The organism is Bacillus sp. FSL W7-1354 (assembly GCF_038002405.1).
In the GTDB taxonomy this organism is placed as follows: Bacteria; Bacillota; Bacilli; order Bacillales; family Bacillaceae; genus Bacillus; species Bacillus paralicheniformis.
On the sequence record NZ_JBBOCL010000001.1, the window covers coordinates 2,341,687 to 2,454,548 of the forward strand.

General features: G+C 45.3%; 127 protein-coding genes and 3 pseudogenes (2 of these 130 only partly in view). 42 read left to right on the plus strand and 88 right to left on the minus strand.

What is annotated here, in order from left to right; genetic code table 11:
• On the minus strand, window positions 1-573 hold the start of the coding sequence (locus tag MKZ04_RS11950) for an iron-containing alcohol dehydrogenase (protein ID WP_023856133.1). Its footprint begins 591 nt before the window's first position; only the first 573 of its 1,164 coding nucleotides appear in the window; its start codon is at window positions 571-573; its stop codon lies off the left edge, out of view.
• Window positions 574-714: 141 nt separating this feature from the next.
• Here MKZ04_RS11950 and MKZ04_RS11955 point away from each other — a divergent pair, with 141 nt between their 5' ends.
• A complete protein-coding gene (locus tag MKZ04_RS11955; protein ID WP_020452764.1) occupies window positions 715-951 on the plus strand; it encodes a DUF378 domain-containing protein in 237 nt (78 codons plus the stop codon).
• Window positions 952-983: 32 nt separating this feature from the next.
• Here the strand turns inward: MKZ04_RS11955 and yugI are convergent, their stop codons facing one another.
• The 3 genes from yugI to MKZ04_RS11970 all read right to left on the minus strand — a co-directional run bounded on the left by yugI (window position 984) and on the right by MKZ04_RS11970 (window position 3,250).
• The gene (yugI, locus tag MKZ04_RS11960; RefSeq protein WP_020452765.1) at window positions 984-1,373 is read right to left on the minus strand and encodes a S1 domain-containing post-transcriptional regulator GSP13; all 390 of its coding nucleotides are present in this window, start codon (window positions 1,371-1,373) and stop codon (window positions 984-986) included.
• A gap of 203 nt (window positions 1,374-1,576) precedes the next feature.
• Entirely contained in the window at window positions 1,577-2,749 is a 1,173-nt protein-coding gene (locus tag MKZ04_RS11965) for an aminotransferase (protein ID WP_023856135.1), read from the minus strand.
• The gene (locus MKZ04_RS11970) at window positions 2,750-3,250 is read right to left on the minus strand and encodes an Lrp/AsnC family transcriptional regulator (RefSeq protein ID WP_003184796.1); all 501 of its coding nucleotides are present in this window, start codon (window positions 3,248-3,250) and stop codon (window positions 2,750-2,752) included. It abuts the gene before it with no gap.
• Window positions 3,251-3,460: 210 nt separating this feature from the next.
• Here MKZ04_RS11970 and MKZ04_RS11975 point away from each other — a divergent pair, with 210 nt between their 5' ends.
• Window positions 3,461-4,282 (plus strand): alpha/beta fold hydrolase, encoded by an 822-nt coding sequence (locus MKZ04_RS11975; RefSeq protein ID WP_023856136.1) that lies wholly within the window; start codon window positions 3,461-3,463, stop codon window positions 4,280-4,282.
• 38 nt (window positions 4,283-4,320) lie between these two features.
• Here the strand turns inward: MKZ04_RS11975 and MKZ04_RS11980 are convergent, their stop codons facing one another.
• A complete protein-coding gene (locus MKZ04_RS11980; RefSeq protein WP_023856137.1) occupies window positions 4,321-4,575 on the minus strand; it encodes a DUF1871 family protein in 255 nt (84 codons plus the stop codon).
• A gap of 79 nt (window positions 4,576-4,654) precedes the next feature.
• A pseudogene (locus MKZ04_RS11985) lies at window positions 4,655-5,153 on the minus strand (hypothetical protein).
• 106 nt (window positions 5,154-5,259) lie between these two features.
• On the opposite strand from MKZ04_RS11985, the gene MKZ04_RS11990 reads away from it, so the two are divergent.
• Complete coding sequence (locus tag MKZ04_RS11990; protein WP_025809718.1) at window positions 5,260-6,423, plus strand: MalY/PatB family protein; 1,164 nt, start codon at window positions 5,260-5,262, stop codon at window positions 6,421-6,423.
• Between the two features lie 26 nt (window positions 6,424-6,449).
• Here MKZ04_RS11990 and MKZ04_RS11995 read toward each other — a convergent pair whose 3' ends face one another.
• Window positions 6,450-6,650 carry a hypothetical protein gene (locus tag MKZ04_RS11995; RefSeq protein ID WP_039072953.1) on the minus strand — a complete coding sequence of 67 codons (201 nt, stop codon included), beginning with the start codon at window positions 6,648-6,650 and terminating at the stop codon, window positions 6,450-6,452.
• A gap of 67 nt (window positions 6,651-6,717) precedes the next feature.
• Between MKZ04_RS11995 and MKZ04_RS12000 the strand changes: the two genes are divergently transcribed.
• Complete coding sequence (locus MKZ04_RS12000; RefSeq protein ID WP_023856140.1) at window positions 6,718-7,107, plus strand: kinase-associated lipoprotein B; 390 nt, start codon at window positions 6,718-6,720, stop codon at window positions 7,105-7,107.
• 27 nt (window positions 7,108-7,134) lie between these two features.
• Here MKZ04_RS12000 and kapD read toward each other — a convergent pair whose 3' ends face one another.
• A complete protein-coding gene (kapD, locus tag MKZ04_RS12005; protein WP_023856141.1) occupies window positions 7,135-7,752 on the minus strand; it encodes a 3'-5' exonuclease KapD in 618 nt (205 codons plus the stop codon).
• Between the two features lie 310 nt (window positions 7,753-8,062).
• Here kapD and MKZ04_RS12010 point away from each other — a divergent pair, with 310 nt between their 5' ends.
• The 3 genes from MKZ04_RS12010 (at window position 8,063) to MKZ04_RS12020 (ending at window position 11,639) form a co-directional block, all read left to right on the plus strand.
• Window positions 8,063-9,241, plus strand: coding sequence for an MFS transporter (locus MKZ04_RS12010; RefSeq protein WP_025809721.1), 1,179 nt, complete (start codon window positions 8,063-8,065; stop codon window positions 9,239-9,241).
• A gap of 132 nt (window positions 9,242-9,373) precedes the next feature.
• Window positions 9,374-11,209, plus strand: a complete 1,836-nt coding sequence (locus tag MKZ04_RS12015; protein WP_052252271.1) for a transglycosylase domain-containing protein — start codon at window positions 9,374-9,376, stop codon at window positions 11,207-11,209.
• Window positions 11,210-11,240: 31 nt separating this feature from the next.
• Entirely contained in the window at window positions 11,241-11,639 is a 399-nt protein-coding gene (locus tag MKZ04_RS12020; protein ID WP_033155026.1) for a thiol-disulfide oxidoreductase DCC family protein, read from the plus strand.
• A gap of 50 nt (window positions 11,640-11,689) precedes the next feature.
• Here the strand turns inward: MKZ04_RS12020 and MKZ04_RS12025 are convergent, their stop codons facing one another.
• Window positions 11,690-12,247 carry a YufK family protein gene (locus MKZ04_RS12025; RefSeq protein ID WP_020452777.1) on the minus strand — a complete coding sequence of 186 codons (558 nt, stop codon included), beginning with the start codon at window positions 12,245-12,247 and terminating at the stop codon, window positions 11,690-11,692.
• A 187-nt stretch (window positions 12,248-12,434) separates the two neighbouring features.
• Here MKZ04_RS12025 and malK point away from each other — a divergent pair, with 187 nt between their 5' ends.
• The 6 genes from malK (at window position 12,435) to MKZ04_RS12060 (ending at window position 18,738) form a co-directional block, all read left to right on the plus strand.
• Window positions 12,435-14,036 carry a malate sensor histidine kinase MalK gene (malK, locus tag MKZ04_RS12030; protein ID WP_341045969.1) on the plus strand — a complete coding sequence of 534 codons (1,602 nt, stop codon included), beginning with the start codon at window positions 12,435-12,437 and terminating at the stop codon, window positions 14,034-14,036.
• Window positions 14,029-14,736, plus strand: a complete 708-nt coding sequence (locus MKZ04_RS12035) for a response regulator (RefSeq protein WP_020452779.1) — start codon at window positions 14,029-14,031, stop codon at window positions 14,734-14,736. The genes malK and MKZ04_RS12035 overlap by 8 nt, the downstream gene beginning before the upstream one ends.
• Window positions 14,737-15,262: 526 nt before the next feature.
• Complete coding sequence (pssA, locus tag MKZ04_RS12045; RefSeq protein ID WP_020452780.1) at window positions 15,263-15,799, plus strand: CDP-diacylglycerol--serine O-phosphatidyltransferase; 537 nt, start codon at window positions 15,263-15,265, stop codon at window positions 15,797-15,799.
• Window positions 15,800-15,805: 6 nt separating this feature from the next.
• Entirely contained in the window at window positions 15,806-16,288 is a 483-nt protein-coding gene (locus MKZ04_RS12050) for a DedA family protein (protein WP_020452781.1), read from the plus strand.
• Between the two features lie 42 nt (window positions 16,289-16,330).
• Window positions 16,331-17,122, plus strand: coding sequence for a phosphatidylserine decarboxylase (locus MKZ04_RS12055; RefSeq protein ID WP_039072956.1), 792 nt, complete (start codon window positions 16,331-16,333; stop codon window positions 17,120-17,122).
• A gap of 272 nt (window positions 17,123-17,394) precedes the next feature.
• Window positions 17,395-18,738, plus strand: a complete 1,344-nt coding sequence (locus tag MKZ04_RS12060; protein ID WP_023856149.1) for a 2-hydroxycarboxylate transporter family protein — start codon at window positions 17,395-17,397, stop codon at window positions 18,736-18,738.
• A 59-nt stretch (window positions 18,739-18,797) separates the two neighbouring features.
• Here MKZ04_RS12060 and MKZ04_RS12065 read toward each other — a convergent pair whose 3' ends face one another.
• Window positions 18,798-19,031, minus strand: a complete 234-nt coding sequence (locus MKZ04_RS12065) for a hypothetical protein (protein WP_023856150.1) — start codon at window positions 19,029-19,031, stop codon at window positions 18,798-18,800.
• A gap of 245 nt (window positions 19,032-19,276) precedes the next feature.
• Between MKZ04_RS12065 and MKZ04_RS12070 the strand changes: the two genes are divergently transcribed.
• From MKZ04_RS12070 to mnhG, 7 genes are read left to right on the plus strand one after another with little or no spacing between them, the layout of a single operon-like run.
• Window positions 19,277-21,679, plus strand: coding sequence for a Na+/H+ antiporter subunit A (locus MKZ04_RS12070; protein ID WP_080131483.1), 2,403 nt, complete (start codon window positions 19,277-19,279; stop codon window positions 21,677-21,679).
• Window positions 21,676-22,107 carry a Na(+)/H(+) antiporter subunit B gene (locus tag MKZ04_RS12075; RefSeq protein ID WP_003184834.1) on the plus strand — a complete coding sequence of 144 codons (432 nt, stop codon included), beginning with the start codon at window positions 21,676-21,678 and terminating at the stop codon, window positions 22,105-22,107. The genes MKZ04_RS12070 and MKZ04_RS12075 overlap by 4 nt, the downstream gene beginning before the upstream one ends.
• Window positions 22,107-22,448, plus strand: coding sequence for a Na(+)/H(+) antiporter subunit C (locus MKZ04_RS12080; protein ID WP_020452785.1), 342 nt, complete (start codon window positions 22,107-22,109; stop codon window positions 22,446-22,448). The genes MKZ04_RS12075 and MKZ04_RS12080 overlap by 1 nt, the downstream gene beginning before the upstream one ends.
• Entirely contained in the window at window positions 22,441-23,919 is a 1,479-nt protein-coding gene (locus MKZ04_RS12085; protein ID WP_026580052.1) for a Na+/H+ antiporter subunit D, read from the plus strand. Before MKZ04_RS12080 ends, MKZ04_RS12085 begins: the two co-directional genes overlap by 8 nt.
• Window positions 23,920-23,924: 5 nt before the next feature.
• Complete coding sequence (locus MKZ04_RS12090; RefSeq protein ID WP_020452787.1) at window positions 23,925-24,401, plus strand: Na+/H+ antiporter subunit E; 477 nt, start codon at window positions 23,925-23,927, stop codon at window positions 24,399-24,401.
• Entirely contained in the window at window positions 24,401-24,685 is a 285-nt protein-coding gene (locus MKZ04_RS12095) for a Na(+)/H(+) antiporter subunit F1 (protein WP_003184842.1), read from the plus strand. The genes MKZ04_RS12090 and MKZ04_RS12095 overlap by 1 nt, the downstream gene beginning before the upstream one ends.
• The gene (gene mnhG / locus MKZ04_RS12100) at window positions 24,669-25,043 is read left to right on the plus strand and encodes a monovalent cation/H(+) antiporter subunit G (RefSeq protein ID WP_075751277.1); all 375 of its coding nucleotides are present in this window, start codon (window positions 24,669-24,671) and stop codon (window positions 25,041-25,043) included. The genes MKZ04_RS12095 and mnhG overlap by 17 nt, the downstream gene beginning before the upstream one ends.
• Before the next feature lie 36 nt (window positions 25,044-25,079).
• Here mnhG and MKZ04_RS12105 read toward each other — a convergent pair whose 3' ends face one another.
• The 6 genes from MKZ04_RS12105 to degQ form a co-directional block, all read right to left on the minus strand.
• Window positions 25,080-25,469: a hotdog fold thioesterase gene (locus tag MKZ04_RS12105; protein WP_009329508.1), complete on the minus strand. Its 390-nt coding sequence runs from the start codon at window positions 25,467-25,469 to the stop codon at window positions 25,080-25,082.
• Between the two features lie 16 nt (window positions 25,470-25,485).
• On the minus strand, window positions 25,486-26,124 hold the full coding sequence (locus tag MKZ04_RS12110; protein ID WP_003184849.1) for a response regulator transcription factor: 639 nt from the start codon (window positions 26,122-26,124) through the stop codon (window positions 25,486-25,488).
• Window positions 26,125-26,210: 86 nt separating this feature from the next.
• A complete protein-coding gene (locus MKZ04_RS12115) occupies window positions 26,211-28,511 on the minus strand; it encodes an ATP-binding protein (protein ID WP_039072957.1) in 2,301 nt (766 codons plus the stop codon).
• 1 nt (window position 28,512) lies between these two features.
• Window positions 28,513-28,686, minus strand: coding sequence for a competence pheromone ComX (comX, locus tag MKZ04_RS12120; RefSeq protein WP_009329510.1), 174 nt, complete (start codon window positions 28,684-28,686; stop codon window positions 28,513-28,515).
• 3 nt (window positions 28,687-28,689) lie between these two features.
• A complete protein-coding gene (locus MKZ04_RS12125) occupies window positions 28,690-29,571 on the minus strand; it encodes a polyprenyl synthetase family protein (RefSeq protein ID WP_039072958.1) in 882 nt (293 codons plus the stop codon).
• A 188-nt stretch (window positions 29,572-29,759) separates the two neighbouring features.
• Window positions 29,760-29,900, minus strand: a complete 141-nt coding sequence (gene degQ, locus MKZ04_RS12130; RefSeq protein ID WP_003184860.1) for a degradation enzyme regulation protein DegQ — start codon at window positions 29,898-29,900, stop codon at window positions 29,760-29,762.
• 485 nt (window positions 29,901-30,385) lie between these two features.
• Here degQ and MKZ04_RS12135 point away from each other — a divergent pair, with 485 nt between their 5' ends.
• Window positions 30,386-30,733: a hypothetical protein gene (locus MKZ04_RS12135; protein WP_223254849.1), complete on the plus strand. Its 348-nt coding sequence runs from the start codon at window positions 30,386-30,388 to the stop codon at window positions 30,731-30,733.
• 41 nt (window positions 30,734-30,774) lie between these two features.
• Here MKZ04_RS12135 and MKZ04_RS12140 read toward each other — a convergent pair whose 3' ends face one another.
• The 7 genes from MKZ04_RS12140 to MKZ04_RS12170 all read right to left on the minus strand — a co-directional run bounded on the left by MKZ04_RS12140 (window position 30,775) and on the right by MKZ04_RS12170 (window position 36,589).
• Window positions 30,775-31,995, minus strand: coding sequence for an EAL and HDOD domain-containing protein (locus MKZ04_RS12140; protein WP_020452793.1), 1,221 nt, complete (start codon window positions 31,993-31,995; stop codon window positions 30,775-30,777).
• A 177-nt stretch (window positions 31,996-32,172) separates the two neighbouring features.
• The gene (locus MKZ04_RS12145; protein WP_145625262.1) at window positions 32,173-33,642 is read right to left on the minus strand and encodes a nicotinate phosphoribosyltransferase; all 1,470 of its coding nucleotides are present in this window, start codon (window positions 33,640-33,642) and stop codon (window positions 32,173-32,175) included.
• 17 nt (window positions 33,643-33,659) lie between these two features.
• Entirely contained in the window at window positions 33,660-34,211 is a 552-nt protein-coding gene (locus tag MKZ04_RS12150; RefSeq protein WP_231005627.1) for a cysteine hydrolase family protein, read from the minus strand.
• A gap of 173 nt (window positions 34,212-34,384) precedes the next feature.
• A complete protein-coding gene (locus tag MKZ04_RS12155; RefSeq protein WP_025809741.1) occupies window positions 34,385-34,786 on the minus strand; it encodes a YueI family protein in 402 nt (133 codons plus the stop codon).
• Window positions 34,787-34,879: 93 nt separating this feature from the next.
• Window positions 34,880-35,128, minus strand: coding sequence for a YueH family protein (locus MKZ04_RS12160; RefSeq protein WP_020452797.1), 249 nt, complete (start codon window positions 35,126-35,128; stop codon window positions 34,880-34,882).
• Window positions 35,129-35,201: 73 nt separating this feature from the next.
• Window positions 35,202-35,423, minus strand: coding sequence for a spore germination protein (locus MKZ04_RS12165; RefSeq protein ID WP_020452798.1), 222 nt, complete (start codon window positions 35,421-35,423; stop codon window positions 35,202-35,204).
• A 56-nt stretch (window positions 35,424-35,479) separates the two neighbouring features.
• A complete protein-coding gene (locus MKZ04_RS12170; RefSeq protein ID WP_149169275.1) occupies window positions 35,480-36,589 on the minus strand; it encodes an AI-2E family transporter in 1,110 nt (369 codons plus the stop codon).
• Window positions 36,590-36,776: 187 nt separating this feature from the next.
• Here MKZ04_RS12170 and MKZ04_RS12175 point away from each other — a divergent pair, with 187 nt between their 5' ends.
• The 3 genes from MKZ04_RS12175 (at window position 36,777) to MKZ04_RS12185 (ending at window position 39,877) form a co-directional block, all read left to right on the plus strand.
• Window positions 36,777-37,211, plus strand: a complete 435-nt coding sequence (locus MKZ04_RS12175) for an Rrf2 family transcriptional regulator (protein WP_020452800.1) — start codon at window positions 36,777-36,779, stop codon at window positions 37,209-37,211.
• A 159-nt stretch (window positions 37,212-37,370) separates the two neighbouring features.
• Entirely contained in the window at window positions 37,371-38,267 is an 897-nt protein-coding gene (locus tag MKZ04_RS12180) for an alpha/beta hydrolase (RefSeq protein ID WP_059231520.1), read from the plus strand.
• Window positions 38,268-38,413: 146 nt separating this feature from the next.
• Window positions 38,414-39,877 (plus strand): esterase/lipase family protein, encoded by a 1,464-nt coding sequence (locus tag MKZ04_RS12185; protein WP_043054455.1) that lies wholly within the window; start codon window positions 38,414-38,416, stop codon window positions 39,875-39,877.
• On the opposite strand, the gene MKZ04_RS12190 is transcribed toward MKZ04_RS12185, so the two are convergent.
• The 10 genes from MKZ04_RS12190 to MKZ04_RS12235 all read right to left on the minus strand — a co-directional run bounded on the left by MKZ04_RS12190 (window position 39,874) and on the right by MKZ04_RS12235 (window position 53,470).
• Window positions 39,874-40,404 carry an HD domain-containing protein gene (locus tag MKZ04_RS12190; RefSeq protein WP_020452803.1) on the minus strand — a complete coding sequence of 177 codons (531 nt, stop codon included), beginning with the start codon at window positions 40,402-40,404 and terminating at the stop codon, window positions 39,874-39,876. The two genes, MKZ04_RS12185 and MKZ04_RS12190, sit on opposite strands and share 4 nt — an antisense overlap.
• A 157-nt stretch (window positions 40,405-40,561) precedes the next feature.
• Window positions 40,562-41,293, minus strand: a complete 732-nt coding sequence (locus MKZ04_RS12195) for a (S)-benzoin forming benzil reductase (RefSeq protein WP_341045977.1) — start codon at window positions 41,291-41,293, stop codon at window positions 40,562-40,564.
• A 20-nt stretch (window positions 41,294-41,313) separates the two neighbouring features.
• Window positions 41,314-41,769, minus strand: coding sequence for a hypothetical protein (locus MKZ04_RS12200; RefSeq protein WP_023856164.1), 456 nt, complete (start codon window positions 41,767-41,769; stop codon window positions 41,314-41,316).
• A gap of 12 nt (window positions 41,770-41,781) precedes the next feature.
• The gene (gene essA / locus MKZ04_RS12205) at window positions 41,782-42,270 is read right to left on the minus strand and encodes a type VII secretion protein EssA (protein ID WP_025809752.1); all 489 of its coding nucleotides are present in this window, start codon (window positions 42,268-42,270) and stop codon (window positions 41,782-41,784) included.
• Window positions 42,260-45,253 carry a type VII secretion protein EsaA gene (esaA, locus tag MKZ04_RS12210; protein ID WP_341045978.1) on the minus strand — a complete coding sequence of 998 codons (2,994 nt, stop codon included), beginning with the start codon at window positions 45,251-45,253 and terminating at the stop codon, window positions 42,260-42,262. Before esaA ends, essA begins: the two co-directional genes overlap by 11 nt.
• Window positions 45,250-49,734 carry a type VII secretion protein EssC gene (gene essC / locus MKZ04_RS12215; RefSeq protein WP_341045979.1) on the minus strand — a complete coding sequence of 1,495 codons (4,485 nt, stop codon included), beginning with the start codon at window positions 49,732-49,734 and terminating at the stop codon, window positions 45,250-45,252. Before essC ends, esaA begins: the two co-directional genes overlap by 4 nt.
• Before the next feature lie 36 nt (window positions 49,735-49,770).
• Window positions 49,771-51,096, minus strand: coding sequence for a type VII secretion protein EssB (gene essB / locus MKZ04_RS12220; protein WP_026580063.1), 1,326 nt, complete (start codon window positions 51,094-51,096; stop codon window positions 49,771-49,773).
• Window positions 51,097-51,110: 14 nt separating this feature from the next.
• On the minus strand, window positions 51,111-51,350 hold the full coding sequence (locus MKZ04_RS12225) for an EsaB/YukD family protein (RefSeq protein ID WP_020452810.1): 240 nt from the start codon (window positions 51,348-51,350) through the stop codon (window positions 51,111-51,113).
• Window positions 51,351-51,430: 80 nt separating this feature from the next.
• Window positions 51,431-51,727: a WXG100 family type VII secretion target gene (locus MKZ04_RS12230; RefSeq protein WP_003184900.1), complete on the minus strand. Its 297-nt coding sequence runs from the start codon at window positions 51,725-51,727 to the stop codon at window positions 51,431-51,433.
• Window positions 51,728-52,060: 333 nt separating this feature from the next.
• Window positions 52,061-53,470, minus strand: coding sequence for an alanine/glycine:cation symporter family protein (locus tag MKZ04_RS12235; protein ID WP_023856169.1), 1,410 nt, complete (start codon window positions 53,468-53,470; stop codon window positions 52,061-52,063).
• 182 nt (window positions 53,471-53,652) lie between these two features.
• Here MKZ04_RS12235 and MKZ04_RS12240 point away from each other — a divergent pair, with 182 nt between their 5' ends.
• Window positions 53,653-54,891 (plus strand): PucR family transcriptional regulator, encoded by a 1,239-nt coding sequence (locus MKZ04_RS12240; protein ID WP_020452812.1) that lies wholly within the window; start codon window positions 53,653-53,655, stop codon window positions 54,889-54,891.
• Window positions 54,892-55,001: 110 nt separating this feature from the next.
• Entirely contained in the window at window positions 55,002-56,141 is a 1,140-nt protein-coding gene (ald, locus tag MKZ04_RS12245) for an alanine dehydrogenase (protein WP_105981201.1), read from the plus strand.
• Between the two features lie 52 nt (window positions 56,142-56,193).
• On the opposite strand, the gene MKZ04_RS12250 is transcribed toward ald, so the two are convergent.
• A complete protein-coding gene (locus MKZ04_RS12250; protein WP_026580065.1) occupies window positions 56,194-56,436 on the minus strand; it encodes a hypothetical protein in 243 nt (80 codons plus the stop codon).
• Window positions 56,437-56,450: 14 nt separating this feature from the next.
• A complete protein-coding gene (locus MKZ04_RS12255; RefSeq protein ID WP_026580066.1) occupies window positions 56,451-57,044 on the minus strand; it encodes a sulfite oxidase-like oxidoreductase in 594 nt (197 codons plus the stop codon).
• 103 nt (window positions 57,045-57,147) lie between these two features.
• Here MKZ04_RS12255 and MKZ04_RS12260 point away from each other — a divergent pair, with 103 nt between their 5' ends.
• Window positions 57,148-57,744 (plus strand): biotin transporter BioY, encoded by a 597-nt coding sequence (locus tag MKZ04_RS12260; RefSeq protein WP_020452815.1) that lies wholly within the window; start codon window positions 57,148-57,150, stop codon window positions 57,742-57,744.
• A gap of 78 nt (window positions 57,745-57,822) precedes the next feature.
• On the opposite strand, the gene MKZ04_RS12265 is transcribed toward MKZ04_RS12260, so the two are convergent.
• Window positions 57,823-59,151, minus strand: coding sequence for a Na+/H+ antiporter family protein (locus tag MKZ04_RS12265; RefSeq protein ID WP_020452816.1), 1,329 nt, complete (start codon window positions 59,149-59,151; stop codon window positions 57,823-57,825).
• Window positions 59,152-59,302: 151 nt separating this feature from the next.
• Window positions 59,303-60,793 carry a leucyl aminopeptidase gene (locus MKZ04_RS12270; RefSeq protein WP_020452817.1) on the minus strand — a complete coding sequence of 497 codons (1,491 nt, stop codon included), beginning with the start codon at window positions 60,791-60,793 and terminating at the stop codon, window positions 59,303-59,305.
• A gap of 165 nt (window positions 60,794-60,958) precedes the next feature.
• On the opposite strand from MKZ04_RS12270, the gene MKZ04_RS12275 reads away from it, so the two are divergent.
• Window positions 60,959-61,435 carry a divergent PAP2 family protein gene (locus MKZ04_RS12275; RefSeq protein WP_003184918.1) on the plus strand — a complete coding sequence of 159 codons (477 nt, stop codon included), beginning with the start codon at window positions 60,959-60,961 and terminating at the stop codon, window positions 61,433-61,435.
• A 43-nt stretch (window positions 61,436-61,478) separates the two neighbouring features.
• Here the strand turns inward: MKZ04_RS12275 and MKZ04_RS12280 are convergent, their stop codons facing one another.
• The 4 genes from MKZ04_RS12280 to MKZ04_RS12295 form a co-directional block, all read right to left on the minus strand.
• The gene (locus MKZ04_RS12280; protein WP_023856175.1) at window positions 61,479-62,144 is read right to left on the minus strand and encodes a 3D domain-containing protein; all 666 of its coding nucleotides are present in this window, start codon (window positions 62,142-62,144) and stop codon (window positions 61,479-61,481) included.
• Window positions 62,145-62,277: 133 nt separating this feature from the next.
• Window positions 62,278-62,598 carry a YuiB family protein gene (locus MKZ04_RS12285; RefSeq protein WP_011198260.1) on the minus strand — a complete coding sequence of 107 codons (321 nt, stop codon included), beginning with the start codon at window positions 62,596-62,598 and terminating at the stop codon, window positions 62,278-62,280.
• Window positions 62,599-62,672: 74 nt separating this feature from the next.
• Window positions 62,673-62,801, minus strand: coding sequence for a YuiA family protein (locus MKZ04_RS12290; protein WP_023856176.1), 129 nt, complete (start codon window positions 62,799-62,801; stop codon window positions 62,673-62,675).
• A gap of 189 nt (window positions 62,802-62,990) precedes the next feature.
• Window positions 62,991-64,208: an NAD(P)/FAD-dependent oxidoreductase gene (locus MKZ04_RS12295; RefSeq protein ID WP_026580067.1), complete on the minus strand. Its 1,218-nt coding sequence runs from the start codon at window positions 64,206-64,208 to the stop codon at window positions 62,991-62,993.
• A 357-nt stretch (window positions 64,209-64,565) separates the two neighbouring features.
• Between MKZ04_RS12295 and yumC the strand changes: the two genes are divergently transcribed.
• Window positions 64,566-65,564 carry a ferredoxin--NADP reductase 2 gene (yumC, locus tag MKZ04_RS12300; RefSeq protein WP_020452821.1) on the plus strand — a complete coding sequence of 333 codons (999 nt, stop codon included), beginning with the start codon at window positions 64,566-64,568 and terminating at the stop codon, window positions 65,562-65,564.
• 34 nt (window positions 65,565-65,598) lie between these two features.
• Here the strand turns inward: yumC and MKZ04_RS12305 are convergent, their stop codons facing one another.
• Window positions 65,599-65,799, minus strand: a complete 201-nt coding sequence (locus tag MKZ04_RS12305) for a hypothetical protein (protein WP_020452822.1) — start codon at window positions 65,797-65,799, stop codon at window positions 65,599-65,601.
• Between the two features lie 142 nt (window positions 65,800-65,941).
• Here MKZ04_RS12305 and MKZ04_RS12310 point away from each other — a divergent pair, with 142 nt between their 5' ends.
• The gene (locus MKZ04_RS12310; RefSeq protein WP_020452823.1) at window positions 65,942-66,166 is read left to right on the plus strand and encodes a cold-shock protein; all 225 of its coding nucleotides are present in this window, start codon (window positions 65,942-65,944) and stop codon (window positions 66,164-66,166) included.
• A 104-nt stretch (window positions 66,167-66,270) separates the two neighbouring features.
• On the opposite strand, the gene MKZ04_RS12315 is transcribed toward MKZ04_RS12310, so the two are convergent.
• The 4 genes and pseudogenes from MKZ04_RS12315 to MKZ04_RS12330 form a co-directional block, all read right to left on the minus strand.
• Entirely contained in the window at window positions 66,271-66,750 is a 480-nt protein-coding gene (locus MKZ04_RS12315) for a GNAT family N-acetyltransferase (protein WP_020452824.1), read from the minus strand.
• Window positions 66,751-66,852: 102 nt separating this feature from the next.
• A pseudogene (locus tag MKZ04_RS12320) lies at window positions 66,853-66,945 on the minus strand (iron-sulfur cluster assembly accessory protein); the annotation flags it as partial.
• 199 nt (window positions 66,946-67,144) lie between these two features.
• The gene (locus MKZ04_RS12325; protein WP_065643450.1) at window positions 67,145-67,489 is read right to left on the minus strand and encodes a hypothetical protein; all 345 of its coding nucleotides are present in this window, start codon (window positions 67,487-67,489) and stop codon (window positions 67,145-67,147) included.
• A 248-nt stretch (window positions 67,490-67,737) separates the two neighbouring features.
• On the minus strand, window positions 67,738-70,689 hold the full coding sequence (locus tag MKZ04_RS12330) for a phage tail tape measure protein (protein ID WP_341045986.1): 2,952 nt from the start codon (window positions 70,687-70,689) through the stop codon (window positions 67,738-67,740).
• On the opposite strand from MKZ04_RS12330, the gene MKZ04_RS12335 reads away from it, so the two are divergent.
• The gene (locus tag MKZ04_RS12335) at window positions 70,683-71,015 is read left to right on the plus strand and encodes a hypothetical protein (RefSeq protein ID WP_341045987.1); all 333 of its coding nucleotides are present in this window, start codon (window positions 70,683-70,685) and stop codon (window positions 71,013-71,015) included. The genes MKZ04_RS12330 and MKZ04_RS12335 overlap by 7 nt on opposite strands.
• Here the strand turns inward: MKZ04_RS12335 and MKZ04_RS12340 are convergent.
• The 11 genes from MKZ04_RS12340 to MKZ04_RS12390 all read right to left on the minus strand — a co-directional run bounded on the left by MKZ04_RS12340 (window position 71,005) and on the right by MKZ04_RS12390 (window position 77,506).
• On the minus strand, window positions 71,005-71,343 hold the full coding sequence (locus MKZ04_RS12340; protein ID WP_341045988.1) for a hypothetical protein: 339 nt from the start codon (window positions 71,341-71,343) through the stop codon (window positions 71,005-71,007). The genes MKZ04_RS12335 and MKZ04_RS12340 overlap by 11 nt on opposite strands.
• 59 nt (window positions 71,344-71,402) lie before the next feature.
• Window positions 71,403-72,029, minus strand: a complete 627-nt coding sequence (locus MKZ04_RS12345) for a hypothetical protein (protein WP_096748295.1) — start codon at window positions 72,027-72,029, stop codon at window positions 71,403-71,405.
• 12 nt (window positions 72,030-72,041) lie between these two features.
• Complete coding sequence (locus MKZ04_RS12350; protein ID WP_341045989.1) at window positions 72,042-72,353, minus strand: hypothetical protein; 312 nt, start codon at window positions 72,351-72,353, stop codon at window positions 72,042-72,044.
• 170 nt (window positions 72,354-72,523) lie between these two features.
• Window positions 72,524-72,874, minus strand: a complete 351-nt coding sequence (locus MKZ04_RS12355; RefSeq protein ID WP_048350439.1) for a hypothetical protein — start codon at window positions 72,872-72,874, stop codon at window positions 72,524-72,526.
• Window positions 72,871-73,257: a hypothetical protein gene (locus tag MKZ04_RS12360; protein ID WP_341045992.1), complete on the minus strand. Its 387-nt coding sequence runs from the start codon at window positions 73,255-73,257 to the stop codon at window positions 72,871-72,873. Before MKZ04_RS12360 ends, MKZ04_RS12355 begins: the two co-directional genes overlap by 4 nt.
• A 689-nt stretch (window positions 73,258-73,946) precedes the next feature.
• Window positions 73,947-74,177, minus strand: a complete 231-nt coding sequence (locus MKZ04_RS12365; protein WP_096748297.1) for a helix-turn-helix domain-containing protein — start codon at window positions 74,175-74,177, stop codon at window positions 73,947-73,949.
• 64 nt (window positions 74,178-74,241) lie between these two features.
• Window positions 74,242-75,054 (minus strand): hypothetical protein, encoded by an 813-nt coding sequence (locus MKZ04_RS12370; protein ID WP_212924170.1) that lies wholly within the window; start codon window positions 75,052-75,054, stop codon window positions 74,242-74,244.
• A gap of 242 nt (window positions 75,055-75,296) precedes the next feature.
• Window positions 75,297-75,794, minus strand: a complete 498-nt coding sequence (locus MKZ04_RS12375; protein WP_341045995.1) for a hypothetical protein — start codon at window positions 75,792-75,794, stop codon at window positions 75,297-75,299.
• Window positions 75,795-76,435: 641 nt separating this feature from the next.
• Window positions 76,436-76,978 carry a hypothetical protein gene (locus MKZ04_RS12380; protein WP_341045997.1) on the minus strand — a complete coding sequence of 181 codons (543 nt, stop codon included), beginning with the start codon at window positions 76,976-76,978 and terminating at the stop codon, window positions 76,436-76,438.
• A complete protein-coding gene (locus MKZ04_RS12385) occupies window positions 76,965-77,309 on the minus strand; it encodes a hypothetical protein (RefSeq protein WP_236795105.1) in 345 nt (114 codons plus the stop codon). Before MKZ04_RS12385 ends, MKZ04_RS12380 begins: the two co-directional genes overlap by 14 nt.
• Window positions 77,309-77,506, minus strand: a complete 198-nt coding sequence (locus tag MKZ04_RS12390; RefSeq protein ID WP_341046001.1) for a hypothetical protein — start codon at window positions 77,504-77,506, stop codon at window positions 77,309-77,311. Before MKZ04_RS12390 ends, MKZ04_RS12385 begins: the two co-directional genes overlap by 1 nt.
• A gap of 109 nt (window positions 77,507-77,615) precedes the next feature.
• Here MKZ04_RS12390 and MKZ04_RS12395 point away from each other — a divergent pair, with 109 nt between their 5' ends.
• Entirely contained in the window at window positions 77,616-77,846 is a 231-nt protein-coding gene (locus tag MKZ04_RS12395) for a helix-turn-helix domain-containing protein (protein ID WP_048350433.1), read from the plus strand.
• Window positions 77,839-78,024, plus strand: coding sequence for a hypothetical protein (locus tag MKZ04_RS12400; protein WP_268343184.1), 186 nt, complete (start codon window positions 77,839-77,841; stop codon window positions 78,022-78,024). Before MKZ04_RS12395 ends, MKZ04_RS12400 begins: the two co-directional genes overlap by 8 nt.
• Window positions 78,025-78,075: 51 nt before the next feature.
• Here MKZ04_RS12400 and MKZ04_RS12405 read toward each other — a convergent pair whose 3' ends face one another.
• Window positions 78,076-78,417 (minus strand): DUF1433 domain-containing protein, encoded by a 342-nt coding sequence (locus tag MKZ04_RS12405; protein ID WP_341046005.1) that lies wholly within the window; start codon window positions 78,415-78,417, stop codon window positions 78,076-78,078.
• Between the two features lie 52 nt (window positions 78,418-78,469).
• On the opposite strand from MKZ04_RS12405, the gene MKZ04_RS12410 reads away from it, so the two are divergent.
• Window positions 78,470-79,900 carry a lipase gene (locus MKZ04_RS12410; protein WP_341046007.1) on the plus strand — a complete coding sequence of 477 codons (1,431 nt, stop codon included), beginning with the start codon at window positions 78,470-78,472 and terminating at the stop codon, window positions 79,898-79,900.
• 11 nt (window positions 79,901-79,911) lie between these two features.
• Entirely contained in the window at window positions 79,912-80,244 is a 333-nt protein-coding gene (locus tag MKZ04_RS12415) for a hypothetical protein (protein WP_341046009.1), read from the plus strand.
• 832 nt (window positions 80,245-81,076) lie between these two features.
• Here MKZ04_RS12415 and MKZ04_RS12420 read toward each other — a convergent pair.
• The 6 genes from MKZ04_RS12420 to MKZ04_RS12445 form a co-directional block, all read right to left on the minus strand.
• Window positions 81,077-81,811 (minus strand): helix-turn-helix domain-containing protein, encoded by a 735-nt coding sequence (locus tag MKZ04_RS12420; RefSeq protein ID WP_341046011.1) that lies wholly within the window; start codon window positions 81,809-81,811, stop codon window positions 81,077-81,079.
• Between the two features lie 161 nt (window positions 81,812-81,972).
• On the minus strand, window positions 81,973-83,019 hold the full coding sequence (locus tag MKZ04_RS12425) for a tyrosine-type recombinase/integrase (RefSeq protein ID WP_073411925.1): 1,047 nt from the start codon (window positions 83,017-83,019) through the stop codon (window positions 81,973-81,975).
• A 146-nt stretch (window positions 83,020-83,165) separates the two neighbouring features.
• Window positions 83,166-83,531, minus strand: a complete 366-nt coding sequence (locus MKZ04_RS12430) for a HesB/IscA family protein (RefSeq protein ID WP_020452825.1) — start codon at window positions 83,529-83,531, stop codon at window positions 83,166-83,168.
• Window positions 83,532-83,604: 73 nt separating this feature from the next.
• A complete protein-coding gene (dapF, locus tag MKZ04_RS12435) occupies window positions 83,605-84,462 on the minus strand; it encodes a diaminopimelate epimerase (RefSeq protein WP_023856179.1) in 858 nt (285 codons plus the stop codon).
• Between the two features lie 126 nt (window positions 84,463-84,588).
• Window positions 84,589-85,806, minus strand: a complete 1,218-nt coding sequence (locus MKZ04_RS12440; RefSeq protein ID WP_020452827.1) for a NupC/NupG family nucleoside CNT transporter — start codon at window positions 85,804-85,806, stop codon at window positions 84,589-84,591.
• A 156-nt stretch (window positions 85,807-85,962) separates the two neighbouring features.
• Window positions 85,963-86,199, minus strand: coding sequence for a YuzB family protein (locus tag MKZ04_RS12445; RefSeq protein ID WP_003184941.1), 237 nt, complete (start codon window positions 86,197-86,199; stop codon window positions 85,963-85,965).
• Window positions 86,200-86,470: 271 nt separating this feature from the next.
• Here MKZ04_RS12445 and MKZ04_RS12450 point away from each other — a divergent pair, with 271 nt between their 5' ends.
• Window positions 86,471-87,538: an NAD(P)/FAD-dependent oxidoreductase gene (locus MKZ04_RS12450; protein ID WP_059231505.1), complete on the plus strand. Its 1,068-nt coding sequence runs from the start codon at window positions 86,471-86,473 to the stop codon at window positions 87,536-87,538.
• Between the two features lie 267 nt (window positions 87,539-87,805).
• Here MKZ04_RS12450 and MKZ04_RS12455 read toward each other — a convergent pair whose 3' ends face one another.
• The gene (locus tag MKZ04_RS12455) at window positions 87,806-88,516 is read right to left on the minus strand and encodes a DUF421 domain-containing protein (RefSeq protein WP_020452829.1); all 711 of its coding nucleotides are present in this window, start codon (window positions 88,514-88,516) and stop codon (window positions 87,806-87,808) included.
• Window positions 88,517-88,648: 132 nt separating this feature from the next.
• Between MKZ04_RS12455 and MKZ04_RS12460 the strand changes: the two genes are divergently transcribed.
• Window positions 88,649-89,533 carry a ferritin family protein gene (locus tag MKZ04_RS12460; RefSeq protein WP_020452830.1) on the plus strand — a complete coding sequence of 295 codons (885 nt, stop codon included), beginning with the start codon at window positions 88,649-88,651 and terminating at the stop codon, window positions 89,531-89,533.
• Window positions 89,534-89,893: 360 nt separating this feature from the next.
• Here MKZ04_RS12460 and MKZ04_RS12465 read toward each other — a convergent pair whose 3' ends face one another.
• From MKZ04_RS12465 to MKZ04_RS12480, 4 genes are all read right to left on the minus strand, one after another.
• Entirely contained in the window at window positions 89,894-90,265 is a 372-nt protein-coding gene (locus tag MKZ04_RS12465) for an iron chaperone (RefSeq protein WP_020452831.1), read from the minus strand.
• Window positions 90,266-90,462: 197 nt separating this feature from the next.
• Window positions 90,463-91,056, minus strand: coding sequence for a dienelactone hydrolase family protein (locus MKZ04_RS12470; RefSeq protein ID WP_020452832.1), 594 nt, complete (start codon window positions 91,054-91,056; stop codon window positions 90,463-90,465).
• A gap of 87 nt (window positions 91,057-91,143) precedes the next feature.
• Window positions 91,144-91,341, minus strand: coding sequence for a hypothetical protein (locus MKZ04_RS12475; RefSeq protein ID WP_154495611.1), 198 nt, complete (start codon window positions 91,339-91,341; stop codon window positions 91,144-91,146).
• Window positions 91,342-91,346: 5 nt separating this feature from the next.
• On the minus strand, window positions 91,347-92,453 hold the full coding sequence (locus MKZ04_RS12480) for a Rap family tetratricopeptide repeat protein (RefSeq protein ID WP_020452833.1): 1,107 nt from the start codon (window positions 92,451-92,453) through the stop codon (window positions 91,347-91,349).
• A gap of 275 nt (window positions 92,454-92,728) precedes the next feature.
• Here MKZ04_RS12480 and MKZ04_RS12485 point away from each other — a divergent pair, with 275 nt between their 5' ends.
• On the plus strand, window positions 92,729-93,229 hold the full coding sequence (locus MKZ04_RS12485) for a phenolic acid decarboxylase (protein ID WP_009329528.1): 501 nt from the start codon (window positions 92,729-92,731) through the stop codon (window positions 93,227-93,229).
• A gap of 19 nt (window positions 93,230-93,248) precedes the next feature.
• On the opposite strand, the gene MKZ04_RS12490 is transcribed toward MKZ04_RS12485, so the two are convergent.
• Window positions 93,249-93,515, minus strand: coding sequence for a hypothetical protein (locus MKZ04_RS12490; RefSeq protein WP_023856183.1), 267 nt, complete (start codon window positions 93,513-93,515; stop codon window positions 93,249-93,251).
• A 113-nt stretch (window positions 93,516-93,628) separates the two neighbouring features.
• Complete coding sequence (locus MKZ04_RS12495) at window positions 93,629-93,955, minus strand: YuzD family protein (protein WP_075213854.1); 327 nt, start codon at window positions 93,953-93,955, stop codon at window positions 93,629-93,631.
• Window positions 93,956-94,089: 134 nt separating this feature from the next.
• Between MKZ04_RS12495 and MKZ04_RS12500 the strand changes: the two are divergent.
• A pseudogene (locus tag MKZ04_RS12500) lies at window positions 94,090-94,388 on the plus strand (NifU family protein).
• A 301-nt stretch (window positions 94,389-94,689) separates the two neighbouring features.
• On the opposite strand, the gene MKZ04_RS12505 reads toward MKZ04_RS12500, so the two are convergent.
• From MKZ04_RS12505 to yutH, 6 genes are all read right to left on the minus strand, one after another.
• A complete protein-coding gene (locus MKZ04_RS12505; RefSeq protein ID WP_341046018.1) occupies window positions 94,690-96,651 on the minus strand; it encodes a S9 family peptidase in 1,962 nt (653 codons plus the stop codon).
• 106 nt (window positions 96,652-96,757) lie between these two features.
• A complete protein-coding gene (gene thrB / locus MKZ04_RS12510; protein ID WP_023856185.1) occupies window positions 96,758-97,678 on the minus strand; it encodes a homoserine kinase in 921 nt (306 codons plus the stop codon).
• Entirely contained in the window at window positions 97,675-98,733 is a 1,059-nt protein-coding gene (gene thrC / locus MKZ04_RS12515; protein WP_023856186.1) for a threonine synthase, read from the minus strand. Before thrC ends, thrB begins: the two co-directional genes overlap by 4 nt.
• Window positions 98,733-100,034 carry a homoserine dehydrogenase gene (locus MKZ04_RS12520; protein ID WP_095292354.1) on the minus strand — a complete coding sequence of 434 codons (1,302 nt, stop codon included), beginning with the start codon at window positions 100,032-100,034 and terminating at the stop codon, window positions 98,733-98,735. Before MKZ04_RS12520 ends, thrC begins: the two co-directional genes overlap by 1 nt.
• 232 nt (window positions 100,035-100,266) lie before the next feature.
• A complete protein-coding gene (locus MKZ04_RS12525) occupies window positions 100,267-101,229 on the minus strand; it encodes a 2-hydroxyacid dehydrogenase (protein ID WP_328066835.1) in 963 nt (320 codons plus the stop codon).
• Window positions 101,230-101,319: 90 nt separating this feature from the next.
• The gene (yutH, locus tag MKZ04_RS12530) at window positions 101,320-102,330 is read right to left on the minus strand and encodes a spore coat putative kinase YutH (protein WP_341047136.1); all 1,011 of its coding nucleotides are present in this window, start codon (window positions 102,328-102,330) and stop codon (window positions 101,320-101,322) included.
• Between the two features lie 144 nt (window positions 102,331-102,474).
• Between yutH and MKZ04_RS12535 the strand changes: the two genes are divergently transcribed.
• Entirely contained in the window at window positions 102,475-102,975 is a 501-nt protein-coding gene (locus tag MKZ04_RS12535; protein WP_341046022.1) for a phosphatidylglycerophosphatase A family protein, read from the plus strand.
• Between the two features lie 47 nt (window positions 102,976-103,022).
• On the opposite strand, the gene MKZ04_RS12540 is transcribed toward MKZ04_RS12535, so the two are convergent.
• Genes MKZ04_RS12540 through MKZ04_RS12550 form a run of 3 tightly spaced genes read right to left on the minus strand, consistent with a single transcriptional unit; the run spans window position 103,023 to window position 104,557 of the window.
• Window positions 103,023-103,793, minus strand: a complete 771-nt coding sequence (locus MKZ04_RS12540) for a TIGR01457 family HAD-type hydrolase (RefSeq protein ID WP_341046024.1) — start codon at window positions 103,791-103,793, stop codon at window positions 103,023-103,025.
• Between the two features lie 20 nt (window positions 103,794-103,813).
• Window positions 103,814-104,254, minus strand: coding sequence for a DUF86 domain-containing protein (locus MKZ04_RS12545; protein ID WP_023856189.1), 441 nt, complete (start codon window positions 104,252-104,254; stop codon window positions 103,814-103,816).
• A gap of 27 nt (window positions 104,255-104,281) precedes the next feature.
• Window positions 104,282-104,557 (minus strand): YutD family protein, encoded by a 276-nt coding sequence (locus MKZ04_RS12550; RefSeq protein WP_003184977.1) that lies wholly within the window; start codon window positions 104,555-104,557, stop codon window positions 104,282-104,284.
• Between the two features lie 103 nt (window positions 104,558-104,660).
• Here MKZ04_RS12550 and MKZ04_RS12555 point away from each other — a divergent pair, with 103 nt between their 5' ends.
• Window positions 104,661-105,278, plus strand: coding sequence for a YhcN/YlaJ family sporulation lipoprotein (locus MKZ04_RS12555; RefSeq protein WP_020452845.1), 618 nt, complete (start codon window positions 104,661-104,663; stop codon window positions 105,276-105,278).
• A 53-nt stretch (window positions 105,279-105,331) separates the two neighbouring features.
• Here the strand turns inward: MKZ04_RS12555 and lipA are convergent, their stop codons facing one another.
• Complete coding sequence (gene lipA, locus MKZ04_RS12560; protein WP_256163556.1) at window positions 105,332-106,243, minus strand: lipoyl synthase; 912 nt, start codon at window positions 106,241-106,243, stop codon at window positions 105,332-105,334.
• 237 nt (window positions 106,244-106,480) lie between these two features.
• Here lipA and MKZ04_RS12565 point away from each other — a divergent pair, with 237 nt between their 5' ends.
• Complete coding sequence (locus MKZ04_RS12565; protein WP_023856191.1) at window positions 106,481-107,461, plus strand: M23 family metallopeptidase; 981 nt, start codon at window positions 106,481-106,483, stop codon at window positions 107,459-107,461.
• A 46-nt stretch (window positions 107,462-107,507) separates the two neighbouring features.
• Here MKZ04_RS12565 and MKZ04_RS12570 read toward each other — a convergent pair whose 3' ends face one another.
• The 7 genes from MKZ04_RS12570 to MKZ04_RS12600 form a co-directional block, all read right to left on the minus strand.
• Window positions 107,508-107,621, minus strand: coding sequence for a methionine/alanine import family NSS transporter small subunit (locus tag MKZ04_RS12570; protein WP_341046027.1), 114 nt, complete (start codon window positions 107,619-107,621; stop codon window positions 107,508-107,510).
• Window positions 107,618-109,147, minus strand: coding sequence for a sodium-dependent transporter (locus MKZ04_RS12575; RefSeq protein ID WP_341046029.1), 1,530 nt, complete (start codon window positions 109,145-109,147; stop codon window positions 107,618-107,620). Before MKZ04_RS12575 ends, MKZ04_RS12570 begins: the two co-directional genes overlap by 4 nt.
• 184 nt (window positions 109,148-109,331) lie before the next feature.
• On the minus strand, window positions 109,332-110,108 hold the full coding sequence (yunB, locus tag MKZ04_RS12580) for a sporulation protein YunB (RefSeq protein ID WP_341046031.1): 777 nt from the start codon (window positions 110,106-110,108) through the stop codon (window positions 109,332-109,334).
• Between the two features lie 67 nt (window positions 110,109-110,175).
• Window positions 110,176-110,481 carry a YunC family protein gene (locus tag MKZ04_RS12585; protein WP_023856194.1) on the minus strand — a complete coding sequence of 102 codons (306 nt, stop codon included), beginning with the start codon at window positions 110,479-110,481 and terminating at the stop codon, window positions 110,176-110,178.
• 79 nt (window positions 110,482-110,560) lie between these two features.
• Window positions 110,561-111,916 carry a bifunctional metallophosphatase/5'-nucleotidase gene (locus MKZ04_RS12590; RefSeq protein ID WP_341046033.1) on the minus strand — a complete coding sequence of 452 codons (1,356 nt, stop codon included), beginning with the start codon at window positions 111,914-111,916 and terminating at the stop codon, window positions 110,561-110,563.
• 19 nt (window positions 111,917-111,935) lie between these two features.
• Window positions 111,936-112,757, minus strand: a complete 822-nt coding sequence (locus tag MKZ04_RS12595; protein ID WP_025809806.1) for a sulfite exporter TauE/SafE family protein — start codon at window positions 112,755-112,757, stop codon at window positions 111,936-111,938.
• A gap of 17 nt (window positions 112,758-112,774) precedes the next feature.
• A protein-coding gene (locus tag MKZ04_RS12600) for a DUF72 domain-containing protein (protein ID WP_341046036.1) crosses the window boundary here: on the minus strand, window positions 112,775-112,862 show its 3' portion. 764 nt of this gene lie beyond the right edge of the window; the window shows 88 of its 852 coding nt (coding positions 765-852); its start codon lies beyond the right edge, outside the window; its stop codon occupies window positions 112,775-112,777.

Consider the following 112,862-nt stretch of genomic DNA (forward strand, 5'->3'; position numbering starts at 1 on the left):
GCCGTAAATCGTGTGGTCTTTCGGAACGGTAAATGTGTTGACCGGATCAAGAATTGAAAATTTAGGGAATACGAGCGGGCTTCCCCAGCCGTATTTTTCATTGGTTTCCCAATTTGTGATCACAGATCCCGAGTTCATTTCCGATCCTGTTGCTGCCAACGTTAAAACCGTTCCAAACGGCAGCGCATCAGCAGGAATATGTTTTTTTGTCACAATATCCCATGCATCGCCGTCGTATTTCGCTCCGGCGGCGATCGCTTTCGTACAATCGATGACGCTTCCGCCGCCGACTGCCAATAGAAAGTCAATATCGTTCTCTTTGCATATCGCGACTCCTTTATTCACAGTGGCAACACGCGGATTCGGTTCGACACCGGGCAATTCATGGACGGTCGCGCCTGCCTTTTCAAGAATTGAAATCACTTGATCGTATAAACCATTTCGTTTAATGCTGCCTCCTCCGTATACGAGCAGGACATTGCGGCCGTAGTGTTTCACCTCTTCTGCCAGCTTTTCAACTTCTCCCCGGCCGAATATCAGCTTCGTGGGATTCCAATATGTAAAATTATCCATCTACATCTCCTCCTTTATTTACTATTATGGGAAATCGCCGAATGCCCTGTAAAGCGATCTGCTCCTCAGGCGTATAATGTTTCCAAATCCGTCGCAATCTATAAATGTGAAATATAGGACTTCAAAAAGGAGGAAAAACAAATGAATGCACTTCAACGTATTGCATTGGTATTAACAATCATTGGAGCAATCAATTGGGGACTGATAGGATTTTTTCAATTTGACTTGGTTGCAGCCATTTTTGGCGGTCAAGGATCCGCTTTAGCCCGGACCGTTTACGCGCTTGTCGGAATTGCAGGTCTGATCAACCTCGGACTTTTATTTAGACCGGCTGAAGAGACTGCTGGCGAAGACGCCAAGCAGCCGGAAATGCGATAAAAAAACTCCGGCTTTTGCCGGAGTTTTTTCATTTACTTCTTAATAAGATCTTTTCTGTTGGACTGCTCGATCCACTCTTCAAGTTTGTCTTTTAACGTGTTGAATCCTTGTGGAGCGGCTGTATCTTCGGCTTGAACAGCCTTTTGTCTTCTAGGCTTGCTTTCTTTTCGTTCAGGAGCTGCCTGTGTAGCGCGGATAGAAAGGCTGATTTTGCCTTTTTCCTCATCTACAGAAAGAACCTTCACTTGCACCTCATCACCGATCGCCAAGTGCTCATTAATATCTTTAACGAAACCGTGTGTTACTTCAGAAATATGCACGAGTCCCTGTGTTTCTTCATCTAATGCAACAAACGCTCCGTACGCCTGTAATCCAGTCACTTTTCCAGTGTAAACACTGCCTACTTCAAATTTTGCTGTCATAACTAACAACTCCTAAATCATATGAATTTAACTCTTTTTATACGCAATAAAAAATTATATCATACAAGTCTTTATTAAGCAAAAAAACTTTTTTAAGCATTGTATGTTTAAAACCGAGCTGAAAGGGGAATACTAAAGAACAACTAAGGCTTTCTAGTATTCCCCCCCTTATGTTGATGCGGACCTTTTAGGTGCGCATTTTTTTATTGAACTGCACCGGTCTTCTGGACAAAGCGTTTCATTCTGACGAGCGCTTCCTGAAGCTGTTCAAGCGAGGAAGCGTAAGAACATCTGATATAGCCTTCGCCGCTCGGCCCGAAAACATTGCCCGGGACGACGGCGACTTTTTCTGCGATGAGAAGCTCCTCAGCAAACTGTTCTGAACTCATGCCCGTTTTTTTAACGGAGGGAAACGCGTAAAAAGCGCCCCCCGGCTGATGACAGTCAAGCCCGATTTCGTTCAGTGAATCCACAAACACATTCCTTCGGCGGCGATAGCTTTTTTTCATCTTTTCGACGTCTTCGAGACCGTTTTTAAGGGCTTCCTCCGCCGCAAATTGAGCCATGCTCGGCGCGCACATCATCGAGTACTGGTGAATTTTCAGCATAGGATCCCTTAAATATGCAGGAGCTGCGACATATCCAAGGCGCCAGCCTGTCATGGCAAACCCTTTCGAAAAACCCGATATCAATATCGTCCGCTTTTTCATTCCGGCGATTTCCGCAAAGCTTGTATACGCTTCATCGTATGTCAGCTCGGCGTATATTTCATCCGCTATTACAATCAGGTCATGCTGTTCAGCAAAAGTCGCGATCTCTTCCAGTTCTTTTTTTGTATACACAGAGCCTGTCGGATTAGACGGGGTGCAAAGGATAATGGCCTTCGTACGTTCAGTCAGAACGGCTTCAAAATCGGCTGCGCTCGCTTTAAATCCGCGTTCTGCGTTCGTGTGAATGTGAACCGCTTTCCCCCCCGCCAAAGAAACAAGCGCTTCATAAGCGACAAAACAAGGCTCGGGAATCAGCACTTCTTCTCCGGGATCAAGGATCGCCCTGACCGCAATATCAAGCGCCTGGCTTGCTCCGACTGTGACAATCAGCTCGTCATCAGGAGCATAATCCAGATGAAAGCGTTTATTCAGATAAGCGCTGATCTCTTTTCGCAAAGAAAGAAGACCCGCGTTTGCCGTATATGACGTGTAGCCCTGTTCAAGGGAAAGGATGCTCGCTTCCCTGACATTCCACGCCGTTACAAAATCGGGCTCTCCGACGCCCAATGAAATCACGCCTTCCATTGTGGACGCAAGATCAAAAAATTTGCGGATGCCCGACGGTTTGATTTGCTGGGCTGCTTTAGAAATATAAGTTGTCCTCATTTAAGGAGACACCACGATTCTTTTGTCATCATCACCGGAGTCAAAAACTTTACCGTCATGCTTGTATTTCTTTAAAATAAAGTGGGTGGTTGTCGACACGACCGATTCGAGCGTCGATAATTTTTCGGACACGAAATGCGAAATATCCGACATCGTTCTGCCGCGGATGACAACAGACAGATCATATACGCCTGACATCAAGTAAACGGATTCAACTTCCTGAAAACGATAAATCCGCTCGGCCACTTCGTCAAATCCGACGCCGCGCTTCGGTGTTACCTTCACATCGATCATCGCTGTCACGCCTTCATGGCCGTCGACTTTTCGCCAGTCGATCATTGCCGAATAATCGATGATGACCTTTTCTTTTTCAAGCTTTTCGATAATCGCTTTTGTTTCTTCCTGTGAAATGTTCGCCATTTTAGCAATGGTTTCAGGTTCGAGGCGGCTGTTTTCCTCTAATATTTCCAATATTTCTGTTTCTTTTTCTGTTAGCTTCATCTCGTTATCACACCTTTATATGTCAAGAAATCTTCTGAATATTATAGCACGTTTTTGAACGAATGTAAGGCGGTAAAAAAAGCGAAATCAAAGCGTGAAAAAAATTTTTTCGGGTACGATAAATAACGTACTCAGGACTTAGGCGACAACATGCAGCCAGCAGCCAGATTGTTTGAACATGAAAGAAAAACATTCGGAGTGATTTGGATCATGCTGTTAACAAAACCTTCTATTGAAACCATTCAAGGGGTCAATATATATTATGAGCATTACGAGAATCCGGGCAGGCAATCGCTCGTTTTAATACACGGCTTTCTTTCTTCCTCGTTTTGCTACAGAAAAATCATTCCTCTTCTGAAGGATGAGTTTAATTTAGTCGCCGTTGACCTGCCTCCCTTCGGCCAATCAGAAAAATCCAGCACCTTTGTGTATACCTATCAAAACATGGCCAGGGTGGTCATCGAACTGATCGAAAGGCTGAGGATTAGAGACGCCGTGCTTGTCGGACATTCGATGGGCGGCCAGATTTCACTTTATGCGATAAAGGAAAGGCCTGAACTGTTCAAAAAAGTCGTCCTGCTGTGCAGCTCAGGCTATTTAAAGCGTTCCCCCCGCCCGCTCATTTTCGGGAGCCATATTCCTTATTTTTATTTGTACATCAAGCGCTGGCTGTCAAAACAAGGCGTCCTGAAAAATCTCATGAATGTTGTCTACGACAGATCTCTGATCGATCAGGAGATGATCAATGGCTACCTGAAACCGTTTCTCGACGATCAAATTTTCAGGGCGCTCGCGCGTCTCATCAGACACCGGGAAGGCGATTTATTACCGGACGATTTGAAGAAAATCGAGACGCCTTCCCTCTTAATCTGGGGCGAAGAGGACCGCGTTGTCCCTGTACAGATCGGCAAAAGGCTTCATCAGGATTTGCCCAATTCTATTTTCTATTCCCTGCGGGAAACCGGCCACCTCGTCCCCGAAGAAAATCCGGATTATGTATCAGACAAAATTGCCGATTTCATTTTGACATGAATATAAAAAAACCGCCGTTTGGCGGTTTTTAATTTTGATCAGCACGAACTGCTGTCTTTGATCGCAAGGAGCCGTTCAGCCAGCTGTTTGCATTTTGCCAGCGGCAGCGTCTGATCAAATGATACTTCAAAAACGGACTGGATAGCTTCGCCCAGCCGCTCTGCGTCGTTTTCCGTGTAGACGGCCTGAACAATCTCGGCCGCTTCCGTTTCATAAAAATCGGGTCCGGCTTGAAACGGATCCCATTCCTTTATGATGTGGATGATTTGTGCTGCTGCCTGACTTTCTTTCATCATGATCACCGCTTCATTGTAATGTTTCAAAAGCTATTGTATCATAACGCGCCGGCTTGTCGATAAGGAAAGCACCAGGCTATCGGCCGGCTTGTCTCCGCTTCCTCCGCCAGGCGATCAGCAGCAGCCCGATGCCGTTGACGAGAATCAATCCGAACACGGTATTTCCGAGGGGCGCCCAGCCGTTTTCCCCCGTCAGCATCACTGACAGCACAACCTTGCCGATCAGCGTCACATTCAATACCGCAAGTCCCCACCCTAAGGAGCGCTTCCAAAATGCCGCGCCAATCAACACGAGAAACCCCATCATAAAAGCGAGCGTGAGCACGGCAGAAAGCGGGTTGGACAAAAGCATCTGCTCGTAATCCAAAACAGCCTGCATCTCCGGATTGATCCGCTCGGGGACGGGAAACCAAAACATGCTGCTCGTCATCAGCAAAAAAGTAACGATGACGCCTTTCCAAGTCCGCCTATAGCAAAAATACGCAAGCGCCACAAGAAAGACCGGGCGAATATACCAGCTCATAGGGTTGAGATGACGCTGAAAAGCCCACTCAGGGCACACTGCTCCATTCCATCGGATGCCACTCCCTTTACTTTATAAAAGCTTTCATGGTTAAAACATTGCAATCTATCCTTATCACAGTTAATGTATAACATATGAAAAAGACATGAGGTGAGATCATGGATTTTAATACAGAACATAACAGACGCGGGACCCAGTCTGTGAAGTGGGACTTAACACAGGAATTATTCGGTGTAGATGACGCGCTTCCAATGTGGGTGGCTGATATGGATTTCCGCGCCCCCCAGCCCGTTATCGACGCTCTTCAGCAGCGCTTGGAGCACGGGGTTTTTGGCTATACATCTGCAAGCGCGGGCACGAACGAAGCTGTCACCGATTGGCTTAGCCGCCGGCACGGATGGAATACTGAACCGGCGTTTATCACTTTCAGCCCGGGCATTGTAACAGCGCTAGCCCAAGCGGTGCAGGCGTACACAGAGCCAGGAGAGCGGGTGGTCGTACAGCCGCCTGTATATACGCCGTTCTTTGATATAGTTGAAAAAAACGGACGGGTTGTGTTACACAATCCATTAATCGAAAAAGACGGCCGCTATGAAATGGATTTTTCCGACCTTGAAAAAAAGCTTGGGGAACCGGATGTGAAGATGTTCATTCTTTGCAATCCGCACAATCCTTCCGGACGTTCATGGTCGAAAGAAGAGCTGACAACGCTGGGCGAACTCTGCCTTAAACACGGTGTCACAGTTGTTTCCGACGAAATCCATTCAGACCTGATGCTGAACGGACTGAACCATACGCCGTTCGCCTCTTTATCTCCGGAATTCGCGGATATTTCGATCACATGTATTGCACCGAGCAAAACGTTTAACTTGGCCGGGTTGCAGGCCTCAGCCATCATCATACCCGACAAGGCGAAGAGAACCGCCTTTGCAAAAGTTATGCAGCGTCAGGGACTGCATTCTTTAAATACATTTGCAGTTGCAGCAATCGAAGCGGCCTATTCAAAAGGCGAACCGTGGCTCGATCAGCTTATCCCTTACATCGAACGAAATATGGAAGAAGTCCGCCGCTTTTTAGCAGAGGAGCTGCCCGAGGTCCGCATGATGGAGCCAGACGCCTCTTACTTGGCATGGCTTGACTGCCGCAAGCTCGGATTGACGGATCAGGACATCAAACGGCTTCTCCTTCATAAAGGAAAGCTGATTCTGGAGCCGGGACCAAAGTACGGACCGGGCGGAGAAGGATTCGTCAGAATGAATGTCGGATGTTCGCTCTCTGTTGTAAAAGACGGGCTCAGACGTCTGAAGACCGCTTTTTCATAAGCGTTCCGGCTGAAAAACGGGCGCTTCTAAGAGCGCTTGTGGATGGTTTCATTCAATTCTCTTTCCAGCTTTTCCGCTTTTTCAGCTTCTTTTTTGGAATGTTTAATGATCAGCCGGAATACAAAAATTGCGATGATAAAGAAAACGGCCAGCGTAATAAAAGAAGGGATATATTCTCTTTTGTCTTCAGGAAAATAGAGCATAAACTGAATCAGAAACGGCGCCATTTTTCTTCCTCCCTGAAATGATTTTTTTACCATTTATTTATTATGATACCATTAGGAGGCAGATGCAGTGAACAACCAATTTCAAGTCGGCGATCGTGTAAAGGGCTTTTATAAGACAGGCGTCTACATCGGCGAAATTACGGATGTTAAACCGATGCACTACCTTGTCAAAATCCTCGCCGTGCTGACCCACCCGAAGCAAGGCGATCTTCACCATCCCAACAAGGCAGACGTCCCTTTTTTTCATGAACGAAAAGCGCTCGCTTTCGGTGAACAGACAAATATCCCGCATCGTATGGTGAAGCCGTTCGATGAAGCTGTACCGGATTATGCGGATTCGCTCCGCTCAGCTTTAAACCGTTTAAAAACGGATCTGCAAAACGATTCGTCCGAATACGCGGCAAAATCGCTTGAACTTATTCATGCGCTTGAAAATGAATATTTCCCGCACAAATAACCCAATCTGTTCGCCAGATTGGGTTATTTATGTGGCGTGCGGAAAAACTTTTGAAAGATCAACCCGTTCGCCGATCGTCGTCGGTTTCGGATTTTCCAAATACTTCTTATCCCGTTCTACGAGCCGAAACAGCTTATACGTTGTCATCGCGTCGTCTAGCGCTTTATGCTGTTTTCCCGTTCCTGAATCGCCGTACTCTTCCGCTGCTTTCCACAAATTCGTCAATGTTTTGTCACCAAAGAATTCCTTGTACTCCATGGAAAGATCCCTCATCTCTCCTTTAAACGGAAACGGAACATGGTTGAACATGCAATTTTGCTTCAGCACTTTCATATCCATGTTTCCCCATGTAATGATGGCGCTGTTTTGGTCAGGATCAAGCTCCCGCAGCTTTTCAATCAACGCGTTAAACGTGATGCCTTGGTCAACCTGTTCCTGTGTAATGCTGAGAAATTTTTTGCAGCGCCTCGTTAATTTAGGGAACTTCTTCGGCTTAATATAGCTTGAAAATGTCTCAACCACCTCATCATGAACCGCCTTTACAATCCCTGCTTCTATGATTTCCGGGAAAAAATTTTGCGGGTGATACTTTCCCTCAGGCATTGTAAATTCAAAATCAATAATCAGTAAGGTGCTCGCTTCCAACTTTCACACCTGCCTTTCTATCTCAATATAAAAAACTTATGGATGTAGCGCAGCGGATTGAAATCGTCCAAGCCTAAAGCCTTCTGAATGTTTTCAAAAGTACGTTCATATTTCTCTTATTATATCATTATATTTCTATATTTAAGGTTTTAATTTCTGAAAATGTTGAAAATTCCTTCAAATACCCAATTTTCATTTTTTCAATGAGCAGCGATTCCATACAGCTTCCACATTTCATTTATAATGAAGGAAATTCAAACTTTTTAAGAAGGTGATTCGCATCTCTGTTTATAAGAAAAACCTTGTGATCATGTGGTTCGCGAATTTTTTCGTGGCCGCAAGCTCTACAATGGTTCTGCCGTTTCTTTCCCTCTATATCGAAACGCTCGGCAGCTATTCGGACGGATTTACGGCAAAATGGAGCGGATACGTTTTCGGCGTCACATTTTTGATGGCCTTTTTGGTTTCTCCTTTTTGGGGAAGGTTCGGAGATAAACACGGCTATAAAAAAATCCTCTTGATCACGGGCACCGGCATCGGCACTTGCATTCTTCTCATGTCCCTTGTCTCTTCCGTATACGAACTGTTTTTTTTGAGAATGGCGATGGGGCTCGTAACCGGGTTCATTCCCACTTCCCTTGCCATGATTTCGGCTCAGACGCCGAAAAAAACGGCTGGCAAAGTGCTCGGCACGCTGCAGATGGGCACGGTCTCAGGAGGGTTATTCGGCCCCTTGCTCGGCGGTCTGCTCGCCGATCGCGTCGGTTTTACATATACGTTTTTCATTACGGCATTTGCCATTTACAGCGCCGTTTTCCTCGTGTTTATCGGAGTGCGTGAACGTCCTTTGAAGGCGAAGCGCGATGCCTCCGCCGGGTATACGAGAAAGCAGGTGCTGCAGACGATTTTGCACCAGCGCCCGCTGATTACGGCGATGATCCTCACCGCTGTGATTCAAGTGGGAAACTTTAGTGTTCAGCCGCTGCTTGCCTTATATGTCAGCGAGCTGCACGGAACTGACAATCTCGCATTTTTCTCAGGGCTGGCTTTTTCTGCAACCGGCCTTGGAAGCCTTCTCGCCGCGAGAAAATGGGGCGTCTTAGGCGATCGGTTCGGCCATGGAAAAATATTGATGATTCTCGCGCTGGCTGCCGCGGTTTGCGTTATCCCGCAAGGACTTACATCTCAGTATGAAATGCTTGTGTTCTTCCGCTTTCTGTTCGGAATCGCGCTTGGCGGGATGATTCCCTGCATCACCGCCTTAATCCGAGTTGAATCTCCGGGGCCTATTCAAGGGGAAGTGCTTGGCTATAATGTAAGTTTCAGATTTTTGGGCAATGTCATCGGCCCGGTGCTCGGCGGCGTTCTTTCCAGCTTTTTCGGAATTTCTTCCGCTTTTTACGCAACTGCCGTCCTCTTTTTCGGCGGAGCATGCCTTCTGATATTCCAAAGGTCCCAGCAAAAAAAATCAGAGGCAAAAGCAAGCTGAAATCGGATAAAAAACTGCCAATCTATCAAATTATCCTTCTCGATATCGAAAAAGAATGGTACGATATGGCTAGAATTTAGCGAAAAGAGAGTGACAAAGTTGCGTTCATTTTTTGGATGGATTTTTCTGTTGATGTTAATTCCTATATTTGTCTTTACCTTAATGGCCTCCGGCCGGGAAGCTCAGGATATGAAGCCTCTCGATCAGGTGCTCGATGAGAAGATCAATATAAAAGATATCGGCCTTGTACAAAACAGCTACATGTATGACAGGGACGGCGCCCTGATTTCAGAAATTGTTTCAGATCACCAAAACCGGGTATTTGTCCCCTATAAAAATATCCCTGATCATGTGAAGCAGCTGTTTCTCACTTCAGAGGATCGGCATTTCTTTCAGCATAAAGGCTTTGATTTTATCGGAATGGCCCGGGCCGCCGCAGCCAATGTCAAAAAAGGCGGCATTGATCAGGGAGCCAGCACGATTACACAGCAGCTTTCGAGAAACTTGTATTTGAACCATGAACGAACCTTCGACCGCAAGTTCACAGAGCTCCTGTATTCCTATCAGCTGGAAAAAAAGCTTTCAAAAGAAGAAATTTTTGAGAAATATTTAAACACGATCTATTTTAATCATGGGGTCTACGGAATTGGATCCGCGTCTTATTTCTATTTCAGCAAGCCTTTGAAATCTCTCAACCTTGCCGAAACGGCGTTTATTTGCGCGATCCCTAATAACCCTACATTATATGATCCTTTGAAACATTTTGACTACACAAAAACCCGCCAAAAGCGGCTGCTTGAAGGGCTGAAAAAAGCGGGCGTGATCACTGAAAAAGAATACAGCAAAGCCGTAAAGCAAAAAATTACGCTTCATGTAAAAGAAAAGAAAGACGCTTATCCCGACTATACGACTTATGTCAACGAGGAATTCACCAAATTGGTGTCCGCTTCGGAAGGGTTTGACGAACGGCTGAAAAAGGCAAAAACAAAAGAAGAAAAGAAAAAAATCGAAAAAGAGCTGTCTAACCGCATCAGCTCCCTCACGACGAGCGGGATCAAAATTTATACGGCGCTCGATACCGGGATGCAAAACCGGGTCGTCCAGCAAGTGAATAATCGCCTCCCTTATGAAGGCGTACAAGGCGGAGCGGTGGTGATCAACCACCAAACCCATCAAATCGTCGCCATGTCCGGCGGGAAAAACTATAAAAAGTATGATTACAACCTGGCATTCCAGGCATACAGGCAGCCGGGATCATCGATTAAACCGCTCCTTGACTACGGGCCGTACATTGAAGAAACGGGTGCGACGGCAGGCAGCATGATTGACGCAAGCAAATTTTGCAGCAAAGAATACTGTCCGAACAACTTCAACGAAAGAACATACGGAACCGTGTCGATCAAGACAGCCTTTAAAAATTCGTATAATACACCGGCCGTACGAATGCTGAACCGGGTCGGCGTGCAAAAAGGATTCAGCTATTTAAAACCGTTCGGATTTGATAAAATCGTTCAAAATGACTACCGTCTTCCTGCTGCACTGGGCGGATTTACATGGGGCTTCTCACCGCTGGAGATGGCCGATGCCTATACGACTTTCGGCAATAACGGCAGCTATACATCCAGCCATGCCATCACAAAGGTGACGGACTTAAAAGGCAAAACGCTTTACAAATGGAAAGACAAACCGCAGCAAGTATTCAGCATGCGGACAAACAACCAAATGCGTCAGCTCTTATCAGCGGTTGTCAAAGAAGGAACCGGGAAAAAAGCGAATTTCAGCGGCGGATATGTAGGAGGCAAAACCGGAACATCCAACGGGTACAGAGACCTTTGGTTTGTCGGATTGACGGATACGTACACAATGAGTGTATGGGTCGGAAAAGAGGCAAAAGGCAATGTCGAGTATCTGCATCACGCGGGACCTCAACTTTTAATCTGGAGAGGAACGCTTGCATACGCATCTTAAATCAAAAAAGGGGTGGCTGAAAGTGGCTGATATGCCTGAGCGAATCGTTCTGTTTGACGGCGTGTGCAACTTTTGCGACGGAGCCGTTCAATTCATCATCAAGCATGATCCAGAAGGCTTATTTTCATTCGCTTCCCTGCAATCTGATGCCGGGGGGAAGCTGCTCAAGCAATATCAGCTCCCCTCCGATCATTTTGACAGCTTTATTTTGATCGAAAACGGACGGGTATATCAGAAATCAACCGCGGCCTTGCATGTGGTGAAAAGCCTTCCTGGTCTTTGGCGGGCCGCTTCCGCCCTCTTGATCATTCCCAGACCGCTACGGGACGCCATCTACAGCGTGATTGCGAAAAACCGTTACAAATGGTTTGGGCAAAAAAGCGAGTGCACCATTCCCGGTCCTGAGATCAGAAAACGATTTTTGTCATAAAAAAACCGGAGCCGCCGGACAAACGTCCGCGCTCCGGTTTTTTGCATGGCTCAAACGGGCAAGCTCGCCATGACGCTGTTATATAGCTTGATGACGATATACACCGTGCCGATTAAAAACGTAAACCAAAACAGCAGCTCAAACATAATAAAGCCGATTAATGACATAAATGAAAGCGTGCTGTGGATCGCATAAACGATAAAAATTAAATATACGAGTGTTGCGAGTAAAAAAAGCGCTGCAATTCCAGCGGCATATTGGACAAAAATAAAGGATAAAAGGCTTGCTCCCAGATACACGGCAGAACCGACCCTGATTTTCCTCAGGTTCGCTCCTTCAGGATCTTTGGCGAAAAATAAGAGGGCAAGCTCTGTCACTGTATTGGCAATCAGCTTCAAAGCGGAAAATACCATGAAAAAAATCAGCGTAAACACAGCAAACAAAGCCATCCGGATGCCGCTCTCAGAGAAAAATTCGAGCATTCCTTTGTAAATGCCGAGAGAAGACAGTATCCCCATGGCATAGATAACGGAAGAAATCGCAAGAGATGAACTGAAAAGAAGAATTGCGATAAAAGGAAAAAAGCCTGTTACATACGTATTTTTCATAAAAAAAAGTCCCTTTCTGATATGTTCCTCATTCATTATGTACGACTTAGGACCTGTTGACAAGAATATTTTCCATATTTTTAATTTCTGCTGTTCGCGGCAGAAAGGGGCAGGATTCTTCACAAATTCGCCATTTACTTGTAAAGTATTATGTGTTGACTAATCAATAGATCGCGAGGAATCGCCGTTGAAAAAAACATTAAAACTGCAGACACGATTAACGATATTTGTCTGCGTCGTCGTTTTGATTTCTTTATTGATCGCGTTTTTTATGGTCGGTTCCGAGACCGCAAGGAACATTCGGGAGCAGGAGCAGCAGATTGCCCTGCAGACGGCGGAGATGGTCGCCGAAGCTCCGATTACGGCGCAATCGCTGGAAAGCGGCGAATACGATGAGCTCCGAACATACACCGCCCGCGTTCAAAAAATCACCGAGACTGAATTCGTCGTTGTCATGGATATGAACAGCATCCGTAAAACCCACCCGGATCCGAATAAAATCGGAAAGAAATTTGCCGGCGGGGACGAAAAAGAAGTGCTGAAGGGCCGCCGCCACATTAGTACGGCAAAAGGCACGCTCGGTGAATCACTGAGGGCTTTTGTTCCCATCTATAATAAAACGGGCAGCCAGGTCGGAGCGGTAGCGGTCGGAATCACCCTTAACGAGATTGAGCAGATCACCCAGCAAAATCTCCGCCCTTTATATACGGTCATCGTCCTCAGCATCTTCGCCGGAATCATCGGAGCTGTCGTCGTGGCGAGGAAAGTAAAAACGATTATGTTCGGTATGGAACCGTATGAAATTGCAACGCTTTTGAATGAACGAAGCGCGATGCTTGAGTCGACAAAAGAAGGGATACTCGCCGTTGACCGAACAGGAAAAATCAAGCTCGCCAACGCGGAAGCGAAGCGCCTGTTTCATAAAATGGGGATCGAAGAGAATCCGATCGACCGGGATGTCACCGACATCTTGCCAAACAACCGCCTGAAACAAGTGATCGATACTCAGAAGCCCGTTCTGGACCGCGACGTTAGAATCAACGGGCTAGAACTTGTCTTTAATGAAGTTCCGATCCACTTAAAAAAGGGAAACATCGTCGGAGCGATTGCCACATTCCGCGACAAAACCGAAGTGAAGCACTTAGCTGAGCAGCTGTCCGGTGTTAAAATGTACGCAAACGCGCTCAGGGCGCAGTCGCACGAGTTTATGAACAAGCTCCACGTGATTCTCGGTCTCGTTCAATTAAAGAACTACGACGAGCTTGGAAACTATATAAAAGACATTGCGATCTATCAGCAGTCTGAAGCGAGCGAAATTATCAACCATATTAAAAACTCGGTGCTCGCCGGCTTTTTGCTCGGCAAGCAGAGCTATATCCGGGAACAGGGGGCCTCGCTGGAGGTTCATTGCAGCACGAGGATTCCGGATACAGCCAACACAGCGGTGATACACGATTTAATCACCGTTATCGGGAACCTTCTCAACAATGCCCTGGATGCCGTTTCCGCAACTGATAAGAAAAATATCTCGATTTCATTCCGCCACCATGACGGACAGCTTGATATTGAAGTCACGGATACGGGAGTCGGCATATCCAAGGAGGAACAGCAGAAAATGTTTGATCAAGGCTTTTCAACAAAGGGCTCCAACCGGGGGTTCGGGCTTTATTTCGTCGAACAAAGCCTTGAAAATTTAAATGGACATATCATCGTGACAAGCGAAAAGAATGAAGGAACGACATTCAGTCTCCGCATTCCGTATGAACCAAAGGAGGATGACCATGATTGATGTATTAATTGTTGAAGATGACCCGATGGTAAGAGAGCTGAATAAACGTTACCTCAGCCAGGTAGAGGGATTTCAGCTGAAGGGAATTGCCGCTTCTTTTCAAGAGGCTCTCACCTTCCTCAGGGAAGAGCACATCGATCTGATCCTGCTCGATATTTATATGCCGGGCAGGAACGGCGTCGAGCTGCTCACTGAGATCAGACGCCAGAATCAAGCTGTCGACGTGATCGTCATCTCAGCGGCCAGTGAAATGGATGTTGTTCAAAAAACGCTGCGGTACGGGGCTGTCGATTACTTAATCAAGCCGTTCGAATTTGAGCGGTTTCAAAGCGCCCTAACCGATTACAAACGGAAGCAGCAGCTTTATGCAAGCAACCGGAATATCAGCCAAAAAGAGCTGGATTTCGAACTTTTTCAAAAAAAACGCGCGCCCGAAAAGATGCATTTGCCAAAAGGGCTGACCAAAAGCACGCTGAATCTCATTTGGTCAAGCATCAGATCGTTTGACAGCTTGACGTTCACAACAGAAGATTTGGCCAATCACACGGAAATCTCTCAAGTTTCAATTCGCAAATACTTGAAGTTTCTGGAGGAAATCGAAGTTCTCAACGTAGAAATGGCCTACGGCACGATCGGCAGACCGGTTTTCCAATATAAATTAAATACAAATGACTTGAACGTGATTAACCAATATCTATAACATGTCCCCTCCCCGCCCGCTGCTTCCTAAAGACAGCGGGCGTTTTTTTGTGACGGTCACGCTTGACTTCTCGCATGCCGCCGTTACCGGACAAGGATTTATCGCGCTCGCTGCGCTTAGGGTTCGACCCAATCGAATCCGCTCTGTTCTTCGGCTTCGCTCAAAGCTATCAACAGCATCGGGTCCACGCTTCCCTTCTTTAAAGAAATACCAAGCGTCTGATGCTGATTTCGCCTTGCGTTTGACGATTCCCGCGCTGGCCTGATATATCGGCTTATATTAAAGGAAAACGCGAACCGAACGATAGAATAAGAGAGCGTCTGCTCTCTTATTCATTTTTTTGTTACCTTAACAAAATATAAATTTTTTTGACGCCGCCAGTGTCTTTACCACTTTTATGGTATGATGAAAAAGTCTGGTTATCAATCATTTCAGGAATTTTATTGCAGACAGGAAGCAAATCGTATACAATTTAATATTGTTTAATTTCTATATAAAACGTTTTTATTTAAAGGATGCGAAAACATTGAATAAATCAGTCATACCTTCTTTAATTACGATTGGAAACTTTGTTTCGGGCATCTCTTCAATATTGCTTGCATTCAGAGGGTATTTATTCTTAGCCATTATATTTGTTCTGATCGGCGCTATCTTGGACAGCCTTGACGGCATGGCCGCGCGCAGATTAAATGCCGTCAGCCCGTTTGGAAAAGAATTGGATTCTTTGTCTGATATTATCACTTTCGGAGTCGCCCCGGCCATCATCACCTATTCAATCGTTTTTTATGATGCACCGATCTTAGGCCTTCCTTCGACATTGTTATTCCCTGTTTGCGGAGCGCTTCGGCTGGCGCGATTTAATATTCAATCAGAGAACCAGGATTATTTTACAGGCCTTCCGATCACCGCAGCCGGAACAATTCTGGTTTGCTTAAACCTTTTATCAGAGATCCTTGGCAAAAAGCCGTACATTTTGATTATGCTGTTCCTGTCCTTTCTCATGGTCAGCAAAATCAAAGTCATCAGCCTGAAGGGGAAAAAACTATTGAAGAAAGTGAGCTAGTTTTTCATGGAGTTGGCAAAAGAATTGATTTCCCAATACGGGTATTTTGCGATATTCGGGATGCTTGTTCTCGGAATTGTAGGCCTGCCGATACCCGATGAAGTCATGATGACATTTGTCGGTTATCTGTCTTCTATTCATCTATTAAACTATGAGCTGTCTCTTTTGATCAGCTTTTCAGGTGCGGTATCAGGGATGCTCATCAGTTACTTTCTAGGGAAGAAAATCGGTAAACCGCTGCTCGATAAGTTCGGGAAATGGATCGGTCTGACGCCGAAAAGACTGGACACCGTGCACCGCTGGTTTGAAAAATACGGCCCGTGGACGATTCTTTTCGGCTACTTTGTTCCCGGAATCCGCCATGTGACATGCTATCTGTCCGGCATGAACGAGATGGACATGAAAAGGTTCCTGATTTATGCCGGATCAGGGGCTTTTATTTGGTGTCTCGTTTTTATTACGATCGGATACACAATCGGCGTGATTTAAATACCGCTTGCATCCCGTGTGATCAGTAAAGGAGTGAACAGCTTGAAAAAGCGGCTTTACCGGTTTTTGATCGAGTTGACGAATAAAAAGGGCGTGTCCCGGATGCTGAAAAAGTTTGCTCAGTCAAAGCTCAGCAAACCTCTCATCCCCTCCTATATCAAAACCTTTCATATCAATACAGAAGAGATGCAGGAAGATGTCCGCTCTTTTAACAGCCTGCACGAGCTGTTCATCAGAAAATTAAAGAGCGGTGCACGCCCCCTTCCCGCTGAACCAAACAGCCTGGTCAGCCCTGTGGACGGAGTCATCGAAGAAATGGGCGCCATCACGCGCGACAAGCAATTTACCGTCAAACAAAAGCTCTATTCCGTAGAAGAAATGATCGGGCGATCCGAGATCGTGAACCGCTATATCGGTGGAACCTATATCATCATCTATTTAAGCCCGAGGGACTACCACAGAATTCACAGCCCGGCTGACGGTACACTTGAAACGCAATATTCGCTGGGAAGCGCGTCTTACCCCGTGAATCAAATCGGTTTGACCTACGGGAAATCGCCGCTGACAAAAAACTACCGGATGATTTCCGAATTTAAGCATCAATATGGGTCCGCCCTGCTTGTGAAGGTCGGGGCGATGTATATTAACTCGATCGTGATGCTCGAGGAGTCAAAAGAATGGCGTCAAGGCGACGAAATCGCATATTTCTCTTTCGGCTCGACCGTTATCCTGCTGTTTGAAAAGGATACCTTTATTCCTGATGAGCGCCTTCACCCCTCTCTTCAAGTGAAAATGGGAGAGGCGTTAGGATCTCTTGCCAAAAGAAAATCATAATGCAAAGCCCCCGAAAACAGCTTCGGGGGTTTTTTAAATTGCTGCTTTAAAAAAGCTTTCTCCCCGGACAGGGAATTCCCTTTTTTACCTGGATACGACTCCCTAATAAACCAAAAGACCTATAAATTGATCAAAATCAAGCAGATTCCTCCTCTTTTCCCGCTCTTTTTCGCTTTAATTTAATTATCAATCGATTATTTTAATTTAAAAAACGCACAGAATTGACACTTTTCTTCTACAATTGAACACATACAAACATGGGGGTGTTTTTGATGGAAGCAGCAAAAGATTTGAAACCGATTACAAATCACGGTCATAAAGAAAATAAAAATTTTTTCCAGAAGTTGATCAATTGGAAAATCGGCGTGATTCCGTTTCCGCTATACATTGCGCTTGCGCTGATTATTTTTCTGGCAGCTTACTATAACGAATTGCCGAATGACATGCTTGGCGGTTTCGCGATCATTATGATTCTCGGTATTATTCTCGGGGATGTTGGACAGCGCATTCCGATTTTAAAAGATATCGGCGGACCTGCCATTCTCTCGCTATTTGTTCCTTCGTTTTTAGTCTTTTTCAAAGTGCTTAACCCCGCATCTATGGAAGCGGTTACGACTTTGATGAAAACGTCGAATTTTCTGTATTTTTACATCGCATGTTTAGTCGCGGGAAGTATTTTAGGAATGCATCGCACGGTTCTGATTCAAGGTTTTATGAGAATGTTCGTTCCGTTGTTGGCCGGGACGGTCGCAGCGGTTGCCGCCGGTATTCTCGTCGGTCTGTTGTTTGGCTACAGCCCTTATGAAGCTTTCTTCTTTATTATTGTACCGATTATTGCCGGAGGCATCGGCGAAGGAATCCTGCCGCTGTCACTCGCTTACTCGCAAATTTTGGGACAATCCACAGATGTATTTGTTTCACAGCTCATTCCGGCCGCTATTATCGGAAACGTCGTTGCCATCATCTCAGCCGGACTGATGAAAAAGCTTGGCGAAAAGCGGCCTGAGCTGAATGGTAACGGCAGGCTCGTCAAATCGAAAAAAGACGATGAAATTTTCAACCAAAAAGAAGAGGAGCCGAAAATCGATTTGAAATTAATGGGTGCCGGCGTTTTAATCGCATGTTCCTTCTTCATTTTCGGCGGTTTGGTCTCCAAGTTCATCGCAATTCCGGGAGCGATCCTGATGATCATCGCGGCGGCTGCCGTAAAATATGCAAAGCTTCTGCCTGCAAGCATGGAAAAAGGCGCACACCAGCTTTACAAATTCATGTCATCAAGCTTCACTTGGCCGCTGATGGTCGGGCTCGGCATTCTTTACATCCCGCTTGATGATGTGGCGTCCGTTATTTCCCTGCGCTTCATCGCCGTCTGCGCTTCAGTCGTCATTGCCATGGTGACATCAGGCTACTTTGTCGGCAAATTAATGAACATGTACCCTGTTGAATCAGCGATTGTCACCGGCTGTCACAGCGGTCTCGGCGGTACGGGGGACGTGGCTATTCTTTCGGCTTCAGGCCGGATGGGGCTGATGCCGTTTGCGCAAATCTCAACGCGTCTCGGCGGGGCAGCAACCGTCATTATGGCGACCGTTTTACTAAGGTTCTTCACCTCGTAAGGGCCGCATAAAAAAACAAAAAGGAGTCTGATCTATACGATCGGATTCCTTTTTTGTTTTCAGCGTTTCTCAACTCTGATATATTCTCTCGGTTTAAAGGGAGCTCTTTCTTTTCCCGTTAAGGACTGATCTTCCGCTCCCGTCTGAAGCGGCGTATAATCCCCGTGATATTGAGGGCCTTCGTCCGTTCCTATCCCCGGAGTCTGTTCACGCGTCATTTCCCTGTTGATCATAAACGCTCCCGCAAAAAGCGAACAAAATAAACTTAAGCTGATAAAAGCTTTCCTTCTCATCTTTCATCACCTCAAATTCATCTTGTTCAAAAAAACTTTCCATTATACAAATGCCGCATTTTTTGTTAAAATTGTTTTCAGGTTCATAAGACCGCATAAACCGCGGTTATCATGAGATCATGCAGCCGATTAAAATTTGAGTTATAATTTGTCTAGGTCACCAGTTCTAAAAAAGTACATAACGTTTGAAAATTTTAGTATGGAACAGAATGTATTTATACATGCTACCTTAAAGGGAGGTTAATATGACGGCTTTACATATTGCAATTTTATCGCCTTTTGCACTCGCCTTTTTGATTCCGCTATTGGCGAAAAACGTCAGAAAGATTCATACAGGCTGGTTTGTCCTGGTTCTTCCTGTTCTATTATTTATTTATTTTTTCCGCATGATCAAAATGACGGCGGATGGCGGAACATTAAAGGCTGTACTGGAATGGATTCCGTCCTTTGGCATTAACTTTACCGCATACGTTGACGGACTCGGATTGCTATTCGCCCTTCTGATTACAGGGATAGGGTCTTTGGTTGTCCTTTACAGCATCTATTATCTATCTAAAGAAAGAGAGCAGCTCGGACCGTTTTACGTTTATCTGCTCATGTTCATGGGGGCAATGCTCGGCGTTGTTCTCGTTGATAACGTCATTGTACTTTATTTATTTTGGGAATTGACCAGCATATCGTCTTTTTTGCTCATCGGCTATTGGTACAAGCGGGAAAAATCAAGATACGGCGCGACAAAATCGATGCTTATCACCATTTTCGGCGGTCTTTCCATGCTTGGAGGCTTCATTCTTCTTTACACGATTACGGGTTCATTCTCGATCAGAGAAATGATCAACCAAGTTGATTTAATTTCGGGCCACGGCTTTTTCATTCCGGCTCTCGTGCTGGTGTTAATCGGAGCCTTTACTAAATCTGCGCAGTTCCCTTTTTACATCTGGCTTCCAGACGCGATGGAAGCACCAACGCCTGTAAGTGCTTACCTGCACTCCGCCACGATGGTAAAAGCGGGAATTTATATCGTTGCAAGATTCACCCCTGTGTTCGCTTTTTCCGGCGAATGGTTTTGGATCGTGTCCCTCACGGGGATTGTCACGCTTTTCTGGGGTTCGTTCAACGCCGTCAAGCAGACTGATCTAAAAGCGATACTTGCCTTTTCTACGGTCAGCCAGCTCGGAATGATCATGTCGATGCTCGGCGTCGGTGCCGCAGCTTTGCACTATCAAAATTTTGAATACTATATGGTTGCAGTAATCGCCGCCGTTTTTCACTTGATCAACCACGCGACATTTAAAGGCAGCCTGTTCATGGCGGTCGGAATCATCGATCATGAAACGGGAACGAGGGATATCCGCAAGCTCGGCGGTCTGATGACGATCATGCCGATTACGTTTACGATTACGCTGATCGGCGCGTTTTCAATGGCTGGTCTGCCGCCGTTCAACGGCTTTTTGAGCAAGGAAATGTTTTTCACCAGCATGCTCAGGATTACGGATTTTAATTTGTATAACGCCGACACATGGAGTTTTGTGCTTCCTGTTCTGGCTTGGATCGGAAGCGTGTTTACGTTCATTTACTGCATGGTTCTGCTGTTTAAAACGTTCGGGGGGAAATATCAGCCTGAAAAACTTGAAAAACAAGCGCATGAGGCTCCACTCGGTATGCTGATTTCGCCGATTGTCCTCGTCTCTCTCGTGGTGATTTTTTTCTTTTTCCCGAACATTCTGTCATACAGCATCATTGAACCGGCTGCATCGTCGATTATGCCGACCCTTTTGGACGGAGACGAAAAATTCAAGGTTCATATTTACATGTGGCACGGCTTTTCATCTGAACTCTACATGACAATCGGCGTCGTTGCTCTCGGCGTTCTCGCCTATTTGACCTTGTCAAAATGGCGGAAGGTCTACGGCCTCTTCCCGGAAAAACTGACGCTCAACAAACTGTACGACAGCTCGTTGTCTGGGCTTGAAAAAGGCTCCAACAAGATTACAAGAACGTATATGACCGGGTTTCTTCGCGATTATCTCGTCTATGTTTTTGTCTTCTTTATCGTGATCATCGGCGGATCGCTCGTTGTTACCGGAGGCTTTTCATACGATGTGAAAGGCAATGCTTCAATCGGCATCTATGAGCTTGTTCTGTCAGCCGTCATGATTGCCGCAACATTTACCACCGTTTTCGCAAGATCAAGACTGACGGCGATTATCGGGCTCGGCGTCATCGGCTACACGCTTGCGCTGTTCTTCGTCATTTTCAGAGCGCCGGATCTCGCGCTGACGCAGCTGATTATCGAAACGATTTCAGTCGCATTGTTCCTGCTTTGCTTCTATCATTTGCCGAAGCTCAGATTCAAGCCGAAGTCGGCTAAGTTCAGGTTAACAAATGCGCTTGTCTCGGTCGGAGTCGGAACTGTTGTGACGCTGCTCGCACTTTCTGCAAACAGCCAGCGCTCCCTTGAAAGCATCGCATCGTATTTTATTGAAAACAGCTATAAACTCGCAGGCGGCCACAATATCGTCAACGTGATATTGGTCGACTTCAGGGGATTTGATACATTGTTTGAAATTACCGTACTTGTCATAGCCGCTTTAGGAATATACGGCATGATCAGGCTCAGAATGGGGAAAGGAGGGGAAGAGCATTGAAAAAGGTTCAGACGAATGATGTGATCCTGCAAACCGTTACAAAGATTGCATCCTTTATCATTCTGCTCTTTTCTTTCCATCTGTTTTTTGCCGGCCATAATAACCCGGGCGGCGGTTTTATCGGCGGATTGATGACGGCGTCTTCGCTCGTCCTTCTGCTGCTTGCCTATGATTTAAAAACGGTGCAGAACATTTTGCCCGTCAACTTTATCTATGTGGCGGCCGTCGGCTTATTCATTTCCGTTTCCACCGGAATCGGTTCATTTTTATTCGGCGCTCAGTTTCTTTCCCACGCGTTTGATTACTTTAACCTTCCGCTCTTGGGGAAAACGGAGCTTGCCACCGCGGTATTGTTTGATATCGGGGTTTATCTCGTAGTGGTCGGCGTGACCATGACCATTATTCAGACGATTGGGGAGAGAGAATAATGGAGATTTTAATGTCTTTTATTGTAGGAATTTTGTTTATGGCGGCGACATATCTCTTGCTTTCAAAAAGCCTTCTGAGGGTGATTATCGGAACTGCCGTTCTCAGCCATGGCGTCCACCTGCTTCTGCTGACAATGGGAGGGTTAAAAAAAGGAGCGCCCCCCATTTTAAATGAAGAGTCGTCAACCTATGTCGACCCTCTCCCTCAGGCGTTGATTTTAACGGCGATCGTCATTGCTTTCGGGGTCACCTCGTTTCTCCTGGTCATGGCTTTCCGCGCCTACCAAGAGCTGAAAATGGATGATATGGATCAAATGAGGGGAAATGATCAACATGAATAATCTTGTAATTCTGCCAATACTGATTCCTTTAATGGCCGCAGTTCTGCTCATCTTTATGAACAAGTCGATCGTGCTGATGCGTGCATTCAGCGCCATATCTTCCATTGCGGCGATCGCGGCGGCCGCTGTTCTTGTGCAGACCGTCTATACGGACGGAATCCAGACCTTATATCTCGGCGGGTGGAAGCCGCCGTTCGGGATCAGCCTTGTCGCTGATCAATTCGCCAGCCTTCTGGCGTTAACGACAGCCATTATCGGATTTCTGACGGTTCTTTATTCGTTTCGCTCCATCGGCGAAAAACGCGAGCGTTTCTTTTATTATCCCGCGGTCCAGTTCCTGCTTGCCGGAGTTAGCGGCGCTTTCTTAACCGGGGATTTGTTTAACCTGTTCGTATTTTTTGAGGTTCTCCTGATGGCTTCGTATGTGCTGATCGTCATTGGCGGCACGAAGATCCAGCTGCGGGAATCTCTGAAGTACATCGTCTTTAACATTATCTCTTCCGCCCTCTTTGTCATCGGAGTCGCTTATTTATATGCGGTGACGGGCACATTAAACATGGCGGATTTGAGCGTTCGGATCAGTGAATCGGGCCAAACCGGGCTGATCACGGTCATTGCTGTTTTATTTTTGATCGTCTTCGGTTTAAAAGGCGGCATTTTCCCGCTGTATTTCTGGATGCCTGGTTCTTATTATGCGCCGCCTGCCGCTGTGTCCGCACTGTTTGGCGCACTTCTGACCAAAGTCGGCCTATACGCGATCACAAGGGTGTTTACATTAATTTTCACCCAAGACGCGGCTTTTACTCATCAATTAATGGTCTGGCTTGCGGCCCTTACGATCATCTTCGGTGTCATCGGCTCGATCGCCTACTGGGATGTTCAAAAAATCATTATCTACAATATTGTGACTGCGGTCGGTGTGATCTTATTCGGTATCGCCGCCAATACGCCGGCTTCGATCGAAGGATCTGTCTACTATCTGATTCATGACATGATCATTAAAGGAGCGCTGTTTATGCTTGGCGGAGCGCTGTTTGCTCTGACAGGGACAAACAACCTGAAAAAAATGAGCGGCCTGATCAAAAACCATCCGGTGCTCGGCTGGATGTTTATGATTTCAGCTGTTTCATTGGCAGGGGTCCCTCCTTTCAGCGGATTCATCGGCAAGCTGAAAATTGCAGAGGGCGGCTTTCTAAGCGGTGAATTCGTGATTACGCTGCTGATGCTTTTATCCAGTCTGCTCGTCTTGTATTCCGTCATGAAAATATTTATCAACGGCTTCTGGGGGGATGAACAGGAAGATGCTCCGGCCAAAAGACCGCTAAAAGGCTATATGTATCCGGCAGCGGTACTGCTCTTTCTGTCGCTTGCCATCGGACTCGGAACCGAGCTTATCGCGCCGTATTTCCATCAGGCGGCTGATACGCTCGTCAACCCCGAAAAATATATTGAAGCCGTTTTGAAGGAGTAGATCGCATGGCATTACAAATATTGTTGAACTTTATTCTTGCGTTGTGCTGGATGTTTCTGAACAATGACTACACCGCTGCCGGGCTTGTCGTCGGTTATGTGATCGGATTATTCTCGCTCTTTCTGATGAGGCGTTTCTTCCGCCGCCGCTTTTACTTAATTAACATTTGGGCGATCATTAAACTGCTGTTTATTTTTATTAAAGAGCTCGTTCTCGCAAACGTCAGCGTATTAAAGACGATCTTATCCCCAAGGTTAAAAAATAAGCCCGGCATCTTCGCCTTCAAGACAGACCTTAAAGCGGACTGGGAAATCACGACATTGGCGAACCTGATTACGCTGACACCAGGCACATTGGTCGTCGATATCTCTGATGACCGTTCGATTCTTTATATTCATGCGGTCGATATCGATGATGCTGAGAAAGCCATCAGTGATATCCGCATTTCGTTTGAAGAGGCCATTAAGGAGGTAAGCCGCTGATGTTTGAATTTATTTTGCAATTGTCACTCGGCATTTTGGCGGTCTCCACTTTTCTGTATGTCCTGAGGGTCATTAAAGGGCCGAGCATCCCGGACAGAGTGGTGGCGCTTGATGCGATCGGCATCAACCTGATCGGAATTACGGCTCTCGTGTCCATCTTGTTAAATACGACAGCATATTTGGAGGTCATCCTCTTGATCGGTATTCTGGCCTTTATCGGCACTGTCGCATTTTCTAAATTCCTTGAGAAAGGAGAGATTATCGAAAATGATCGAAGCCGCTAAATTGCTTATCGCCGTCTTGGTCCTTCTTGGCGCACTGATATCGTTAGCCGCTTCCTTTGGAACGCTGCGGCTGCCTGACGTATACTCAAGAATCCACGCCGCTTCTAAAGGAGCGACATTGGGGATCATCAGCGTGCTGCTCGGCGTATTCTTTTACTTCTGGTTTCTGCACGGCTTCATTACGGCCAAAGTGCTGCTCGGTATCGTCTTTGTATTTCTGACGTCTCCTGTAGGCGCCCACCTGATCGCAAGAGCCGCCTATAACACCGGCGTAAAAATGGAAAAGAAAAGCGTACAGGACGATTATGAAGGCTACAGAAATTTTCTGATTAAAAAGAAGGAAGATTCCTATTTATAAAAAGAAAACTCGCCCTAAAAGGCGAGTTTTTTTGGTTTACGATGAAGGGCGGCTGATGACCGCCATCGTGCACCTGGACGTGCAAATCAGGCTGTCTTGCTCATCGCGTATTTCAATTTGAAACACCATTGTTGATTTGCCTACATGCAGAGGCGTTGCGACCGCTTTAACCGTTCCGTCTTTCACCGATTTAATATGGTTGGCGTTGATCTCAAGCCCGAAGCATGCCTGCTCTTTTGGATCGATATGCTGATATGCCCCGATGCTTGCCACCGTTTCAGCAAGCGCAACGGACGCACCTCCATGCAGATAACCGAATGGCTGACGCGTTCTTTCGTCGACAGGCATGACCGCAACACACCGCTCTTTGCTGCATTCCTTCAACTCGATTCCCAACGCTTCAAGAAGTGTATGTTTCGTTTCCATCACAATCGTCCCTTCATCAAAGTACGCCTTCAGATTTCGCGATTAAAACAGCCTCTGTCCGTGATCCTACATTCAGTTTGCTGAATACGGAAGTCAGACTGTATTCGATCGACCGCTTGCTTAAATGAAGCGCATCGGCAATTTCCTGGTTTGTATAGCCTTTTTCGACTTCTTTTAAGATCAGGCATTCCCTTTCAGTCAAAAGATCGTGCTGGGTCTGCTGGCTGTTTGACTTCGATTTTTGCTGTGTAATCAGCTGCTTGAAATAATCATAATCGACGACAATTTTATTATCCAGTACCTGATATATGTACTCTATAATCTTTTCCTTCGATTCCGTTTTGCTGATGGCGCCGTGCATGCCGGAACGAATCGCCTCTTCAAAATAATCTTCGACTTCATAGCCTGTGTAAACGATAATTTTGCATGATGAACACGTCTCAAGGATTTTCTTAGATAGGTCCATACCGTTGATTTCACCCAAATTTAAATCCATTAAGATCAGGTCATACGCAGAAAAATCATGCTTCTTGAGAAATTGTTCGCTGGCTTCAGGGCTGAGGCAATCGACAACAAAGTCCTGGTTCGTTTCAAGAATTGCCTTCGTCCCCTCCATGACAGCCGGATGATCATCGATCACAAGTAATCTTCTCATAATTTCCTCCCTTTTGCGTAACCTTGCCCTATCACCATTTTATAGAAAAAACTTGGCGGATGCCAAGCAAAAATGTTAACTAAACATTACAATTCCATTTCAATGGCGACCCTGAAGCCTTTCCCTTCTGCTGTCTGTATATCCAGACTGCCGTTCAGCGCGCGGACTCGCTCGCGAATGCCCGACAGCCCCATGCTTGCGCTGTTTTGATAAAGCTTGTCCGGATCAAAACCGATGCCGTCATCTTCATAATGAAGAACAACTTTTTCTTTTATGCAGACAAGCATAATCAAAACCTCATTAGCTTTCGAGTGTTTAACCGCATTGCTTAAAAGCTCCTGCACAATTCTGTACAAATTCAGCTGCGTGTCCAGGTCGAGCACCTTTGAGAACCTTTCCGTATTGAGGCGGATCTTATCGATCGATGAGGACTCCTGATGCTGCGCCGCCAGTTTCGAAAGGGCTTTGACCAGTCCGAGATCGTACAACAGCTGCGGCCTCAGCTCCTGACACGTTTCCCTTGTCGTCTGGATGACGGTGGACATTTGCTCATTCATATTGATGAGCCTTTGCCTGATTTGATTCGTACAGACTTTATCTTTTTCAAAATCAGCCAGAAACATCTCGCTTTGATGCTTCAAGGAAATCATGTCCTGCAGCACAGAATCATGAAGATCACGGGCCAAATCAGATCTCTGCTTCTCTTCAATCGCAAACATCAATTTATTCAGCCACGCCGGATTCGGCCCTTCTTTTTTCACATGTTCCAGATGCTCCATCAGCTCGCCGATTTTCAAGACGTTTTCCAGGGAAACACTCGTATAAAACGCCAGCGTCTCAAGCCACGAAATCTCATCGCGCGTCAGCCTAGGCGTATTTAAAACCGACAAACACAGCATGACATAAGAAGTCCCGCCCCGTTCACCGATCTTAATCAAAAATCCGCGGTCGACTTCGACGATTTTGCCGATGTCGGTGATGACCTTGGTTACTTCTTGTTCGTACGGGATCCACGGATATTCTTCGGTATCTCCCTCGAGCAAAGATATTGTCCCGTCGCTTTTAACTTTCAGAACATGGGCTTGGCTGACAATCAAAACATCGAGAATTGTTTGTTTCAATTCCAACAAAACCTGATTTAAAGATGAGTGTGTTCGAATCGTTTGTGTAAACTTAAATATACTGTCTTGGTAGTTATACTTTTCTGAAAAACGTTTCAGACGAAAGCGATAGTCAAGAATTTCTTTAAGATAGAAAACCCCTAGAATTATAAGATAGACATAAATTGCTAATCTTGCATCATAATAGTCTCCTTCTTGAAATTTCATCAGCTTTACAGTAGAAACCATGATGATGGTTGGAATGATTGCAAGCAGTCCATAATATTTTAACCTTCCTATCAAAAATTCCACGTCATACATTTTGTTTGATATAAATAGATAAACTAATGTAAAAGGAATAATTAATAGAAACGGAGCAACTACTGCTGCAGAATAGATAAAATCATCAATGACTAAGACCGGGATAACATAAAATGCAATAAAAGGAAAAACCGCAAAAAAGTTGCCAAGCATCAGCATTTTTAAAAAATATGTTTGCTCTGTATTTTTATGTTTAACCATACCGTAAACAAACACAGATATCACTAATACTAATCCCATGAAAAATGAATATAAATTAATATAAGGAATAGGTCCATTAAGTTTTTCAAAAGTACCACTAAAAATCTCAAGAACTAGATTTAAAACCGGCAGTAAATAAAAGAAAAACACCTTATTACTACATAGTTTTCTGCCTATCTCTTTAAAATATTGATATATAAAATGCAAGTAACTGATTGGAATTGATATAAAGGTTAATAAATTTACATACCTACTAAACACATTACCTCTTGAAACTCCTCCTGCACTTACATAAGCAATCGATACAGTAAGCAAAAATAGGATTAGTAAAAATGAAGATGTTTGTTTCTTTTTAGATTTTAAAATTAAAATAACACAAAGCAAGCATAACAAATAAAACACTATCGGGATTAAAACAGTAAATAAGATATCATAGCTAATGATGGTGTCTCTTGTATCAGTAGTGATGATTTGTCCGTTCCTCTCAATAGAAAGGGAACTAACATTAGCTAGTATACTATTCTTCGGCTGGTCTTTAGACGGCTTTTTATTGTTCACTTCAAGAATAATATCCCCAGCTTTTAAGCCTGTGTAATCCGCCAGTGAATCTTCTTGTATATAATCGACCACAAGTTGATTGTCTGAATTGTATTTTAAATATGCACCTACAAATAAATTGTTATAACATATATAAACTACGTAACAGCTATAGATAAAACTAAGACAGACAAGTATAACTGAAATAATTTTCAAGGAAAATTTCATTTTAAATACTTCTCCAAAAAGGAACAGGCCTTCCAATTGATGATTCTAGTAATTTAAATCCATCAATAATACTTTCTAATTGATCTATATCCACCCCTAATAGACAGGCATTCCCATTAATAACCTGTTCTAAAATTTCTGGATGTTGAACTAAAAAGCTCACGATCTCCTGCACACCCTAATCCTCCTTCCCAAACATCTTCAATACAAACGAAGTCAACTGCTGTTTTTTCAGCTCCCCCAACTCCAGCTCCTCGACTCCCTTCTTAAATTTCTGAATAGCGAGCTGATTCATAACATACATATACTGAGTGACGCCTGCTGCTTTCAATTTCTCTTTATAGCATTTTATTTCTTTATCGGCAATTTTATCCTCAGTTTCAAATGTTTTTAATAAATCAATCGACGGCTGGTTAAATTTTCTTGACAAATATAAGTACGCAAGCGTCCGCTTTTTCTTGGCGATATCGCTTTTTGAATCATAAAAAAGTGCTTTATAATCATTTTCGATTTGTGAAGCAATGCCCAGCTGATATGCGTACTTCTCCACCGCCGGGTCAAATTTGCCCGTGGCAAGCATCGCCCCAAGCACGCATGGCAGAGCCGTCAGCGCCCCGGACTTACGCTTGATCATGTCAAGGCATTCATCTTCAGTGGCAGGCCGGTTGCTGAGATCGTCATGCTGTCCCTGCATCGATTGAAGTATATATTCCATCAGTTTTTCAAAAAACACCGGTTCTTTCGACACCGAACTGATCACTTTAATGCTTATTGTATAAAGTGCAGTCGCCGCATTCATTGCGACTGAACGGTTTATTTTCATCCAAGGTTCATCGGGGCTGTCTTCATCCTCTAAATCATCGAATATATCAAACGCAAGAATCAAAAGTTCTATGCCCGCTCCAAGCGTTTCCGCCGCATCAGTGTCCGTGCCACCGAAACTTTGGTAATGATAAAAAGCAAGCTCGCTGAAATGCAACTGGTCCTTTGCATCTAGAAAAGCGTGCAGCGTCCGATTTAAGTCCGCGTTGGGAATCTCAACGTCTATAAAATGATTCATTCTTTGCTTGATTTTACTGTGATCTAGACAAAAAAGCTTAGAGATGGTGCTCCCTCCTTTCTTAATATTTTACTAAATCAAATTCCCGATTGACAGAGCAATTTTTTTATTTAACAATTATATAATAATATATCCTTTTTTTGGATTTGTTTGCAAAAAAAAAAAAGACTTGTCTGAAACAAGTCTTTTTACGAGGTTTTTAGATATGTGTACTTATCGTATTGATCAATGCTTTTGTTAATCTTGCGCAAGGAGTCCTTTGTTTCTCTGATTTCATTCTCTAGCCGCCAAAGCAGTTGTTTTAATTCTTCAATTTGTTGCTTTTCCACCGATTCCACACTCCTTTTGGAAGATCAATCAATTTGTGTATAGTGAACGAGTCATAGGTATTTGATCTGTTAATACAAGTTTAAAGGGAATTGGTCTCTTTTTCACCGAAAAGTTGCATATAAATTCATGCGTTACACCGCAAACTTTAAATAGACCATAACACCCATTCTACACGACTTACGATTAGTTCTCAATTCCTAATGAAACATAAAATTTTAGTTTGTTTTTAAAGGGATCAAATAAAGATCACTAATAAACCCCTTTAGCACCGCAAGTTCAGTTATTTTTTGTTCGTTTTGAGACATTGAGTCTAAAGTAATAACTAGCGGGGAATAGAAAAACTTGATTGTTCAAGGAACGCAGATCGGGTATGCACCACCGAAAAACACGCAATAGACCGACACGCATTTCGGCCCTTAAAAAAAACCGACCCTTCGCCTTACACCGCAAAAACCGCAATTTGACCCGTAAAAATTGAAACGAGGTGTTCATATTGCTTCCTTCTCATTGCTTTTGGATGCATCCATACCAACATATCCGCTGCCGGCAGGTCTATCCGGAAGTTGAAGCCAGCGCCTTTTCGCGTTCGGCAAAAGAAGCGGAGGGCTTGATGGCTGACGGACAAAGAATTTTAAGCAGGCTTTCAGCATCGCGTGCTTTGGCTCACCAAATCATGACGGCTGCCCAAAGCAACCAAAAAAATACCGTCCTTGCCCTGCTCAGGCAAACCGGCGTCCGCAGCCAGCTTGATGCCTCTTTCGATCCCGACGGCATCCGCATCATGCTTATCAGCCCCCGCAGCAGAATATTCCTCCTCCTGCGTTGGTCTTAGCGCAAAAAAATTCCGGTCCCTAAAAAGGAGCCGGAATTTTTTTATAAAAGTTTTTGACACCAATCAACGGCTTCAAGATAGCATTGATACGCTTCATCTTTTGTTAAGCCTTCTGTTTCTGGCGTGCTGTCTTCCCATTCGTTTCGTTCGATCGATTTTGCAAGCCGCAAGATTTTTCGATAATCGTTTTCTTTGCCGAGCAGTGCTTGTCCTACTTCGTCCGTCAGCGGCAGTTCGCTGATAACTTCCGCCAGTTCTTTGTGAAGCAGTGTATCGATAAATGAAAACATGCCTGTCAGCATATAAGAAGCCGGCTGAGGGCGATTCGTTTTTTTCGCCAGCAATTCGCAAAGCTTCGCGCGGATCAGCGAAATCTTGACGACTTCGTTCTTACTGGAGTTTTGTTTTTTCGTTAAATCCTTAAATGAGAGGATGAAGATCCACCTTTTGATTTCTTTAAATCCGAGAAGCACGATAGCCTGGCGGATGCTTTTAATCTTTTGAATCGGCCGATTGGCTGGAGAGTTCAACAGCTTCAGCAGCTGGTAGGAAAGCGACAAATCGCGTTCTATAATATTTGTGACGTTTTCAATATCAGGCTGATCTTCGCTTAATTCATGCAGCAGCTCATAGTAAGCATGGAAATGATATGTAATGTCCTGACCGTCAATCACAGCGGGCTCGCTGAAGAAATAGCCTTGAAACAGTTGAAATCCGTCTTTTACAGCCTGCTCATAATCCTTTCGCGTCTCCACTTTTTCAGCGAGGAACGTCAGACGGTGGTTCCGGCATGATCGAAGGATGCTCTGTCTTTCCTGCCGCGTCGTTTTGAAAAAATCGATCTTCAAAATATCAATGGATGCCAAAAGCTGATGGAGCAAGTCCCTCTCCACGCGATGCTTTAAACAAAAATCATCAAGGGCAATCGTGTAGCCGAGGCTTTTCAAATGCCTGCACCTTTCGATAAGCTCAGGGGTGATCGGCACATCTTCAAGGATTTCTACAACGAGCTGGTCCGGATCAAAATAAGTCGGCAGCCCTGATGCCAAAAGACCTTCGGTAAAATTCACGTAATACCTTTTGCCTTCTGTCAATTTATCGATTCCAATGTTTAAAAAGCTGTTAATCATCAATTCTGTTGTCGCTTGATCACCGTCAATACCGGAAAAAAAGTTTTTCTCGCTTTCTCTGTATAAAAGCTCGTATGCGACAACTTGTTCTTTTCTGTTGAATATTGGCTGTCTGGCAACGAATACCCTCATTCTTCTTCCCCCTAGCGACTGAGGTGCCTTCGCTTTTAAGTATATCAATTAAATGAGCAAATCCCGTCCGCTTAAAAAATCCGCCCAAATATTGAACTTAATATTGAAAAACAGATAATCCCCGAAGAAATTATCTGTTTCAATCCCCAGTTATATTAAAAACTATCGTTTACAGAGTCAACCTTGATCCAGACCTTTTTTCGCCTTGATTTTTGCTTCGTGAATTTGCTGCATCTTGTTGTTCCAGCAAGCTTCGCTTAAATCGACAGGATATTCTTCGGGCTTGCTGATCCGCTTATACTCTTCCCAAAGCAAACTGAGATTTTCTTGAACATACCGCTTAATATCCTGAATGCTCGGATTCTCATAAACAAGCTCGCCTTTTTCAAAGATCGGCTGGTGAAGGTCTTTCGCATCAAAATTCGTCACAAACTTGCTGATAAACGTATGAACGGGGTGAAACATCTTCAGCCGCTCCTGTTCATTGACCTTTTCATAGTCCAAAGCGATATAATCGCCTTCTGAATGATGGTTCAGCTGATTGATGATTCTGTACACCTTTTTCAAGCCTGGAGTCGTCACTTTTTCCGGATTCGAAGAAATTTTAATCGTGTCTGCCATCTTTCCGTCTTCTTCGATGGAAACGAGTTTGTAAACCGCGCCGAGAGCCGGCTGATCATAAGCGGTAATCAGCTTTGTGCCGACGCCCCAGACGTCGATTTTTGCGCCCTGGGCTTTCAGGTTCATAATCGTATACTCATCAAGATCGCTTGAGGCGACGACTTTTGTATCTGTAAAACCGGCTTCATCCAGCATGGCTCTCGCTTTCTTGGACAAATAGGCGAGGTCTCCGCTGTCCAGGCGGATTCCCGAAAATTCAATTTGATCACCGAATTCCTTCGCCACTTTGATTGCATTTGGAATGCCGGAACGCACCGTATCATATGTATCGACCAAAAAGACACATTTTTTATGGGTTTCCGCATATTTTTTAAATGCCGTGTATTCGTCGCGGTAGGCTTGAACAAGCGCATGGGCGTGCGTGCCCGATACCGGAATGTCAAAACGCTTGCCGGCGCGGACATTGCTTGTCGCATCGAACCCGCCGATAATCGCGGCCCTTGCTCCCCACATCGCCGCGTCCATTTCATGCGCGCGCCTTGTTCCAAATTCGAGCGCCGTCTCATCTCCGATCACACTTTTGATTCTCGCGGCTTTTGTCGCGATCAATGTTTGGTAATTCACAATGTTGAGCAGAGCCGTTTCAATCAGCTGCGCTTCGGCCAAAGGCGCTTCGATCCTCATGATCGGTTCGTTTCCAAACACGATTTCGCCTTCCTGCATGGAATAAAGCGAACCGGTGAATCTCATATCTTTTAAAAAGCTGAGAAACTCATCTTTGAAGCCCAGCTCTTCTTTTAAATAAACTAAATCGCTTTCAGTAAATCTGAAATCCCGCAAAAACTCAATCGCTTTTTCAAGACCGGCAAAAACGGCAAAACCGCTGTCAAAAGGGAGCTTTCTGAAAAACAGTTCAAAAACGGCTTTCTTTTGATCAATGCCGTCGCGCCAATACGTTTCCGCCATATTAATTTGATATAGGTCTGTGTGTAGTGCTAGACTGTCGTCTGTAAAACGGTGTTCCAACCTTCATTTCTCCTTCCTCAATCTGACACTGAGGCTCCCAGGGTGTTTGCAAAATGAGAAAGAGCCCAGTCGTGCCCGTCCGGGTTAAAGCTAGCCACTGCGTTTTGATGAATGACAAGATTAAACCCTTTATTATAAGCGTCTACTGCGGTATGGAGCACGCATATATCTGTGCATACGCCAACGAGGTGCAGTTCTTTAATATCCCTTTCACGAAGCTTCAGCTCGAGGTTTGTCCCGGCAAAAGCAGAGTACCTTGTTTTTTCCATGTAATAGACATTCTGATCATGTTCGTGTTTTCGATAAAGCGCTTCAAGCCTTCCGTATAAATCCTGTCCTGATGTACCTTTTATATTATGTGGAGGAAACAAACGGGTTTCCGGATGATGCGAATCGCCGGCCTCGTGTGAATCGACTGCAAATACGACGTAATCGCCGTTTTGAATAAACGTTTCCGCGAGACGCGTCACGGCGTCTTCGATTTCCCGGCCTGGTTCTCCGCACGTCAGCTTTCCGTCAGCTGCGACAAAGTCATTTGTATAATCTATACATATAAGAGCTTTTTTCATTGCCGCCCTCCCCGCCTTTTGTATGATAGGTAACATTATAACTTATCTAAACGGACAAGTGAATGGCGAATCAAGCGGATATGGCTGCAAAGCCGCGCCAGCAGCGGTTTTTTTCTTTTTCAGAAAAAAACAAAAACCGCGGGTTTTCGCACGCCCTGTGGAAAACCCGTGCCTCATCTCTTGTTTAAAACCGACTGCTCAAAGATGTCGTCCTGAACATAAATCGATTCTTTCTCTACAGCCTCACGCGCTGCGAGGACAAGTCCAAGGGGAGTATCCGATTGCTGGTCGGACACGATGGAAAAAGGAACACCTTGTTTATTGGACTCCTTGATGTAAGGAGATAAATGAGAGTAGTCGATTTCACCGTTCAGCAATAATGTCGCATCCGCTTTTGAGCCAAGCGCATCGATGACTTCGCGGTATGCCTGCGGACGCAGCACTTGTCCTTTCGTCAATGCGATGATAACCCGTTCCCTCAGCGAGCCTAAAAACAGTCTGCGTTCATCCGGCTTCGTTTCGCGTGGTCCATACATTCCCTGCTGTAAATATTGATCCATTGATTGGTCGCTCACGTCTTAGACCCTCCAGTTTATCTTGCTGGCAGCTTGTTTTAAGCTGCGTTTTTTTATCAGTATGCCCATGAAAACAGCGGGCATGAGCCCGGGCTACATTTCGGTCACCCATTGTACAATCTTTTTGGACAGCTCCTCGGCCGCATCCGCTTCAGCCACTTTCGACAATGACCGGTCAAGCTTTTCGGCGAGCTCTGCTTTTTCTTCCTCATAAGAAATCAGCTTACTCCACTCCAGTTGCGGCACAGCCACAAGCGTATGAAATTCCTTTTTATTTTCATGGAGGTAAACGTCTGTGATCATCTGATCTTTGTTCAAGATGTTTGCCTTCCTTATTTTCATCTTTGTCACCTGCCTTATCTATCTTTTTTCCCATTATACTATAAAAAAGAAACAGCCTCTTTAAAAGAGACTGTCACAGGTTCAATGACTTGAAACCGTCGATCACATCCGCATCTGTGAAGGATGTTTTATTGCTATTGTTTTGAATCAAACCGTAGTCCCCTGTTAAAAATGTACCCGCTCCTCCTCCGGAAACATCCGTGCACTTCGGGGAAATGGCAAACACATCTCCAAAGAAGGCTGCGCTGTCATCAACGACTTGCCTGATAAAAATCGGTCCGACGATCGCCGGCATCTTCACACCTCCGCCATTCAATTTATTAGCATCATATGTGAAAATGGGCAAAACGTTCAGACTTCAGCATTTTCCGCCGTTTCTTTTTTATACCTCTGCCTTAAACGGACAAGGCGGACGATATTCAATGTAAAAGCCTTGAGCAGGGCATAAGCCGGAACGGCCAGGATCATGCCGAGAATGCCTCCGAAGCTTCCGGCGCCGATTAATAAAAGGATGATCGTCAGCGGATGCGTATTCAGGCGGCGGCCGATAATCAGCGGCGACAGCAGATTTCCGTCAGTCTGCTGAACGGCAACGACGATGATCAGCGCGATGAGTGCTTTCGTCGGCGAGTCGAGAAAAGCGATAATGACAGCCGGTGTCGCTCCAAGAAACGGTCCGACATATGGAATAATATTCGTCACGGCAATAATCACGCCGAGAATCAGCGCGTATTTCACACCGGCGATCCAAAAACCGATGAAGCACGCCGTTCCGACAAACATACAAACGATCAACTGTCCTTGAATGTAAGCCGCCAGCGTCTCATACAAATCCTTAAAAATTTTCAGTCCTTCATTTTTGTACTTGTCAGGCAGAATCTTGACAGCCAAATTCGGGAAACGGTTGCCGTCCTTCAGCATATAAAACAGGATGAACGGCACGGTAACAGCCGTGATCGCAATGTTGGTCACAACACCGAATACAGAAGACAGGCTCCCTGTAATATTCTCAGGCAGGCTCGTCAGATATTCGCCGATTGAGCTTTCGATTTTGGCAACCGATACGAAGTCCTGATTCATCATCCAAGTGAACCACTGCGAATTCGACATTTGCTTAATGAAAATCTGGATCTGTTTCACATAGGACGGGATGCTGTTAAACAGATCGGTCACCTGCTTTGTAAACACAGGACCGACAGCTGACAGCACAAACACGATCAATGCCACAAACGCCAAATAGATCAGCAGAATGGACAGCGTTCTCGGCAGCTTTTTCTCAAGAAACCGCACGATCGGATTGAATATAAAATACAAGATTCCCGCAATTAAAATCGGAGTAAATAAAGTCGATGCAAATACAATGATCGGTTCGAAAAGAAAAGACACTTTTGTCGACACATAAATAATAAGAAGAACCAATAAAATTTGCAGCGTCCAAAAATGGGTTTTTGATTTAAACAAGCTTTGTTTCCTCCCGGCTTTTTTCATTAATCTAAAAACTACTATTCCCACTAACGTCTGTCAACTGTTTTCCTTCCATTCATACGAAAAAGCTTTGACAGGGTTTCATTTCAACACCTTTTTGAGCAAAAAAGATTGACAGCTTCATCCGTTGTAAATACAATAATTACAACGGAAGGGTGATTTGATGAAGATCAGCAGCAGATTTACGATAGCCGTACATATGTTATCCTTGATGCAAGTCCGAAGCGACCATTTGACATCAGAGCAAATCGCAGACAGCGTCAATACCAATCCGGTCATCATCCGCCAAATCAGCAGATTGCTGAAAAAAGCGGGCTTGATTGAAGTAAAGCGCGGCACAGGCGGCGCGCACTTATTACGGGATGCCGGCGCCATTTCTTTGTATGATGTCTATAAAGCCGTCGAAGTTGTCGGTGAAGGCGAACTGTTTCACACTCACGAAAATCCCAATCCTGATTGCTGGGTCGGTGCGAATATCCACCAGGTTCTTGAGCTTATTTTATTAAAAGCGCAAACAGCCATGGAGACTATACTCAAAGAAATTTCTATAAAAGAATTGACTGATCTGATTATCCAAAAAAAGAATGCTTCTCAATGAGGCATGATTTTTTCCGCCTTGTTGTAACACCCACGCTTACAACGGGCGTCTGGCATTATATTTTTTCGCCTCGTTGTAATATTGTTCATTACAACGGTGGGTACCATGTGATCAACACAGACGAATTCGGATTTCCAGCACATTAAGGGAGGACTTAACATGACGAATCATATAAAAGAAATCAACTGGGAGCAAAACACCAACTCTTACATTCAGCTCATACCGAATATTGAGTACACAAAAGTGAAAGACACTTCTTTGACATTACATTTGCTGGCGCGCCGCAATCCAATGGATGCGTTATTTAACCGGGAAGGCAATCAAGAAACATACCCGCTGATTATTTATCTGCAAGGGTGCGGATGGGGGTGGACAAAACAGGATACATCCGCCTTTATCCCCCAGCTGGTTCCATTTGTCGAGCAAGGCTATGTCGTGGCAAGCGTTCAATACAGAGGCAGCGGAGAGGCGGTGTTTCCGGCTCAGCTTCATGATGTGAAAACAGCTGTCCGCTTTTTAAAAGCAAATGCCGAGTGCTATAACATCGATCCTGATAGAGTGGGAGTCTGGGGGGATTCTTCAGGCGGCCATTTGGCTCTTTTGCTTGGATTGACCGAAGGAATTGAAGAATTAGAAGGCCAGGACGAATACCGTCATGTATCGAGCAAAGTCGATGCGGTTGCGGACTGGTTCGGCCCGGTTGATCTTCTGTCCATGAGCAAGTATCCGTCCATCTTCGACCATGATTCACCCAATTCACCGGAATCCAAGCTGATCGGCGGACCTGTTCAAGAAAACAGAGAACAGGCGAAACAAGCGAGTCCGATAAGCTATGTTCACAGGGACGCGCCCCCCATTCTGATCATGCACGGGGATCAGGACGATGTCGTCCCTTATGAACAAAGCGTCCAATTGTTTGAAGCCTTAATAAAAGAGGGCCATGATGCCCTTATGTATAAAATAAACGGGGCCGGACATAACGGTTTTACCCAGGCTCATACCCTTGACATTGTCAAATCGTTCTTCCGCAAACATTTAAAGCCTGGAAAAGCATGAACATTGAAGGCCGGATATCCGGCCTTTCAGTGTATATTCCTATCTTTTATGAATATTTTCTAAATTTTTTTCAGTATATCGGTATAAAGTTCACCTTCAGAAAATAAGATGAAAACGCTTACAACAAAACCATGAGGTGAACAACGATGAAAAAACTGGTACTGCTCATGCTTGTTTTGCTGGTCGTGTATCCGCATGTATCGAAAGCGGGAGGATTTAAAGGAGGAGGAGGCGATCCGGGCCACTGGTTCGCGGGAGACCCTGTTGAACATCCTGATCCCGCAAAACCGCCGATTGTATTTGTCCATGGATTAAACGGCTCTTCAAGCGCTTGGTTTGACGAAAATGACATGGCGGAGCAGGCGTGGAAAAACGGATATGATGCGGCTTTTATCGATCTCCACCCCGATAAAGACATGCAGGATAACGGAGCGATGCTGGCCGCGAAACTGCGCGAAATCTACCAGCATTTCGGCCGCAAGGTCATTCTCGTTTCCTACAGCAAAGGCGGAATTGACAGTCAGTCGGCGCTGATTCATCACAACGCATACCATTATGTCGAGCGCTTGATTACGCTCGGAACCCCCCATCACGGTTCGCAGCTGGCAGACCTTGCCTACAGCAGCTGGGCAGGATGGCTCGCCGATATTTTAGGCCAGAAAAATGACGCCGTTTACTCTCTCCAAACAGGGTTTATGAAATCGTTCCGCGATCAGACCGACAATCATCCCAATCGATCGAAAACCAAATATTTCACCTTGGCAGGCAATAAAATCGGCGGGTTCGGCAGCGTTTTATTTTTTGGAGGCGTCTATTTAAACATGTTTGGCGAAAATGACGGAGCCGTCACCGAAAAAAATGCGAGACTCCCTTACGCCACAAACCTGAATACAGGGAAGTGGGATCACTTCTCGATTATTAAAGGAAACCTCACATTTCCTGTATTTATGCCTTTATTGACGGTTCAGGCATATGCAAATGAAACAGCGGCCATCAAGGAAAACCTATCGTACCCTTTCATCAGAGGAGGGGAAAATCATGGATTGAGAGAAGAGGAATTCGCCGTTGAAAAAGGCGTCAAGGAAATAACCGTTCACTGGCTGAGCAATCATTCCTCGGGAAATATCAAATTGACAGATCCGCACGGCAAACCGCTCAAAGATTTTTCAAAAGCAAAGACGGCGGATGTTTTTGAAGGGGGATTCGTCCATTCCGCTGCCATTAAAAATCCGGCAGCAGGTACATGGAAGATCGCATCATCTGTCAAACAAAAAGAGGCGTTTTTGTTCATTGTGACGTTCGATTCTCCTCTGAACCAGCAAATTAAAAACGCAGTCACCAGAGAATCGGCAAATCTTGCGAATGTTAAGGCGTCCGTTCGTTCTATCCGCTATGAAAACGGAAAACAGGCCGAGAAAAAGTCGCTGAAACCAGCTTCCATCAATGCGCTGCAAAACAGCCTGTCATTCAAAAAAGCGGGCTTGTATTCGGTGACGATCGACCTTTCAGGAAAAACGGCAGACAACTCGCCGTTTAACAGGACGATCATCCGCTCTATTTATGTAAATGACAAAGGGGAGAAGTTTGAAAACAGCCCTTTGTCCGATTAAACCGTTCTTTTCATGGGAGATAAAGATTCATCGACCATGCGGTCAAGTTTTCTGATCTTTTCAAGCGCCAGCTTATGATCGATTTTGCGGTAATGGTGGTTTCCGCCCGGCTCTTCATCCAGCTCATCCGCTTTTTTGACGATTTCCTGCAGCTTGTTTTTATCGAGGTCCCCTTCTGGCAAATAGGAATCCGTATGAAGCAAAATCGCCAAAGCAATCTCTTTTGCCGCTTTCCGATCTTCGCCGAGGCGGATCAGCAGCTTGTGAGCGCGCTCGGCACCCTTTATCGCGTGAATGTCGTTTTGCTTGTATTTTTCATAATCCCATTCCCCGTCGGTATACCATTCATAATGACCGATATCGTGCAGCAAAGCCGCTTTTGTCGCGATATCAGGGTCTACTCCCGCTCGCACCGCCAGGCGGTATGCGTGGTAAGCGCAGGCTACGGCATGAGCTACACCGGAGCGTGTTAAATATTTTTGTGCGATTGGATGGGTGAATACATCCACTAATGTTACGTTTCTCATGTAAACCCCTCCTTTATATATTTTTAGAATCCTAACATATTTTCATGTAAATCTCAATTGATCTGACACATCATATTTAAAATTCCGCTATATGAGCCTGCGCCATAATAAAATAAAAACAAGCACAATCGATTTGATGTGCTTGTTTTTTTATTTTTCACAAAAACTCTTTAATGTCATACACTCTGCCGTTTTCAAAGTCGGTCTCAAGCAGATCGAGCAGAACGCCGGCGACGTAAGGCGTTCTGCTCAGCTTTCCTTCTGTTTGATAGGTTTTGAATCGTTCAATTTCATGAAAGTCTTTTTTCGATGATGAACGTATTACCTCTTGCATGCCGGTATCCATGATCCCCGGCGAGAAAGAAATCATTTTCACCGGATCAGATTGATCTTCCTGTTCAAAGCCGAATGTTTTCGTGAACATATCGAGCCCCGCTTTTGAACTGCAGTAGGCGCTCCATCCTTTATAAGGGTTTTTGGCCGCACCTGATGATATATTGACAATCGATTTTTTGCCTTTGTATGGCTTGAGCCATTTGGTAAACAGCTGGCTGAGAATCACCGGAGCTAACAAATTCAAGTCATAATGCAGCCTCAGCTCTTCCGGTTCAGCTTCACCGGCGCGCTTGATCGGCGTCACCATACCCGCATTGTTGATCAAGGTGATCGAAGTAAAATCGCGGGCTTGGACAGATTCTGTCAATTGCCGAAACCACTTTTCTGTTTCGGCGAGCTGTGTCAGATCAGCCTCATGCCGGATCAGCCTCTCATGACTGACTTCAGACTTGGTCCTTGAGACAGCGTGAACAATATGGCCTTTTTGCAAAAGCCCTTCGGCAATCGCGGCGCCAAGCCCTTTTGACGCTCCGGTAACAATGGATAAATGCATACGGCGTCCCTCCTTATCCATTATTGTACTGATTCATCAGCCTGCTTCTCAAGTGCAGCGGTTTTCTGTTCCGGAAGAAACGCGGCGAGCACGTAAAAAACCGCTGTCAGTAAACTGAACCATTCGAACACAATCAGCTGGAGAGCTGCCCCAAAAACAAGCAGACCTTGCGTCCATGAACCGCATTTCCCTTTTAAAATGCGAATCAAAGCAAAGATCATGATGGCGAGTGCCACACCCGAGCCTAACAAGCCATAACCGTAGTGGACAAAGTCCGCCATTGCCTGATCGTGTCCCTCCCTCATCGATGGGTATATCAGTAAAATGATGCCTAATGTGCAGATGACCACAATGTAATAGAAAATGGATTCTAATATGAGCAGCCCGTGTACTGCCACAAGCATTAATAACCAAATCGACGCCAATGCAAAAGCTAACCATGCAGATAGCACCTTATAGAACCTCGGATTTTTCATTGTTGAGCGCTCCTATTTTTTCTGCTGCCCGCTGACTTTCGGAATCAAAAAGAACAGACCTGCGATGCATAAGAGGATCAGCAGACCGTATAAGATGGGCAGGAAGATGGATTGCCGGCTTTCCGCAGCGTCATCTTCCCGTCCCGATAAGGACGGATTTGCCGAGAATGACAGGTCAAGCTGCTTCAGCTTTGACGCCACGGAATTGCTTTCATTCGTGAAGCTTCCGGACAGGCTTTTCAGCTTTTCGATGGCATCTTCTTTTTTCGAATCTGTAAATGAGAATTCCTTCAGTTCTTCTGGAATTGATATTTCTTCCTTGTATTCCGTCTCTTCTTCCTGAAGATAGTCCGTCTCGATTTTAATATCCTGCTTTTCATACTCGTTTGGCTTTACATCGACTTTATCGGTTTCCTCCGCCTTCACGAACGGAGTGAAAAGAAAGAAGGAGAGCATGACTGCCATGATCCCCTTCTTTCCCCATTTCGCATTAAGCATCATGGTCAGTCTCGCTTTCTTCTGTTCTTGATTTTGCAAAATCGATAATAAAAGGAACAGCAATCGCGATGATCGTGATTAAAATTAATGCACCGATTCCGAGTGCAAACTGGCTTCCAGTTCCGTACTGAATCGACATATATACGGTTGATACCGGATTGTTAAAGCTGAAGTTCGGCATCGCCAAGTCAAGCAGCGGCGCTACATAGAACAGCACCATAGCGGCTGTTGCGATTCCGCCTGCGATCGATCCCAGCATAAACGCCGTCCGGATGATGGCTGAACTTGCGACCAGCAGCAAGATCGTAAAGACCGACCACATGACGGCCTGATCGTCTGCGAGTGAGTAAATGTTCAAACCGAACAGACTGATCATCAGTCCGACAATAATATTCAAAATGCCAAACAGCGCGCCTCTGACTAAGAGCGGAGCATTTTGATAATGGTGGCTGAAATATCCGATCAGCAAGCTGGAAAGCATCACAATCACGAGAATGACGACCGGCGGTACGTTTTGCGCTTTCGACTCTGGAACATCCCCGCTGATTTTCACCGGACTTGCCAGATGATCGTATACATATCCGTCGTTTCCTCCGAACGCATTGCCGAGAATGCCGTACACGTCTCCGCGGATCAGCTTTGTCGTCGCGACATTTTGGCCCCAGTTTGAATTCAGGGTATCCGCTTTTTTCTGAACATCGTTCACACTTTCCTGAATATTGCCCGTGTACTCGATGACGCCTGATTGCGTTTCCGACAAGGAACCGAGCATGTTAGACAGCTGCAAAATGTCATTTCCGAGCGTATCCTGCATGCTGATGACCATCGTTCCATCTGTCGCGTCTCCCTGCATGACCGCCGTTCCGGCGCCTTCCGGATTGCGCAGCTGTTCAGATACGGCATTTGCTCGTTCTGAAATCGTGCTGAGTTCATTCAGCACGTCAGTCTGCTTCTCACTAATGAAATCGCCGTAGCTTTTGACGAAATCGGTCATGTCTGTTGTGTAAGCTTCAACATCTTCGCTAGTGGCTAGCATGTTGTTTTTTAGGTTTTCCCATTTTGTGTTTTCGTCTTCATCGACTCTGAGGACGGTATCAACTTTATCTTTGCTATTTTGGAGCATTCCTTCTTCAAGCGATGAACTCGCTTTGAATTTCCCTGTTACTGTAGCATGATAGACTGATAATAGATTATAGTAATCCATTAATTGATTAATGTCTCTATTAACAAAATCCTGATTTTCAAAAACCTTTTTCACTTCAGGGCTAATATCATAATCCTTCAACTCATTTTCGAGCTCCATTATATTATTACATATATTCTTAAAATTGTTGTCTCTTTCCTCTTCAAACTTTTTATTCAGCTTATCTACAGTATTATTTAATTCATCAATTTTATCATTTAGTTTCGTTACTTTTTCATCTAAATTATCAATTTTTTTCTTAAGTTCTTCATTATGCTCTTTTGTTTTTTGATCAATGTTTGACTTTACATCTGCAATGTTTACAGAAATGTTATTTAACTCTTTTTTTAACTCTTCAAGATTATTACCGTCTTGTTCATCAGGATGTTCTCCTGCAGAAGGTGGATCTTCATTATTTGTATCATCAACATTATTTTCGTCTGTTTGATCTGTATTTACGGGATCCGAAGTATTGTCTCCAGACTCCCCGGATGAAGGTTCCGGATCTTCTTTATTTGGAGTTTGAATGTTATTAGACAATTCCCCTAATTCTTTTGAAATTTTCTCAAGCTCGGCTGTTTCATCGTCTAAATTTATTTCGATATTCTTACTATCGTCATCTTCACCGGAATCATCTTTTCCATCATCTCCAGGGTCTTCATCTTTTGGCGTTTCTTTATTGTCAGATTTAAACAATTCCGCACGATACTTTAACATGTCAGAATTAGATTCAATATTATTTATTGTCACTTGTCTAGCTTCTCTTTTATAGTTAGAAATCAGTTCACTCTGTAAAGTGCTTATCTTACCAAGTTGATTCTGTGGAACCCGATTATATCGGTATTCTTGCAAATTATCATTCGAATTCACAGCTAATCCAAACTGATTCTGTAAAGTTCCAAATGCCGTCGTCATTCCGTTCATTTTATCACTGAAGCGATTAGCAACGATGGACTGCTTTTCCTTAATCACCGTAAGGCCGTCTTGGATCTGGCCTTCACTGTCCGCTTGTGCAGCTTGAAGCAGTTCCGACTGCTTTTCTTGATATTGTTTGTACTGATTGACGTTGTCGACGAAGCTGTCCAATTGTTTTTTGGATTCTTCTACGCCTGCGTTGCGCTCTTTTGATGTGCCTTCTGTTTCATTGATCGATTCTTTTAGCCTGTCGATCATCTCTTTTTGTCTTTCTACTTCGCCCGCTAAATTGTTGGAGCTCGGCTTGTAAAAATTGTACATCGCGTTTTGGAACTCTGATTCTTTGTTTACGATGCTGTCAAACTCTTTTCTGACCTTTTTGACTCCCTGTTTGACAAAGCGCCAATACAGGGAAGACATTTTTTTGCTCACCGTTTTTTGCGCGTCTTGAAGTTCGCGCTGGACTTTTTCCTTGTTGACGGCGTCAAGCTGGTCCTGAATTTTAAATTCCAGCTCCGCTTTTTGTGGACGCTCATGGTTGTAGCTTAAAATGTTTTGCGAAAAGTCCGACGGAATGTAGACAATCGCATCGTATTGCTTCTCCGAAAGTCCGCTTTCTGCTGCGCTCCGGTTGACGACCGTCCATTTATAGTCCGGACGGTCAACCAGGGAAGCCGAGATTTCGTTCCCCAGCAGCGCATCTTCATCAACGGTTCCGTCATCTTTCAAAATGCCGGTATCTTCATTGACGACAGCGATTTCCCTTGTCGCGTTCGATACCTTTTTCGTCGGGTTCTCACCGATGAAATGAAAGAACAAGACGGGCAGCAAGATGATCGTGACGAAGGCGCTGATAATTTTCAGCGTGCTTTTTTGTTGTTCCGTCATTTCGTTTTCTTCCTTTCTACGGCACATAAAGGAATTTGAATTTTCCTCTCTTTGCCGTTTTCAACGATATAGCCAAAGCCCGGGAGAATTTCCGGCTCCTGGCGTTCATATGGGAGCTGAATCAAATTCTGCTCGGATTTTTTCATCAATAGCATGGCGTGTCTGACCTGCTTGACTTCGCTTGTCAGCGAATCATAGCCTTTTGTGAACTCGCTGTGATTTCCGGAAGGTATAAAGTGGAAGCCTAAATGGGCGTATGACTTCATAAACATTGCCATTTTATCCTGAATAGATGCGTCGATCGTCTGCTGGAACCGTGAAAGTCCGTCGACGATAAAGACCATCGGTGAAAAATCAAGGTTGGCGATTTCGCCTTGTTTAACGGCTTCCAAATACATCGCTTCTCTTGTCCGGCAAATTTCTTCCGTCTCAGCCAGCCAGAGCATAATGTCGTCTTTTGTTTCAAGGTAGCTGATTTGATCCTCTGTCGCATATTGAGAAAGCCCTCTGTCTATCGAATCAAACACGGCAATTTTTTTCGTGTCATGGTCAAGCAGGTGCTCGAGCATGATCTTGATGACGTTTGTTTTTCCGCGCTGCGTCTGACCCATGATGAGGCAGTGCTTATTTTTCTCAAGGTTAAAGTATACCGGTTCGACAGATTCTTCATCGAGTCCCATTGGAATAAGGCCTCTTTCAGGCTGAAGCGGATAATCTCTCACAAACTGCGTAACGGAAAGCTCCAGCGGCAGCATCGGCACAGGCGCCGGCTTTCTCATGCCTTCCGACCGTTCTGCGATCGCCTGAATGTCGGATTTGATCCGTTCAAACAGCTCGATATCATTGTCCGCTTCCACAGGCATAAACATTTGTGCGAAGTATTGGTTTTCTTTATTGATAATGACGCGTCCAGGGATCGGTTCAAGGCTGAATTCCGGCCTTCCGATGATCGAATATGCTTCAGACTGATCCATCAGGTAGTGGACAACCCTCGTTTTCAGGTTGTTCAAGAGCGACTGTCTGATCGCATTGACCCTTGTCGCGGTCAGGATTAAATAAATTCCAAGCGACTGGCCGTCGCGTGAAAACTGGATAAATTCGCTTTCAAGTTCATGCATTTCGTCTTTAATGATGTCAAAGTTGTCGACCGTTATGAAAATAAACGGCAGCTTTTCCTTATTCAGCGCATTGTACATCTTGATATGGCTGATTTCTTTTGCGCGGAAAAGATTTTTCCGGTGCTCGATTTCCGCCTTGATCCGGACCATGAATTTCTCGATTTTTCTCGTTTGGTCCATCAAGAAATAATCCGCGGTATGCGGAAGCCTTGCAAGCGGAAGCAGCGTTCCGTTGCCAAAGTCGAAAATGTAGTAATGCAATTCTTCCGGTGTATATTGTTCGGCAAAGCTCATCATGAACGTCGTAGCGGTCAGGGATTTTCCGTAGCCTGACGATCCGACGATGCCGATATTGCCGTCATCCATCATGCGATAGCTGATCGGCTCCTGGCTTTGCTTTTCAGGTTCATCGATATAAGCAAAGTTAAAGGCATCCGCTTCCTCAGACGGGTAGCGCGTTTTAGGTATGCGCTCTTCAAGCGGCGGCAACCAAGGGCTCGGAAGCTTCTCGATTCCCATTTCCTCTTGAATCCGTTCAATTTGTTCGACGACTGCGGAAATTTCCGTTACGGCCTCTTTTTTCGCAGTATGATCGGCGTCAACGTCTGACAAAGGAATTAAACCGGTGTCTGTGACGATCGCCACTTCATCCTCTGTGCCGTAGCCGTCCTCCATGTAAGGGGCGCCGCTCCATGCAGACTGGAACAGTTCATACACCTCATTGTTGCCGACTTGCAAATAACCGCGGCCCGTTACCGTGATGGTAGCCGCATCCCCATTTTTAAGGATTTCTTTACTATCATTCGCATCCTGAACCTTCAAGGCGACCTTGAATCTGGAGTTGCTCCAAATCTGGTCGTCGATGATGCCGCCCGGTTTTTGCGTCGCCAAGATTAAGTGCACCCCGAGACTTCGGCCGATCCTTGCCGCGCTGACAAGCTCGCGGATAAATTCCGGTTCTTCGCTTTTCAGCTCGGCAAATTCGTCTGAAATTAAGAAAAGGTGCGGCATCGCCGTTTTCGCTTTTTTCTGTTTGTAAAGCTTTGTATAGTCATTGATATGGTTGACTTTATACTGATCAAAGAGCCGCTGCCTTTTCTTCAGCTCACTCTTAATGGACGCCAGCGCCCTGTTGCTGAAGTTCTTGCTGCCTTCAATGTTAGTAATCGTTCCGAGCAAATGCGGGATGTTCCGGAACGGCTGCGCCATTCCGCCCCCTTTGTAGTCGATTAACAAAAATGCGACTTCATGCGGGTGGAAGTGAACGGCCAAAGACAAAATATAAGTCTGCAAAAATTCACTTTTACCCGAACCGGTCGTTCCGGCAAGCAGCCCGTGGGGGCCGTGGGCTTTTTCGTGAAGATTTAAATGAACAATGTCGTCTTTTCCTTTATAGCCGATCGGTACGGCCAAAGATTTGGCCGATTCGCTTGTCAACCATTTTTGGCCAATACCGATGTCATCGACTTCCTTCACTTGGAACAGTTCGAGAAACGATACGGTATCAGGAATCGAATTCGTCATGCCCGTCTGGTGGTCAAGCGTTCTCAGCGTCCGGGAAAACAGTTCGTTGTCTTCTCTGTTGTGGTGATCCAGCTGAAACGGGATCTGGACGGCTTTCTTTTGCTTGATCAAAATGTCGCCTTCCTGTTCAGTAATATAACGAACAAGAGTATGAATGTTTTCGGACAGGCTTTCTTTCGTCTCTGCCGCCACGATTGTCGACACTCCGAGGTTTTTCTGCTTGCCTTCCAAATATTCTAAAATGACGTGTTCCGCGATGAGCTGCTGATTTGTGATGATAAACACAAAGTGCGGCTTATACAAAGTTTTCTTTTTGTTTTCATCTAAATCCCGTTCTCTCAAAATTTCATATATGCTTGAAAGGAGCTGATCTCTTGTCTGTTCGTTGTAAATAAACCCTTTCGCATAAATATGAGGCATCTGAAAATGCGGAAGCCACTTCATCCATTCCCATTCTTGATACTCGGCTTCGTCAAAAATAAAGATAAAGCGCAAATCATGATAGCTGTGGAAAAATGCGAGCTGGCCGACAAGCTGATGAATTTCATTTTTGACGACGGACAATTTTCCGACGACGCCCATCGGGCCTTCAGCAAGATTCACGGTGATCGGTGCATTTTTCAGTTCTCTGTAGACCTCTTCCATTTTTTGCGTTTGTTCAAGGAGATGGTCTGTATCGCGATTGGCCAAATCTCCGCCGTTCAAATTGATTTGGTATGAAGATGCAACATTTCCCGTTCCAAGGCGGATTTGCAGAAAATCGGCGCTTTCAATCGATTTTTCCCAAATCCGTCCGCTGATCTCCTTTGTTAAATATTTCATTCTCTCGAATGTAGGAAAATGGAAATCAAGGACGAACTTTTGCCTTTCTGCAAGTTCGTGCAGCTCTTTCTTTTTGTTTTCAAGGTAAAGGGTGTAGACCCGCTCTCTTTTTTCTTCTCTTTTTTTACGCTGATTTTTGTCGCGGAAGTACTGCACGGTTGACGTAATCAGCGTCATCATAAACATCGCAAGGGAGACGATGATAAAAATTCCCCGCGGCTGAATGAGCGCCACGATCCCCATGACGAGCAGCATGACGATCGGAGGCAGAATCATCAGCCATAAGCCTCTGTTGTCTCCGTCGCTTTCCTGTGCCGGGAAGCTGAAGGATATCTTTTCATCCGGCAGATCGTAAATCATTCTCGGCGGCCTGCGGTATTGCGGATATTTATTTTTTGTCTCCGAGCTCGGCTTGAGAATGTTCTCCAAAGACGTATCATATTGCCCGAACCCCTCGATTTCCAAGAGGTCATCTTCAATGATGCGAAGAATATTCAGTCCAAATGCGATTTCGTCTCCATTTTGCACGGAGACCGAAGCGGACACTTCTTCTCCGTTCAAATAAATTTTGGCGCCATTCGGCAGGACATTCCATCGCCCGTCGAGGCGGATGAAGGAGAATGTACCTTTTTCTCCAAAGAATGAATCCGTTTCATTGAAATAAACATCCGCTTCTTGATCAAGGGAAGAAATGACGACTTCCTGTCTCTCTCCCAAATAGTAGGCGGGAACGCTGTCGGATTCTTCGGCTAAAAAAAGTGTCAGCTGTTCAGCGCCGCTTTGGACGGACGCCTTTCCGCCAAGCTTTAAAGAAGAAACAGTCTCCCCTCCCAGCTGCACGTTGAAAGCGTCTGAGTCCTTCTGCTTTTCCAGTACCACCGGGCCTTTTTCAAACGAAAAATGCTTGATCGTGACAGAATGTTTCAAATCCGGCCCGATGGTGAGCGTGCGGCTGTTCTGATCATCCAGTTTTATTTTTTGATAGTTTTTATGATAAAAAATCCATAACAGACTCATTTCCCCGCCTCCTGCCAACAACAGGTGTTTTCGCTTTTATTTATCATCTTTTTTCTTTTTGTCTTCCTTTTCTTTATTTTCTTTTTTCGCCTGCTCTTGCTCGGCTTTCTCCTTTTCAGCCTTTGCGGCTTCTACGTCCGCCTGGCTTTGCTCGGTGTTTGCCTGCTGGTTTTCATCAGTATTCTTCTGCTCTTTTTTATTTTGTTCCAATGTCTTATATAATTCGTCAAATTCCTTTTGCAGCGGCTCCAGGAGCTTTTCTCTCTCATCGCTCGACATTTGGTCATCCGCTTTTATTTCACTCATATATTTTGTGATTGCGTAGATAATTTGAAGGTCGTTTTCCAGTTTCCTGCCTGTCTCAAGAGCCCCCTTATTATCCCCCCGTCCGATCTGAATCCAGTAAAGGAAATTATTCGGATCGACTTGGAGCGTCAGGCTTTTTAAAGCATCTTCCTGCCAGTCCAATTCCTTCAATGCGCTCTCAACAAGCACATACGAATAAGCCAGCTGATATTGAACAGAATCAGGCATCTCGCCGGCATCATATTTATCAAGCGTACTGATGACTTTGCTGTACTGTTTATTTAAGAAGTAGCGGTTGCTTTCGATAAACGCCTGCTGTTTCGGTTGTGCAAAGAATAATGAGTAGAAGGAAAATAAAACAGCCGGTATTAAGCATAAAATAAGTCCTAACCCTATGTACCTTTGAATCTTCCATTTCTTTTTCGGAAGATGGACAAGCGTTTTTTCTTCGGCATCCAGTTCATCGATCTTCTTTTGAATGACGGCTTTCAAATCGCCGTACGTCCCGCTTGTGATGATGTCTTTTACCTGGTCTGAAAACTTGATGGTTTCGCTGTATTTTAAATACTCTTCAAAAGTAAACTGCCCATCGACAGCAAGCGCAGCGGCGGCTTTCACTTCATTGAAAAGTCTTTCTTCGTCGTGTTCATATGGCGGAATGCTTTCTTTCACTCCATAATGTAAAAATTTAGGTGTTAATCCTTTGTCAAAAACAATATTTTCAGGCGCAGCGATCAGGTGCAGCCTTTTAATTGAATGTTCTTCGACGGCTTTCACGAGCTGGTACGCAAAAAGCCATTTGCTTTTTTTATTTTTTCCTTTTATATAACGAAATTCTTTATATTCGGAAGGAGGCTGAATCAAAATTTGGACTTCATCATCGGTCATGACGGTTTCTTTATTAAAGGAAGGATCGACTTCTTTGATGACGTTTGCTTCCAAGCCGTTCACAAGATTGATCTTTTCTCTTTGAAAACGAAAGATATATGAACCGTCTTCTTTCGTCATGACGGCCTCTAATTGGTCTTCGAGATACGTTTTCTTTTTCTCTGCCATTCACCCAGATCCTTTCATAAAATTTCCAGGCGGTCACCTGTCGTAATTCCGCATTGCGATAATGTATATTCGCCTGAAAAAACGGCATCTTTATTTGTCACCCTTACCCAGTAGCCTTCCCGGGGAGGTACCGGTATGCTTTTGGCTTGCCACGCGATGTCGATTACCTTTTTAACAGAATGGTAATCTGACAGTCTGAGGTCAAAGGCGCTGCCGTCGTAATGTTTTAAATCGATGGTAATGTCAACATACACCAGTTCATCACCTCTCAATAGAAAAAGCGCCGTCATCTTCTTTTGAATTAGGCGCTTCTCTCATTCTTCTAATCTGTAAATTAGCCGCGGATTTGGCTAGCGATGTCTTGGTCAGTGCTTTCAAGAGTGTTAGCAGTCTGATGAAGTTGTTTAGAAACGTCGCTTAGAAGTTCAGCCATTTTAATAAAAGAAGGTCTTAGCTCTTGATATTGCTCTGAGAACGCACGGCTTGATTCACCTTCCCACATATCTTGAAGCTGGTTGATCATTTGATCAAGGCGCTGATTGACCTGTTCAGTCACATCTCCGCTTTCTTTTTGATATCTGTCAGCCATTTGCCGCAATTCAGCCGGCGTAACACGAATGATTCCTGACATATTCCTTATACCTCCTGCGCTATTCGCCCTAGATATGGGCTAAATAACTTATTTTTTTGAACGCTTTTATTATAAAAACAAGATTGAGGCACAGTCAAACAAATCTGTTGTTATTTTACAAAATGAGTCTAAAGGTTTATCATTCCTCTATTTCCACCCAGCAAAAATTATAGAAATCTAGTAAAATTATCTCAATTTTCTTCTCTCGTAACATTTGAATCAAATGGCATGGTTCTGTGTACCCACTTGGGTCTGAACCGTTTCCATAGGATAAAGGAAGGATTGCATAAGCGCAAAAAAAGCCCGCCTCTAAGAGAGGCAGGCTTGTCTCGATCAGCCCGCTTTCAAGCCGGCTGATTTTTGTTTTTCCTTATTATAATGGTGCAAAAAGAAATCGTCAGTTTCCGCCCGAATGACTTTCCATAAGAGCACAAGGGCGATTAAGTTCGGGATCATCATTAATGCGTTCGCCATGTCGGCAAAAGCCCATACAGTATTGAGGCTTGCGACTGCACCGTAATATGCAGCGATGACATAAACGACACGGTAAACCGGCACCCATTTTAAACCAACTAAATATTCCAGACATTTTTCTCCATATACATACCAACCGACAATGGTTGAATAGCCGAAGAAAATAACTGAAAACGTCACGATGTATTTACCCGCGGCTCCGAGCGAAGAAGCAAACGCGGCGTTTGTCAGCGCGCCGGCGTCAAGCGATGTATCGTGGGCAACACCAGAAAGCAGACCGCCTGAAGGATCCCAAAATCCCGTAATAATGAGGACGAGCCCGGTCATTGTACATACGATCAATGTGACGATGAATGTTCCCGTCATCGCAACCAAAGCAGCCTTGACGGGGTGATCGGATTTCGCGTTTCCTGCGATCAAAGCAGCGGTACCAAGACCCGCTTCATTTGAAAAGATTCCTTTCGACATGCCGTTTCTGATCGCCTCAGACACGACTACACCTGTAAAGCCCCCAGCGGCTGACACCGGATTGAAGGCGTGATAAAAAATCAGCTGGAACGCCGGAATGATTTGATCATAATGAAGGAAAATAATGATCAGTGAGCCGCCGATATAAAGAATCGCCATGACCGGCACGAAAATGCTCGCCACCGTGCTGACACGCTGAAAACCGCCGAAGATGATCGCGGCTGTCAATATCGCGAGCACAAGACCGATGATCCAGCCTGGAATTCCGAAGCTGTGTGTGACGACTTCCGAAATCGTGTTGGACTGGACGGAATCCCCGATTCCAAAAGAGGCAAGCACACCTGACAATGCAAATAAAACGGCAAGCGGCTTCCACTTCTTCCCGAGCCCTTTTTCGACATAGTACATCGGTCCGCCCGAATATTCGCCCCGCTCATTTTTGACGCGGTATTTCGTGGCGAGCAATGCTTCGCTGTATTTCGTAGCCATCCCTAAAAGACCGACGAGCCACATCCAAAACAAAGCCCCCGGACCTCCAACCGTAATCGCCGTGGCTACACCGGCAATATTCCCGTTTCCGATCGTTCCGGCAAGCGTCGTCATCAGCGCCTTGAAATTGCTGACATCACCGTCTGCTCCGGCTGATTCTTTCTCTTTCCCGAATGCAAGTTTGAATGCATATATCAATCTTTTAAATTGAAGCCCCCGTAGGATGAACGTCAAAAATAAACCGGTTCCCACAAGCAGAATGATGCCCGGGACTCCCCATAAAAAGCCGTTGATTTTCTCTAGAATCGCCAATGTTCCTACTCCTCTTATTTCAGAATAATTAAATTTGGTGTAATACATCGCTACGTTTATGAAAAATAATAAATCGTCAGCGACTTTTTTGTTGATTTTAACAAACAACTATATTCATAATAAAAGTAAGATGGGTATATGTCAAAATTTTTTCATGCAAACATAAAAGTAGGGGTTTTTTTATGAACAATCGAAACAATCCTTTTAAATATCAATATGACCGTTTAGAAGATGTGGCAGATCATATCAGCGAGGTGCTGGACTGTCCGATTACAATAGAAGACATCAACCACCGTCTCCTTGCTTACAGCACCCACAGCGACTACACGGACCCGGCGAGAACGTCAACGATCATCGGAAGACGCGTGCCGGAAAAGGTCATCAACAAGCTTTGGAAAGATGGAACGATTCCCGCCTTGATGAAAACCGACGAACCGATCAGGGTCGAGCAAATCGATGAAGTCGGCTTGTCGAGCCGCGTGGCGATATCAATCTGGAAAAACAGCGAGGTTATCGGTTTTATCTGGGCGCTGGAAAGCCAAAAAACGCTGTCGGAAGACGAGCTTCATCTTTTGAAGCTGGCTGCGGATTCCGTCAAAAACAAGCTGCTGCCTTATCAAGTCCGAAAAAGAAAAAATGAACAGCGCAGCCAGGAATTTTTCTGGAAGCTCTTGACCGGGCATATTTCGGAAGATCAGGAGATCTCCGACGGCTTTCATCAGCTTGGTATCGGGGTACCTTCAACTTACTCGGTCATCATCATCCGGCTGAAAGACGAAATCGAAGAAAAAACCGAAAAACAGCTCCACTACTTGCTGGAGACGACGCAGCAGGTGCAAATTCTTCTGGCTACAATCGATTATAATGAGCTGATTGTCCTCGCTTCGCCAAAAACGGGGCAAAAGGGACAGCCGTTCAATGATTTAAAGCAATTTGCCGCGAATATACAAAAGCAGCTTGAAGAGCGCTATAAACTGAACAACTGCACGATTGCGATCGGCGGAATGTACAGCTTGATCACCCTTGTACACCAGTCCTATCAGGAAGCGCTCTCGGCGCTGAAGGTCAAGGAGCGTTTTCCCGAAGAAACAAGGCAGCTCGTCAGCTTTTCAGAACTCGGCATCTATCAGTATCTCGACGTGCTCAGCGAAAAACGGAAACACGCAAGCTATCCAAACTATTCTTTAATGCAGCTTGAAGCATATGACAAGGAGCACCACTCCAACCTTGTCGAGACGCTTGAGCAGTTTATCGAATGCGACAGCAACGTCAACACCGCCGCCAAAAAGCTGAACATTCACGTCAACACGCTGAACTACAGGCTGAAGCGCATCAGTAAAATCGCCGAAATCGATTTAAAAAACATCAATGAAAAATTTACGATTTATCTGGAAATCAAGCTTCGCAACATGCATTTGTGAAATTCCACAAATGCATGTTTTTTTATTTTTCGATTCAAACAAAGAAAATTCTAAAAAGTCAGTATAAACTAAAACAACAGCATTTTTACAGAAAAAGGAGGAATGATGGGATGATTATCGGCGTACCGAAGGAAATCAAAAACAATGAAAACCGTGTTGCCTTGACTCCCGGTGCAGCTTCTCAACTGATCGCGGCAGGACACCGCGTCATCATCGAAAAAGACGCGGGGGCTGGAAGCGGGTTTGAAAATGAAGATTACGTCTCAGTGGGAGCGGAGATCTCAGAACAGGCGAAAGCCGTCTGGGAAGCAGCTGATATGGTGATGAAAGTCAAAGAGCCGCTTCCTGAAGAATATCCGTATTTTAGAGAAGGGCTTATCTTGTTCACTTATCTGCATCTGGCCGCAGAGCCTTCCCTGGCTGAAGCATTAAAGCAAAAAGGCGTGACAGCCATTGCCTATGAAACGGTCAGCGACGGCCGCTCCCTTCCTTTACTGACGCCGATGTCAGAGGTAGCCGGGCGGATGGCCGCTCAAATCGGCGCCCAGTTCCTTGAAAAGCCGAAAGGCGGAAAAGGCATACTATTGGCCGGGGTACCAGGAGTCGCGCGCGGGAAAGTGACGATTATCGGCGGAGGCGTTGTCGGCACAAATGCGGCAAAAATCGCGGCGGGTCTGGGAGCCGACGTGACGATGATCGATTTAAGCGCGGAACGTCTGCGCCAGCTTGATGATCAATTCGGCAACCAAATCAAAACTTTGATGTCCAATCCGGTCAACATCGCTGATGCCGTCGCTGAAGCCGATCTCCTCATCTGCGCGGTGCTGATCCCGGGTGCCAAAGCGCCGACTTTGGTGACGGAAGAGATGGTCAAACAGATGAAACCGGGCTCGGTGATCGTTGACGTCGCAATCGATCAAGGCGGCATCGTCGAGACGGTGGATCACATCACAACCCACGACAATCCGACCTATGTCAAACACGGAATCGTCCATTACGCCGTTGCCAACATGCCCGGGGCAGTTCCGCGGACATCCACAGTCGCACTAACGAATGTAACGGTTCCGTACGCGCTTGAAATCGCAAATAAGGGCGCGGAAAAAGCGATACTTGAAAACCGTGCGCTAAAAGCCGGCGTAAACACAGCAAACGGCCATATCACTTATGAAGCCGTAGCCAGAGACTTAAACTATGATTACGTTCCGGCAGAGCTTGCGATCGAAAATTCGTCGTCAGCCACCGGTGCATAGCATCAAAAAGACAGAGCCCCGGGAAACAGCTCCGAGACTCTGTCTTTTTCTTTTATTCCGTTTTCCGCCGATCCTGAATCAATTTTGCGGTAATCACAGAAACAGGGATCACCGCAAACAGAACGATTCTCCACAGCGTCCTGTCTGAGGCATCGCCGGCTGCGGCAAACAGCGGCAAAATCGCCGCTGCTGTCAGCGCTAATAAAACAGCAAAAGCCTTTTTCTTGAATGATGCGATCAAAAGCCAAAAACATACGGTCAGCATGCAAAATATGAGCAGCTGTACGAAAAACATTTCATCCTCCCCCGTTAATCAAAGCTGTACCTTTCTTCTTTCCAAGGATTTCCCCTCATATGGTACCCGTTTTTCTCCCAAAAGCCCGGATGGTTTTCCTTTGTAAACTGAATGCCCCTCAGCCATTTGGCGCTTTTCCAAAAATACAGATGCGGCATGACCGCTCTGAGCGGAAAACCGTGCTCCGGTGTGAGCGGGACGCCGTTGTGGGAATGAGCCAAAAGAGACGAATCCTTTAAAAAGTCTTCGAGCGGAACATTCGTCGTCCAGCCTTCCTCTGCATGCAAGATGACAAATTTGGCTTCGGGAAGCGGCTTTACTCTTTCAGCGATCTCCTTTGTTTTGATCCCTTCCCAGACATTATCGAGCCTGGACCAGCCTGTTACACAATGAATATCATTGGACACTTCGCTCTGCGGCATGTCATGCAGATCATTCAAAGACAGCAGGAGCGGCTGTTCGACAAGTCCGTAGACTTGCAAATTCCATTTTGAGAGGTCTTTGTATTCCGGAACATCGCCTGCATGAAGAACAGGAAAAGATGTCGTGACATTTTGGTTTGGAGGCACCCTGTCGGACTTGTGCGGTTTTGTTTTTCCAAAAAACACGAAAGAACCCCCTTTGTTAACTTTGTTTAAAAAGTGGTTGACAAACTATTTTACGATCTCTTACGATAAGGTTGTGTTGAATCACTGAGGAGGAACAAAGATCATGAATAAAAAGAAACTTCGCGCCGCTGATATGGCGCTTGTCGGAATGTTTGCCGCCCTCATGGGGATCGGCGCTAATATCACTTCGTTTGCCCCGTTTCTGCAAATCGGCGGTATTCCGCTTACGATGCAGCCTTTCTTCTGTCTGCTTGCCGGGCTTCTGCTCGGCCGCAAATTAGGTGCGCTATCCATGATCGTTTATGCGTTAGTCGGCTTTGTAGGCGCTCCTGTATTCGCTTCTTTTTCAGGCGGTATTTCCGTTCTTTTCAAAGGAAGCGCCGGATTTATTCTATCCTACATTCCTGCCGCATATGCCGCGGGCTGGATCACGGACAAAGTATCAGAACCGAGAACTGGCCACTTTTTCACAGCTTCATTGATCGGTACACTAATCATTTATCTGATTGGCGTCAATTATACGTATCTCGCGTTTTCAACTTGGCTCAATACACCGTTGTCTTATTCAGCCGTTTGGAAGATGATGACCTGGTTCTTCGTGAAAGACTTGGCATTCTCCGTTCTGCTCGCCGCGCTCGCCTCAAAGGTTTTCCGGGCGGTTCAAAAAGGCGCAGGCTTCAGAAGAAACCCGACCTATTAATTAAGAGCAGGCGGTGCGGTTCTCTTTTTATTTTAACAAACATAGAAAAAAATTCCCCTCAAAGTGAGGGGAATTTTTTTAAAGAACAATCGCCGCGATCCAGCCAAACAAAATCAGCGGAATATTATAAAAGATGAATGTCGGAACACAAGTATCCCAAATGTGGTGGTGCTGTCCGTCTGCATTTAAGCCTGATGTCGGGCCAAGCGTGCTGTCGCTCGCAGGTGAACCGGCGTCTCCGAGAGCCGCCGCCGTCCCGATAATGGCGATGGTCGCCATCGGACTGAAGCCAAGCTGCATGCAAAGCGGCACAAATATCGTTGCGATAATCGGAATCGTCGCAAATGATGAACCGATCCCCATTGTGATCAATAAACCGACAATCAGCATCAGCAATGCGCCGATCACTTGATTATTGCTGATGAAACCTGTTGACGCTTCAACAAGGGCTTTGACATCGCCCGTTTTCTCAAGCACATTGGCAAAACCGGCGGCGGCCAGCATCACAAATCCGATAAACGCCATCATGTTCATGCCGTTTGTGATCAATTCGTCCGCTTCGCCTCGCTTCATCGCTCCGCTTAAAAACAAGACCGCCAAACCGCTGAGCGCCCCGAAGATCATTCCGTCGACGTCTAAACTCTGAGACAAATAAAGCTGTACGCTTAGTGATACAGCGATGGCCAAAGCGGCAATCGAAAGGCTTTTTTTCGTATAGACCGCCGATTTTTGACCGGCGATTTCCTTCATTTCGTACGTTCGCGGTTTGCGGTACACAAAAGCAGCAGCAGCCAAACCGGCAATCATCCCGACAATCGGAATGATCATGGCGATTGGAATATCAGCCAATGTGACCGAAAGGCCGGCGTCTTTCATATTGTCTTTCAGAATCCCCTGGAAAATCTGACCGAAGCCGACGGGAAGCAAAATATACGGAGCTGTCAATCCGAATGTCATCGCACACGCAATCAGGCGGCGATCCACTTGCAGCTCATTCAAAATTTTCAATAACGGCGGAATTAAAACAGGGATAAATGCGATATGAACCGGAACGACATTTTGAGACATACAAGAAATAATTAAAATCACGAAGACGATCAGCGCTTTTGAAAGGGTTTTGCGCCTTGTATCGCCTTCTTTTCCGATCAGCTTAACGGCAGCTTCAACCATGGCATCCGGAAGACCCGTTTTCGTCAAAGCGACTGCAAAAGCGCCAAGGAGCGCGTAGCTGACGGCGACGGTTGCGTTCCCTCCGAGTCCTTCCGTAAATACGCTGACCGTCTGGCCGAGACCGAGCTCGCCCGTCAGACCGCCGGCAAGAGCGCCCACAATCAAGGATAGAACGACATTGACCCGCAGCAGGCTTAATATAAGCATCACAATAACAGCAATCACAACTGCATTCATATTTGAAACCTCCGAACAAACGCTTTAGTTTGCTAATGTAGTAGATAATTAAAGTAATGAACGTATATTACCACATGTTTTATGAATGCGTCAATGAGGCTCCTCTGTATTTTTCATAAAAAAATCCCCTTCTGTCAAAGGGGATAAAAGCCTACAATTGATCCGAAAACCGCTCGACAAACGTGACAAGCGTCCTTACCATCACGCCCGTTCCGCCTTTCGGTCCAAAGCATGAACTTTGAGATGTCGTTGCCGTTCCGGCGATGTCAAGGTGAACCCATGGCGTCCGCTCGGCGAATTCACCGAGGAACGTTCCGGCCATAATCGCATGGCCTTCCCTGCCCGGTGAATTGTTAAGGTCGGCCATTTGGCTGTTTTTTACTCTTTTTTTGTCTTTTTCTGTAATCGGAAGCTGCCAAATCGCTTCTCCCGCTTCTTCAGCCGCCTGTCTCACCTGCTGATAAAGCGGATCATGATTTGTCATCGCGCCTGTCGTTTCCGTTCCCAGAGCTACAACGACACCTCCGGTCAGTGTCGCGACATCGATCAACACGGAGGCTCCGTGGTGCTTTGCATATGTCAGTCCGTCAGCGAGCGCCAGCCTTCCTTCGGCGTCCGTATTCAAGATCTCAATCGTCTTGCCGCTCAAGGAAACGATAACATCGTCCGGCTTCATTGCGCTTCCCGAAATCATGTTATCAGTCGATGGGATCACGGCAAGCACGTTTTGTTCCGGCCTTAATTCACCGATCGCTTCCATCGCTCCCAAAACGCTGGCGGCTCCGCCCATATCTGACTTCATGCCGACAATGCCGCTCTTCGTCTTAATCGAATAGCCCCCGGTATCAAACGTGATCCCTTTGCCGACTAAACCGATGACATCATCCCATGCTTCCTTTCCCTGATATTTTAAGACGATCATTTTCGGTGGCTCTTCTGATCCTTGGTTGACCGCGAGGAGACCGCCCATCCCGAGCTCTTCCATTTCAGCCTTTTCGAGAATTTCACATTCAAATTCGTATTTTGCTGCCAATTCAGCGGCGTATGACGCGAGATCCGCCGCTGTCAGCATGTTCCCCGGCATGTTCACGAGGGTTCTCGCCGAATTCGTCGCATTTCCGTACACCTGCCCGACATGCAGACTCGCCTGAATTTCCTTCAGGTCATGGTCTGTCAAAACATAGACGCTTTGCAGGCATTGATCAGGTACATTTGCTCTGTGCTTGTAATCCTGCACTTCATAGCATGACAGCATGCACGATTCAGCCAATGCATGCGCGGCGTCAGCGGCTGGTACCTCTTCAGATACGAAGCTGTCGAGCATGACGGTTAACTCCTGCTTTCGATCTTTGTGAATCTGCTGAACAGCTTCGGCAAAGCACTGTTTCGCATCCTCGAAGGTAAATTCCGCTTCACGGCCCAATCCGACGATATAGATGCGTTTGACTCCCTGAAGGGAAGGGGTAAATATTTTAGACACTTTCGTTTTTTTGGAAGATACATCCCCGTCTTTCAGCAGCTGAGAAAGCTGGCCGTCCAAAAGGCGGTCGATTTCTTCCGCCTTCCCGTACAGCTGGCTTTTTTTAAACAGTCCGATTAAAAGCGTTTCTTTTTTTTCGAAGTCTTTAAAGGCATAAAACATGCGTTCACAGCTCCTTATCAGCAAAGTGAGTAAAATTGAAACAACAATGTTATAATAGGAAAAACATTTTTTCCCGATGGGGTTTCATATTATATATTTTAGCAAATAACTGAGTGCTTTTTTGAATTCATCTCTATTTTCTTTATAGAAAGGATGTTCTGCAAAATGGAAATCCTCACAAACTTTCCTTTACTGGCGAGCTTTGCCGCGATCTTTTTCGCTCAGTTTATCAAGGTGCCCATTTACTTTGTCGTCTCGAAAAAATGGGATTGGCGGCTCGTCACAAGCACTGGCGGAATGCCGAGCTCACACTCAGCAGCCGTTACGGCGCTTTCAACCGGCGTGGCTCTTGATCACGGGATGGATTCTTCTTTGTTCGCCGTTTCCGCAATATTTGCCGTTATTACGATGTTTGATGCAACCGGAGTGAGAAGACATGCCGGAGAACAAGCAACAGTGATCAACCGGCTTGTCCGCGATTTTAACCGCTTTGTCAACGAAGCGAAAGATTTCCCTAAAAGCCATCAGGAAGAAAAACAGAAGAAGCTGAAGGAACTGCTCGGCCATCAGCCGATTGAAGTGTTTTTCGGCGGTTTGACCGGCATTGCCCTGACGCTGCTTCTCGATTACTTATTGATGTAGAGCAAAAAAACGTTTAAGACGCACAGGTCTTAAACGTTTTTTCTTATTCTTTCGCCATTTTATATTTTTGTCTGAATACTTGCATCGATTTATTTTCATTCAGTTTCAGGAGATCCTCTTCGGTAATGGTGCCGTTTCCTTTTTTAATGACATACACATCAAGTGTTTTTTTGCCCCACTCTTTATAAACATCTTCAACCGTCTCATAGTACAAATCAAGCCGGTTCCCTTTGATGGCTGATCCGGTGTCCGCAACAACGCCATAGCCGTAGTCCGGTATGAACAATATCGTGCCGATCGGAAAGACCGACGGGTCGGCAGCAACGGTTGAATATAAATCTCTTTTAACTTTGACTCCCGAATATGTAATCCCGTAATCTGGATGATGAGGCTGTTTTCCCGTCGATTCCGCCCCTGCTGTATATCCGGTCGCGGTGACTTTTTGCTTCGGATACTTGGTCCAGTCAAAGGCATCTTCAAGCGATTTCGGTTTGTTTTTAATTTGTTCTGCGGCAGACAGAGACGTTTTTTCCGCTTTTTCTTTCGGAAGTGATTTAAAGGTGAGCATCAGCTGTTTCAAGGACAGATCGCGTTCTTTCGCCCAGCTGGATATGTCCTGTGCTTCCACGCCTGAAACGGCAAAGAAGGTCGTCATAAAAGCAAAGACAAACAAAACTGTCATCAAGAAACGCCGGAACATTGTCATCACTTTTCTCAAATCTTCCACTCCTCTCACCATCTAGTTGTTTCCAAGCGGAAACAGAAATATTCAGATGGCGGAAAAATTTTAAGAAAAGTGAAAAAATTAAATTCAAAAAACCCTCTCCCTTGAAGAAGAAGGCTTAAAACATTTGATATCCCCTTTTTCGCAACGCTTTAATCGTAACACCCGACAACAGGGCTCCGGCCATTCCGCTGGCTAAAATGATGATATCGGCAGCTGCCAATGAAGCCACTCTGTCAAAAAGGCCGGAAAATGCCTCTCCCGGCGCCTCTACATAGCGAATCAGCTTTTCTTTATTCACAATGAAAAGGCATACAATTGGATAAATGACAGCCATGATCCATGACATCCTGAGCAGCATATTCAGCAGAAAACCGATGCCGAAAAACAGGACGAAAAATAAGACAACTGAAATGATGACAACTGGTAAACTAATCAAAGCCTCCACCCCCAATTCACCTCTTTTAGTGTACATTGGGGAAGGAACTTGAGTCAATCATTGGAAAGCGGCGATCAGCGGTCTTTTCCCGTTCCCTTGCAGTTGTTGCACGTTTCCGAACCACCGAGCAGAAGCTGAAAATAGCCTTTTCCCGAACAAAATGGACAGGTTGATTCAAGGCGATGGGTTGATGTCGTCTTCATTAGCTACTCACCTTTTTCTTAATTTTCTGATAATATATCATGAACATTGTCAATAATAAAGTCAGAAAATATAACAGATCATTTGATGTAAGCGCTTAAAAGCTAAGCTTTCTTCCTTTTTCTTTCGTTTTTGAAGTTTTTAACCCCGAATAAAAAGCCCGCAGCTTCCGCTGCAGGCTTCGATTCCGCTTAGAAAAATTTAAACTTTCCTTTTTTCAGAACAAGTCCCGGCCCGCCGATCAGGAACAGCGAGCGGTTGTCGATGATTTTTTTCATCATGGACGCCGTCGTTCCCGTCATCTTTCTCCCGAATGCGACGCCGATTGCATCATGTTCGCCGAGAGAAGCGACAGAGCCTTTATTATCGAATGAGAACGTTTCCGTTTCTTTGCCGTGAATCAGTGCGGCCAAATTGTTTGCGCACGTTTCGCCCTGCTGCATGGAAATCTGCGCAGTCGGCGGATAAGGCCTTTCGGTTTCTTCATTTATGATCAGCGAGCAGTCTCCGATTACAAATATATCATCATGGCCTTCAACGCGCAGATCAGGCTTTACCTTCACACGGCCGCGCATGTTTTCAAAGCCTGATTCTTCTATGATCGGGTTGCCGCGGACACCTGCGGCCCATACGACAGTGCCTGCTTTGATTTCTTCGGTCTGATCGTCTTTTCCACAGATGATTCCGTCAGGCGTGCATTCTTTCACCGCCGTGCCGATTTTGAATTCAACGCCTTTTCCTTCAAGGTAGTTGACCGCATAATCGACAAGCTCAGGATCAAAGCCCGGGAGAACGGACGGCGCGGCTTCCACGCATATTAAACGAACCTGCTGGCGGTCGATATCGTATTCGCGGCATAGCTCAGGAATGCGGTTGCCCAATTCGCCCAAAAATTCAATGCCGGTAAAACCCGCTCCTCCGACAACGATCGTCAGGCGTTCCGGGCGCTTCTCGGCTTCTGTGTTATACGTCGCAAACTGATATTCAATGTGCTCGCGAAGCTGCCGGGACGAGTTGATGTTTGAAATGGAGAAAGCATACTCTTTCAATCCAGAAATTCCGAAAGTTTCAGGGACGGCCCCCAGCGCTACGACAAGATAGTCGTAACTAAGCTCGCCGGTTTCAAGGACGACTTTCTTTCCTTCTTTATCGATTTTCTTTACCGTATCCTGAACGAAATTGACACGGGATGTATTGATGACGTCTTTAATCTGATAGCGGCATCTGTCATGATGAAGCGTACCTGCGCTCGCTTCGTGCATCCAGGTTGTCTCATAATGATAATTGTGCTTGTTGACAAGCGTAACATCCGCTTCATTGACGCCGATTTTTTTAACAAGTCTCGTAACGGTCATTAATCCACCATAACCTGCACCTAATACTACTACTTTTGGCTTATTCAACGGAATCACATCCACCTTTTCTGTATTTTACTGCTAAGCCGGATTAAAAATAGCCTTTGGGTTATCTTCTGCCGGCTTCAGGCTTTTTATGAAAAAAAGTTTGTGAAACCCTTCACTTTAATTTGCCGAACAACGGAATGTTTTTCGGCTGTGCGTCGAAAAATATTCACGAATCTTTAACAAAATGTTCACAACTACATCATAGCCGCTCGCTTTTGCTTTTTCAAGGTTAAATATGCTCGGGCGGCAGACTTTAGATCAGACGGTAATATTTTCCGATCTTAAAAAAACAGACGCGCTCGTATTTATTTTATGTGATATGATATAATTAAGAACAATTTTCATTTAGGGGGCATTATTTTCATGCGTGAAGACTCAAAAGTATATGACATTACAATTATCGGGGGCGGCCCTGTCGGCTTGTTTACCGCATTTTACGGCGGAATGCGGCAAGCGAGCGTCAAAATTATCGAAAGCCTGCCGCAGCTAGGCGGTCAGCTGTCCGCTTTGTATCCCGAAAAATACATATACGATGTAGCCGGGTTCCCTAAAATCCGCGCTCAGGAGCTGGTCGACAATTTAAAAGAGCAAATGGCGAAATTTGATCAGACCGTTTGTCTGGAACAAGCCGTCGAAAGCGTTGAAAAACAAGCAGACGGCATTTTCAAGCTCGTCACCAACAAAGAAATCCACTATTCTAAAACGGTGATTATTACAGCCGGAAACGGAGCATTCCAGCCGAGAAAGCTCGAGCTTGAATCTGCGGCACAATACGAGAATGCAAACCTTCATTACTTTATAGATGATCTGAATCAATTTGCGGGCAAACGCGTTGCGGTGTTGGGCGGCGGCGACTCTGCCGTCGACTGGGCGCTCATGCTGGAACCGATCGCTAAAGAGGTGTCAATTATTCATCGCCGCGATAAATTCCGCGCACATGAACACAGCGTCGAAAACCTGCACAATTCAAAAGTCAATGTGCTGACACCGTTTGTTCCGACCGAACTGATCGGCGCCGAGCGGATTGAACAGATCGTCATCGAGGAAGTGAAAGGCGAGAGAAAAGAAATCATCGAAGTCGACGATGTGATCGTCAACTTCGGCTTTGTTTCATCTCTCGGACCAATCAAAAACTGGGGGCTTGAAATCGAGAAAAATTCGATCGTCGTCAAGTCCACAATGGAAACGAACATCGAGGGATTCTATGCAGCCGGCGACATCTGCACATACGAAGGAAAAGTCAAGCTGATTGCCAGCGGATTTGGAGAAGCACCGACCGCTGTCAACAATGCAAAAGCTTACATGGATCCTAAAGCGCGCGTGCAGCCGCTGCACTCTACAAGCATGTTTGAAAACAAATAAAAATGAAAAGGAGCCTGACACCGGCTCCTTTTCATTATATGATATTCAAATATGAGAAGATCGTTCCCAAAATCAGCACAATCGTTAAGATACCGACCACTCCCGCCGCAGTCAAGACAATCCGGTCCGTAATTTTCTGTGCTTTTGGAAGCGGTTTTTCGCAGCCGCATGCTTCACAGACTTTTGAATCGTAAGGCGTAAGCCCGCCGCAGCTTCTGCAGTTGATTTTTTCCATGGTTGAACCCCTTTTCTTTACTGGGCTTGGACTCTAAATAAACCTGTCCAGTATAGAATAACAAATTGACGAATAGAATGTCTTAAGATTCACAAAATATTCTTAAATGAACTCCAAAAAACCCTTGTTAGGAAGTGACGATATGTCTTACTACAACAATCGCAATCAAGAGCCTTTGCCAAAGGAAGATATCAGTACGTGGGAATGTACCGCTGAGGACTGCAACGGATGGATGAGAAAAAATTTCACGAGCAGCGATCGCCCTCTATGCCCTCTGTGCAACAAGGAAATGGTAAGCGGAAGCCGCTATATCACCTCAATCACCAACAACACGAGCAATCTCAACCGAATCTTTAACCAGAAATAAACACGATTGTTCCGGAAGCCCCGTTGCAAAAACCTTGCTCAGCACTTGAGCGGGGTGGCTGCATTGCTTCCTTCCGGCATTTCCCGAGCGATGCGGAAAACAGATTATGTTAAATCTTTTACCAAAAGAATCTCATCCCGAATCGGTATGCCGTTATCAGCGGCAAAGGGAATTTCAGGCTTTACTTTTCTTGCTTCTTCAACTGCGTTTACATACAGCTCGGCCATTGTATAGCCTCTCTTTTGATAAAACATAAACGCCCGCATATTATCGTTCGTCGTGATCAGTTTAATCGATTGACACTGTTTTCGCTTTGCAGCACGTTCCACTTCGTTTAAAAGGAGTGAGCCGATCCCTTTGTTTTCGGCAATACTGTCCAAGGAGACGACTTCACATTCGTTTCCGGCGATGAAGTACGTAATCAGGCCTTTTATATCGCCTTTTTCATCTGTCACAGCGAATCCTTCCAATTCATCGCAGCGGAATGTTCCGTGTGAATTGACCATGTCCGGACTTCCCCAATGCTTATGAAAAAACGCGGTAACGTCCGCTTTTGACAAGCCGAGCGTTGATACGAGTTTCATTTCTTTCCCCCCAGATCATAATAAAACGCCTTTTCGTCACGATGATGCATCGCAATGAAAGGCGTTTTTCTCATTCCATATCGTTGACCTGATGCCAATATGTCAGCACTCTTCAGGCTTCCCTGCATTCACTGCGGTTCTGAATGATGATCCGCAGCCGCATGAAGCGATGGCATTTGGATTATCGATGGTGAATTGTCGATATTCCCAAATGTAGACCAAACGGTAACTTATCGCTCACTGAACCGATTTTCATACTCGTTTATTTTTTCGTTCTTACGTATTTAACGCATCGTGCATTGTTAACGTTATTATAAACGGTTCAGGTAATTCGGACAAGCGTTTTATTTCGAAAAAAAGCGCCACATCCGACGAAGGACAGGGCGTACGGCAGTTAGATTGCGTCTTTCTGCTTTTCAGTTTTTTCGCTTCTAATCCAGTCTATTGCGATATTTTGCTTACATTTGCTGCATGTGGCATTATGCTTACCGTACAAGGCAATGTTCTTTTCGAACCCGCAACGAGGGCATTTAAACCTTTCGCCTCCCGAAAACGCAGCTACAATTAAAAATAAAGAAAAGCTTCCGAGACCAAGTCCTGGTAAAATACCGATTATAGTAATCATAAGAATCGCGCTGATTAATAAAAGTATTATGCCACTGATTGCCGAAAAAATACGAGGGACTAGTCGGCCGACTGTCATTCGCCTTCTCAAAACCTCAACTCGAACAAAATCCATCCACCTAACCTCCACTCATGATATAGTAAAATTATACTCTGCCGGAAACCCTTTCCGCAATCCGGTTTTATGTATACGAACACCTACGAATTTATACGCAGGCGCCCGCTAAAAGTACCGTTATCTCTCAACCTGCTCCGTTTCATTGCGAGGCGAAGGAGATGACGGATTAAATTCACGCGTTGTAATTCCGATCTTTTCTAAGTCGTAAACAGTGCCACTTAACGTTGTGATAATCGTATTCAACCTCAATCACCTCGCATGTAGTTTTGTATCGTAATCTTTTGCCCTTGTTCAGCGCTTACCGCGTTTTCAGTCATACGTCCTAACTCATCGCTATCAACTACGAGAACATTTTCGACAATGATCGGTTGCTGTTGTTTCTGCGAATCTAAGCCGGCCGTCATAGACGCTTCAAAGGAGCGCCTGATACTACGTACTCCTCCCGTATTCAAAGCAACGGCAGGGTCGTACGAATACCCACTCATATCGACCATAGCTGCGTTTGCCATTTCGTCGGCTGCCGCTCTTACTGCGCCGATATTTCGTTCAATACCGACCGCAAGACCCATCGGCAGGAATTTACCGATTTCATCGCGGAATACACGTGACGGCGAGTGGATTCCGAGCAGCGACTTAAAGTTGCCCGTAAGGCTGTCTACGAATCCACCAACTTTTTGGCCAATCCAATCTTTCATGGAATTTATTCCGTCCCAAAGCCCCCGGATCAAGTCGGCCCCCGCCTTGAATAGCTCCTCTTTATTATCCAAAATGGTCTGACCAAGCTTTACGACGAGTTCAAGACCCATCTGTAATAGTTGAGGTAAGATTTGAATTATGCCATCAATTAAAGCCAAGAGGATCCTTATCCCTGCCTCGATAATCCTTGGCAAATTTTGAATCAGAGCCCCCGCAAGAGCAACGATCAATTTGAGAGCTGCTTCAATGAGGGTAGGCAACATCTTGATAATGCCGTCAATTAAGGCTAGTAAAAGTTTTATCCCTGCATCAATAATTTTCGGTAGATTCTCTATCAATGCGGTAGCAACAGCGACGATCAGATAAATAGCCATTTCTATGAGTTGCGGAAGAATGCTTATAATCCCGTCAATCAAACTAGTCAGGATTTTAATTCCCGCTTCGATAATTGTTGGTAGATTTTGTATTATGGTTTGGATTAGCATGGTGATTAATTGAATTGTTGCCTCCACCAACATCGGGAGCGCTTGGATCAGCCCACTTATCAAGGAAGTTAAAATCTGGATCCCGGCCTCGATAATCGTAGGTAACAATGTGACAACAGTATTGATCAATGTTGACAAAACTGTCGTAGCTGCTTCGATAATTGTCGGTAGCGCGCTGACTATCCCCTCGATCAAGGAAGTGAGGATCATCACTCCGGCTGCAAGGATTACCGGTATCATCGTAGTAATCGTCTGAATAATCGTATCAACGACCTGGGTCACTTTCTCAACAATATTCGGTAATGCTTGCGTAAATCCCTCAAGTAATCCGGTTATCATCTCAAGTCCAGCCTGTAAAATACGAGGCAGATTTGCCGTGACTCCGTTAACTAACGAATTGACAATCTCGGTCGCTTTTTCGAGAATAGTCGGCATGTTCTGTTCTATGCCTTGCGCAATTGCCGGCAAGAATTTCGAACCCGCAACGATCAGACCGGGTATGCCCCCGACCAATATTCCGATAATATTCGGGATGAATTCCGCTATCCCTGAATAATCTCCATTGAATGCGTCTGTGATTGCCTTCTTTAAGTCATCAAATCCGCTACGTATTGATGCGAGTCCCTTTACGATTACATTCGCGACCGATTGTGGCAGCAAATTGTGAAGCGCGATTGATCCTTGCGTGAAGTCCCCGGTCAATGTTTCCGCTATGCCTTTAAATAGTGAAGATATCGTTTTAAGGACCGGAGTAACCTTCTGGCCGGCTATGGTAGTGAATTCCGACGCTTTCTTTTTAATAGTATCGAAGTGTTTGTACGTTAAATAAATCGCAGCTCCTAGCGCAGTCAGTCCGGCAATGACCGCTGCTGATGCTCCGACAATCGGTAAAAGCGCTGGAGCTAACTTCAAGGCGAACAGCTTCATCAATGCGAAGCCCTCAACAATTCCCGGAATCATTCCGACAAAAAATAGAAACGGACCTATTAATACCGCTGCTACTGCTAATAAGGCACTAAGTGCCGCTACTGCGCTCTTAACCGGCTGCGGAAGTGAGTTGAACGTGTCTACTAGGAACTGAAGCGCCTTCACAATTAATTTAAGCGCAGGCAACAACGCAGTTCCGATTGCGATTGCCGCACCTTCTAGCGCAGATTTCAAATAAGTGAGCTGGCCCTTGAGGTTTTCTAATTGCTTCTTCGCGATTTCCTCCGCAGTCCCGCCGCTGTTTTCGAGCTCTTTCGTAAATGCTTCGATCTTTCCTTGTCCGGCATCCATCAACGCTAACATAGCCGAGGATGCTTCGACTCCTGAAATCCTCGAAATTGCCGCAAGACGATCGGCCTCGCCCATGTCCTTTGTCGCTTCCGCCAGTTCTCCGATAATTTGCGCCAATGGCTTCATGTTGCCTTTCGCATCTTCTACCGTGACGCCTAGATCGTGTAGTTCTTCTCGTGCAGCTTTCGGCGGTCCAGCTAAACGCGTCAGCATCCGACGAAGTGACGTACCGGCTTGCGTTCCCTGAATACCGGCGTTTCCGAGCAACCCGGCCGCAGCCGCTACTGATTCAAGCGACTGTCCCGACGCGTGTGCAATCGGCGCGACATATTTCATCGTATAGCCAAGCATCTCTAAGTCCGTATTCGAGTTCGTAAATGCTTTCGTTAATACATCCGCAACTCTAGCCGTCTCTTTCGCCTGCAATCCGAATCCGGATAGGATATTCGATGTGATATCCGCTGTTGTGGCGAGATCTGTCTGACCCGCCGCGGCTGTCGCCAATAGACCCGGCATAGCTGCGATAATTTCATTCGTCTTATAACCGGCCATCGCAAGGAACTGCATACCCTCGGCAGCCTGAGTCGCTGTAAATGCGGTAGTCGCTCCGAGGTGTTCCGCTGTCTGCGTCATAGATTCGAGCTGCTTTCCTGTCGCACCACTTAGCGCCCCGACCCGGCTCATTGCCGATTCGAAGTCCGCCGTTGTCTTGACGACTGAACCTAGCCCAAGTGTCATTATGCCGCCAAAAACGGAAGCAGCTGTTCCGGTCGCTTTTAACGCCGCTCGCTTTGTTCATCGATTCCATAATTGATTGTCCGGAACGGCTGGCCGTCTGTGCCGACCGACTTGTTCTCGTTAGCCCTTCCGAAGCGACTGCCGCCGCACCCGCAACACCGGCCATTGACGAAGACATTCTCGTCGAGGACGTCGTCATCGCGTTAGACATAAGTGAAGTAGATGCACGGATCGACGCCATCGAAGTCCCGAGCCGCGACATCGTAGACGAAAACCGGTCAACCGCCGTAATAGTAAAGCGTATATTACGATCGCTCACTCGTTAACCTCCTTTCTGGCTATTTCACTAAAGAGGCGGACGACTTTTGCCTCTAAGCGCTTAGCCTCAGAGGTTTCTCTGCGGCATAGGTAGTCGAATCCTTTGCCGAGCGTTTCAAGATACTCGATATACAGATCGACATGCTCCTGATCGCTTCCGGAAAATACCATGCGTTTTAGTTTGCGCGCGTTACGATTTGCTAGATTCCTAGCACGTTTCGCTTCTCTTAAAAACGCTGGCCCATAGCTCATCTTTTCAATTTTTGGGTTAATTTCTTTTTCGAATTTTTCGTTTACTTTCATCATTATCGAGTTTGCTTCGTGCAGACTGTTCATTTTTCCAATCCCCTTTTCTATAAATAAAAAAGGCACCTCAACCAGAGATGCCTTTATCCTTATTCGAGTCTCCCACGTTCCCATGCCCGCTTTACTTCATCCCAAAAAATTCCGTATTTATTTGAACCATTATCGCGATAAGTATAAATTGGATGATGAATTGATAGGCCCGGTTCATTTTGCTGCGCAATGTGGTCGGGTACTTCTATCTCCTGTACAAGGTCATAATATTTTTTCTGACCGTCGGTAATTAAAAGGTCATAGTACGACTTGGCCGCCTCAAGATATTCTCGCTTCGCCTTTGCAATACGTTTCAGCACCTTTTCCTCATTAGCGTCTCTGTTTGCTCGAATTTCATCTCGGGCCATCTCTAAAATTTCAAGTTTAAGGCTGCTTGTTTTACCACTATTCAATCCGAAAACGACATTCTCGCGCTCTTTAGCCCCGTTTAACTCTAGCTGTAACTCGGCAACCCTCCGACGTGCTTCTCTTTCTTTCGTCCTGTTCGCATCAGAAGGAGTGTCCGCCAGTTCCGCAATAGCTGCCTTTAGGTCGGCCTCAGCTTCCGTCAATTCATCCGCCACTTTTGCATTATGCCCGCGAATTTTCTCCGAGCTGCTTGTCGCCTTTTCTTCTAGCTCCTTCAATTCCGTTATTTTTTCCTGTAGCTGCTTAGAAAATTTCATCTAACCGTCTCCTTATCGAATGATTTTTTGAGAATTAAAAAAGAGATCGCGAACTATCTGCCATCTCCCTTTGACCATCTTATTTTGTTCGAGTGAATCTAACGCATTGTCCAATGTTGATACTTCCTGCCATGTCGCGTCATCGCCGCTGAAATCCGCAGAGGCCAGTTCGTGGGATGCGAACCGTTTTAGCATCCTGTTTGTCGTCTGACATAATACCAGGTGCAACGGCTCATCGATCCCCATTGTTTCAAAGACGACCGGTTGTAACAAAGGATGGTCGACGATTACCTTTAGCGATATTACACCCTCGATCTTAGACACCGATCTCAGTGCCCTTTGAAGCGCGATATGCCCACAGTAAGACATGTCGTTACGTCGTTTCCCTAAGACGACAAATGTGCCGGCAGCCTTCTGGCCTTCGAAGTTGTGAAGCGTATAGGAAAAGACCGTCTCACGGCCGTCGCTGACCTGTGTTAAATAAAGCGTGTAGTTCATTCGGCTTCCCTACTTTCTAACGCCTGGATACGTGTATCGATACGCATCAATTCCGCCGCCTCACGGCCTGATCCGGCGTATCCCCTGTAGTTCGCTTTCTTTTCCTCATACAGACTCCGGAGTTCCTGCGCGGACATTCCTTCGTATGGATCTGAAGGTCGACCCGCCTCATAGTCGCCGTTTGAAATCTGTGAAGCTAGGTCCGTGACTGCTCTCTTGGCTTCCCGGTACTCGGATTCGCTAACTGTACGAGAAGGTTTTAGCGTCCCTTCGTATTTGATAACCGTTTGTTTCGCATCAATTAGCTGCCTTTCCAGCTCAGCCCTCTCTTCTTTCCATCCACTCATTCGAAATCCCCCTCATTTCTGACCGCTCTTTCTTCTTTCAATAGTTCGGCCTCATACTCGTCAACCGGCGTTTTTACAGGCCCCTCTATTACAAACGCGTCCTTTGCCCCGTAATGATAGGCCGAATCTGTCGCCGAATTGAACAACTCCCGGCGAAATTCAAGGTCGGTCAACTCGTCACCCCGGCTTACGGTAGAAAACACGATCAAACAGCCGTCACGATCCGTCACCTTATATGTGCCTTTTTCTAGGTTCAGTTCGATAAAAGTAACACCACCGGGCAACAGGTCCGTGAAGCCGCCGCCTTTTGGCTCGCGAATATATGTCGTTTCTGCGGTGCCGTAGTCTCCGTAATGATCGAACATTTTTAAGACACAGAACATGCCGGTTCCTCTTTTTCATAAACGATTTTCGCCTTTTCCTCATAATCCCAACATTCTAGCACCGCCCGAGAGACGTTTAGATCACGGATGCGGCCGGACGATCGACGCAGGATCTCCCCGGTTTCGGCGTCTACCGTAAGAACTTCGGTAGGCTTAACGTATATCAGAACGTCATCCAAATAAGAACTCCCCTTCCGATACAAAAATTGAATTCTAATAGTAATATAGCCGAGTGCCGTTTTTTGCATTTATAAAGCCCGTCATATCAACGTTTACGGACGTCTAAATCGTCATTCTTTTTCTCTGTCTATCACGATAATCACGATTCCTTCGCCGGCTATTTTCCTTTTCATTTTCAACCGCACATCCAGCGCAGTATTGTTGCCGGTTACTTCTGCGTTCGAACCGCTGGCCGCAACGTTTGCAATTTCCCGCCCAGTTCGACTTGTTCCGTAACGGATGATCGGCCGGTAAATATTCGAGATACTCCCGCATTAAAGCCGGCTCTGCGGGCAGAACGTTTCGCATAAAATACGGACAGATATTCCCCTGTATTGAATCCGTTTTGATTTCAACGGTACACAAACCGCAACGCTGAAGATCGCAGGCGCCGCCACTTTTATAGTTGGCGCAATGATTTCGGGCTAGACGGCCGAGTTTGCTTCGTCTCGAGTTAATCTTTCGCTGATTCATTTCACAACCTCCGTTTGCGCGTAGAATTCAAGCAGGCTAATCACTTTTTCCGGATTAAGGCTCAATTTGTTAATTAATCTCCTGGAGACTTTTGGAGTAATTTTTCGCTTTCCGTTTTCAATCATGCAAATAAAAGCCTCAGAAACACCCGTCAAATCTGCTACATCCTTTTGTGATAGCCTATAAATTCGGCGAATTTTCAAAACCTGATCACCGGTCAATTCCATGTTTTCGATCCCCCTTTGTTAAATTTTCTTAACTAAGTGCCGAAAAAAAGGCATAAAAAAAGCATTAGCCAGAATGACTAATGCAAGTTTGAAAGAGATACCACGCGCCAGTATCTCTCTCACTATATTCGTGTTTTTTCCCGTTTGTATGATAGATTTTAAGACCCGATGCAATATTCACTGTAAAGATACCCGGACTCTCACCGTCTATGAATTTTTCATACTCCGACTTCTCTTCCCCGTCGCTCTCTACCGGACCATATTTTATATCGCCCGACTGCTTAGCTTTTGTATCTCTGCGGGGAGAATACGGACGGTTTCCGTCTGACTCTCGCTTCCCGTATAATTCTATTTGATCGGTGAAAACAAGGCGGACCTTGTCCTTTTGACCGGCATTTTCTTCGCGATTAGGAAGATATCCGTCGCGCTTGGGAGCCAAGTATGTGCCGGTCCTTTTCAACCGTTTATCCGCGTCCCTTTGCTCCTGTCCGCAAGCGTCGCTGCAATATTTCTTTTTTCCAAGGCGCCGAAAAACATTGTTACAATTCCAGCAAGTACACACTCGATAGCCTTCCGGAACCTCGGAGGGCATGGGCGGCATATACTTTCGCTCTTCCTGCTCCCACTCTTCCCGGGTCCGCTCTTTTATTTGAAGCCGCTCGATATTTTCGTGGACTTTGACGAACAGATCGGTAATAAGTTTCATTAACTTCGGCGCCGATTGTAGCGGACTTTTTCCGGAAGCCTGGACGTATGCCGAAAGTGCGGCATCCACCTCGCAATTCAGGCGTGCAGCATCCATAAATTCGGAGTTGACTTCGATTTTCCATCTATTTATTTTTTGTTCAAGCTCTTTCTTTGGATTAACTTCTTTCACCTTGTTTCCTCCTTCCTTATTTAAAACATTGCAATCGTTCGCTTACGCTCACGCTTGCGGATGCTCATTTACTCGCGATATATCTTTTATTAAAAATATCCGCGCGAATGTATATGAGCGCTATTATTTGTTGGTATGTTTAATGTTGGTATGTTTCCCTTGGTATGTTTACTCGGATATCTAATGCCCCTTTGCAAACGTACCTCTAATGGCTGTATCCAAACAGGCATCTAATGCATGTATCATTCATAAACGGACGGATCGGGGACTATTTCCTCCCCTTCCTCGGAGACAATATAACCGTCATCGCTGATCCGCGGGCAGAAAGAAACGAAATACCACTTATATCGATTTGTCCCTATCCATACGTCTCTTACGTCGAGAAGCAGTCCATTCGCTAATAGAATATCCACCAGTTTCTTTATCCGGCTTTCTGCGATCCCCAGCTCAGACGCTATCTTTTGTCGCCCCGGAAAACTTGCGCCAAAACGATCGTTTTCATCTCCATTTTTTAGGGCATGGGTGCCGTCCACATACGAAAGTAGATAAAAATAAAGCGCAATTATGTCCCGGATTTGAAACTTACGCTGCGTACGACCGACAGAAGAGTTATAATCGTCTATGATTCTCGGAAAAACTTTACGCAAAAGGTCTAGGTTATACATTTCATAATTATCGTGAGATAGTAATTCCTGTTTGTTGTTCGGAAGTTTTTTCTTTGGTTCGTTGATTTTATTCAACCTCTTCACATCCTCTTCATTTTATAACACAGATTTCTATCCTTATTTATAGTTGCGAAATGACTTTCCGAGCCGGACATACGTCCTCACATATAACTGCGAAAGTAATTGGCGATATGGCAAGCACAAGTAACGGTGAACATCCCCTTGAGAACTATCCAGAATCTATTTTTACCGCCTTCTTTAATTCATTTGAAAACCACGAAACACTGAGAACAAACTGACTTTCGAGTAAAGTAATTTTGTTTTTCATTTTGTGCTTGACAATCCTCCTTTTTGCGATTATAATTGCATTAGATTATAGGATGGGTGTTTTATGGACTAAAAAAGTTTTCACCCGTACCTAAATAGATTCGAATTGGAAAAGAAGTCTATGTCCGTCGAATCTAAAAAAAACATTTATTTTTTCGCACCCGGAAACCCATTCGGCCCCGGATGCGTATAGTCTATTAGATTAATATCGGTCATTAAATTCAAATGTTTAGTGTTTTAATCAAATTATTTTCGATAATTTTAAAGACGGATTTAGTTGTTCCCGCAACTGTTCGTCTTTTTTATTTCCCATTCAAATAAAGCATCGACGTATCTTATCCCCTCATTATTAACTGCGAATATACTTTTATAACCGGACGGTGTATGGGTTATATATACGGCACAAGCGCACGTTCCAACTCGGTCCTTTCCTTCCTCAACGCAGACCTTTCGTTGTGCAGCCGTTTGTTTTCGGCGCAAAGCTGGGCCAGCCGCCTTTTTATTTGCAGCTCATCGTCACCGGTGGCCTCTATTAAAGCCAGCCGACGTCTAGCAATCTCGTAACTGTTCGAATGGAACTCGACCTCCACTTCGCACCATTTGCGATGAACTGCGTCTCTTTTCGCAATTAAGGCGTTACGTGTCGTTTCTTTTAACGACTGTAAGACGTGATCGGACAAAGCGTGCGGAGACTGAAGCGCATAGTCCGCTGGGAAAACATCTAAGATCGTCCCATTTTCCGCAATGACCAGGCGCACATGTTCGCGGGGATTATCATAAACGGACTGGCTGCCGCTAGTTGATTCGAGTGACCAGACGAACGAGGCACCTTGAGCATACTGCAGTAATACGTTTTGTGCCTGCGTTTTTGATAGGCCGAGGCGTACCGTTGCTTTTTTGACTGCCGCTTTAGAAACGTTAAATTTCTCCATAGTTTTCCCTCCCCAATTTAAATCCAATTCGAACGAAATCTGCAAACGACATATTTGCGAGCTCAGAAACATCGATTTTGCGGAGGTCTGCGCCTACCTTTGACGTGTCTACCATAAAAAACCGAGGATAGTTGTTTTCATAAAGATGGTATCCGTCGCTCCTTTTTTCTAATCGGTCAGTATCGTAAAACACCAGCCCGTCATCCGAGCATGTTCCTATGACATCAGCCGCAATTAACCAGGCGTCAGAGATTTCGTGTATTTCCTGTTTTGTATCGAATGTTTCCCCGTGATAATGCAGCTTTACTGCTTGCGGTTGAAATGTATCCATCATGCCGTACGCACCTCCTCACCGAACAGCTCTCGCGCTGCCGTTACGCCGATTTCGGCGCAGCCTGCGAATGCTCTCCGGGACACTTGCGGCAAGAGTTCAGCGAATTCCTCCGGATTTAAGTTAACGAATTGTTCTGTTCCTGAAATGTACACATTGAACCATCCCACAACAGTTCGAACATAACGAATTTGCATTTGTATTCCTCCTCGAGATTTTGTTACGCTTTTGAGTACCACCTTAGTTAGGATTATATGGTACGCTATTACGTAAAGTCAAGAAAAAAAATGCAATTGGAGGGCAAAAATGAAAAAAGTCAGTGTGAATATCGGAGAAATCTTGGAAAAAGAAAACCTTTCACTTAGAAGCCTCGCTGACAAATGCGGAATCAGACACGCTGCGCTTAGCGAATTGATTAATGGGAAAAGACAAAATATTAATTTTGGACATATTGAGCGAATCGCCAACACTTTTAACATTGAAGATATCAATGAAATTTTAAGTTTAGTTGAGGTAGAAGAAGAAAATGATGTTTGAAGAAGAAAAACAAGAGTGGCTTCTTTTTAAAGAAAGGAAGTTAAACGTCCGAGTGTTCAAGGTTAATTCTACATATGAGGTGCATGCGTCGATTATCGGAAAAGGTACATACACAGCCCGCGGCCTTGAAAAATGGTCGACTATTGCGGAAGCTATTGAGGGCATTAATAAAAAGTAAATACACAACATTAGAAAAAAACAAAAGCCCGACTCGATTTGAGCGGGCTATCTATTTTTCAATTTTAGTTTTTTCGATCTCATCATCATAGATGGTATAGGACTGTATCTCCTTATTAGGAGGATCATATATTCCTTGGAATTTGCTTTCCTTATCTCCGTTTAAATATCCTTCTACCCTGATACCCCCCATCGGACTTATGTAGTAGTCGTCAGTAAAACTAACATCTTTAACGCCTCTGTAATTTTCATACAAAAACTTCTCCATATGTTCTTGAGCTTCTTTAACAAAAGCAATCTCTTTTTCTTTTTGATCATGCTGATACTTCATAATAAATCCTCCAACTGCTATAATTATTAAAATAAGGATAATTATGTACTTTTTCTTTTTCAAAGAAACCAACCCTTTCATATCCTAATTTTACAAAAATAAAGAGGCGATGTATATGACCAACGACATAAAAGTGCCAAATGTATCAGATAAAACTTATTTCATTCTTAATAGAGAGGCCTACGACCGTGAACGGTTGGACGATCTAAAGAAGTCTGGAAAACCAATACAAACCGAAAAGAATTCGTATTGGTACGTAGAAAATATTAAAAGGGATAACGATACCGGACTCGACGCGGTTGTTATATCGCAAGGCAAAAAAACAAAAGACGGCAAGTGGGTCAAATCAGATAATCCCGAAAACGTTGTCGTAGCCTTCGCGGGAACAGATCCTAAGAGCCAATTCTTCCAGGATGTTATTGACGCTGACGGCGGGAACGTTGTGATGGGAATTGACCCGAAAAAGAAGGAACACTACATAGTCGAAAAAGATGCGAAAGATACTTCTAAAACACTCGGAAAATATAACGGAACTCCGACACAAGACTCGATGCTTAGCACCGGTAACTACAAGTTAATTACGAAAACGTCCCAAATCGGGCAAGCTGACAATCTGGTGCGGGAAGTTAAACAAAAGTATAAAGGCACCTCGACGGTCATTTCAACAACCGGACATTCTCTCGGCGGCGCAGAAGCTGAATACAGTGCGGTCAACAATAATGTCTATGCCGTAGCGTTTAACAGCCCTTCAATCGTCCACCTACACTCTGCGGAGCAGCAAAAAAAAATTAATAACGGTGAATATGACCGATCCATAAAATCGATTATCAACCCGGATGATATGGTCGGGGCCGGCTGGTGGAACGAGTATGACCGGCACAACGGTACGACAATTTATACGAAGGACCCTGAATTATCAAATGCGGTGCGCGAGGCGAGAATGCAGGGCGATGTATTCCAACAAATCGGGCAAAACGCTGGGTATTTCTTTCAGACCGCAATCTTAGGAATGCCTGATACGCATTGGGTCGGAAGTAATAACTTCACCTTCGACGAAAACGGCAACGTTCAAAATATAGAGGGCGATGAGCTCATTTATGACAAAAATTTAAAAGCGATGCTCCCACCGGAAGTTGCATCCGGAAGTGGCGCAATTAAAGTAACACCCGCCGTTGCCAAACAGCTCGCGCAAAAAGTAAATGCGATGATCAACGATCTGCGGACGATGAAACGCGAAGCCGAAAACGCTTATCAGGAACACGACGCCGAAATCAACGACCTGAAACACGATACCTACCGTCAAGTCGGCCACGGTTTATACGACAAGCTGACACTCGAAGATGTAAACAATACGCTGAAAAACCTGGCGCAGTCGTTTGACAAAAAAGGCAATCCGCTCTTTTACGATGTTCATGCCGAAAAAGCGTACATCGCCTCATTAAAAAATACGATTTCAGATTTAGAAGACATCAGCGGGTACCTTGCGCAGATCGCAAAAGATTTTAAATCGAAAGACAAAATGCTGGCAAATTGGCTTAAGCTTTAGGAGATGAAACAATGGAAAATTTCAACAAACCGGCTTCACTCAACAACTTAAACGGAGATCAAGAAGATACGCTCCTCATACGGCGCAACCAGCTTCAAATGCTGAAAACGGGCCTGAGGGTAACAGCCGCAACGAAGCTTGAAGGCATTAAAACGACGCTAAGACCGAAGTTTAAAGTAGACGTTATACAAAAAGAAATGAACAGCGTCTATTCAGCACTTCTCTACAGTTTCGAAGGAAAAGCGCAAGAGGCCCTCGCTCAGCGCATCAGCCAAAGCGCCCAGCAGCTTATTTCGACAGAAAAGGACGGAGAGAGCTTTTTGAACGGATTTAAAACGAGATGAAGGCGCCAAAATAGGCGTCTTTCTTTTCGCACAATAGCATGGGTCTCCGTGACGATTTAAACGCCCAGAAACGCTGATAGAACGGGCTTTTCAAATGCAGAATCGAAGTGGTCGCTATATTCATATTCAAACGTTGATTTTGACGTCCTAAACCGTAATCACCCTCCGTATTTAAAATTTTGCGAGAAAATTGCCGACGTCCGGCACGGCTTTTTCCGGTCGGGCCTCCCCCGCCCCCTTCCGTTTTTCCGGTCGGTGACGCCGTTGTTTATGCATATCGTTGTATTTCGTATTCATTTTTAGTTTACATAATTTCTCCTATCGGAAGTTAAACGATTGCATAAACGTTGATATAACAGCGTTTGTGAGTCGGTTGTTATTCTTCGTTATGCGCGTTTTTATACATCGCAATACTGGCGCGGGTTCACGGCGTTTCACAATCGCTTTATTACAACAAAGTTTTGTATATTGTTAACTTAGTTAAGCATTAAGGGTAGGGGTCGAGGTTTTGGAGGACCTTCTGTCATGAAGCGCGAGGCTGTCGAATTTTATACACGTAACATCTCGATACATGATAAATCGTAATTATTCCGCTTTTCTTCTATTATACTGTCCGCAGCCCTTTCGATGTTACAACGCGGCAAAACGTCAATGATCGTCAAAGTGATCGGAGGAACGTCTACCGACTAATTCAAAGATACGAATTAATCATCCACAATGTGGACAATAGACAGATGCTCGAAGACCTCCCCGTCTCACTAACGTATGAAATCGCACGCCCATCCGCAGAGTCAACCGAACCGAAACGACGTCCTGTCCTTCTGTTTACCGGTTAGGAACGCGTCAACTCATCGAATCGCATTTCATATAAGCGGTCTAGCATCCGGTCAAGCACGCCGTTATAATATCCGGCAAGATTCCGAATGTGCTTGCGCTTTGTCGCAATGAACGTCTGACGCACCGCATGTAGGCCGATTTCTTCTAGCGTATCGGAATCATAAGCGCCTTTTAAAAACGACGTATGCGCAAGGTAAATGCCGTATAGCCTATTCGTTAGCTTCCGATCGCTCATAAACGATTCGACTACAGCTTTAAACGCGCTATACGTATTACGTAGTAATTTATTTACGCTTTTAGAAATAACAGTTTCGCTTTTACTTTTCGGTACTTCAGACGTTTCCCCCGTTGGCTTGTCCGATGTCGAGCGGAGTTGCATTTGCGGAGTAGCATCGCCATTATCAGCCGGCAAAATCACGTACATATTGGCGCCGTTGCCACCGGATACCGGCCGGAATTTCGTTTCCTTGCGAATGATGCCACAGTCTACTAGGCGCTTGATTGCCCGGATAACTGTTGTACGATGCCGGCCGATCAGATCCGCGATCGATTGCAACTTCAAATACGCGACGCCCGGCGTTTTGCAGGCATGACGCGACAATACCTTGAGAACCTCGATTGCGGCAGGCGTTAGATCGGATTTATTGCGGTATATATGCGAACGGATGGCGTCGTTAAGCTCGTCCACAGAACGAAAAGACGCCATTTTAGCGGATTCTTTCGTGTACATTCGGTTTTCTCCCCTTGGAGACGTACCGACCCATATCGGAAAATTAGGCGCACTCAAATAAGCGTTGACTGGAACGCTTTTTTTCGATAAGATAGACGTAGGTGAGGACGTGCTATCTATCGGATTTTTTCCGACGGGTGGTCGTCTTTTTTTTGTGTTTTTTATCTTAATTTAGTTCGAAATTTCTTTATCGGCGAAAACTGTTCGTGTTTAATCCGAACATCCTCAGGCGTCATCTGCACATATCGACGCGTCATCGCAATGGAACTATGGCCGAGCAGACGCATTAATGTATAAGGATCTCCACCGTTTAATATATAATTTCTTGCCGAAGTATGGCGCCATGTATGCGCAGTCGTTCGTATCTCTTTACTTACGCCCGTAATATCCCCATAATATTTCAAACGTTTGTTCATCTGCGTGTCCTTGACTTCCTCACCATAAACCGACAGAAACACCTTCTTTGCGTAAGGAAAGTGGGCCTTATTCTCATCGATTAATTCATGGAGTAATTTGATTGTCTCTGCTGACACTGGAACAATTCGCGCTCTTCTGTTTTTATTAAAACGGGCAGCCAGCTCAATAGACCTAGTTTTTATATCGATATCTTCTGGAGCAATTGACAGTAATTCATTAATTCTCATCGCAGTATCTAACAGGCACCATTGAAAAACATAGTCACGGAAACCGACGTATGTACGTTGATCACACGCCCCCAATAAGGCCTCGATTTGCTCATCTGTGAAAGATTCGATTTTATCCTCATCTTCCTTTTGACACCGAATATTATCCATTGGATTTTTACGAACGAAGCCTTCTTTATACCAAAAATTGAACGCAACCTTTAACGCTCGTATCCGCATGTTTATTGTCGTGGTCGAGAGCCCTTTGCCTTGATCATTTTGAATGTATTTATGGCCTTTAAACCGCGGAGCTTCGACAGTTAAATAAAGGATATAGCTGCGGCATATTTCTGTAGTAATTTCGTGCACATACTTAACGTTATAATTCTCCTCGTATAGCCAATCCGTAAAATACCTCCACGTATTCGAATAATCTGTTTGCGTACGCTCCCGAATTCCTTCGCCGATTTTTGCACTCATGAAGTAGTTAAACGCCGGGGCTAGCTCCATCGGTTGGATATTGCTAGGCGGGTTCGCACGCTTATCAGCCTTCCGTCTTCTTCGAATTAATCGTTCTTCCGACAAAATAAAAACGCCTCCTTACGTACGGTTAAATACGTAAAGAAGCGTTTTATAAACGAGTAGATATGCGATTTCCAATGGGTTGTATACGCAATCCTATTCGGGATAAATACGTAACCCCTTCGTCTAACTTATCGATTCACTGAACGTCAGCACTCTTCAGGCTTCCCTGCATTCACTGCGGTTCTGAATGATGATCCGCAGCCGCATGAAGCGATGGCATTTGGATTATCGATGGTGAAGCCTCCGCCCATCATCGATTGTTTAAAATCAATGACCGTACCGTTCATAATATCCAGGCTTTCTTGATCTACAAGCACTGTGATTCCATGCTGGACGAATTCATTGTCGTCTTCGTTTTTTTCGTGTTCAAAACCCATGCCGTATGACAGACCGCTGCATCCGCCGCCTTTTACTCCGATTCTCAAGAATGCGTTCTCCTCTTCATGCTCTTTCATCATATCCTTGATATGAAGAGCAGCCGCTTCCGTGACCGTAACTGTTTTTTCGCTCATAACATCACACCTCCTAAAAGCTCATGTGTACTTTATTATAAAGTCGCACGTCCGATTTCTCAAACGGACCGACTCATGATATAAAAAACTCGCCTTCACATACCGTTTCAGCGGGTCCTGTCATCATGACACGACCGTCATTTTTCCAATTAATGATCAGATCGCCGCCGGCGAGATGGACGATAATGTCCGTGTCTCGTTTGGAATAGCCGTTGAGTATCGAACTCACTGCGGCTGCGCAGGCGCCCGTTCCGCATGCCTGGGTAATTCCTGAACCCCTTTCCCATACACGGAAATGAAGTTCTTTGTCGTTTTCGACTTCAACAAATTCTACGTTAACCCCTTCCGGAAACCTTTCATCTTTTTCAATGAGCGGTCCCATCGACGTAAGCGGCGCTTTTTCAATATCGTCTAAATAAAAGACGATGTGGGGATTGCCCATGGATACAGCGGTACCTTTCATTTCCCGGCCGCCGAATATCATCTTTTCATTGATCGTCTCCGACCCCTGTTCACCGAGCATTGGCATATCTGATTTGAGAAGGCGCGGTTCACCCATATCGACTGTAGCCGATACAACTTTTCCTTCCTTCACTTCAATCTCAGCCTTTACCAAGCCTGAAAGAGTTTCAATTAAAAAGGATGTTTCCTTCACCAGTTTATGTTCATACGCGTATTTTGCAACGCAGCGCAAACCGTTTCCGCAGTTTTTGCCTTCAGATCCGTCGCTGTTGAAAATCCTCATTTTAACCGGCGCTTGATCTGAAGGACAGATGAGTATCATTCCGTCTGAACCGATTCCGGTGTAAACGGAAGACACTTTGACGGCCAAATCTGACAACAGCTCCTCAGGGAGATGTTCTTCAAACTGATTGACGTATATATAGCTGTTTCCTAAGCCGTGCATTTTAGTAAAACGAAAAGAATTCATAGCCGCCTCCACATTTTTTTACTTTCTTCTAGTATAAAAGCTGAAAGGGATGGATACAATATGGCTATCCCCCGTTTTTCATACATAAAAGCTCCCTGCGTTCATATGCAGGGAGCTTTTATCATGTTATCCGATAAACATACCGGCGATCGCCGCGCTTGTAAGGTTGGCCAATGTTCCGGCAGCAACGGCTTTCAAGCCGAGACGGGCGATATCGGAACGGCGGTTCGGCGCCATTCCTCCCAATCCTCCGAGCAAAATCGCCACAGAAGACAGGTTTGCGAAACCGCACAGCGCAAAGCTGATAATCGAAGCGGTTTTGACGGAAAGCTGATCAAACATCGGAGCAAAATTGGAATAAGCGACAAATTCATTCAGCACGAGCTTTTGACCGATAAAGCTTCCGGCCTGAACTGCTTCATCCCAAGGGACGCCGATGACAAAGGCGAGAGGTGCAAATACATAGCCGAGAATGAATTCAAGCGAAAGGTCTTTAAAACCGAACCATCCGCCGATTCCTCCAAGAATTCCGTTTAAAACGGCAATCAAAGCAACAAATGCAAGGAGCATCGCACCGACATTCAAAGCAAGAGAAAGACCTGTTGATGCCCCTTTTGCAGCGGCATCGATGACATTTGCTGCGTCTTCGTCTTCAGCCATTTGAATATCTTTTTCTTCAATTTTCGATTTTTCAGTTTCGGGAATAAGCATTTTTGCCATAATCAAGCCCGCAGGTGCAGCCATAAAGCTCGCTGCAAGCAAATATTCGAGAGGAACCCCAAGAAGGGCGTAACCGAACAAAACAGAACCGGCCACTGATGCGAGTCCGCCTGTCATAACGGCAAACAGCTCCGACTTTGTTAAGTTTGCGATAAACGGCTTAATCACAAGCGGCGCCTCAGTTTGTCCGACAAAGATATTGGCAGCTGCAGAAAGAGATTCCGTTTTGCTTGTTCCGAGCAGTTTTGCCAATCCGCCGCCGATAAAGCGGATGATGACTTGCATGATCCGTAAGTGGTAAAGAACCGCAATCAGCGATGAAAAGAAGATGATAACAGGAAGAACGCTTAAAGCGAAGGCAGCGCTGTCGCCTACTTGCAAGAGAGGCCCGAAGAGAAAGCTGATTCCTTCATTCGCATAATTGACGAGATGCTGAACGGCTTTCGTAAACGAAAGAAACACTTCCCGCCCCATTTCCCATTTGAGAACGATGAATCCGAACAGGAGCTGCATCGCCAAACCGATTAAAATCGTTCTTATGTTAATTTTACTCTTGTGCTCAGAAAGCAGAAAAGCAATCGCGAAAATCGCCAGAATACCAAGAAGTCCCCATAAAATGTTCATGACCACACCTCTTATTATTTTTTAAACTTTTATTAAGATAACAATTAATGATTGGCCTGTCCACAAAAATTTTTAAGAATTTTTTCTCTTTTTATGTAAACCCTTTCAAACAAAGGCTTTGCATGAAAAAACGAGATCACCAAGATGACCCCGTTTTTAAATAAGTTCATTTTCATCAATGAACTTGTATATATTTTCGACCAATTCAGCCGGATTATTCGCTGTCACCATTTCTCCGTTTACAAGAGCATACATGGTCTGCATGCATTGTCCGCAGTAACTCAGGCAGCCGTATTCGACGACGTCCAGATTCGGATCTTTCTCCAATATTTCTTTTGCTTCCTGAGAACCTTGGGCAAGATTGCTGACGCAAAACTCAACGATTGGAAACACTTTATTTCACCTCACATCGCTTTTTTATCGTACCCTATTTACGTTTCAATAGTCAAAGTTTTAGGCTGAGGAATAAAGCTTTTGTAACACATTAATACCTTAAAGGGTTTTACTAATTATCGATTCAAAGCCGATATGTAGGTTATTTTCCCGAGAAATATTGTGATTTTACATCAAATTAGATATAATTCTAGAGGGTATTTACATAGTTTTTTAATTTTGCAATGAAAAAGGTTAGTTTCTTAATCTGAGGGGAAAAGGGGAATTACCAATGAGAAATTTAGTCTTGCTCGGCGGCGGGTACGGAAATATGCGGATCATTCATCGTTTGCTGCCTAACCAGCTGCCAGATGATGTGATGATCACTTTAATCGACAAAAACCCTTACCATTGTTTGAAAACGGAGTACTACGCACTGGCTGCGGGGACGATTTCCGATCATCATATCAGAGTGTCCTTCCCGGATCACCCGAAGTTAAAGATTGAATACGGGACGATTTCGTCTGTTGATTTGGAAGGAAAAAAAGTTTTGTTTCATGACAGAGAGCCGATATCTTATGATGACACCGTCATCGGACTCGGCTGTGAAGATAAATATCACAATGTTCCCGGGGCGCCTGAACATACCTACAGCATTCAGACAATCGATCAATCACGCAGCACGTACCAGGCGCTCAACAACTTAAATGCAGAAGCCACCGTTGCGATCGTCGGGGCAGGACTGAGCGGCGTTGAGCTTGCGAGCGAGCTGAGGGAAAGCCGAAAGGATTTGAACATCATCCTTTTTGACCGGGGAGAATTAATTTTGTCGAGCTTCCCGAAGCGTTTGAGCAAATATGTTCAAAGCTGGTTTGAAGAGCACGGCGTCAAGATTATCAACTGCGCCAACATCACAAAGGTGGAAGAAGGCATCGTCTACAATCATGACGACCCGATTCACGCCGATGCCATCGTCTGGACAGCGGGGATACAGCCGAATCAAGTCGTTCGGGATCTCGATGTGGAAAAAGATCCGCAAGGGCGTGTCGTCCTGACACCGCACCATAACCTGCCGGGAGACGAACACGTTTATGTTGTCGGCGACTGCGCAAGCCTGCCTCACGCGCCGAGCGCACAGCTGGCCGAAGCCCAGGCGGAACAAATCGTCCAAGTGCTTGAACTGCGCTGGAAAGACGAACCTCTTCCTGAAACGATGCCGAAATTCAAGCTGAAAGGCGTGCTCGGTTCACTCGGCAAAAAAGCCGGCTTCGGTTTAGTTGCCGAACGGCCGTTGATCGGCAGAGTGCCTCGCCTGCTGAAATCCGGCTTGCTTTGGATGTATAAGCATCATAACGGGTAGAGTTTCGCGGATGTTCGGGAAAGTTTTTCTAGTTTTAAAAAAACTGTATCATATTAAAAACCGACGTATTCGTTAGGCAAATGTTAGTTTTTTCTTTTGTATTCACACAATCGGACAGATATGAAAAACTGAAACAAGCTCATTTATCCATGATGAGCTTGTTTCAGTTTAACCAGTAAAATTTCGGGTAAACCAGCGTATTTAATAAGCCTCCTAGTCGGCTCTCAAGCGCTCACTTCTACAGCAAAGGCTCGTTCTGATTCAAGTTTATTCTTTATCAAGTGAAGAATTTATATGATCTTTATACGTATCTAAATAGATATTTCTATCAGGTGATAAAACTGCATAGAAAACTTCTTCAGCAGACAGATTTCGCTTTTGCAATTCGGACTGTAACCATTCATGAGTTAATTGATTATCTTTCAAATTATCCTCTTTCATTTTTCCATCCATGATTAATTCGATCGGGAGTTTTCCTTCTGATGCAGTGGCAATCCATAAATCCTTTTTAGTCACATTTCGAAATTGGGGTTTTTTTAATACTGTTAATGTCCCGTTTGTTTCAATAATCGCATAAAGCACTTCTTCAATTTTGAATACATCTTTTTCCCTTAGTTGCTGATTTAAATAATCAATTGTATATCGCATTTTGCGCATGTTGTGTTCAAGAATTTTCCCATTTTGAATTACAACGGTTGGATCTCCAGCAAAGAATTTCCGCGCCTTCTGATTCCAAAGGGATAGATAGGCAGTTGCCAATATTACAAATACAAATATAGAGAAAGCGAGTACCATGTGGTGAATTTTAAGTGAAGTATTAAAAGCCAGATTTGCAGTAATTGCTCCTAGTGTAATTGACGCAATGAAATCAAAGATATTCATTTGTGAAATTGTTTGTTTTCCCAACAACCTTGATCCGATCAGTAAAATGCCAAAAGCGAGAATCGATCGAAGAATTACTTCAACATGTTCACTCATTGTTTTCACCAACTCATTGTATTGTCTATGTACATCCTAGACAAAAATGGTCTTATATATACTGTGATGGCGCACTCATTATTGTATTAGGCATATACTAAGCTGATAAATACTTCAGGGACGGTGAAACTTGTGTATCCTTATTATTATGCTTATCGTACCCCTCCTGACAGAAAACTAATTAATGACATCCTCAAGGCAATTAACGGGGAGTACAGCGCCATTTTCTGCTATAAGCAAATAGCAGAAAATGCTCCCACAGAAGGCATAAGAAAGCAAATTCGTGAAATTAGACAAGATGAACAGAGACATTTTGAAGAGTTTAGGAGAATTTATACTAACTTGACAGGTCAAAAGCCAACCCCAAAAATCACAGAAGAATGCCCTAAACAGTATAGCACTAGTCTAAAGTCTGCTTTTAAAGATGAGCAGGAGACAGTTGATTTTTATTTAGATTTAGCAGACCAAACACAAGATCAGTCAATTAAAAAAGTGTTTCAGCGTGCTGCAGCTGACGAGCAAAATCATGCAGTATGGTTTTTATATTTATTAATCCATTCATCTACACAACAAACCCGGCAAGCGAATTATGGGGCAGCAGGTGCTTTAAATGCAGGTTCACTCACTTTACCGCAAATGCTCACCTACGCCATTCAGGATGAGTACTTAGCTCAAGCGAGATACAATGAAATCATTAGCAACTTCGGAAACATTCGAACGTTCATACAAATCAAAGAAGCAGAATTACGCCATATCAATGCACTACTTTCTCTTTTTGAACGATACCAGGTACAGATACCTGAAGACATCTCTAACTTATATGTCACTGCGCCATTATCCCTTAAGGCTGCATTTGCTGCCGGGGTACAAGGAGAAATTGATAATATCGCTATGTATAACAAATTTCTAACTTTCGATGTTCCAGCAGATGTGAGAACTGTTTTTACGCAATTACGCAACGCATCAGAAAATCATTTAGAAGCTTTTCGAAGAGGTCTTGAAAGAAATGAAGCTTAAACTTTGTCAATTGAATTTTTACAGGTAAGGAGAAAAACTACTTTTTTTACTCAGATGCATCCATATCAATATCTTTTCCTTATCCTATTAAAAAGTCAGTGTGTTGGCTTTTTCAACTTTACGTAAAAAGGACACTGCTCCACCTCTCAAAACCGATTAACTGACATTTCGCTGATTGACTTCAAGATCAAGCACAAGCGGGTATGCGAGACGGACCTTTTTATCAAGTGGCAAAAAGAATCTCGCTGCGCGCCAATGCTTCACAAAAACAGCGTTTTTAATTAACCCCCGTTACCTTAAACAGGCGAAATAAGGGCGCTCTCCCCTCTTATGAGTGAACGCCCTTATTTTTGCGTTTTTTTATTTCCGCCAAAAAGTTGAACAGTCCGCCTTATCCGCAATATTAAATTCGATCATTTTTTTAAGTAATGAGAAATCAAGCGGACGATCCCACGGGAAACGGACAAGCTGCTTCGTATGATCATAGCCGGCCTGCACGATTTCTTCAGAAAAACGATCAATTCCCGCGCTTTCAGGGGCAACAGCCAGGTGATGTTTCGCTGTGCTGAAACCGATAATAAAAGTGCCGTGATCGGTAAACATAGGCTGATTCCAGGCGATTTTCGGCGTTAAATTTGGAAATGTCTCCGCTGTCCAACTCAACACTTCCTCCATCCGGGCTCGATGTTCCGGGTGATCAATTCCTTCTAAATATTCTGCAAAAGCTTCCATGTTGCTCCCTCCTAAAATTAAAATGATGCTAGAACTTTGTTTCGCAAATGAACCCTTTGTAATAAGTCTATCCTTGGAACAGTTTCATTCGAATTCCCCCAGATAAGATTCTACTCAAAAAAGCCCCCTTGTCATCGGCGGGCTTTCTTGAATTGAGCGTCATACCTATTATAGCGTTTCCATGCCTGTACCGCTTTTTATAAAGCTATTAAAAACTCCATCATCGTTTCATAAGCAATTTGCGAGGACTGCCGGTTGTATTTTACGGAATACGGGTCGCTAAATCCATGCTCACCCTTCAGCTTCACCGTTTTGACATTCTTTGATTCCAATTGGGATATACACGCGGCAACGTCAAAGGACTGCTCTTTTTCCGGGAAAAAAAGCAGTGCCGGACATGAAGGCGATATGTTCAGATAGTCTCTTATCCGGGAGCCGTAGTATCCGGCGATCCCATTGACACGCTCATCTTCGCTGCAAAGCCAGGCAGCGGTTGCTCCGACGCTGAACCCGAGTAAGATGATCTTGCGATATTGACGATCCAGCTTGGATATGATTGTATTTATTTTGCGCAAAACACCGGGGAAACCGACGTTTTCCATAAAAAAAAGATAAGCCGCTTTTTCTTCAGCGTATTCAAACGGTTGATCCCGATTTAACAAATTGGGGCAAATAACATCAAAGCCCTGCTCAGCTATCAATTGGCAAACATCGTGCATGTGCCGGTTAATCCCGTATATTTCGTGCAGCACGATAACCGCTGTATCGGATTTATTTTGAATATGTATCATGTTCTGACTCCTTGTCTCTCATTGCTGCATAAAAAAAGGGCGCCGCCTTCGGCGCCAGTTTAACAGCTTGTACGGCAACAAATCAGGTTATGCAGTCTTTTGCAAAGCTGCAGGCGCTTTACCATCAAAGCTGTCGAGAAAAATCGCTCTGCCCGCCATCAGCTGGGCCGGCTTATCGTCAAGAAAAATGGCGCGACCGGCAAACTCGGCATTTCCCTTCGGCTGAGACGAAAAACTTAAAACGACAAGGCTGGCAAAGACGGCAGTCAACGCAACGGCAATCATCTTTTTCACTTTAGCTCCTCCGTTCTTTTAAGAATTTGGTCTCTTGCATGATGAGATTCTTCAAAATATTCGGCAGCTTTGTCTGCATCTCCATTTTCTTTATAGTAAAGTGCGATATCAAATGTTAATTCCGCTACATCCGTCCAGAGATTGATCGTTTTAAGATATTCTAAAGCATGTTCAACCGTAAGTGGATCCTGTTCATCATACAGAGCATGAATAAGTTTAAATTTCGACAAATATTCCCTTTCTCCTGCTTTTTCCGCGCGAAAAAATCCTTTTTCATACAATTTGCGGGCTTCTTTGACAACATTTGATTTGTATAGCACATGTGTCAGTTCAAACATGGAGTGGATGCCGTAAACCGATTCTTCATGCTCTTTGATAAGCAGCGCTTCTTTGAAATGATGTTCGGCCAAGGTGAGGAGATTGCGATTGACATAGCTCAATCCTAAGTTGTGGTGAGCCATACCGAGGAGAACGTGGTGCTTGATCAGTGCCGCGTCTTTTAGGGCTTGCTTGTAATGCTGTTCGGCTTCATCAAAACGAAATAAATCGAGTTTATTTGCTCCGATCAGCATATCGTTGCTGATCGCTTTTTGAATATAGTCATCATGTGTTTTGAAGGTTTTTAGAGCTGTTTTTGCATGGTTTAAGGAGAGGAAATTCTGTTTGATTTGATAGTAGGCGATAGCCAGTTTGTAATGGAATTCGGCGATTTCGATTTGATCGGGGATTGTTCTGAGCTTTTCTTCGGCTAGTTTATAATAATTGATGGCATTTGTATAATCCTTTTTATGAAATTCGTACATGCCTGCGAAAAAGAAATAATAATATTCGATCATGTCATCTGTGCTTTGCATATCTGCTTTTTGCTCCTGAATATCTTCGAACAATTTGGTGGAAGCTGCAAACTCTTCTGTCAGCAGTTTGTGCCGATAGTCTAAAAGATTAAAATAAAGAAGCAGATCTTGATTTTCTTCCATATTCGGCAGCCGGTGCTCAATGTCGTATTTAATCGAGACCGCTTGTGCCACTTCATGGCGCTTGATCATGACATACCATTGATTAAGCATTCCCGCGACTTCCTCATAAGCAATTTTTGTCTTCAATCGTTTATCCTTCCTTTCCTCCCATGTCTCTTCCTTTTTATGGGTTGTTTTTCATTTTACAGAATCGCTTATTTTTTGACAATCACTTTTCTAAATATTGGCTTAATTTCCTAAAATAACTCAAAATTCTGACATCAACCGTAACCATTTTCTGTATTGTTGCAAATCTCTCAGAAAGTATTTTCGTTTGACATTGTTTTTGATGACATTTTATAATTATATATGTAAATATCAACATGTTCGATTTTACAATAAACAAATAAGGAGCGGTTCATATGAATCAAGATGTCAAAGAGTTTGTCGGAAGCCATATGATCTATACGTATGAAAACGGATGGGAATATGAAATCTACATTAAAAATGACCATACCATTGATTACCGCATTCACAGCGGAATGGTCGGGGGACGCTGGGTTCGCGATCAAAAAGCCGATATCGTCAAGCTGACTGAAGGCGTCTATAAAGTATCATGGACAGAACCGACAGGGACTGACGTTTCCTTGAATTTCATGCCCAATGAAAAGCGGATGCACGGCATCATCTTCTTCCCTAAATGGGTTCATGAACGCCCTGATATCACAGTCTGCTATCAAAATGACCACATCGACTTAATGGAAGAATCGCGTGAAAAATATGAGACGTATCCAAAATATGTCGTACCGGAATTCGCCGATATCACATTCATTGAAAATGCCGGAATCGATAATGAAGATCTGATTTCAAAAGCCCCTTATCCCGGAATGACGGATGACATCAGAGCCGGAAAACGAGTATAAATGGGAAAAGGGCTTTTCATTAATGATATAATGACTGGACTTTTGTTAAGTCATGCAGCAAGGCTTTAATATCATCTTGCGATAAAGGGACAAGCATTTGATCGTAGAGGGTGATGATCTGTCCTCCCTCGTCATGCTCATGCTGCCTTAAATACTGCTGCAAAGCCCTGAGCTGGTTTTCTTTCAAGCTGGTCTGCGTTTGAAACTGCTTGATTTTCTTTAACGAAAAAACATTCATTTCGTCATCAAAATCGCCTGACATGATTTGACCCTCAATGCTGGACATGCTGGCTATCCCTCCTTATTGACGATTCGGCTGGTAGTTAGTCTGTCCGCTTTAAGAAAAGTACAATCATAAAAAATAAAACAGCAAGGGACAGATCTGTCCCTTGCTGTTTATCATGCAGGCTTATAACCTTGCTTTTCCATTTCTTTATACACGTCTTTCAGCTTCGGATTTCCTTCGCCGACTACTTGATCACCGACCATGATGAGCGGATAAAAATATTCGTCGTTCAGGATTTTTTCGGAGATTTCCTGTTTTTCAGGATCGTTTTCCGGCGGCTGATGGATATCAATGTACGTGATCGAGAAAGGCTGGTCGGGATATTTTCTTTTCAGGGCGGCTTCGAGCCACTCATACGTTTCTTTTGATGACGGAAGGTTGACACAGCTTGGACAAAGAACGTCGGCACCGTAAACAAAAAGCTCGGCTTGTTTTTTCATCAGCGGCAGCTCCTTTCTCTTTGTCTTTTATTTTATTCTATTTTGTCCTTTCGCTCCATATTGAAATGAAAATCGCTTTTTGTCTTTGCCGGCAAATATGATATAATATGTGGGAAAACGATTGAAACCAAACAATAGCTTTTTATTGTTCGACTGAATATAATGGTTGTATGATTTGAAAGGAGCGATACGAATGACGACAGAGGTCGAAATGAAAGAACAAGTACAGGAAGTGCTGGACAAACTTCGTCCATTTCTACTCCGCGACGGCGGTGACTGTGAACTCGTCGATGTTGAAGACGGCATCGTCAAGCTTCGCCTGCTCGGCGCATGCGGAAGCTGCCCAAGTTCCACGATCACCCTTAAAGCTGGAATTGAGCGCGCCCTTTTAGAAGAAGTTCCGGGCGTCATTGAAGTTGAACAAGTATTTTAATTTGAGGCGGCTGCCGTTCATTACGGCAGCCGCCGATTGTTGACAAAATCCCAAAACGACTTTTAGTTTTGGGATTTTGTCATCCTTTCAGCGTGATTGAAAACCCTTGCAGTCTAGGAAGGCCGAGCATCGGAGCAGACTTTCACAGGAGGTGATGACGGCGGCGTTCAGGCAGGACGCCTGGGCGGTTAGCCGCCGATCCTTCCTCTATTCGTGAGCACCGACGCGCAGGCCTGACAACGAATGCGAGGGTTTGTCGACACGCTGAGGCTGCCGTTTATTACGGCAGCCTTTTCTTTTTTTATAGATAATCTTCAAACCACCTGGCAATATACTCAAGCCGTCTGATCCGCTGCTTCGGATGCCCGCTTCTTGATAAATCGTGCGACGCATTCGGGAATCTGACGAGTTTTACTTCTTTCCCCATTTTTTTCAATGCCGTAAACAGCTGCTCCGCCTGTTCAATCGGGCACCTGTCGTCCCGTTCGCCATGGAGGATGAGAAGAGGAGTCTCCACCTTGTCCGCATATTTGAGCGGCGAATGCTCCCACAGTTTGCCGGGATTTTCAAAAAGGTCCGCTCCGATCTGCCAGTCTGTGAAAAAATAGCCGATGTCGCTTACCCCGTAAAAACTGATCCAATTGGAAATGGACCTCTGCGTCACCGCGGCCTTAAAGCGATTCGTGTGGCCGACAGCCCAGTTTGTCATAAAGCCGCCGTAGCTTCCTCCTGTGATTCCGAGCCTTTCTTGATCGATGAAATCATATTGTCCCAGCGCGTGGTCAACAGCTGCCATTACATCTTTAAAATCTCCCCCGCCGTAGTCGCCTCTCACCCGGTTGACAAAATCCTGTCCGTAGCCGTGGCTTCCCCGCGGATTGACATATACAACGGCGCTTCCCTTTGCGGCAAGCACTTGAAATTCGTGAAAATAAGCATTCGCATACATGGCGTGAGGACCGCCGTGCACTTCCAGAATGAGCGGATACGTGTTTCCTTTTTCATATTGAGCAGGCTTTATCAGCCAACCGTGAATTGTCAAACCGTCAGCTGTCTGAAATTGAAGCTCCTCCGGTTCCGATATGATATGCTCTTCCGTAAACGCTTGGTTGGCATCTGTTAATCGCTCCGCTGTTTCTTCACCCAATGGGAGATGGTAAAGTTCGCTCGGCCGGACAGGCAGGGCTATCGATGCCGCAAAACTTTTTTCATCCGGATGCAGGCTGAATCCGTTCAGATGCTCTTTTTCCAACCGGACCGGATAAGCAAGACCTTCGATTGATATGTAGTAAATGCCTGTCGAACCTTGGTCAGATCCAATGACATAAAAGCCGTTTCCGTCTTTGGTCCAGGCCGGTTTCGGAAGAACGCCTCCGACAAGGCTGTCCCCTGCTACTGCATCGCTGAGATGGACATCAAGCATTTCCGTCAGACACGTTAGTTTTCCTGTTTCGATATTATACAGCCATGCTTTATCAAGCGTGGCGTTTTGAAATTCCTTTTCGTTTCCGATGAATGCAAGGTGTTTGCCGTCAGGAGAAAACGATAGTGAAGAAAAAACGCCGTTTTGACCTGTCAGGCGCTTCAAATCACCTGTCGAAAGGTTCATCAAATAGACATCGTTCACACGCATATCCGTCTGATTGGCACAAAATGCAATCCTGCCTCCGCACGGTGAAAATGCGTAGCTGAAATGGTCGCGTTCTAGATCGGTCAGCTGTTTTATCTCCCCGGTTTCCACTTGAACGAGGACAAGCTGCGTATACTTTCCCCTTTTAAACCCTTGGCCGTCTAATTTATACGACAAAGAATCGACTTCCAGCGGTTCGTGATCTTCAATCTCCGTTTTTTTCTCATCGTCGACGCTTTCCTCTTTCGTCAGCCTCACTGAACAAAGCAATGACTTGCCGTCAGGCGACCATTCAGGCTGTGATACATCATAAGGAATATCGGTCACTTTTCTCGCTTCTCCTCCGGCGGCGCTTATCACGTAAAGTTGTGTGGTTTCCTCGCGATTAGACGTAAATGCAAGGGATTTGCCGTCGGGCGACCAGCGCGGATGCTGGTTTCTTCCTTTTCCAAACGTCCATTGTACTGACGCTTGTTGTTTGCGGTCGTAGACCATGATATGCGAATCATAAGAGTCCTGTTTTTCGTTTACTTTTGTTTGTACGTAGGCGATTTTTGCACCGTCAGGCGAGTACTGCGGGTCGGTAATGGATACAAGCTTGATGAGGTCTTTTTCGGTTATCAGCTGCTTCATGTTCGTTTCTCCTCCTCTATATGTTTGTCATACTATTTCGACTTTCTAAATAAAAATCCTTGTTTTGAAGGCAAACAAAAAAAGAGCCGAAAAAGCTCTTTTATCGTTAAACACTGTTTACTGATTTTCTTTCAACGATAATGCCTGTATCCGGGACATGAAGGCAGTCCACTTCACAATGCGGAAACTTAGAAGCAAGCTGATCTCTCAGCGCGTCTCCCTTTCCTTTTTCAATAAAGGAAAGGATCGTCGGTCCTGCTCCGCTTAAAGCGGTCCCAAACGCGCCGTTTTTGCCTGCTTCATGCTCTACTTTAGAAAGCTCAGGGACGAGCGCCCTTCGGTAAGGCTGATGAAAGAGGTCTTTTTGCATCATGCGGCCGACAAGCTTCCAATCTTTCGCCATCAGTCCGGCGACGAGCATATTGCTGACCGCGCTTGCTTCCACCGCTTTCGGATAAGAGAGGCTTTCGGGAAGAACATCCCGCGCATCTTTTGTCAGCACTTCATAAAAAGGAATGACGACAACGACATCCAAATCGATGTCTTTCATCGAAACCATCTCTGTTTCATCTTCTTCATGAAGTCCGATGACAAGCCCGCCGAAAAGCGATGCTCCGGCATTGTCAGGATGGCCTTCTTCAAGGCTTGCAAAATGGAGTTTCTCGCGGTCAGAGAGTTTTAAATCGGCAAGTTCGTTCGCCAGCTCAATCGCAGCGGCAATTGCGGCTGCGCTGCTGCCGAGACCGCGCGCCAGCGGAATATCGCTCCACACTTTGACGAGGCTTGGCGGAATGTCTTTTCCGAAGTGTGCGGCGGTCCGTTTGGCCACCTGGTAAATTAAATTATCCGTCCCTTCAGGTATTCCCGCTACGACTTCTGTTTCAGCCTCAAAACGCCACTCATCATGAGGAAAAACAGACAATCTCAAATAACGGGACAGCGCCATGCCGACTGAATCAAAGCCCGGGCCCAGATTGGCCGTGCTTCCGGGAACCGTAACGGAAAACAGCATGTCAGCCTCAGTCATACACGAGCGGCTCCTTTTAAGTGTTCGAGAATGGCTTCTTCATCTGTCGGCAGTGTGACAGGTTTGATCTGCGACACATCAACGGCTGTGTTCGGATCTTTCAAGCCGTTTCCGGTTAAGACAGCGACAACTTTCGCCCCCGGCTGAATCTCTTTCGTTTCCAGCTGTTTCAGTACGCCGGCAATAGATGCGCACGATCCCGGTTCTGCAAATACGCCTTCTTCTCTTGCCAGGAGCTGATAAGCGTGCAGGATCTCTTCGTCTGACACTTCATCGATTTTTCCGTTCGATTCTTTTGCAGCATTGACCGCTTTGTCCCAGCTTGCCGGATTTCCGATTCTGATCGCTGTCGCAACGGTTTCCGGCTTTTCAATTACTTTGTTTTTGACAATCGGGGCCGCGCCTTCTGCCTGAAAACCTCTCATAACCGGCAGGCCTGTGCCGTTTTTCTCATGATATTCTTTAAAGCCTTTCCAGTAAGCCGTAATATTTCCGGCATTCCCGACAGGAATTGCAAGGATGTCAGGCGCTTCGCCCAGCTGTTCACAAATTTCAAAGGAAGCGGTTTTCTGTCCTTCAATCCGGTAAGGATTCACAGAGTTGACGAGTGCAATCGGCTCTTTCTCGCAAATGCTGCGCACCATTTTCAGGGCATCGTCGAAGTTTCCGTCGATCGCAATGATTTTAGCGCCGTACATGACGGCTTGGGCCAACTTTCCGAAGGCGATTTTACCGTCCGGAATAATGACGATGCACTTCATGTTGGCACGAGCCGCATAAGCCGCAGCAGCAGCTGACGTATTGCCGGTCGAAGCGCACATGATCGTGTCATTGCCTTCTTCTTTCGCCTTGGCGACCGCCATGACCATCCCGCGGTCTTTAAAGGAGCCTGTAGGATTGACACCCTCTGTTTTGACATAAAGCTCGATTCCGAGCTTTTTCGAAAGATTTTGCAGATAAATGAGCGGGGTATTTCCTTCGTTCAGCGTCAATTCCGGTGTTTTGTCCGTTACTGGCAAATATTCTTTATATTGATGGATGAGTCCTTTCCACATTAGCTCCAACCGTTCCCTTCTACTCGATAAGTGCTTTTCACCTGATCAACAACCTCAAGATCATTCAGCTTTTGCAAGATATCCGTAAAATCCTCTTCTGACGTATGATGTGTCACAATGACAATCTCAGCCAGGTCATCATGGCCTTTAATCGGAAGCTGCAGAATTTTTTCAAAACTGACGCCTCTTTCCGAAAAAATCGATGTGATTTTTGAAAACGAACCGACCTGATCTTTAACATGAATTCTTAAAAACTGCTGGGCGAAGATTTCAGAAGGTGCCTTGATCTTCTTTTCAAATTGCGGATCGACAAAGCTGCTGCCGTTCACGCCGAGACGCATGTTTTTCATGACGGAAACCAAATCTGATACGACGGCGGTCGCAGTCGGCATGCTTCCTGCGCCAGGCCCGTAAAACATCGTTTCCCCGACGGCCTCGCCATACACGTAAACCGCATTGAATTCATTATGGACGGAAGACAGCGGATGATGCTCCGGCAACAATGTCGGCTGGACGCTCACTTCGACTTTTTGTCCGTCGCGCTGGGCGATGCCGATCAGCTTCATCGTATAGCCGAGCCGTTTGCTGAAATTGATGTCTTCATCAGACACTTGGGAAATGCCTTTCACTTTGACATCGTCAAGATCGACATTCATTGAGAAACCGAGCCTGGCCAAAATCGCCATCTTTCTCGCCGCATCAAGACCTTCAACATCAGCTGTCGGGTCCGCTTCGGCGAAGCCGAGCTCCTGCGCTTCTTTCAGCACTTCAGCATAAGGCGCGTTTTCTTTATTCATCTTCGTTAAAATGAAGTTGGTCGTTCCATTGACGATTCCCATCATTTTCGTAATCCGGTCTGAAGCCAGCCCGTCTTCCAGGCTTCGCAAAATCGGAATTCCACCGGCGACGCTCGCTTCAAAATAAAGGTCGCAGCCGTTTTCTTTCGCGGCAGCCGTCAGTTCCGATCCATAGAGGGCGATCAAATCTTTATTCGCTGTCACGACATGTTTTTTCGCCTGAAGCGCGTCAAGCAAATAGCGTCTTGTCTCCTCGATTCCCCCGATGACCTCAATGATGACATCCACTTCCGGATCTTGAATGACATCATAAGCTTCCGTCGTCAGAACATCTTTGGAAAGGTCGACATCCCTCTTCTTATCTTTATCTTTTACAAGAACTTTTTGAATCGTAACAGGGCATCCGACTTGGTGTGTCAGCTTATCCTGGTGATCCTGAATAATCTTCACCACACCGCTCCCGACTGTTCCTAATCCTAGCAGCCCCACTCGTATCGCCTTCAATGAAATTCCACCTTTCTCTCTCTTATCGTCCTCTCTCTAAGGACATTTGTAAACACAACGCAGACATTTAAGTTACAAACATTATAATGGGGGATTCTTTTTTTGACAAGATGACATTTGCTGAAAAACAAATCATGAAAACGCTTTATACATTGATATAATAAGATTCTATATATTCAGAAATATTTTTGTGAGAAAATCTTCCGACCCGTCAGGCCGGCCGGAAGAAATGTCAAATCCCGGTCTTTGCCGGCTTCCCTCCCAGGACAAGCGCAATATTTTCCGCACAAAGCCTCATCATGGCTTCTCTCGTTTCGACAGTGGCGCTGCCGATGTGAGGCAGCGCGGTCACTTGCGGCAGATTGGCGAGCGGGTGATCCTGCTGCACGGGTTCTTCCGCAAAGACGTCGAGTCCTGCGCCGACAATATCTTTTTCGATCAGGGCTTCATATAAATCGTCTTCATTGACAACCTGTCCTCTTGAGACGTTGATAAAAATAGCGGAGCGCTTCATCCTTTTGAATGCGCTGCGGTTAAACAGATGCTTCGTTTCCTCAGTCAGAGGCGTCAGGCATACCACAAAATCCGCCTGTTCGAGCAGTTCGCCAAAGGATAGATAAGTTGCCCCCAGTTCGGCTTCCGCCTCGGGATTGCGGGTGCGGTTATGATATAAAATCTCCATGCCAAAGCCTTTCGCCCGCCGGGCGACGGCTTGTCCAATGCTCCCCATCCCGACGATGCCAATCGTTTTATGATGGATATCCGCTCCGGCCAAAAGCAGCGGCCCCCAGCCCGTCCAGTTACCTTGTCTAATCCAGTCGCTTGCCTCGACGATTCTGCGCGCGGATGCCATCAGCAGAGCAAACGTCAAATCTGCCGTTGACTCTGTCAGCACGCCGGGCGTGTTGCAGCAGATGACGCCATGCTTTTTCGCAGCCTCCACATCGAGGTTGTCATAGCCCACCGCCAAATTGGCCACCACTTTTAAATGCGGCGCACCTTTTAAAAGCTCCTCATCAACTGTGTCGGAAAGCATCGTCAACAGTCCGTGCGCCTTTTTTGCTTTTTCCGCCAGAACGGCGCGCGGGCACGGTTCTTCTTCCTTTTCCCACATCTCAATACGGGCTTCTTCTTTTAACGCAGAAAGCTGTTCTTCCGGTAATTTTCTCGTTACATATACAAACGGTTTGTCCATGCTGCCTCGTTCCTTTCTAAGAGTAGCTTCCAACCAAGCATATCGAAAAAATCCGGAAATGTTAACATGAAGAAAAGAACACCGCGGCGTCTATGGTGTCCTTTTCAGCCAATTGACAGGCGGCATGCTCATAAATCCTGCGGCTCTCATGCTCGCCATTTCTTGAAAGCCATTTAGAAATTGCTCATAAGCCGGCGCTTGAGACAATAAATGGTCGAGTCTGCTTTCAAAATAATGGTGCTCTGATTCAGGAGAAATATAATACCCTTCAACCGTTTCAAAATAGTGAAGCGGAAACAGAAGCCTGCTGTACACCAGCCGTTTAGAAAATGAGGAAAGCGGCGCGGCTTGTTCGTATTGCTGAAAAAACAATGCGATGTCATTGAAGTTTTTCCTTTCGTGAAACAAGCTTCTGGCATATTCCGCAAGATCCCTGGCCGCATGATCAAACACCCATTCCATCGGGATTTTAATAAGCGGCTCGTGCCTTAAAGCCTCGCAGGTGAGCCGCTGCTGGCAAATCGTCCCGGAGTCGGCGGCCTGCGGCTGATCATCCAATTCGGTATCGGCCAAATATTGAATCGCGTTTTCGGTTAAACCGAGATAATAAGGAAACGATTCGATAAAATGTTTTTCAAAAGGCTGCAGCTGTCTTGCCTGCGTTTTTTGGATCCAGAATTGTTCCAGCTGGTCGAGCCGTTTCCCCCAAAGTTCTTTCCACTGCCCAATCCGCGAGGTTTCTTTTACCTCATAAGGGTATCCTCTTCCCTTCTGATGAAATTCAGCCAGCTCCGCCCCAAATGAAACGGAGCTGTTTGTCATGCGGGGAGCAGCTTGAAGCAGTACATATGAGGCGCCATTGTCCTCAAATGTCATCTCCCCGTCCTTTGTCAATATAAAAGATGAAACGTATGGGTCGCGCTGTTCTTGCAAATACTGACTCATACTAAACAATTCCGCCAGCTCATCCTGACTCAAGTGGGATACCGGGACGATCAAAAACATCGAATTCGGGGTATGAAAAGCCTGATAAGACAAGTATGAAGTAAGATCGCGAATATGGATTCCGAATTTTTCTTTGATCAGCTCCTTCACGGACATCACTTCCTGATAAATTTTTCTCCTTCTACACATCGTAATCATGAAGGGATTCGATTATGAATCGATTCGGAAAAAGAGTTCTAAAATCGTTACATTTTTAAGGTTGTTTGTATACACTAAGTAAAAAAAGATTGGGTGAAAATGATGCCGGAAAACAACAGCATGCATCAAATCGAAACAGCAGCAAAAGAATGGCTTGAGAAACGGGGCGTCAAGATTTCGGATATTGCTGATCTTGTCTACGTACTACAGAAGAAATATCATCCAAACTTGACAAAAGAAGAATGTGAAGAGAATGTCAACCGGGTCATGAAAAAACGCGAAGTTCAAAACGCCGTGATCACAGGGATTCAATTGGATATGCTTGGTGAGCAAAGAAAGCTCATGGAACCGCTCCAAACCTTAATCGAGACAGATGAAAGCTTGTACGGCGTCGATGAAATCTTATCCTTCTCCATTGTGAATTTGTATGGATCAATCGGTTATACAAACTATGGATATATCGATAAAATCAAACCGGGAGTGCTCGCACGTTTAAACCTTAAATCAACAGGCGAATGCCACACGTTTTTGGATGATATCGTCGGAGCGATTGCGGCAGCCGCATCCAGCAGACTGGCGCATCGAGCAAAAGATGCGGAATAAGCCATTAAAAAACACTTGTCCTTAAAAGACAAGTGTTTTTTTGCGGTTTAGATGCGATCCATCCAGTCTGTTAAAGAATCAATGACATATGTCGGCTTTTCCTGGTAGGCTTCAAGGTGTTCTTTTTTGGTCACGCCCGTATGAACGAGAAGCGTGTCCATCCCGGAATTCATTCCCGCCATAATATCCGTATCATAATTGTCACCGACCATCAGCGTTTCACTGATATTTGTGCCGAGCACCTTCATCGCCTGCTCCATGATGATCGGCTCCGGCTTGCCGATAAAAATAGGCTCTGTCTGCGTAGAAACGGTTAATACTGACGTGAGAGAACCATTGCCCGGCAATAGTCCTCTTTCTGTAGGAATGGCGATATCGCCGTTAGTCGAGATGAATGTAGCGCCGTTGCGGATGGCAAGGCAACCGACGGCTAGCTTTTCGTATGTAATGCCGCGGTCGATACCGACGACGACGAAGTCGGCGTCTTCTTCGCCGAATGCCAGTTCTTTTTCCTCAATGGCCTGGCGGATGCCTTCCTCACCGATCACATATACGGAAGCATCCGGTTTTTGTTCGGCGATAAAATTGGCGGTCGCCATGCTGGTTGTGAATACCTGGCTCTCTTCGGCCGGAATATCAAATGAAACAAGCTTGTCCGCCACTTGCTTCGGCGTGCGCGACGAGTTGTTAGTGACGAACAGATACGGGATGCTCCGTTCTTTCAGCTTCCTTACGAATTCGCATGCTTCTTCGATTTTTTCCGTCCCTTTGTACATTGTTCCATCCAGATCAATTAAGTATCCTTTGTATGTTTTCATGTTGTACACTCCAGTTTTGTTTAGTGCGGTTTGAATGCGGATACCGGACCGAGCTCATGGTTTAAATAATCGCGGATCCGCGCCGGAAATTTCTCAAGCGTTTCCGCATGCCTGCTGAGCAGCATGTCCAATTCTTCATGGTTGACATTCAAGTAGTCTTGAACCAATGTCTTCCGATAGGCGATCAAATGTTTCAGACTGTCGCCTTCCGCTTGGCTGACAACCTTTTCATCGGTCAGTATATCCATAATGTCGTCATAGCTTCCAGGATCTCTCATAATAAAGCCGTCAATCATATCGTTCCCTATATCCAATATACATTCGATCAGCGTGTGGCCGATTCGTTCGAGCGCTTTTTTTTCGACGTCGGAAGTCCATTCCTCCTGTGTTTGATAAAGCCGCAGCTCCTCTTCCAGGAAGTTCAGCGTGTTTTCGATTTTGTGTCGATCGACAAAATACATCATCAGAGCATCCCCTTTTATGATCGCTTATTTTCGCAGACGTTTTAAAACAAAGTAGGCACATCCGAAATTACAGTACTCGTAAATATATTCATCAAGCGTGCTGATCTTCGTATCAAATGTGGCCTTTTGATTTTGATCGTCAAAAAAGCCTTTCAGCCTCAGCTGGCTGTATCCCCAATCCCCGACGATGTAGTCATATTTATTTAAAATGTCGGAGTATCTGGCTTTAAACGCTTCTTCGTTAAAACCGTTTTTCACATCTTTGACGACTTCAAATGCAGCGTTCTGAACGACAATCATTCTTTTCACCTCTTTTATATGATAATTCAAACCCGTGCCGCCATCAATTGCTAAGAATAAATCCTCCCCGTTGGAAAAGCTATAAAAGAGGAGGAAAAGCAGAATGAATAAAAAAATTCTTTTAGCAGGGCTGCTGGCGGTGCCTTTAGCAGGATGCCAGACAGCCTTAAATGATACCGAACACAATATATATGACGAAGACGGAAATACCGTTCACGTTGCAGACAAGAACCCTCAATATCATGAAAAGTTCAGAAATGACAACCGGAAAGGCAGATTCGGATATGCGCGCCATCAGGCAACTCCAGTCGCAAACAAGGAAGAAATGCAGGCGCCTCAAATTGATCGGGAAGAAATGGCGCATATTATATCTAGTTTAACGGTTCAGCTTCCCAATATTCAAGATGCCTCAGCACTTGTGACAGACGAAGAAGCGCTTGTCGTGTACAAAACGGACTCTGGGCAGCGCGAACAGACGGCTGACCAAGTTAAAAAGACGGCGGCATCCGTCATTCCGAGGTATTACCACATCTATATTTCCGATGATCCGGATATGATGCAATCCGTCGCCAACTTCAGCCGGCTTGGAGCCAATTCAAGAAACGTTGATCAGCTGATGGCCGATACGATTAAGGAAATGCAAAAATCACCGCAAGGCAAAACAACGACAGGTACAGATGAAAACGGCCTTGACGGAAAAGGAAAAGCGACCGAATCCTGACCTGAAAATAAGAAAAACGCCAGCGCAAACGGCTGGCGTTTTTTCATCCAATGTTATGCCTGTGCCTGGCGTTTTTTAGACGCTTCATTCACCTGTTCATCGGCATGGTATGAAGAGCGGACGAGCGGCCCTGCTTCACAGTGGCTGAAGCCTTTTTCCATGGCGATTTCTTTCAGTTCGGCAAACTCGTCAGGATGGTAATATTTCTGTACTTTAATATGTTTTTTGGACGGCTGTAGATACTGGCCGATTGCCATGATGTCGACGTTGTTCGCAAGAAGGTCGTCCATTGTTTCGATGATTTCTTCTTTTGTTTCGCCGAGGCCGATCATGATGCTGGATTTCGTCGGGATGTCCGGCTGCATCTCTTTGGCGCGGCGCAAAAATTCCAATGATCTTTCGTATGTAGCTCTCGCACGGACTCTCGGCGTCAGGCGGCGGACCGTCTCAATATTATGGTTTAAAATATCCGGACGCGTATCCATCAGCGTTTTCAAATTATGATAGTCTCCGCCCATGTCAGACGGGAGAACTTCGATTGTTGTAAACGGGCTTTTTCTCCGGACGGCGCGTACGGTTTCAGCGAATACCCCTGCTCCTCCGTCTTTTAAATCGTCACGGGCAACGGCTGTAATGACCGCGTGTTTCAGATTCATGATGCTCACAGAATCCGCGACTCTTTCCGGCTCATTCAAGTCAAGTTCTGTCGGCAGCCCCGTCTTCACCGCACAGAAGCGGCAGGCTCTCGTACAGACAGATCCGAGAATCATAAAGGTTGCGGTACGTCTGACGGCCCAGCATTCGTGGATGTTCGGGCATTTCGCCTCTTCACAGACCGTATGGAGGTTGTTTTCCCGCATTAATTTTTTTAAGCCCGTATAGTTTTCATTTGTGTTCAGCTTGATCTTAAGCCATTCGGGCTTTCTTAGATGCTCGTCTTTCTTTGCCAATTCCATCATCTCCATTGTGGATTGTAGTCATGTTCAATACGAAATTTGTGACATAGCGCCGGATGTGTCCCTCTGCTTTGGAACCGCTTAAATTAAAATTGCTAAATCTTCATCTTTAGTCACTTTAACATAGTACAGATTTGTGAACAAGAGCTTGATTAGTCAAGATGGAATTTCTAACATTTTCTTATTATCGATTTCCGCAGATGTCACAAACTAACCGTATTCAAACTGAAAGGAGCTAAGGACACTGTGAAAGCTGTATTATCCGTTCTCATCCTCCTTTTGCTCATATCGCAGCCGTGCGCTCTTGCAAAGGAGAAAAAAGAGCCCGATCTGCAAAAGAGAATGGCCCTTTATCATAAAACAGAAGCTGCAACCCATATTCCTTGGTATGTTTTCGCGGCTGTCGACCAATACGAAATCAACATCCGCAAAAACCGCAAGGACTTGCCGAAGCAAAAAGGGCACACCGGGATATATATTCCGCAAAGCGTGTGGAGCGGACCTGAAAACCCCAACCCGAAAGATACATCGCCGCTCAGCATCAAGGTTTTTGACGGAATTGGAATGGACGGAAACGGAGACGGACTGGCGGAACCGGATCAGGATGAAGACGTCCTTTATACGTTTGGACAATACTTGTTGACATACGGAAGAGACATAGAAAATATCCGCATCGGCCTGTGGGAGTTTTACGAAAGGGATCAGACGGTCGGCATCATATCAGGCTTTATCAGGCTTTTTCAAAAATACGGCCACATTGATTTGAGCAAGCACGCCTTTCCTCTTCCCGTAAGATCAGATTACAGCTATAGAAGCACATGGGGAGATGCCCGCGGATTCGGGGGCAGGCGGATTCACGAAGGGACGGATTTGTTCGCCCATTATGGCCTCCCCGTCCGGTCGACATGCTACGGTATTGTTGAAATGAAAGGCTGGAACCGTTTCGGCGGTTGGCGGATCGGAATCAGAGATATCAACAATACGTACCATTATTTCGCTCATTTGAACGGATTCACAAAAGGCTTGAAAGTGGGAGAAATCGTCGAACCCGGCCAAGTGATCGGCTCGGTCGGAGCAACGGGATACGGGCCGCCGGGGACATCGGGAAAATTCCCGCCCCATCTTCACTACGGCATGTATAAAGACAACGGAAGAACCGAATGGTCTTTTGACCCTTATCCTCATTTAAGGGCATGGGAACGGAAAGAGCTTCGAAAGAAAAAATAAAAGACATCCCTATTTCAGAAGAATAGGGATGTCTTCTTTTCAGAGATTAACCGGCTTGGCTTTTCTTGCTTTTCACAACCGCATTGATGATGCTTACGGCCAAGCCCCCCCAAATAATGACGATGCCGATAACCATCATTGCTATAGATGCGCCGTTCATGAGGAAACCTCCTTGTCCTGTTGAAATGGCGTATATTTCAATTCGTTCTTCCATTTTGAAAGTGAAAGGATAAATCCGGCTGCGATCGCTCCAACAGCGACGCACCATCCCCATTTCAGGAGAAACTCTACCGGCAGATCACCGTAGGCCGTTGTGATATTCGTCTTGATATTATCAAACATCATATACCCCAGAACAATCGGCGTGACGACGCTCAGGCAGATTCTCCACCAGGCGCCGAGCTGAATGTCGGAAACCGAATTGGCATGAGCCTGCAAAGCTTTCAGCTCTTTCGCAAACCATGCAATCACAACGACTTCGATCAATCCGGCAAGCGCCACTCCGAAATTGTTGATAAAGTAATCGGCTGCATCGAGAAAGAACAACCCGCCTTTTGTCGCAAATACGAGCGAACACATTGCAGCAGCCCCTCCACCGAACAGGACGGCTTTCCGCCGCGGAACGTTGAATTTATCCTGAATCGCGGCAACATATGTTTCAGAGATCGAAATGAGAGACGTCAGACCTGCCAAAACTAGCGAACCAAAGAATAAAAATCCGAAAAGCACATTAAACGCCGGAAACTCATTGATGATTTGCGGAAAGACGACGAACGCCAAACCGATTCCGGAAGAGACGACCTCTTTGACTGGAACGCCTTGCTGCGCGGCCATAAAGCCCAGCGCACTGAATACCCCGATCCCGGCCAGCAGCTCGAACGACGAATTCCCGAAGCCGGTGATGAACGCATTGTTTGTAACATCGGATTTTTTCGGCAAATAGCTGGAATACGTAATCATGATGGCAAACGCGATCGACAGACTGAAGAAAATTTGGCCGTATGCCGCCACCCAAACTTTTCCGTTTGTTATCTGGCTCCAATCAGGCGTGAAAAACGCATTCAGCCCTTGAGCAGCCCCGTCAAGTGTAATCGAATAAATGACGATGATTAAAAATAAGACCACAAGCAGCGGAATGAAGATGCGGTTCGCAATTTCGATTCCTTTTTTGACTCCGGCAAATAAAATGCCTAAGGAAACAATCCAGACAATCGCGAGCGGAATCAGGACGCCCGGCACGAAGCCTCCGAATTGCCCGATGGCTCCCCCTCCAATATCAACTCTGTTTAAATATTCAGTCATTAGAAAATTTTCTGTATATTTACCCCAGCCTAAATTGAAAGAAAAGACAGTGTAAGAAATGGCCCATGCCACGATCACGGCATAATACGTCGAGATGACAAATGAGATGGCGACCTGCCACCAGCCGATCCACTCCTTTCCTTTCCCCATCCGGGCATAGGATAGCGGGGCTGAGCCCCTGTATTTATGGCCGATTGTAAATTCCATGATGAGAAGAGGGATTCCTGCTGTCAAAAGCGCGAACAAATATGGCAGAAAGAACGCGCCTCCTCCGTTTTCATAAGCTACAGCCGGGAACCTCCATATATTCCCCAAACCGATCGCAGAACCGACAGCTGCTAAAATAAAACCCGCTCTTGTTCCCCATTGCGGACGACTATCCATAAGCTTCCTCCTTTACCTTATTGAAACATCTGAAAACAATGAATTTTCTAACAATTATTATTATTGAATAGTATATACAGTCTTTTTGCCTAAGTCAAAGTATTTTTTTAAGAAAATAGACACATTCTGTTTCCAGGACGCAAAAAAAAAGCATTCTGCCTGATGTGTGCAGAACGCCTGGAAATCATTGCTTATTTTGTTCCTTTTTTTGTTCTGTTTTTTCATCCTTTGAAGGGATTTGAATCGATGGCGCCGTCTGGCTGCCGTTGCCGCTGTAGAAGTCGGGTACTTCGCCGTGCACGGCTTGAATCGTTGCCGGAATCGTATTTTTAACAACCGCCGTTTTTGTCGCAAACGGTATGACGACACGGACCTTGACTTCGACAAGAATCCCAATATTAATTAATGCATTATTAATTCCGTACGGTTCCACACTTTTTTTGAAATCTGTAAAAACATCTCCTACAACATTAAAGCGCACCGGTATTTTCGGCCCGAGGTTTCCAAGCAGGGAATTTCCCGTTGTCTGGCCGAGAGGAATTTGATAAATCACGCCATCACTCTTGTCTTCCGGCGTTTTCGCAGAAGAATTAAATTCTTCTGTTTCCGTTACTTTCAAATTTTCATGCAGCCGTTTCGTAATCTTGGTCTGCATATCGCGAACAACATGGGAATTGAAATTGATCGTTGTTACTTTCCCGTTTTCATTTGTCTTCATTTCGACCATGTTTTGCACATTTTCATCTTGGTTCATATAATCCTCGACAGCTTCCTGGATGACGTGCGTCGCAATCCGGTTCGTTTCCATTTCAGCGATGTTCAGAAGCGTCGGTTTGATGGATGAGTTGATGATCAACAGGCTGATGGCCGTTGAAAAAATAAAAAATACAAACGAAAGCAGCATGACATATCGAAAAGGCAAAGGTCCTCTTTTTGACAGAGGGCCGCGAAATCTTCGCAAGCAAAATCCCCCCTTACATCACAAGTGTATGCTTGTAAGAGGGGATATACGATTCAATCAGACAACTTTATTTCACCATTTTTAAAAGGGCTTCTTTTCCGCTCATTCCGGGATGGATGCCGAGCTCTCTGGCCGCATCGGTTACAGATTCGAGCGGTGCTTCGAGAAGCTGATCGATCGTCCGCACGCCGACGGCTCTGGCGGCGACGATTTTCCGTTCTTTTAATTTATCATTCAGCAGGGCGACGTCAAGCGCTCCGCACATAATATATCCATGGTCATTGGTTACCGCCATAAAGTTCGTTTTCGGCAGTTTGACCGTTACAGCCGTAAACGGCTGATCTTCTATCATAATCGGAGTTAAATTTACCATCGCGATCCCTCCTTTACCATTAATGTATGATAAAGCGGGAGACATGTTCCGGTTTACCCCGAATCTTAAAGCATCTGTATTAGAACCGGTTTGCTTTTTTAAGCTTCCAGGCGAGCAGATCGCGCAGGAATTCAGGCATAAAGTACTCGATATCTTCCGCATCGCGGATCGCCGGAAACAGCGTTCCGAGTGTAAACATATCAATCGTGGCGATCGTGTAGAACGCATCATCTTCAATGTCCGCTCCGTTGACAGAGAGCTTTTCCGGGTCAAGGCCGGCATACAGCATTTTCCCCATCACTTCGCCGCGAAAACCGAGCCCTTTAATTCGCAGTTTCTCGGTTTCTTCCGATGATGCATGGAAGATGACCTCTTTCAGCTCACGTCCCGTCAGCTTCAGTTTGACCGGATTAATCGGATGCGGACAGATGCGGTGAACATCCGCTTTCGTCACCGGGCCTTGTGATAGAGACTCCAGTACAATGCCTGAGTTGACCATTCCGATTTCCGCCTCACACCATTCCTTTAAGGCGTCTGCCAGCATTTGCGGAAGGGCGCTTCTGCGGAACCAGGCGGTTTCAAGGGTGTTGTCCAATGCCGCAATTTCTTCTTCAAGGAGATGTCCGGCTTCTTTCTCTTTTTCCTTCAGAAAACGAATCGTCTCCTCTGATTCTTCGTTCCATTGTGCCGTCTTCATAACGGTTGCTGTGATGTTCTCAAGCGTTCCGTTATACGTCAGTTCAACATGACCGACATAGTTCCCGTATTTTTCGGCGCAGGCCAGCATAACGCCGTCTTTCATCATCCCTTCTTCAAGCAGGTGATGGGTGTGGGAGCCGAGAATCAGGTCGATTTCGGGAAAAGCCTCCGCGACGCGCTGATCATCCAAAATGCCGAGGTGTGAAAGAAGAATGACAGTATCGGCTTTTTCTTTGATTTCACTGAGCATCTCGCCGATGCTTTCAAATGCGTCTGCAACCGTCCAGCCAAGCTGCCGGTAGATCGGATAATACGGGACTGTCACACCGAGAATGGCAAGAGTTGCGCCGCTCTTCACCTTTTTGAGCACATACGGTGCTGCCCAGCCGGGCCTCTTTCCTTTTTCGTCAAACAAATTGGAAACAACGACAGGAAACTGTGCGTTGTCATAAAGTGTATCCAGCTCCTGATGCGGCAGTGTAATTCCTTCATTATTTCCGATCGTTGCAGCATCATACTGCAGACGGTTCAACAGCTCCACATTCGCTTTTCCGAAGGTGGCCTCAGATATCGGATGGAATCTGTCGACATGATCGCCGAGGTCGAACAAAAGCACTTCTTCCCCCTGCTCTTCATGTTTTTGTCTTTGTGTCTGAATATAATCGACGATTTTCGGCCAGTTTTCAAAATGGCTGTGCAAATCGTTCGTATGGTAAATATGGAGCTTTTCCGTCATGCAAATCTCTCCCTAACGTTTAACTAAACACGCCTTGATAGATTAATCTGATTCCGATGATGATCAATACGAACCTCATGATCAATACGATCGTCTTTGTTTGCATCTTTTTATTAATGTAGGCGCCGAGCTGTCCGCCAAACCAGGCGCCCGGGATCAATGCGAGCGCATAAAGCCAGTTGACATGGCCCGCGATGACATGGCCGGCAGAGCCGGCGACAGATGAAAGGAAAATAATAAACATCGATGTCGCAACGGCGACCCTTGTCGGAAATAAAAACAGAAGAATCATCGCCGGCACCATCAGCGAGCCGCCCCCGATGCCGAAAAGCCCGCCGAGGAAGCCGACGACAAAGGCGATCGCGATTCCGGCTAAAGGATGATATGAATACGTATATTCCTGTCCTTCATCCCCTGTGAACGTTCTGATAACGCCCGTATGCTTTTTCTCGGCAGGTTTCACCCTTTTCTTTATCATTAAGGAAAGGGAAATGAGAATCATAAAAATCCCGAACCATAGAGAAAACGAGTCTGAGCTGAAATATGTCGATACATGGGCACCTGCGATGCTGCCCGGCCCCGAGCCGATGAAAAAAATAAGACCGCTTTTATAATCTACGGTTTTATACTTCATATACGCAATCGTTGAAGAAAGCCCTGTAAATATGATGACAACCAGCGATGTGCCGACCGCCATTTGCGGTGTCACATGGTCAAAGAGCGTCGGCAGCCCCGCCAGAAAAAGGAGCGAGGGAACGATGACGATCCCTCCGCCGAGCCCGACAAGACTGCCGATGGTTCCCGCGATAAATCCGAGTATGAGCAAAATAAGATATTCCATAAAATAAGTCCTCTTTTCTAGCTGAATAAATCGAGCTGCCTTGGCGTAAGCCCTTTGTATTCAATATCGAGCAGCTCCTTCATTTGCTTCCCGTTTTGAGCCGCA

Bases quoted from the DNA above. Each gene is read 5' to 3' on its own strand.
- MKZ04_RS11970 (WP_003184796.1), bottom strand. From the start codon at position 3,250: ATGAAGCTAACAGAAAAAGAAACAGAAATATTGGAAATATTAGAGGAA.
- MKZ04_RS12455 (WP_020452829.1), bottom strand. From the start codon at position 88,516: ATGAGTGAACATGTTGAAGTAATTCTTCGATCGATTCTCGCTTTTGGC.
- MKZ04_RS12465 (WP_020452831.1), bottom strand. From the start codon at position 90,265: ATGGAAGCTTTTGCAGAATATTTAGAAGGAATTGATCACCCGGAACAT.
- MKZ04_RS12085 (WP_026580052.1), top strand. From the start codon at position 22,441: ATGAATAATCTTGTAATTCTGCCAATACTGATTCCTTTAATGGCCGCA.
- MKZ04_RS12395 (WP_048350433.1), top strand. From the start codon at position 77,616: ATGAAAAAAGTCAGTGTGAATATCGGAGAAATCTTGGAAAAAGAAAAC.
- MKZ04_RS12415 (WP_341046009.1), top strand. From the start codon at position 79,912: ATGGAAAATTTCAACAAACCGGCTTCACTCAACAACTTAAACGGAGAT.
- MKZ04_RS12420 (WP_341046011.1), bottom strand. From the start codon at position 81,811: ATGTACACGAAAGAATCCGCTAAAATGGCGTCTTTTCGTTCTGTGGAC.
- MKZ04_RS12340 (WP_341045988.1), bottom strand. From the start codon at position 71,343: ATGAACAGTCTGCACGAAGCAAACTCGATAATGATGAAAGTAAACGAA.
- MKZ04_RS11975 (WP_023856136.1), top strand. From the start codon at position 3,461: ATGCTGTTAACAAAACCTTCTATTGAAACCATTCAAGGGGTCAATATA.
- MKZ04_RS12035 (WP_020452779.1), top strand. From the start codon at position 14,029: ATGATTGATGTATTAATTGTTGAAGATGACCCGATGGTAAGAGAGCTG.
- MKZ04_RS12590 (WP_341046033.1), bottom strand. From the start codon at position 111,916: ATGACGGAAAAGCTCCATATTTACCATACGAACGATTTGCACAGCCAT.
- MKZ04_RS12440 (WP_020452827.1), bottom strand. From the start codon at position 85,806: ATGAACATTTTATGGGGACTTCTTGGTATTCTGGCGATTTTCGCGATT.
- MKZ04_RS12125 (WP_039072958.1), bottom strand. From the start codon at position 29,571: ATGAATCATTTTATAGACGTTGAGATTCCCAACGCGGACTTAAATCGG.
- MKZ04_RS12385 (WP_236795105.1), bottom strand. From the start codon at position 77,309: ATGGATACATTTCAACCGCAAGCAGTAAAGCTGCATTATCACGGGGAA.
- MKZ04_RS12240 (WP_020452812.1), top strand. From the start codon at position 53,653: ATGAACAATCGAAACAATCCTTTTAAATATCAATATGACCGTTTAGAA.
- MKZ04_RS12380 (WP_341045997.1), bottom strand. From the start codon at position 76,978: ATGGAGAAATTTAACGTTTCTAAAGCGGCAGTCAAAAAAGCAACGGTA.
- MKZ04_RS12095 (WP_003184842.1), top strand. From the start codon at position 24,401: ATGTTTGAATTTATTTTGCAATTGTCACTCGGCATTTTGGCGGTCTCC.
- MKZ04_RS11990 (WP_025809718.1), top strand. From the start codon at position 5,260: ATGGATTTTAATACAGAACATAACAGACGCGGGACCCAGTCTGTGAAG.
- MKZ04_RS12315 (WP_020452824.1), bottom strand. From the start codon at position 66,750: ATGAAACTCGTATCAACGCTCGGCTTGTCAAAAGCGGACGTTACCGCG.
- dapF (WP_023856179.1), bottom strand. From the start codon at position 84,462: ATGAATTCTTTTCGTTTTACTAAAATGCACGGCTTAGGAAACAGCTAT.
- MKZ04_RS12305 (WP_020452822.1), bottom strand. From the start codon at position 65,799: ATGGAAAAAATCAACTGCAGAAGCTGCGGCGGGCTTACGCCTTACGAT.
- MKZ04_RS12060 (WP_023856149.1), top strand. From the start codon at position 17,395: ATGGAAGCAGCAAAAGATTTGAAACCGATTACAAATCACGGTCATAAA.
- MKZ04_RS12470 (WP_020452832.1), bottom strand. From the start codon at position 91,056: ATGATACATATTCAAAATAAATCCGATACAGCGGTTATCGTGCTGCAC.
- MKZ04_RS12150 (WP_231005627.1), bottom strand. From the start codon at position 34,211: ATGAAAAAAGCTCTTATATGTATAGATTATACAAATGACTTTGTCGCA.
- MKZ04_RS11965 (WP_023856135.1), bottom strand. From the start codon at position 2,749: ATGAGGACAACTTATATTTCTAAAGCAGCCCAGCAAATCAAACCGTCG.
- MKZ04_RS12390 (WP_341046001.1), bottom strand. From the start codon at position 77,506: ATGCAAATTCGTTATGTTCGAACTGTTGTGGGATGGTTCAATGTGTAC.
- MKZ04_RS12025 (WP_020452777.1), bottom strand. From the start codon at position 12,247: ATGAAAAATACGTATGTAACAGGCTTTTTTCCTTTTATCGCAATTCTT.
- thrC (WP_023856186.1), bottom strand. From the start codon at position 98,733: ATGTGGAAAGGACTCATCCATCAATATAAAGAATATTTGCCAGTAACG.
- MKZ04_RS11995 (WP_039072953.1), bottom strand. From the start codon at position 6,650: ATGGCGCCGTTTCTGATTCAGTTTATGCTCTATTTTCCTGAAGACAAA.
- MKZ04_RS12110 (WP_003184849.1), bottom strand. From the start codon at position 26,124: ATGAGAAGATTACTTGTGATCGATGATCATCCGGCTGTCATGGAGGGG.
- MKZ04_RS12595 (WP_025809806.1), bottom strand. From the start codon at position 112,757: ATGGAATATCTTATTTTGCTCATACTCGGATTTATCGCGGGAACCATC.
- MKZ04_RS12260 (WP_020452815.1), top strand. From the start codon at position 57,148: ATGAATAAAAAGAAACTTCGCGCCGCTGATATGGCGCTTGTCGGAATG.
- essA (WP_025809752.1), bottom strand. From the start codon at position 42,270: ATGATGCTTAATGCGAAATGGGGAAAGAAGGGGATCATGGCAGTCATG.
- MKZ04_RS12185 (WP_043054455.1), top strand. From the start codon at position 38,414: ATGAAAAAACTGGTACTGCTCATGCTTGTTTTGCTGGTCGTGTATCCG.
- MKZ04_RS12450 (WP_059231505.1), top strand. From the start codon at position 86,471: ATGAGAAATTTAGTCTTGCTCGGCGGCGGGTACGGAAATATGCGGATC.
- ald (WP_105981201.1), top strand. From the start codon at position 55,002: ATGATTATCGGCGTACCGAAGGAAATCAAAAACAATGAAAACCGTGTT.
- MKZ04_RS12195 (WP_341045977.1), bottom strand. From the start codon at position 41,293: ATGCATTTATCCATTGTTACCGGAGCGTCAAAAGGGCTTGGCGCCGCG.
- MKZ04_RS12570 (WP_341046027.1), bottom strand. From the start codon at position 107,621: ATGAACGGCGCATCTATAGCAATGATGGTTATCGGCATCGTCATTATT.
- MKZ04_RS12490 (WP_023856183.1), bottom strand. From the start codon at position 93,515: ATGTCCAGCATTGAGGGTCAAATCATGTCAGGCGATTTTGATGACGAA.
- MKZ04_RS12585 (WP_023856194.1), bottom strand. From the start codon at position 110,481: ATGGTAAATTTAACTCCGATTATGATAGAAGATCAGCCGTTTACGGCT.
- MKZ04_RS12090 (WP_020452787.1), top strand. From the start codon at position 23,925: ATGGCATTACAAATATTGTTGAACTTTATTCTTGCGTTGTGCTGGATG.
- yutH (WP_341047136.1), bottom strand. From the start codon at position 102,330: ATGTCCGTGAAGGAGCTGATCAAAGAAAAATTCGGAATCCATATTCGC.
- MKZ04_RS12550 (WP_003184977.1), bottom strand. From the start codon at position 104,557: ATGATTGTCGTTCAGAACGCTGCATTTGAAGTCGTCAAAGATGTGAAA.
- MKZ04_RS12200 (WP_023856164.1), bottom strand. From the start codon at position 41,769: ATGAAAAATCCGAGGTTCTATAAGGTGCTATCTGCATGGTTAGCTTTT.
- MKZ04_RS12575 (WP_341046029.1), bottom strand. From the start codon at position 109,147: ATGGATAGTCGTCCGCAATGGGGAACAAGAGCGGGTTTTATTTTAGCA.
- MKZ04_RS12345 (WP_096748295.1), bottom strand. From the start codon at position 72,029: ATGAAATTTTCTAAGCAGCTACAGGAAAAAATAACGGAATTGAAGGAG.
- lipA (WP_256163556.1), bottom strand. From the start codon at position 106,243: ATGGAGATGATGGAATTGGCAAAGAAAGACGAGCATCTAAGAAAGCCC.
- MKZ04_RS12140 (WP_020452793.1), bottom strand. From the start codon at position 31,995: ATGAGGGTATTCGTTGCCAGACAGCCAATATTCAACAGAAAAGAACAA.
- MKZ04_RS12270 (WP_020452817.1), bottom strand. From the start codon at position 60,793: ATGTTTTATGCCTTTAAAGACTTCGAAAAAAAAGAAACGCTTTTAATC.
- mnhG (WP_075751277.1), top strand. From the start codon at position 24,669: ATGATCGAAGCCGCTAAATTGCTTATCGCCGTCTTGGTCCTTCTTGGC.
- MKZ04_RS12365 (WP_096748297.1), bottom strand. From the start codon at position 74,177: ATGGAATTGACCGGTGATCAGGTTTTGAAAATTCGCCGAATTTATAGG.
- thrB (WP_023856185.1), bottom strand. From the start codon at position 97,678: ATGACTGAGGCTGACATGCTGTTTTCCGTTACGGTTCCCGGAAGCACG.
- MKZ04_RS12250 (WP_026580065.1), bottom strand. From the start codon at position 56,436: ATGTTTTTCGTACAGCTGCTCATATTTTGCATGCTGACCGTATGTTTT.
- essB (WP_026580063.1), bottom strand. From the start codon at position 51,096: ATGGCAGAGAAAAAGAAAACGTATCTCGAAGACCAATTAGAGGCCGTC.
- MKZ04_RS12230 (WP_003184900.1), bottom strand. From the start codon at position 51,727: ATGTCAGGAATCATTCGTGTTACGCCGGCTGAATTGCGGCAAATGGCT.
- MKZ04_RS12275 (WP_003184918.1), top strand. From the start codon at position 60,959: ATGGAAATCCTCACAAACTTTCCTTTACTGGCGAGCTTTGCCGCGATC.
- MKZ04_RS12330 (WP_341045986.1), bottom strand. From the start codon at position 70,689: ATGACACTTGGGCTAGGTTCAGTCGTCAAGACAACGGCGGACTTCGAA.
- MKZ04_RS12265 (WP_020452816.1), bottom strand. From the start codon at position 59,151: ATGAATGCAGTTGTGATTGCTGTTATTGTGATGCTTATATTAAGCCTG.
- MKZ04_RS12535 (WP_341046022.1), top strand. From the start codon at position 102,475: ATGCCGGAAAACAACAGCATGCATCAAATCGAAACAGCAGCAAAAGAA.
- MKZ04_RS12290 (WP_023856176.1), bottom strand. From the start codon at position 62,801: ATGAAGACGACATCAACCCATCGCCTTGAATCAACCTGTCCATTTTGT.
- essC (WP_341045979.1), bottom strand. From the start codon at position 49,734: ATGAGTCTGTTATGGATTTTTTATCATAAAAACTATCAAAAAATAAAA.
- MKZ04_RS12410 (WP_341046007.1), top strand. From the start codon at position 78,470: ATGACCAACGACATAAAAGTGCCAAATGTATCAGATAAAACTTATTTC.
- esaA (WP_341045978.1), bottom strand. From the start codon at position 45,253: ATGACGGAACAACAAAAAAGCACGCTGAAAATTATCAGCGCCTTCGTC.
- MKZ04_RS12430 (WP_020452825.1), bottom strand. From the start codon at position 83,531: ATGAGCGAAAAAACAGTTACGGTCACGGAAGCGGCTGCTCTTCATATC.
- MKZ04_RS12105 (WP_009329508.1), bottom strand. From the start codon at position 25,469: ATGGAAACGAAACATACACTTCTTGAAGCGTTGGGAATCGAGTTGAAG.
- MKZ04_RS12540 (WP_341046024.1), bottom strand. From the start codon at position 103,793: ATGAAAACATACAAAGGATACTTAATTGATCTGGATGGAACAATGTAC.
- MKZ04_RS11955 (WP_020452764.1), top strand. From the start codon at position 715: ATGAATGCACTTCAACGTATTGCATTGGTATTAACAATCATTGGAGCA.
- MKZ04_RS12015 (WP_052252271.1), top strand. From the start codon at position 9,374: ATGTTAATTCCTATATTTGTCTTTACCTTAATGGCCTCCGGCCGGGAA.
- MKZ04_RS12070 (WP_080131483.1), top strand. From the start codon at position 19,277: ATGACGGCTTTACATATTGCAATTTTATCGCCTTTTGCACTCGCCTTT.
- MKZ04_RS12190 (WP_020452803.1), bottom strand. From the start codon at position 40,404: ATGAGAAACGTAACATTAGTGGATGTATTCACCCATCCAATCGCACAA.
- MKZ04_RS12115 (WP_039072957.1), bottom strand. From the start codon at position 28,511: ATGAAATTTTCCTTGAAAATTATTTCAGTTATACTTGTCTGTCTTAGT.
- MKZ04_RS12160 (WP_020452797.1), bottom strand. From the start codon at position 35,128: ATGAAAATAAGGAAGGCAAACATCTTGAACAAAGATCAGATGATCACA.
- MKZ04_RS12495 (WP_075213854.1), bottom strand. From the start codon at position 93,955: ATGAAAAAACAAGCCGAGCTTTTTGTTTACGGTGCCGACGTTCTTTGT.
- MKZ04_RS12010 (WP_025809721.1), top strand. From the start codon at position 8,063: ATGTGGTTCGCGAATTTTTTCGTGGCCGCAAGCTCTACAATGGTTCTG.
- MKZ04_RS12400 (WP_268343184.1), top strand. From the start codon at position 77,839: ATGTTTGAAGAAGAAAAACAAGAGTGGCTTCTTTTTAAAGAAAGGAAG.
- MKZ04_RS12360 (WP_341045992.1), bottom strand. From the start codon at position 73,257: ATGTTCTGTGTCTTAAAAATGTTCGATCATTACGGAGACTACGGCACC.
- MKZ04_RS11980 (WP_023856137.1), bottom strand. From the start codon at position 4,575: ATGAAAGAAAGTCAGGCAGCAGCACAAATCATCCACATCATAAAGGAA.
- MKZ04_RS12050 (WP_020452781.1), top strand. From the start codon at position 15,806: ATGGAGTTGGCAAAAGAATTGATTTCCCAATACGGGTATTTTGCGATA.
- MKZ04_RS12485 (WP_009329528.1), top strand. From the start codon at position 92,729: ATGAATCAAGATGTCAAAGAGTTTGTCGGAAGCCATATGATCTATACG.
- MKZ04_RS12355 (WP_048350439.1), bottom strand. From the start codon at position 72,874: ATGAGTGGATGGAAAGAAGAGAGGGCTGAGCTGGAAAGGCAGCTAATT.
- MKZ04_RS12545 (WP_023856189.1), bottom strand. From the start codon at position 104,254: ATGTATTTTGTCGATCGACACAAAATCGAAAACACGCTGAACTTCCTG.
- MKZ04_RS12065 (WP_023856150.1), bottom strand. From the start codon at position 19,031: ATGAGAAGGAAAGCTTTTATCAGCTTAAGTTTATTTTGTTCGCTTTTT.
- MKZ04_RS12525 (WP_328066835.1), bottom strand. From the start codon at position 101,229: ATGGACAAACCGTTTGTATATGTAACGAGAAAATTACCGGAAGAACAG.
- MKZ04_RS12505 (WP_341046018.1), bottom strand. From the start codon at position 96,651: ATGAAGCAGCTGATAACCGAAAAAGACCTCATCAAGCTTGTATCCATT.
- MKZ04_RS12310 (WP_020452823.1), top strand. From the start codon at position 65,942: ATGTCTTACTACAACAATCGCAATCAAGAGCCTTTGCCAAAGGAAGAT.
- MKZ04_RS12555 (WP_020452845.1), top strand. From the start codon at position 104,661: ATGAATAAAAAAATTCTTTTAGCAGGGCTGCTGGCGGTGCCTTTAGCA.
- MKZ04_RS12165 (WP_020452798.1), bottom strand. From the start codon at position 35,423: ATGCCGGCGATCGTCGGACCGATTTTTATCAGGCAAGTCGTTGATGAC.
- MKZ04_RS12475 (WP_154495611.1), bottom strand. From the start codon at position 91,341: ATGATTGCCGTTGCGTTGACTGCCGTCTTTGCCAGCCTTGTCGTTTTA.
- MKZ04_RS12080 (WP_020452785.1), top strand. From the start codon at position 22,107: ATGGAGATTTTAATGTCTTTTATTGTAGGAATTTTGTTTATGGCGGCG.
- MKZ04_RS12180 (WP_059231520.1), top strand. From the start codon at position 37,371: ATGACGAATCATATAAAAGAAATCAACTGGGAGCAAAACACCAACTCT.
- MKZ04_RS12325 (WP_065643450.1), bottom strand. From the start codon at position 67,489: ATGGATTTTGTTCGAGTTGAGGTTTTGAGAAGGCGAATGACAGTCGGC.
- MKZ04_RS12020 (WP_033155026.1), top strand. From the start codon at position 11,241: ATGCCTGAGCGAATCGTTCTGTTTGACGGCGTGTGCAACTTTTGCGAC.
- yugI (WP_020452765.1), bottom strand. From the start codon at position 1,373: ATGACAGCAAAATTTGAAGTAGGCAGTGTTTACACTGGAAAAGTGACT.
- MKZ04_RS12175 (WP_020452800.1), top strand. From the start codon at position 36,777: ATGAAGATCAGCAGCAGATTTACGATAGCCGTACATATGTTATCCTTG.
- yumC (WP_020452821.1), top strand. From the start codon at position 64,566: ATGCGTGAAGACTCAAAAGTATATGACATTACAATTATCGGGGGCGGC.